The following is a 91,470-nucleotide window of genomic DNA, read 5'->3' as shown; positions in this document are numbered from 1 at the left end:
TAAGAGCTCGCTGCGCAGGCTCTGAGGAACTTCGCGCTGCGCGCGGAAGTTGGAGGAAACCTCGCGCTGCGCGCGGGAACCGAAGTGGGACTCCTCGCGATGCGAGGAGGCGGCCTCGCGCTGCGCTCCGAGCCTTGTTTCCCTCCGTCAGAACTTTTGCTGTATCCGGAGATTGGGCTGGTGCCCTCCGGCTCTCCGCTGGCGCTCCGAGCCAGCGGCTCCTTCGTCGCTGCGCTCCTGGAAGGAGCCTAGGGGTCCGTCCGCTGCGCTCCCGGACCCGGCCCGCATTCGCGGGCGGCTGGCTACGAGGCAGTGTGGCCGGGGTGCTTGGCTGGTCGTTTCCTTCCTCGCAAAATTTTTGGTGGATCCGGTTTTGGGGTGTGTGCCTCCTCGGGCTGGAGGCGGCGGAGGCGGGATGTGGTGTGTCCGTGTGGGTAGGTGATGTCAGTTGCAGTTGGCTGCACAGACATTGAGTTCCTCTTCGTGCTCAGGCGGGTGTCAGTCGTGCTGCCACCACGTCACCACGAGGCCGGCCAGGAGTGCCCCGATGTGGCGGACGGCTCCGGTGAGGAGCGCTACAGAGACGAGGCGCCGCCACGAGACGGGGTCAGGCGTCACGTGCTCCTGGTCCGGGGTGGTGAAGGGGGTGCGGTTCTTCTTCGGCATGGCGGGTGTCCGTTCGGGCGGGGCGCGGCAGCGCGGGCTGTGGTGCTGGGACCAGTGAGCCAGAGCCGCAGATCCGCAGAAAATTGCGCTTCTCGGGGTTGTAATGGTGGGCATGGCACGAGGAGCGCCGAGTCCGGCCGATCAGTGGGTGATCCGCGAACTTGCCGCGCGGGAGGTGGTGGTGACGGCCAGCCAGTTGGAGAGCTGGCGGCGGGCGGGGTTGTTGCCGCGTCACCGGCGCCGAGGGCTCGGGCGCGGGCAGGGGTCGGTGGTGGACGCGGTCGATCCGGTGGTGGTGGAGAGCGCCGCGGCGCTGGCGCGGCATCTTCGGCAGGGGCGGGATCGTCGGCTGGCGGTGCTGGAGTGGTTCGCCGAGGCCGGCATGGGCGTGCGGCCGGGGGCGGTTCAGGTGCCGGAGCCCCCCATCGGCGCCGTGCGTCAGGCTCTCGTCTGGGTGCTGGAGAGGTCGGTGTCGCACCGGCTGGTGGAGTTCGCTCGCAGCGCGGCCGGGGCGGGTGAGGAAGGGCAGGACGCGCTGTACGCGACCGCGGGCCGACTCGTGGCGCCGCGCCGCGGGGCGGCGAACCCCGCCCTGGTGCGCGCAGCGCTCGAGGCCGGCGAGGACGTGCCGGTGGAGGTCGAGGGGCCGGACTCCAGGAGCATGGTGCACGTGGTCGCGGCGATCGGTCTGGGAGTGGAAGAGGTGGGGGCGGACGCGCTGGCCGAGGCGTTCGCCGCGTTCGGCATGTACGGCCTGACGGTCGAGGACTGGGCGCAGATGCTGGGGGCGGCCGAGCGGGGCGAGGTACCGCCCGTGGACTGGGGGCTGCTGGAGCAGCATGCGGACGTGGTGGGTCCGGTGAAGCGGGCCAGTGACGAAGACCTCGTGCGGGCGCGGACGGTGCTGACCGGTCTGCGCGGGTTCTACGGGCTGTATGTGATGCACGGGCTGCTCATGCCGGACACACCGGCGCAGGCCGCGCTGCGGCAGCGGATCGACGAATGGGGCATGTTTCCCTTCCTGGACCACCTCATCACCGTCAGCCCCTCCCCCGGCCAGTTCGCCGAGTCCCTGGCGGTCTGCATGGAGCCGCCCTTCGACAATCTGTACGAGGCGCTGATGGAGCAGCTCGCAGCCGACCCGTACGTCTTCCGGATCCCCGGCGACGACACAGGCGCCGCCGGCTTCGGCGAGACGTGGATGCGCACCCTGCGCGAACAGACCGCGGCCGGGTGAGAGTCAGGCGGTGGCGTGCACCAGGACGCTCGCCGAGAGCGCGTTGGGCCTGTTCTGTCGGATGACTGGCCCCTGCAAGTGGCGCAGATCAGAAATGGTGTTGGGCTTGGCTGTACCGAACTAACCAGGGTGTTTGCCTGGTTGCGAGCCGTCATCTTGAAGTCAGTCTGTTTTAGGTGGAGATGGGCGTAGGCTTGGGTGGAGCCGGCGGAGTTCGTTGTCGTCGGCTGCGCACCGCTCTGGCTACATGGAACTGCATGCCTCAGGGTTCGAACTGAGGCATGAAGATCGGCTGGCACCCGTCGTCGACGGGAGTTCGGTCCCCTGGGGATCCGACTGACCAGCAGCTCGCCTAGGACCGTGGAACGCTGGTCGGCACGGGACATCGCGGAGACATGAGCCGCTGGTGGAGCGTGACGGCGCTCGCCGCCCCCTGTGGACGGCGCGCAGTGGAGGCAGTGGCTCACGCCCTGCCGCGGGTATTTCCTGCTGCGCGCGATGCCCAGGAGAGCAAGATCGTGACTTCTTCGTTCGACGAACTCGACGGCCTCGATGGGCAGGAGCCCGACGAGGGCCTGCCGCCCCTGCTGCGCCGCCCCGAGCCGGTCGCGGACCCGCTGCCGGTGACCAAGCTCCGCAGCACCCGTAGGGAGCTGCTCGAGAACCCCGAGGCCGCGCTGGACGAGGCCGCAGCGAACGCCATCACCTCGGGTGCGGTGGACCCGGAGCGGCTGCAGGCCCTCGTGGCCTGTGAGCCGATCAGCCTGCTGACGGCCAAGCCGGTCGTCGGCGGGATGCTGTACGCGACCCCGCCGCACTACCGCTACCTCGACCTCGACGTCCTGCCGGACTTCATCAACCAGCGGTGGGCGGACCAGTTGCGCACGGCCATGGACGTGGCGCCGTCCACGTCGGTGGTACCGGCGTACGAGACCGTGACCGATCCGAAGACCGGCAAGCCGCTCGCGGTCTTCACGGTTCGCATGCGGGACCGCCAGGCGCTGGCCAAGGCGGTCGGCGAGAGCATGCGGAAGACGTACAAGGCCCAGAAGGGCGAGAACGTCTACACCGAGAGCGTGCTCCAGCAGGGCGTGAAGGAGCCGCTGACGCTGTTCGTGATGCGCGTCGTGTACGACGACGGCACCGAGGACACCTTCCTGGTCGCGGGCGACGGCAACAGCCGGATGGTGAGCATGTGGCTGGCGCGCACCGGTGGCGACATCGAGGAGGCCATCTCGGCCTGCACCGCCTCCGTCATCGGTTCCACCGAGCGGTCCGGCGGGCGCAGCCGCGCGGAACAGGCGGCCACGCGGCGGCGGGTGGGCGAGCTGACGGCGCGGACCCGTAAGAACCTGGCGGCGCCCACGCTGACCGAGGCGACCCGACGCGAGGGCCACACGCTGGCCTTCCCCGCCACCGTCGTGGTCGGCGCGCAGGCGGACGGGGGTGGGCCGCTGGCGGACCTGGTGGCGGCGCGGGACGACCTGCTGGCCACCCTGCACGTCCGCGTCACCGCCTGGACGTCGGGGGCGCAGAACACGCAGGGCATGCAGCGGGTCTACCGGCACGCCCTGCGCGAGGGCCTGATCGCCCCGGACGTGCACCGGGTGCTGTCGGGCACGGTGGGTACGCAGGCCATGCACGAGCTGCTCGGGGTGCCGGCGCACCGGCTGTGGTCGGCTGCCGTCCACCAGCACGCGGTGCTCGCCGGACCGCACGCGGACGCCATGAACCGTCTGATCAAACAGGAATTCGGGATGACCAAGGCCTACCGGCAGCCGATCAGCGAGCGGCTGGCGCCCATGGCGCTGTCGGCCTACCGCAGCAAGGAGGGCATCGAACAGCCGCTGCGGGCCTTCGGCAACGGCGGCACGATCACCGACCGGGTGTGGAAGCAGCCGTGGGAGCTGACCAACGGCGACGACGCCTTCGGGGTGCTCGACGACATCCTCGAGCGTGCCCTGGGCGGCAAGGAGGGCGCCGTGGCGGAGCTGACCGTGCTCGGCGGGACCGCCGCGATCCTCGACGGGTACATCACGCGGGACCGCGGCTCGAAGGAAGGCACCGACCGCGACAGCCGCAAGGCGCCCTTCCGGGCGACGCCGCTGAAGCTGCTGGATCTGCTGTCGAAGACCTCCGGCGGGCTGCGGATGCTGCACTCCATCGCCGTCGCCCACGTCGCCGCCGACCCGGCCGTGCTGCCGAAGCTGTTCCACACCCAGGAGCGCGAGGTCGAGGGCGTGGTGGTCCACGACGGCGAACCCATGCTGGACAAGTCCGGTGTGCAGGAGATCCTCGACTACGAGTGGGACCTCGTCCACGCCGCCGACCCGGCCCACGCCCTGGCCACCATCGCCAAGAACCGCGCGGAGGCCAAGGCCAAGACGGACGGCACGTCGGCGGAACCGGAGGCCGAGGACGCGCGCCAGCGTCGGCTCCTCGACCAGGGCATCAAGGGTGCGGCCAAGGCCGGACGGGCCCTGGCCCGTATGAGCCAGAAGCGCGGCAACCAGGTCTTCGGCACCTTCGAGGCCGTCAAGGCGCTGCGGGTGCAGCTGGGCAATCTCGAAGAGATCCTCATGCAGTTCGGGCCGGTCGATCCCTCGATCTTCGTGGTCGACGAGGACGATGACGGGGACGGGGAGGACGCCGAGTGAGCACGGTTCTGACAGTGTCGGCGGCGATCGGCCAGGCGCTGCGGCCGGTCCTGCGGCTTCTGGGCCCAGTGCTCGACCTCCCCGCGACCGCAGAGGGCCGCGCGGGCTCGCCGGTGGTGGTGTGCCGGGCCAGCCCGGACGTGGTGCGCCGCCGGGTGACCGCGAGCTGCGCGGTGTACGTCGCGTGGGACAACCGCCGTGAGTGCCGGTACGTGGGCAGCGTGTGCCGCCAGGGCCCGGGCGCGGTCGGCGACCGGCTGGCCGAGCACTACGCCCATCGCACGGTCGGGGTGTCCCGGCGGACGTCCTGGTGCCTGCTGACCGTGCTCCCGCTGTCGGAGGGGACTCCCCTGGAGGCGGTCCGCGTCGCCGAAGGGTGGACGGCCCGGCTGCTGAACCCGGCGGACGGCTCGGCCCACCCGCGCGTGGATCTCACGCAGACGCCCGCGACGCTGGTCTCCTTGCCCGCCCAGGTGCGGTAGGAGACAGCCGCTGTCCTGCGGTGCCGGCTTGACGAGCCAGGCACGGTCCGCGAACGGGGTGCTTCCCGGCCCGCCGCTTCCAGGCGGGCCGGGAAGCACCCCGCCGGCGGGCGTGGGTGCCAGAGCCGCAGCAGGGCCGCGCCGAGGCCTGGAGACGTCGGTGTGGCGCGAGGCCGTCGCCGAGCGGGCGACGGCCCTGAAGAACGAGGAAGTGCGGGCGGCGCGGGGCCGCCGGGACAGGTGAGGGAGGACGGCGCAGTGGCGCTGGATTGGGATCGGATCGGTACGGGGGACAGCGAGGCGCTGCTGCGGCCCCGGGACATCTACGCGGGGCTGGCCAGCCGGCCGTGGCCGTATCTGCGGCATGAGCAGGGCGAGGTGCTGGACAAGTGGTTCGAGCGGCGCGGTGAACGCGATGTGGTGATCAAGCAGAACACCGGCGGGGGCAAGACGGCCGTCGGCCTGCTGATCGCGCAGAGCACCCTGAACGAGGGCATCGGCAAGGCCGTCTACCTGACCCCGGACAACTACCTCGTCAAGCAGGTCCGCGAGGAGGCCGCCAGGCTCAACATCGCCACCACGGACGATCCGTACGACCCGGCGTTCCTCACCGCGCAGGCGGTGCTGGTGACGAACTACCCGAAGCTGCTCAACGGCAGGTCGGCCTTCGGTGTCGTCGGGGACGGCAAGGATCCGGTCGATCTGGGCATCGTCGTCGTCGACGACGCGCACGCCGCGCTGGCGCGGACCGAGGACCAGTTCCGGCTGCGGGTGCCCGCCGGGCACGAGGCGTACGACAAGCTGCTGGAGCTGTTCGCGCAGGACCTGCGGCACCAGTCGGCGAACGCCTGGGCGGGGCTGGAGGACAAGGACCCCACCGCGTTGGCACCGATCCCGTTCTGGGCGTGGGCCGACAAGCGCGAGGAGGTGCTGAAGATCGTGCGCCCGCACCGGGAGGAGCGGGCCTTCATGTTCGTGTGGCCGCTGCTCGCCGAGGTGCTGTACCTGTGCACCGCGACGGCGACGTCGTCGGCGATCGAGATCAGGCCCTCGTGCCCGCCGATCGACCGCATCCCGTCGTTCGTGCGTGCCCGGCGCCGGGTCTACCTGACCGCGACGCTCGCCGACGACAGCGCCCTGGTCACCGACTTCGGTGCCGACCCGGCCCTCGTCGCGAGGCCCGTCACGCCGGGCAGTGCCTCCGACCTCGGTGAGCGGATGATCCTGGCCCCGGTGGCGCTCAACCCGGACCTGGACGACGAGGCCGTCCGCGTGCTGGCCCGCCAGTTCGCCGACGGGGACCAGGACGGTGACGGTGTCGCTGAGACCGAGCCGGCCAACGTGGTCGTGCTGGTGCCCAGCGACCGGGCCGCCGGGGCGTGGGCGCGCTACGCCGACCGCACCTGGTGGGTCGGTGACCTCGAGGCGGTTGTGAAGGAGCTCCAGGCCGGTCATGTGGGCCTGGTGGTGCTGGTCAACAAGTACGACGGCGTCAACCTCCCGGCCGGCGCCTGCCGTCTGCTGATCCTCGACGGTGTCCCCCAGCCTCTGGACGCGGTGGAGCGGCGCGAGGCCCTCGCGCTGTCCGACAGCACTGTCCGCCTGGCCAGGGAGGTCCAGCGGATCGAGCAGGGCATGGGCCGCGGCGTGCGTGACGGCGAGGACTACTGCGCGGTCCTGCTGCTGGGGGCGAAGCTCGCCACGGCGATCCACGACGCCCGCCACCTGGCTCTGTTCTCCCCGGCGACGCAGGCGCAGCTGAAGCTGAGCCGGGACATCGCCGGTCAGATCAAGGGCGAGGGGCTGGACGCGGTGAGGCAGGCGCTGCGGGCCTGCCTGGGGCGGGTGCCGCAGTGGCGCGAGCGCAGCCGGCGGGCGCTGGCGGAGGTGCGCTACGCCGAGCACGGGACGGTGCGGGACGAGGCGGTCGCGCTGCGCGAGGCGTTCGACCTCGCGGCCACCGGCCGCGCCCCGGCCGCGGCCGAGCGGGTGCAGAAGGCGGTGAACGACCTCGGCGAGGGCGACAGGGCGCTGCGGGGCTGGCTGCGGGAGCAGAAGGCCGCCTACCTGCACCTGACCGATCGCGCGGCCGCCGAGCGGGCCCTGGCCGGGGCGCTGGACGACAACCCGTTCGTCCTGCGCCCCGTCAACGGCGGCGCCCCTGTCCAGCTCAAGGCGGTCGCGGTGCAGTCGCGCGCCGCCGCCGAGTTCCTGGCCGCCCGGTACCGCGACGGCGTCAGCCTCAGGCTCGGTGTACAGGCGCTGTTCGAGGACGTGGTGTGGGGCGAGGAGGAGCGCTCCGACGACGCCGAGCGGGCCTGGCAGCAGCTCGGGCTGCATCTCGGGTTCGCCAGCACGCGGCCGGAGAAGCTGTACGGCACGGGCCCGGACAACCTGTGGGCGCTCTCGTCGGCGCGGCAGGCCGTCGTCGAGCTGAAGACCGGCTGCACCACCGACACCATCGCGAAGAAGGACATGGACCAGCTCGGCGGCAGCGTCCGCTGGCTCAACGACCACAACGCCGAAGTGGAGGCCGTGGCGGTCATGCTGCATCCCAGCCGGGTCCGCGACGCCAAGGCCACCGCGGTGCCGGGCATGCGCGTCGTCACCCCGGCCATGTTCGAGAAGCTGAAGGAGGCCGTGACGGCCTACGTGGCCGCGCTCGCGAGCAGCCCGGACCGCTGGGCGGACGAACAGGCCGTCCGCGATCAGCTCACGCACCACAAACTCACCGGCGACCGGCTCTTCACCACCTACTCCGAACCCGTGCGCGCCTGATCAACACCCGGAAGTCAGAGGGGTCCTGGGCCGGTACGGGCCGCCGCGTATACCGGCATGCCCGTACCGGCCGGCAGGCACGGGCGGGCGACCCCGGCGGGCGACGGTGGCCGGTCGGCAGCCCCTGGCACCGTGGCCCTGCCCGCCGGGGCCGGGGGGCGGTGGCGGGGCGAGGAGTTCGGCGTACGGAGCGGGTCGGGATGTCAGAGGGGGTTCGTAGGGTGGGCGTGTGGTGAGAGTTCCGTGGGAGAAGCTGGCCGAGAACCCCAGGCTGTCGGAGTCCCTGGTGACGCTGCTGGTGATGCGTCTGCGGGAGCGGGCGCAGGCGGTGGACGGGACGGGCGGGGACGGCGGCCGGGACCTGTTCGAGTACACCGACGACGGTGAACTGGTCGTGTACGAGGCGAAGTCGTTCACCGGCCGGATGGGTACGGGGCGGCGCAGGCAGGTGGAGCGGTCGCTGGTGTCCGCGGCCCGTCACCAGCCGGACCACTGGGATCTCCTCGTGCCGATCGATGCGAACCCCGCCGAGCAGCGGTGGTTCGACGGCCTGCGCAGTGAGTTCCCGTTCGTGCGGCGGTGGCTGGGGCGCAGCTGGCTGGACGAGAAGTTCGCGGCCGAGCCCGGTCTGGTGCGCTACGCGCTGCAGGAGGCCGAGGCCTACATCCTGGAGTGCATCGCCGAGGCGCGTGCCGAGCGCGATGTGCTGGCCGGCGGGATCAGCGACTACGTCGAGCGGGCCCGCGCGCTGCATGCCCGGGTCCGGGAGATCTCCCCGCACCACGCGGTGCACACCGCCCTGGACGCCGACGGCCGGACGGTCGTGCACCTGACGCCCCGGGGGCCCGACCCGGACGGGCAGAACGCCATCCAGTTCACCGCCCGGGTCCGGTTCGCCGACGGTGACCCACAGGAGACCCGGCGAAGGCTGCGGTTCGAGGAGGCCCTGCGCTTCGGCGGCGAAGTGGAGCTGACCGCGGACAACCTCGCCGAAGCCGCCCTGTCGGGCCCCGCCGGGCTGGGGCTGGAGCGGCTCGTGATCGGGGGCGTGCGCATCACCTCGCCCCGCCGGGAGGTGACACCGCCGCTGCGGGGGCAGGTCGTCGTCCAGCAGTCCTCGGGCGTTCCGCTCGCCTCCCTGCCCGTGACCTTCACGCACCGGATCAGCGGCTCCGACGGCGGAACGCTCCACGGCCGCGACGGCACCGGATTGCTTCGGGTGCGGCTGCGCTATACCCCCCGTGATCACTCCGCCCGGCTGACGTTCTCCTTCAAGCTGCCCGAGTCGGTCCTGCCGCAGACCATGGTGCCGGTGCTCCGGCTGATCGCACTCAGCCGCCCCGGACGCTTCCTGGAGGTCGGCTTCGCCGGAGCCGGTACCGGCCGGATGCGGGCGCCGATCGCCACGAGCATGACACCGGCCGGCTGGGAGCCCGGCGAGGCCCAGCTATGGGCCGACGCCTTCGCCGATCTGGGACAACTGCAGGCCCGCACTCACCAGTTCTTCCTACTCCCCGACGACTTCGGCAAACGGGAAGCACTAGAGGTCAAGGATGCTCTCGCGCTGCTCGACGGGGAGGAGGTCGTACTACGGGGCGACACCGTGTCCGTGGGCGTCGGCAGCTCCGAGGCCCTCACCAACCTGGGCGACCTCTTCCGCGACGGGATGCTCCGCGTCACCAACGCCTGCGAGTCGACACTCTTCACCTTCGGCGAGCACGAGATCGACCTCGGGCCCTGCACCGAGATCTACACCATGGACAAGATCCTGAACATGAAAGAGGCCCGGCGCGACCTCGCCGCGCGCGGGCACGCAACCGTGATGATGCGCATCGCCGAGCGTTTCCCGGCCGTGCGCTACCTCGGGCCCGAACGCCCCAGTAGCGCCGAGGTGTGACGGCGGCGCCGAGACGGTGGCAGGTGCGGGTACACGGAGACGGCCTAGACGTGGTCGCGACGGCGCGAGGGTCGCGCGCCCTCTGGTGGCCGCGTCGCTGACGGCCGACGATGTCCTGGAGGATCACCAGCGGGGGTGGGCGTGGAGCTGACGGCGTTCTTCAGCAGCGGCAACGGATGGGCGCAGCCCGTGGCGCTCGACACCGAACTGGTCGAGTCCATGCGCTTCCGCCAGCCGGTCACACGACCTGGACGTGGCCATCGCGCTGACCCAGTTCGTCCGCCCACGGTAGAGCCCGGGCTCGTGCGGGAGGTAGCCATTTGTCTGTCGGCCGTGGGGGCGGTGCTGGCTGCCGTCACGGGTCGCAGGAGCTGTCACGTAGCCGTCCGCTTCACGAAAGTATCCACCCATTTGGGCTGTTGGCATTGAAATGATCCTTGCAGGGTTCTGGCCTGTGATTTCTCGTGAACTGGCGTGCTTGCCGCAATGGTTGGCTAAGCTGCCCGCTTATGTGCGGGGTGTACCCGCGCTTGCGCAGCACCGGAAGTCCGCTCAAGTCAGCCCGCTCTGCTGAGAGCCGCGCGCACGGACTGCCCCTCGCCACCACACTCCGCATCCCCTGAAGGCCCCGTTGCCCAGCCCGGCGACGGGGCCTTCGGCATGCCCGCACACCCTCAGGAGATCGCCATGACGCGTGCCCGGTTCACCGACACCGAACTGCAGGCCCTCTACGACTGCCTCGCCCCTGCCGAGTCCGGCACACCGGCCGACACCGCCGAGGCCATCGCCGCCCGCGAGGGCCTGGACCTGGCGGACGACCTCGCCGCGGCGCGTCGGCGCACCGCTCGCGCCACCGCGGCCCGGCGGCGCACGGACGGTGGCAAACACCGCCGCGACGACCGGCGCTCACTGGAGCGCCACGCCTTCACTCTGCTCAGCCGCGAGGCGACACACCTTCGCCCGTCTGCGCTGCGGGACCGTGCACGGGCCTGGGCCACGGTGGGACTGTGGCCCGCGGAGATGGAGGCGTGGATCCGCGCCGTCGGTGTGGACGGCGCCGCCATCGCCCGGGACTGCCGCACCGCGGGCATCACCCTGTCCGCGATGAACGTCCTGCTGGACGGGATGCGCGTCAAGCACCGCCTGCGGGGCGGCGAGCCTGCCTTCGCCGTGCTCGCCCGCGCCACGAGCAGCGGACACTGCCTGTCCGAGTGACCCCATCCGCGGCAACGGCAGGTACGTGGCGAGCCAGGCGGTGTCGCTGCCTCGAGAGGCGAGGCCGTTGTGCCCGCGCCCGGTCGCCTGCCCGTCCGGCTGGCGTTGCCGCTGCCGTCCGTCACCGGTGAGCAGCCCACCACACGGATCGATCGGAACTGCCTGGATTGCCCGGTGCCCGGAGGGGACACCTTTTCGCTCGATCCACAGGAGGACCACATGCCCAACGACCCGCGCCAGGACCGCCTCACCCTCGCCGTCCTGCTGATCGGGACCGCGTTCGTCGCGCTGATCGCCGTGCTCTACCCGAGTCTCGTTCCGGCGCTCGGCATCGCCCTGGCCGCCTTCACGGCCCTGGCCGTCTTGCTGAAGCCGTGACCGCTCTAGGCGGCGCGGCAGGGCGGTTCAGCGACCGTCGCCGCAGGGCCCGGCCCCCTGGGGGCCGGGCAGAGGCCGGGCTGCCGGGTCGGCCGGAGGAAGCCGGTCGGTCATCGGCAAGGCGCATTCGGTCCCTTGGCGGACCTGCCGGGCGAGGCTGAACACCTGGCAGGCCTGCGTTCGCGCTGCATGAAGTGGCGCAGGACGCGGCGCACTTCGTCGATCAGCCGGGTGCCGGTCCGGGCCGGATCCTACGCGAGCTGCTTGTCGAAGGCGCGCGGGAGCGCCGTGGGGCCATCCCGGGGCGTCGAGGAGGCGTATCTGGCGGACTTGCCCCGGCGCCCGCCTCGCAGGCCGTAGGCGGCCCGGCAGGCCGTTCGACCCGCAACAAGATGGTCGCCGAGGGCCACGGGACGCGGACATCTTCGACATGCGCCGTCGCCGGCCGTTCCCGGACCGCACGGCGAGGAGCAACCACTCCAACACCCCTTGCCCGGCACGAAGTTCAGCCGCGACTCACCCTTGCGGAAGAACCAATAGGCATTCCAACCCGAACGGGTGATTTTCGCTCGCTCTAGCGACGATCCCGCAGAGCGTGACCTGGGTGCCCCAAAGGAGCCGTTCCCGCAGGTCAGGGGCCGAAAGAGCTCTCGAACAGCCGGACATGCCTCGAAGGCCGCACAGACGGCGCCGGCAATCGGCAAACACGCAGCTCAGCCCGCGCAATCAGCGAGCGCGAGAGCTCGCCAGGGAGGGCTCCCCGGCATACGCCCGCGGACCGTCGTCTGTGTACAGGAGTGTCGGAACCGCTGGTCATCATGGGTTTAGCGGTCGAGAGACCGCCAGGCACGGAGAGGGGCCGCCCCCTAGGAAGGGCGGCCCCGAGTGCTCCGTGTATCGCCGGTTCCACGCGTCGAGACAACAGGAGGCAACACCCATCGTGACACCACGAGAGAAGTTCCCCGACTCCAACAAGCCCGGCATCACCTTCACAATCGGGGGACGCTCCCGAACGATCCGGGGCCGGGTCTGGCTCCCTTCGAATGCCGCCGTGACGCTCGCCTCCCCGTTCGTGATCAAGGCGGGGGAGGTGGCCCACATCATCCCCGCCGGTCCGACCCCCTGGCTCACCTACGGCCTCGCCGCGGGAGGGATTCTCACCCTGGGCTGCGTGCGCTTCGGCAAGTGACGCACCGGCGGGGAGCGCCCGCGTCCTCGATGAGCGCTCCCCGCCGGACCCGCCTACAGGTAGACGTCGATGAATCGGGCGGCAGGGATGCGGCCGTACACCTCGTCGTGGACGAGGTAGCCCTCGGCGCAGACGCGGTGGCGCTGGCCGTGGACCGTGATGGTGCGGACGGCTCCGGCCGGGGCGTCGGGGGCCGCGAAATGGTGGACGGCGCCGGGGCCGAGAACGGCGCTCGCGTTGATCACCGTGTAGATGCGGATGCGCTGGGCCATGGTGGGGCCTCTCGTGCGGGGCGGGAGGGCCCCGTGCGGGCCCTGCCTGTACCCCTTACGGCTCCCAGGGCCCGGCAGACAGCAACGGGCCCCACCATGCCGCTCAGGCCTCCGTCTCCACCAGGCGGAGACGGGCGGAGAAGGGGGTCTGTCGGGCGACAGGGCGGAACTGCCCCCCTCCCGGCCCGTGGCGCCCCGTCGTCCGCGCCACCACGCATCTGGACCCGCAGCGTCGCCCTCAGACCGCCAGCGAGCTGCTCGCCCTGATCGACCGCGAGCACGCGGACATCCCCGCAGACCCCCTTGAGAGCGCCCAGGCGCTGCTCGAAGCCGCGGATACCGGCGACTCGGCCGCCGCGGACACGCTGCTGGCCTTGGCCGGCGGTCACCCCGAAGACTACGAAATCCACGTCGGTGTGCTCGCTCGCCTCGACATCCAGCAGGCGGGACCGGCCCTCGAACGCGACCCCGCGCAAGCTCACAGCCTCCTGCGTGCCCTGGCCGAGCACGTCGACGGAGACGACACGCACATGGTGCAGTTCGGCGACGCCGCAGCCGTCGTGATCTGGCTCCGGGACATCTGCGCCTACGCCGCCGACCAGTGCGACTGGGATCTGCTGGAAGAGGCCGCGCACACCATGTGCACCTGGGACGGGGCCTGGGACCAGTGGAGCGCCCGAGCCAAGATCACTCCCTGGCTGCGGGCTCTGGAGAGCGAAGCCGCATCCGTCATGGCCGCGGTCCTGCGCGAGCACCCGGAATCCGCCCAGCACTTCAGCCACCTCGCCGACGACCGCACCGCCGACCCCCGCATACGCCACGCAGTACGCACAAGCACGGCTCCCTGAAGGGCCGGTGAGCTGTTCCGCGAGTCGAGCGGGATCGGCGGCCGGTCTCAAGGCCCGGCCGCCCCTGCGGTGCCGTTGCGGACCTGGGGGACGGAATGAGGGCTGTGCAGAGGGCTTCACGAGGACGGCAGCGTGACGGCCAGCGCTGTTCCCGGTGCTGCTCCCGGGCCGGCTCCGCTCGCCAGTACAGTCGTCAGGGGCGCCAAGCCACTGGGATTGGCTTGGCGCCCCTCACGATCGGTGAAGAACCTCATCCCTCCGGCTCGCGCGGGACGGCACGGGAGAAGAACTCCTTCGCGGTCTGCCCGTCGAGTTCCCCGTTCGTGGTCGCGGACCGCCGCAGCGCTTCGCCCGTCACCCGGGCGGGGATGCCGAGCTGCTTGTCCGCCTCACCCATGATCTCGCCGACGTACCACTGGGCCGAGGTCGGGAAGTGCTGGATGAACCAGCTGAGCATCTTCGCCAGGGGAACCGACAGGATGAGGTCGAAGGCCTTGAGCTGGCCGCCCCGGCGTTCGCTGACGCGCAGCGAGGTGGCGAAGTCCTCCAGGACGGCGTGGCGCAGGGTCGGCCCCAGGGCGTCGGTCGGAATGATCCGCCTGAGGCTGTCGGCGACCTCGAAGGCCAGTTGGTCGGCCACCTCCCGCACGTTCGGCTCGTTGCGATGGCGCAGGCCCCACCGCCTGCGGATGTCGGGCCGCTTCCACAGGAAGCTGAAGAAGGTCTCGCTGAAGCGGTCGCGGATCTGAGCCGCTCCCGGGGCGAGACGGTGCCGGTCGCCGGCCGACATGGCGTCCTTCAGCCCCTCGGAGGAGCGGCGCCGGGCTTCCGCCCAGTCCTCGGCGACCGGTCGTGACCACTGGGCCCGTCCGCCGACGGTCGCCTGGGGAAGCGGCACGTCGTTCTCTCCTCGGGAGATGTAGCCCCGCAGTGTGGAGGCCGTGATGCCGCCCAGCGCGGCCATCTCGGGCACGCCGAGCAGCCGGTCCCCGGTGAGTTCGGGACTGGCCAGGTCGACGACACACTTCTCCAGCGGCAGGGGATCGTCCTGCTTCTGGTGGTGCTGCGCCCACCGGGTCAGGTGGTCGAGCCAGTCCTTGGGCGCCGCGGTGGCGGGGTCGAACGTGGCGACCTTGTGCACGGGTGCGCGGTCCGGGTGGGCGCGGCCGTCGAGCATGTCGTCGGCGTGGACGGTGGCCGTGGCGCGTGCCGTGTGGCGTGCGTAGTCCTCGGTGACCGGGTCCCAGATCTGTCCGGGCCGGTACCAGGCGTCGCCGTCCCACCAGTAGCCGCCGGCCCGGAACAGCAGCGGCGCTCCCGACCAGTAGGTGTGCAGGCCGGCAGTGTCCTTATCGCGCAGCAGGAGCACGGTGCGCCCGTGCTCGGGGTGGTAGCGGACGGCCCAGCCCAGGTGGTGGGCGATCGGGTCGGTGGTGAAGGCCAGCCAGCCCCCCTCGCGGGAGGTGTCGCACCGGCCCCACATGCCTTCGCCCTGGTTCCGGCCGACTGCCTCGATGGCGTCGGGGCCGTCGTCGAGCGGCAGGTGTGAGTCGTCGACGAACGGCAGACCGGGCACCGGGTGGTCTGTCCGCAGCCCGTTGGCGAGCGGACGAATGTCGTAGACCAAGGACTTCTCCCTCTCCACTTAGTGCTGTAGTTGGCTACAACACTTTCGATGCCCATTGGTACACCACTTGCAAACACATCGGCACAGCGTTTTCAAGTCAACATTGCACAGCGGAAGTCGAGACAGCCTCCAGGCCAGGCCAGAGGATCAGAACACTGCCGTGCCGCAGTCGCTGCACCTCACGCCTCGGCGCCTCCGCACGCCGGAGCAGCCTTCACCTGCTCCTGCCGGGGGCCGGGCGGGCGCCGCACGGGCGCGACTGCGACAGGCGGGCCGCCGCCGCGACGTCGGGACGTTGCGAGCATGCCGCCATGCGCGCCCACGGCCGGCCCGCCTACGAGAAGCCCTCATCGACCAACTCCTTGCGGACCTGCAACACGGCCGCCCTCCTGGCAGCGCCCGGCGGTGCAGTACGGAACAGGGTGTTGCTGTGGGGTCTCGATCTTTCGTGGGTGGAGAAAGGGGCTGCTGACCTTCCGCGCCCGTGCCATCCTGGCCGGTTGGCTATGGGCGAGGGGAAGGGGACAGGACATGACAACACGTCACGAGCCTTGGCCGGCGACGGTCGTCACGGCGGTGGCAGGTGTGCTCGGCGACACCGCGCAAGGCTTGACCGGGCGGGAGATCGGGCAGCTGCTGGCAGTCGTGAAGGTGCCAGACGTGGACGGCGGTAACAAGCGGGACCGCCTGGCCGGGGCGCTGCTGGCGCAGCAGGCGCGCCAGCAGGCGTCGAACTGCGTGATCGCGTTCATCAAAGAGGCGATGGCCCCGGTGCGCTACGTCCAGCAGCCGCACACGTTCTCGCGCCGGCAGGACGACCTCAACGAAATCCTCGTCCATGTCGGGCTGCGGGTGAACGACGAGGGGAGCATGGCCAGGGGGCCGGCGGCTGCCACGTTGAGCGAGGCGGCACGGCACGCCAGTTCCCTGCGGGCCGAGCTGCGCCGTCGCTCTACGCATCCGGAGGTGCTGCGCTACTGCACGCTGGAGATCCTGGCCAAGAACTCCTTCCACGCCAGCCTGGAGGCGGTCAAGTCGGTGGCCGACAGGCTGCGGACGCTCACCGGCCAGGGCCTGGACGGGGCGCGGCTGGTCGACACGGTGCTCATGCCCGGCCAGGGAACCGCCCGCGTGGCCATCAACGCGAACGCCACAGGGCCCGAGCTGGATGAGCAGAAGGGGCTGGCGAACCTGGTCAAGGGCTTGTTCAGCATGTACCGCAACCCGGCCGCGCACGAGCCGCGGCTTCACCGCACGGTCACCGATGAGGAGTTGCTGGAGCTGCTGACCACGCTGTCGATGGTGCACCGCCGTCTCGATGGCGCCCACGTGACCCCCTGAGGGGGTCACTCGTGGTGCCACCAAGCCACCGCGAGGCCGACGAGGGCGAGATCCCACGTGCTGGGCGGTGCCAGCCAGCAGGCCCGTGGACGCCAGGCGCAGCAGGACGCGGGCATGGTCGTCGGCGGCCAGCGTGTGCGCGGGCTGGAAAGTCGCCGGCTGCGACCTTGGCGCCGCTGCGCGTCCGCGTGCACGGCGGCCGCGTGGACCACCACTCCCGCCAGACGCGCCCTGGATATCGGCGTCGGCCGGCTCCCTGAGGACACCTCAAGAGGCGGGCAGGAGGCGGGCTTCCTGCAGGCCGTCGCACCCCTGCTTGCAGGGTGCCACTGCGACCGGGCCGGGTGCCCAAACCCGCCCCCGCACCATGTATGGATCTATGTCGTCGGCGCGGGCTGGCGGCGCTTGGCGCGCTCGACCTGGCGCAGCAGCAGGTCGGCGAACTGGATGATCTCTGCTGCCTCGATCGGGTCGTCGAAGTCGACGGTGCGGTGGCTGGCAGGGTTCTTGTAGGCGCCCATGGCGCCGGCGAACAGGTTGGCGGTGGCCGTCTGTTCGCCGCCCTCGGCTTCTGCGTCGGCGAGCGTACCGCCGGTCTTGCCGTTCTCGTGAGGCCGGAACGCTTCGCGCATCAGCCTCACTCCGACCAGGGAGTTGTCGAGTCCGGAGGCGTCGCGGACGGCGACCTCGACCGCCTTCATCGCGGCGAAGGACGCCGTCTCGTAGTCCCCCAGGTCGAAGTTGGTGCGCACCGTGCCTTCCAGGTCGCGGTGGAGCGGGCCGGAGAGCCGTTCGCGGGCCTCGAACCTCGTGATGCCCTGCGGGTCCTTCGCCAGGTCCACACCGTCGCTGGAGATCCGGCGGAACGCCTCGGACTGGCTGGGCTCGCGAGTCAGCAGCGCCTGCGCCTCCAGCCAGCACCAGGCATCGGACAGCCGGTTCACCAGCGCGTCCGTATCCGGCTCTTCCTGGAACGCCTGCCGAGCCGAGCTCATGGTGCCCACGTACTGCAGGTATCCGGTGCTGCTGGCAAGGTGCCGCAGCAGCAGGAGGGCGACGTCTCGCGTGGGCAGCTGACGGATCTGCTCTGCCGGAACCGGCGGTATGTACTGGAAGTTCATAGGCCGACGCTACGGCGCAGCACTGACACTGCGCGGCCTTACGGGAGACGGCCCTACGGGAACCCGCAGCTGCCCGCAGTCCGTAGGGGGGCGCCGGTACTGTCCGGCGCCGGCGCCCGTTCGCCTTGCAGCGGTTTCAGGAGCGGGCCGGCTGGGGCGGCCCGCACCCCTGAGGAGTGGCGGCCACTCGCCGTCCGGCCGTGGCAGGCGCGGCTGCCCTTCTGTGACGGCGGTTCGCCGTCTCAGTTCACGGTGAAGTAGTAGTCATAGGGAGCCAGTTGGGCGCCCGAGCTGGTGGTCGCGTAGACCATAAGGTCGTAGAAGCCGTCGGTGGCAGGGATCCAGTCGACGCTCGCGGAGAGGTCGTCGCCCGCGGTGACCGTGACCTCGGGGCCCCCGTTGAAGGAATACGTGTAGGAGGCGACGTCCTTGACCTTGGGCGTGAACGTAAAGGAGCCCGGGACTCCTGCTCCGCCACCCGGACCGTTCTCGGGGTAGACGTCCGAAACGACCGTGGGAGTGGTGTCGTAGGTGCTGCTCCACCGGCCCATGTCGGAGACCCAGCCGTCCGCGCTCTTGCTGGTCACTTGGACAGCCTCGCCATAGATGCCGTCCAGGACCACCGTCACCTTCGCCGTCCCGTCCGTCTCCGCCGCCACCTCGACGGGCTTGCCATAGATCTGACCGCCGATAGTTTCGACGGAGTAGCTGACGACCGGATTCCTGGACTGGAGTCCTGGCGCGGGCCGGAGCGTGAACTCGGTCGGCTCTCCGAACTCGGGCGACGGGACGGCTGGGGTAACGCTTGGTGCCGTGGGGCCCACGAAGAACATGTAGCTGGTGGCCTCCGACGTGTTGAAGGCCCGGTCCAGGCTTCGCACCCACAGAGTCTTCGGACCCGAGCCGCTCGGCGGCACCAGGCGGACCGTGGCTGACCCGCCGGGGACGTCGGCGCGCATGAAGTATTGGGGCTTCGAGTACGGGTCCACGACCTGCGGAATGCCGTGATCGCCGAGGTTGACGATGCCGATGATCGGGAGGGGCTGAAACCAGGCGTACTCGAATCCGGTGACATCGTCGTCGCCGCCGGCGCTCAGGGTGAACTCGGCCGGTGCGCCACCCGGGTTGGACACGTCCGGCAGGTAGTTAGCAGAGGAGATGGCGGGCGTGGTCACGGGAGGGGTGTTGTCGATCGTGACGTAGCAGGCGGCCGACCAGTCCGAGGCCGTGCCGTCGGCCACCGTCTGTGTCTGCCACGCGTAGGTCTGCCCGTCGGCGAGAGCAGCGGCCGGCAGAGTGGCCGGGGCCTCAATGCCGGCGAGCGCGTTGAGACGGGTGACCGTGGTGACGCTGCTCGGGCTGACGACCGGCCAGACCCGGTACTGCGCGGTGACCAGGTAGTTGTTGGCGGTGTCTGTGGTTCCCGGGATGCCCTCGACGCCGAGACCGGCGGCTGCCGAGACGTACGTGGGTCGGTCCGCGTCGGTCGAGCAGTTCTTGTGGCTGTTGAACAGATCAGTGGGCACCGTGGGCGTCCTGCCGACCGCGCTCGCGGGCGACGCGGTGACGGTCAGGGTCAGGGTCAGTCCGACGGATCCCAGAAATGCGAGAACGGCACGCGATCGCGTGCCGAAAGACATGGTCAAGTGTGACCTCCGATGCCTCCGATGTGCACTGATGTTCGAGCGTCGGAGGCATCGTACGAGGTGGGTCAGACCGGCGCACTAGGATTAAGGTCCCTCTGCTGTGGCGTTTCTCCAGGTGAACTCCTGCACCCGCCCGGGTGAAGCGCTCTTCCCCGCCCTGCTGCTCCAGAGGGGCTGGCCGCTACAACCCGGGGTGTGATCAAGAGACTGCCCCGCATCGCCGCCGTGCTCGCCCTCTGCCTGCTGCCCGTCGCGGCCCCGGCCACCGCTGCAACGACTGCCCGGCCATCACTTCCTGCCGCTGGTCAGACCACCGTGACCGCGGCGCCCGTGGCCGCGCAGGATGTGCCGCTGTTCCAGGCACTGGAGTGGATCGGCGAGGCGCCCGAGAGCCGGGACGGCTACAGCCGGGACCTGTTCAGGCACTGGAACAAGGGCCTCAACCCCACCGACGGATGCGACACCCGTAAAGAGGTCATCCTGGCCGAGGCAAAACTCGCCCCCGAGTCCGGAGCGCGGTGCGCGCTGGCGGGCGGGCGCTGGTTTTCGGAGTACGACCAGGTGTGGGTGACCGCAGCATCCTCGCTCGATGTCGACCACATGGTCCCGCTCGCCGAGGCCTGGGACTCCGGGGCGTCGGCGTGGACGGCCGCCCGGCGCGAGGCGTACGCGAACGACCAGGGGGCCCCGGCGTCGCTGATCGCGGTCTCGGGCAGTTCCAACCGTTCCAAGAGCGACAAGGACCCCGCGGACTGGCTGCCCGTCGAGGGCTACCGGTGTGAGTACGGCGGGGCGTGGGTGGCGACCAAGCTGCGCTGGCAGCTGCCCGCCGACCCTGCCGAGCGCGACGCACTGACCCGCCTGGCGGAGGCCTGCCCTGACACCGCGGTCAGCTACGAGCAGGTGCCGCAGTGACCGTGGCCGGCGCATGACGCCGGGCGGCGTGCCCGCCCTTGGAGAGGGTGGGCACGCCGCCAGGGGTGTCAGGTCTGCCGAGCCGCCGCACGGCATCCACCCTCAGGAGGGCGGGTGGGTCAGTGGTGGCCGCCGCGGCGGTGGCCCCAGGACTGGTCGTCGACGAAGCGGCCGTGGTCGTTGCGCAGGGTCGCGGTGTCGTAGTCGTTGTTCCACACATACGCGCGGCGGTCCTGGTAGAGGTCGGCGCGGGTGTCACGCCCCTCGCCGGTGTGGATCCGGACCGTGGCGCGGCCCGCCAGACGGTAGTGGTCGAAGGTGTACTTGTGGCCGGACTCGTCCCTCAGGGTCCAGCCGTCGAGGTTGACCGCGTAGCGGGTGGTGTTCGTCAGCTCCACCCACTCCTTGTTCAGGGAGCGGTTGGAGCGGTCGTCGCGGCCCGGGGAGTCGTACTGCACGTCCGAGATCTCCACCTGCGGGTGGTGCGGGCGGGCATGATCGGCCGCGGTGGCCGGCAGCGCCGCCACCGAGACCAGGGCGCCGGCGGCGAGGGCTGCGGCGGCCAGACGGCGGGCGGTGACAGAAGCGGTCAAGGAGTCCCCCTGATGGTGCGGGCACCGCTCTCAGGAGCGGCCTTCTCGGCCGCTGCGGAAAGTAGGTGCGGTGTGCGGGTGGCGGCCGGGCCGGCCGCGCACTCACACTCTGTCCACCCCGTGCGGCAGTTGGGGAGGAATCACGGCCTGTGTTACCTGTTGCCCGCATTCCTGTGACTCTTAAATGCATCGTCCATTTATGCCTCGCATGCACAATGTTGACGCCCCGCCAGGTTGCGGGCCCTTGCGGGAGTTGACCGCTCGCCCGGGAGCGCCGCCCCGCCCCCGGGCCGGGCGTCACCCGAAAGTGAGTAACAGCCCAGCCGCCGGCCGGCCGTGACGCCGGCGCTCCGGCGCCGGTTGAGCCATACCAGGACAGGCACGCGCGGGAGGGAAACAATGGCCGCCGACGACAAGACCCTCGACCTGCTGAGGACCGTGGAGGCGCGCCGCCGTGGCGCGGAGCACGGCTGGGCGGTGGATGCGGTGCTGGTGCCCGTGAAGCAGCGTGTGCTCAACCTCGCCGACCGCGGCCTCATCGAACTCGCCGACCGGGAGGAACGCGCAGCGCTCTCGGCATGGGAAGGCCGCCCTGTGAGGTGGGCGGCCCGCCTGGCACCCGACGGCCACGACCTCCTCCTCTACGCCGCCTCCCGCCCCCGGCACACCGCACCCGCCGGCGGTCCCGGACCGGGACGCCAGCGGGTCGAGCTGTGTCTGTCCCAGATGGCCGCTCTGTGGCAGGCCGTCAGCCTCGGCGCGCGCCTGCGGCGGCCGCTCGCCGACGGCCTCACCGACGAGGTCCGCACCGCGTGCTGCGACCACCGTGTGAAGCGGTGGGTCCTGCACCTGACCGACGCCCAGATCGCCTCCGTGGCGTACGTGTTCTGGCTGCACAAGACAACCGGCTCCGCACTCGAAGCCAACCGCTTCGCGCGCGACACCGGCGTCACCCACCGGCCCGCCCCCGCGCAGCGCACGGCGATTCCCGAGCGCACACCGCTCCTGCACCGCCCGCCATCGGCCGTACCTGCCGATCCCCACGCCTGACGGGGGCGGCGGGCGCGAGTGGTCCGGGCGGCCAGGTCCGGGCGGCGGGCGGCCCGTTGCGCGGCCCGCGGTGCGGCGTCCTCAGGCGGCGTGGGATGAGGTGTTGAGCCGATTCCAGGCCCCAGGGTTAGTCGGCGCCGCCCGCCGCGTCGGCCGACCGCGCTGCCGGACGGCAGCGCGGTCCTTCTCGGCCTGAGCGAGTCCGGCCCGCGCCGCGCCTACCACGCCCGGGCCCGGCGCTCGCGACGCGTTCCTCGAGCCCGCGGAGAACATCGCGCTCAGCATCGAGCTGGCGCGGTCGTCAGCCGCCGTCGCGAGCAATCCGCCGGCCGATGCCGGTCCAGACCGGCTCGGCCGCTTCCTCGGGCACGGCGCCGGTGAGACCGTCGAGGTGCTCGACGGCCTCACGGGTGATGTAGCGGTCAGGGTCGGGGGATTGCAGGTAGCGGCGCAGCAGGTCGGCGTCGAGGTCCTGGCGCTGCAGGTAGGCGGCGAGGGTGCCGACCAGGAGGTGGTTGTGGGCGAGGGCGTCGGTCAGGGCGTACAGGACCAGGCGCTGCCATTGCTTCATGCTGTCGCCGTGCAGGGTCTTCAGGTGCTGGGCGCGGGCGAGGTAGGCGTTGATGTGACGGCAGTGGTAGGTGACCAGCGCCAGCAACTCGGGCGGTACGCCCTCATCGGCCGCGAGCGGAGCGGGCGCCACGGCGCAGGAACCGGGCGCGGGCGGCAGGGCGTCGCGGACTTCCTGCAGGCCCGCGGTTTGCTGCGGGCCACGGGCGATCTCGCTGCGCCGCTGGGGGCGCCTTCGCGGGTGGGGTGAGGTCATGGCGGTGCAGTCTTCCGGCCGGCCCCACGATCCGGCGCCTGTCGGGCGGCCGGGGCCGCACGGCGGGGCGCTGTGAGTGACGCGGCGCGTCTGGGACCTACCAGTCCGGGTCAGTCGTGGGCTGACGCGGCACTCGGCCGGGCACCGTCACAGCGCGGCAGGAAAGGGGCGGCACCGCCCGGACAACGACGAACGTCCTGCCCACGTCACGGCCGATTTCCCGGCGGGGCGGCAGGGGATCGGTGGACACAAGGCAGGTGTCGGCGTGGCGGGCATCGGTGCTGTGTCAGTGCCGCGTGCCACACTGCCGGCCATGTCGCTCGCTGATCTCACTCTCGACCTGTGGCGGACCTTCGACGAGGTCACCGCCCGGCGGATCGCCCAGAATGCCGCTGACCACGTGGGCGGCCGGGTGTCACTGGTCGAGGCCACGGAACACCTAGGTGCCCCGCTGCACCGCATCCGTCTCGAGCGGGACGGGCAGGAGTTCGCCCTGATACCCGGAGGCCGGGTGTCCCTGGGCTTCGACGGCGCCACCTGGAAGCCGACCGCGCAGCAGGCCGCCGACTACGCGGAGAGCCTGGAGCAGGGCTACGGTTACGGGCCCGATCTGCGGACCCACCTCGAGCGGATCCTCAGCGCTCGCCGCAGCGTCCACCTGGACACCGTCCTCATGGCCGTCGAGGACGAGAACCTGACCGAACCTCCGGCCGACATGCCTGCCGCCCTCTTGGCCCGTGGTCTGCGGATGCCGAGCTCCGACGAGTGGGAACACGCCTGCGGCGCCGGGTCGGACACCCTGTTCCGGTGGGGCGACGACTGCCCCCTCGACCGCATCCCCTACGGCGACGACACCGGCCCGCACAACGAGCTGAACGCCTTCGGCCTGCACATCGCCCACGACACCTACCGCACCGAACTGACCAGCGACGTCACCGCGGTCCACGGCGGCGACGGAGGCGAGTCGGTGTGCGGCGGCTACGGCCATCTGCTGGCCTGGCTCCCCCTGGCGACCGCCAACCGCAACCCCGGGACGGCCGAGTTCGTGTACGGACCGGACGGAGAGGACATGTACGAAAACTTCTCCACGCGACCGGTGCTCACGCTCTGAGCTTGTCGTTAAACCCCGTCAGGGGGTGACGTAGTCGCCCCAGCCGAAAGTAGCGACGTACGCCCGTCGAAGGGCTTCTCCGCCGCGTCCGCCCCCGATGCGGATGATGGTCAGCGCGAGGATGAACCAGACGGTGAAGCACGCCGCGACGATCAAAGTCCAGCGAGGGCCGGAAAAGCTAGCGATGACGACCAGGGCAATGATCGTGACGACCAGTCCGATGTGGCCGCCTCTGATATCCGTGCTGGACCTGCTGCCGCCTGCCATCGGGGTCTCCCGCCAAAAAATCACGTCGCTCTGCGTCAAAGCAGGCTACGGGGGCTCCGTCAACGGTGTCAGTGCCGCTCCTGCGACGGGGTTTGGTGCCGACCTTGTGGTGGGCGGGACGGTCATGCCTCGCCGGTAGCGAGGACGCGGCCCACGTCGTGACGGGTGGCTGGACGGTGGTCGACGACCTCGCGGAGTGGCGTCCTCAGGCGGCGCGGGAGGAGGTGCTGAGCCGTTTCCAGGGGCCGGTGTAGGCGGCACCGCATCCGGTGCAGCGGGCGAGGTAGAGGGCGGAGGCGGGGGTGTGGGCGGGTGAGGGCACGACCGGGTGGGCGGTGCCCTCGATGACGGTGGTCAGGGCGGGCCAGGCGGGCAGACAGCCGCAGGCAGGCGGAGGGGGTCCGGGATGGCTGCTCATGAGGGCTCCGGCGGGGCCGGGGGGCGGGCGCGGCGGCTGTCGGGTGTGCGGCCGATCCGGCCGGCGACGGTGTGGATCTCGCTGCTGGTGTAGGCGGTGCGGATGCCGGAGGGGGTCATGCCGCCGGCCCGGGCGAGGGGTTCGAGCTTGTAGGGGCGCTCTCCGTGGAACTCCCGCCCGTAGGCGAGGAGGTGGCGGATCTCGCGGTCGGCGGCCTCGCGGGCGGCACGGGCGTTGCCGAGGGCGATCAGCAGGGGGTCTTCGCGCTGGTCGTCGTGCTGCGCTTCCAGGGCGAACGCGTAGTCGGCGCGGGCCTGTTCGGCCTCCGCGAGAGCGTCGGGGTAGAGCTCCTCCGGCGTGACGTCACCGGGCTGCGGCACAGGGACGTGGATGGCTGCAAGGTCACCGATCAAATCCATGATTACGACCATCGCAAAAAAGTACGGCCAACGCAATACCGTTTCGGGGTCAGGGAGTTGACCGTGCGGGAGGCGGCATGGGCCGAGGCCGGCGCCTGGTACGGACCGCATGGACGCCTCCATCTCGCTACCGTGTCCAGCGCACCTAGGTGGGGGTTCCGTCCCGCTCCGGGAGCAGCTCAGGCATCCCCTCCACCAGCACCACGACACCGGTCACCTCACCTGCCTCGGAACGGCCGACCCACACCGGGTAGGTACCGTCCCCGGTCGTCGCGAAGGACATGAGCTCGCCGCCGGAAGCCTCATCCCAGGTGCGCCGCATGAACATGGAACCGTCGTCGATGTCCTCGTACCCGGCCAGGTCCGGCTCCCCCCGGATCAGCCCCCGCTCGAAGAGCGCGATGAGCGGATCCCAGGACCCGGCGTCGGCGAAGCAGCCGGTGGCACCGTCGGTGTCGAAGCCGGCTATCTGCTGCTCGATGAACAGCCGGGGATCGTCGTCCGGACCGAGGGCCATCTCCCAGGTCGCTGCGGGGGTCTCGCTGACGAGCAGGCGGACGGCCATGGGTTCTCTGGTCGTTACCTCGGCGTTCCGCCACTCGCAGTGGTAGCTGAACCGGACCCGCGCCTCGTCGAGTACGTACTCCCCGGGCGGGACAGGGACCGTAATGCGCGGCCCGTCGCCGTGGTCGATGTCCGGGCCGGAGACGGCCAGCAGCCCGCTGGGGACGCGCAGGGTGCCGACCCGGTGCGGCTCCACGACGGTCATCTCAGGGTGGTACCCGTCGGTCACGCGCACCCCGGACCGGAACAACTCGTTGATCGGCCCGGGCTGCGCAGGACGCGGCGGACGCCAGCAGGTAGCGGGGGCACCTCCCTCACCAGGCTCGGCTGCCTCGGCCACCTCGGCCGCCTCGAAGGCCGGCGGCTCAACGAGCCCGTGCACCTGGGCCGAGAGCAGCGGCCACTCCCCGAAGGAGGGGCGGTCCAGCCAGCGCTCGTCGTCCCGGAGTCTGGGCGAGGTGACGTAGGAGCCCCCGCCCTGCCCCTGCCGCTTCTCCGTCCGTCGGCCCCTCCCGTCCGGGAAGAGGTCCACGGTGATGCGCGGGCACGCCTTGTCGAACTCCGCCATCTCAGGGCCTGTGTAGTACCAGCCGACGGAGTATCGACGCAGCAGCCGCGAGGGGTCGTCCAGCAGCCGCAGGTCCAGATCGTAGGTGCGGCGACCGTGGGCGTCGTAGACCCACAGCCCGACGTAGTGGTCCCGCCAGGACACCAGCCGGACTTCCAGCGGGGCCTTCCGACCCGGCTCCCGGTACACCACCACGTACGGAAGCCCGGCGGCATCCCGCTCCCGGGCCTCCTCGGCGGACATCGGCCGCCAGGGCGCACAAGCCTGCAGGTCCCACGCCTGCGCGTACCCCATCTCGACGACCATTGCCGCTCCTCTTCCCGCAACCTGCCTTGGTTCTGTGCTGAGCTGCAAGGTAACCGCTGCCTGTGACAACGGCCCTGCTGAGCGGGCGGCGGGCCGGCTCCGACGGCGAGACGGTGGTGCCGGTGATCCGGTCCATGGCCCGCTCAGCGAGTGGCGTGCCAGCGTGCTCCGTTGGGGACTGAAACACCCAGGAACTTGCCCTCAGAAGAGCGGGAGCCTACACATCGCTGGGACCGGGCACCTGGGCTCGGACGGAGGGGCCTGCGAGGTGACCGGCGAGGGCGCGGGCCTCGGCCCGGCGAGATCCGCGAGCAACTCTCCTCGTCCGCCGGCTCCCGCGCTTCCCCGCCGGGCCGCCCGCGACCCGCGCTGGAACGCGGCGTGTGCGCGCTTGAGGCCCAGCACGACGGCCAGCGCGAAGACCCCCTGCGATCGCGTCGGTGAGCAGCGGTGTGCACCCGCAGTGTGTGAAGCGAGCCGGACTGCCTACGCGACGGCGGCCGGGACAGCGTCCTCGGTCGTCCAGTCCCTGTCGAAGAGGGCGGCGACCAGGCGTGCGTCGGCATCGGGCAGTTGGCCGGCGCGGTGTTTGGTGCGGGCCTTGGCGAGCCAGGCGCCGATCTTGACGGTGTCGCCGTCGACGCGGATCGTCTCGCGGGCGGCGGGGGCGCGGCCTTCGCGGTGCAGGAAGAGTTCCAGGAGCTGGGCGGTCTGGGCGAAGGTGCGGCGGGCGCGGCGGGGCGGGGTGAGCGGGTTGCTGTCCGGAGTCAGGCTGAGGGAGGTCATGAGCTGTTGCTGGCCGGGGTGAAGAGTAAGCCAGGTGGAGAGTTGGCGGTGCAGCCAGGAGCCGATCTTCACCCCGGCCAGGAGGGTGTCCTTGGTGAGCGTGGCCGGGTCGGCGCCGGAGGCGAGGTGGGCGCGCAGCAGGTGGTATTTGCGGTGCCAGTCCGCGCCGTGCGGGAGGCGCCAGTCGGGGGCCAGTGCGGTGAGGGCGTCGGCGCGGGCAGGGTCGAGCTGTTTCGTGGTGGCGAGGTGGCGTTGTTCGGCGAGCCAGGCGCCGACGGGGGTGGTGGCGGGGGCGGCGAGGTGGCCGTGCATGCGGTGGTAGTCGGCTGCGGCGGTGAGGCGGGAGCGCCAGGCGGCGTCGTGCTTGTCCCAGATCATGCCGAGTGCGTCGAGTTCGGCGGTCCAGTCAGCTTCGAGGCGGCCGGCTTTCGCCGCGTCGCGCATGGTGGTGATGAAGGTGCCGAGTGTGTAGCCGGTGGGGTCCACGTGGTCGGCGGGGACGTCGAGGTGGCCGTACTGGTCTCGGTAGGACTGGGCGGCGGCGAGGCCGAGGCGTCGGGTGCGGGAGACGGCCGGGTCGCGGGGGTCGAAGGAGGCCAGGTCCATGGCGCGGGCGATGCGTTCGGGGTGGACGGTGAAGTCGAAGTGCCAGCGGCGTTCGATGACGTCGCTGGTCTCCCTGGGGAGGCGGTTGGCCTTGTCGGGGAGGCGTTCGAGGATGCGGTGGTCGTGGCTGGCCAGCGCGCAGGCGATCGCCCAGACGGGTTCGTAGGGAGTGGCGAGGATGTTGTCGGCTTCGGCGCCGGGCGGGATGTAGACGGGGACGATCAGGGAGGCGGTCTTGCCGGACACGTCCAGGCGCAGGGCACGGCCGAGGGCCTGGACGCAGCGGATGACGCTGCGGGTGGGGTCGGCGAAGACGATCGCGTCGACGCTGGGGATGTCGACGCCTTCGGAGATCAGGCGGGAGTTGGCGAGGATCGCGCAGTCGGCGGCGGCGAAGGCGGTGAACGTGCTCGCGCGCTGGGCGGGGGTGTGCTCGCCGTGGGCGAAGAACAGCTTCGGGGTGATGCCGGGAACGAGGCCGGGGCTGGCCTTGGTCAGCAGGCGCAGGGTGTGCGGGAGTTCGCGGGCGAAGAGGCGGGCGTCGGAGACGAGGTTGAAGTAGACGAGGACCTTCTTCAGCCCGTGTTCGGTCATGGCGCGCAGGACCGCGAGGTGCAGGGCGGTGGTGCGCAGCGCACCGTCCGCCTCACCGCTGTCGCTGCCAGGAGTGGTGGCGGAGGCGGGCAGGTTGAGGCGGTGGCGCAGGTCGGTGTCGGTGAGGGTGGGGACCACGATGCGGTAGTCCGCCGCCCGGCCGTCGGCGACGGCCTGGGCCAGCGGGTACTCGAAGACCTTCTTGCCGTAGACGGCCTCGTTGTCCATGGAGTTGGCGAACGCCTCCGCGTCCGCCCCGGCCGGGGGGCGGCGGCGGGGGCGGGTGGTGTCGGCGGACTCGGCCAGCTCGGGGGCGGCGAAGATGCGGGGGGTGGCGGTCATGTAGAGGCGGCGCTGCGCGTGGATGCGCTTGGCGTCGTTGACGGCGGCCCACTTCTTGTCGGTGCGGCCGGCGATCCGGTGTGCCTCGTCCATGATCGCCAGGTCGAACGGCGGCACTGCGTACCCGGTGTTCTGGGTTTCCTCGATCTTGTTCAGGGAGTCGTAGGTGCAGATCACCGTCAACGCGGGGATCTGGTCGTCGCCCTCCCCCACCACCGACATCAGGCCGCCCAGTGCGTGCGGGTCGGTGGTCGACATGACACGGGCGGCGACCAGGTCGTCGTGGCCGCTCGCGTCGAGGGAGGAGACGATCACCATGTGCTCGCTGTGGCCGTCGCGGCGCCAGGCCAGCGCCGTCTGGACCGCCAGGTCCAGGGTGGGCACCACGAACAGCAGCAGCCGGGCGCCGAGTTCGTCCGCCGTCCGGATGGACACCAGCGTCTTGCCGGTGCCTGTCGCCGACACGAACAGGCCCCGCGTTCCGGGGCGCCGCAGATGCCGGGCCAGCCGCTGGACGGCCTCGGCCTGGTCGGGAAAGAGCCGCGCGCGCTCGGGGCGGCCGGGGCGCGGCAGTTCCACCACAGTCATGACAGCTCTTCCTCGATCCCGAAAGGACGGCCTACGGCCTCCGGGCGGGGGCCCGGAGCCGGAAAGACGGTGCGGCCTGTCCGAGCGTGTGGCAGCACGGTGACGATGGCCTGGGTTGAGTCAGTGACTCCAGTAGTCGCGTCGGGGCAGTTCGACCCACAGGTCGGGAGGTCCGGCCACTGCGCGCCTGTCGGTCGGGCGCAGTCCTGCGAAGGCGCAGGCGTAGGCGACGGCGCTGTGCTGGTAGAGGTACGAGGCCAGCACCTCCCCGGGACTGTCGTTCTCGTGCGGTCCTCCGCCGGGGTGCAGGTCTGAGCCCTCGATGGTTCCATGACGGGCGATGGCGCCCTGGTTGCCGCTCTTGGGATTGGCGTACAGGCCGTAGCAGAGGGTGCCGGCGGACAACCGGGCCAGCACGCCCCGCATACTCGGCGCGTATCCCCAGGGCTGGGTGACGACGCAGCCGCCCGGCACCGACGTCACGCCGATGATCTGCAGGCTCTCGTCCATGTCGTACGCGTAGGGATCTTCCAGCAGCTCATCGATGTCTTCGCCGTCCACCGGTGTCGCCTGAAGACGGCGCACCGCCTCGGCCGCGTCGATGCCGGCCACGCAGGCCATGCCCGTGCCGTCGTAGTCGAATGCGCCCAGTGCCGTGGTGAGCCGATGGGCCTCCTGCGCTGCCGCCTGCTCGGTGTCGGTCAGGGATACCCCTTCCGGTACCGGGAACAGGCCCGGCGTCGGTCCGGCCAGGCTCAGCCGCCCCGGTGACCAGCCGCCGAGCGACAGTCGCCAGGGATCGGCCCCGGCAGCGGCGAGGGCTCGTGCGTTGTCCGGCTTCCTGGCCACGACGGCCTCCCACAGCGCCGTCACACCGTCCTCCAGCGCGTCCACATCAGCGACCCGGCCGGCCAGCTCCGCGACGACCTCCCGGGACCCGAACACCGCTGCGCGATGCAGCGGTCGGCCCCCGCTCCATCTCTCCGGATCAGCGCCTTCGTCGAGACGCCGGCGAATGTCGCCGACATCCGTCCAGTCCCAGCCCATGCCGGCCCAGCCGTCGCTCTGCACTGTCATCGGTTCCCCTCCCGCCATGTCGCAGGCTCTCGCACCCACACGCGCACCCGGGTCCGGCATCGGACCGACCAGCACGATCAAACGTCGATGACACGAACGCCGCGCCCAAGGTTCGCAGGCACACGGTCAGGGCACCTCCGATCGAGCACCCTACCACCCACGTACGCAAGACGTACGCGTAAACGACGCTCTCCGTACGCGATGCGTACGTTTCATGGGGTAGGGTGAGAGCGGAGGTGTCCCATGTCCGAGCTGTTCGACGCGGTCGACGCGCTGGTCGCGTCCCGCTCCCCGCTGCCGCCACCGGCGGAGCGCAAGCGGCTGCGCCAGGCCCATGCCCTGACCCTGGACGAGGTGGCCGCCGCCCTCGACGTGCGGCGGGCGACCGTCAGCGGCTGGGAGTCGGGCAAGGCCGAGCCGCGGCCGCCGGAGCGGGAGGCGTACGCACGCCTGCTCAAGCAGCTCGCGCAGCTCTATCCCGCCCCCGAAAACACCGGCGCACCGCAGGAGGACGCCCCGGTGGCGGAGACGTTCAGCGGACCGGCGCCCACAGCGGATGCGCCCGCGGGCGGGGTGCCCGAGGCTGCGGCCAGGGCCACGCCCGAGGCGTCCCCCGCCGCGGTGGGTGCTGCGGCCACCGCGCCGCGTGCGGCCCGTGCCGCCCGGCCCTCACCGGCCTCGCGCCGCCCGGGCGCGCAGAAGCCCGCTCCGGCCGCCTCTCCCGCGCCCGGCGCTGCGTACGCGCACGGTCCGCTGCTCGTCCTCGACGCGGACGCGGAGCGGCAGGTGAGCGGGTACGGCGTCGGCGGTCTGATCCTGGACGTGCCCGCCAAGTCGCTGCCCGCGCTGGTGGAGTGGACGCTGGCCGAAGCACAGCTGGGGGCGGAGAAGCTGCACAGCTCGGGCAAGGACGCCGACCCGCTGCTGGTCCTCACCGAAGCCGCGTGCGAGCGCTACGGCCTGCCCGCCGTCCTGTCGGAGTCCGAGCGGCTCGCCGGGCGGCTGCCGGAGGGGCACAAGGTCATCAGGCAGCTTGAGCGCGCGGACTGGCAGCTGACGAAGCGGGGGCTGGGGCCGTGGGCGCGGATCTACCGCCCTGCCCAGGGCGGCCGCCGGCAGTGCGTGCAGCTGTGCATCCCCTCCTGGCGTGCCCTCGACGGCCGCGCCTGGGGCCATGCCGCCCAGCTGGATCCCGCGGAACTCGCCCGGGTGCTGGGGGTGTACGCGGCCCGGGTGATGACGCCGGTCGGCTCCACCGCGGTGACGGGACTGCAGCTGATGACCACCCTCAATCCGCCGACCCGCGCGAGTGAGCCGGACGAGAACGGCAAGCGGCACCGCGAGCACCGGCCCGGCTCGCTGGGTACGGAGCCGGTGGACCCCGCGCCGTGCGAGGCGACCGACGGGCACCCCGTCCTGGCGCACCTGCCCCGCTTCCACGTGCGCGGTCCCGGCGAGAGGCTGTTCGAGGAGGCCTACGACTGGGCGCGGGATCTGACCGATGCCGAGTGCATGCAGCGGCACCTGGTCGGCCTGGATGTGAACCTCGCCTTCGGTGCGGCCGCCAACGGTGCCGTCGTCGGCCTGGCCACGCCGCCCGTGCACGTCACCGGTCCGGTCTTCGACGCGGCGGTGCCCGGCTCCTGGCTGGTCGACCTTTCCCACGTCGACCTGTCCCGGGTGAAGGTCGCCAAGCAGTGGCGCGACCTCGACGGCGCGCTGCTGCCCAGCCCGTTCACGCCGACCGGCGAACGCCCGACGGGACCGGCCTGGTACGCCACGCCCACCGTGGCGTACGCCGTCGAGCTCGGCTACGACGTCGCGCCCGTGGAGGCCTGGGTACGCCGTGAGAGCGGCCGGTTCCTGGACGGCTGGTACAAGCGGCTGCGCGATGCCTACGTCGCCACCATGGCGGACCTCGGCGTCGCGGAGAAGCTGTCCCCGGCCGAGTTCCTGGAGGCGATGGACGGCTGCAAGAGCCGTGATCCGGAGCTGGGAATCGTCGTGGACGCGGTCAAGATGACCGTGAAGGGCGGGATCGGCAAGCTGCAGGAGAAGGCGCGCGGCGGCGGCTGGAAGCCGGGGCAGGCCTGGCCCGCTCTCGCCCGCCCGACCTGGCGGCCGGACATCCGCGCCACCGTCATCTCCCGGGCCCGCATCAACATGCACCGCAAGATGCTCCACCTGGCAGCGGCCACCGGACAGTATCCGATCGCGGTCCTCTCCGACTGCGCCGTGTACGCCGCCGACGGCCCCAGCCCCCTGGACGTCCTGCCCTACGACAGCAACGGCAAGACCGTGCCGGGCAGCTTCCGCCTCGGAGTGTCACCCGGGATGGTCAAGCACGAAGGCACCCAGAGCGTGCTGTGGGGGGCGGACGTCCTCGAGCAGCTCGCCGCCGACGACAAGACCGCCAACCTCGCCCGCTACATCAAGACCGGCGAGGTCACCGCCAAGGACACCGGAGAATAGGGAGCGTTACGGCGATGGTCACGGTCGGGGAAGAACTCGACAAGGCGGTGCAGGGGGCGTTCACGCGCCCCGTTCCCAAGTCCGCAGGGGCGCAGATGCGCTACCTCGTCAAGAACCACGGCGGCCGTACGAAACCGGTCGCCGAGCTGCTCGGCATCAGCCAGCGCACCGTCGAACGGTACGTGAAGAACCAGATCAGACATCCCCGGCCGGAGCTCGCAGACCGTCTCGAGCGTGAGGTGCGCGTGCGCTGGCAGCCGCAGGTCAGGGCCAGGGCGAAGCAGGCCGCCGCCTCCGCGAACGGCATCATGATCGATGTGCAGGCGAGGTTCGGCTACACCGCCGCCGGCAACAGCACCGACCAGGCCCGGGTGCGTCACCTCACCCTCGCCCTGCACCCCCGGCACGCCGCCCGCCTTTTCGAGGCCCGCGAGGCCGGCCTGGACGAGGACGACCTCCTCCAGGTCGCCGCCGAGGTTCTGGGCGAGGTCTACTTCCGCGACAACGGCCGCCGCGCCCACGGCCTCGAAGTCGAACTCAAAGATCTCGTCGACCTCGAGTTCGAGCTGTAGACCGGTCGGGGGCGCCGGGATGGGAGAGCAGGAACGGATGCCGGGGAGAGTTGTGGCAGCAGGGGTGTTACGGACGGTGCCGCTGGCCGGGGAGCTGACCTCGTCACTGATCAGCCGGGCCGCAGACCGCTACGGTCTGCCGACCGCCGGTGTGCTGCGGCTGTGGACGTGCCGCAACTCCCCCGCCCGCAACGGCGGCGGCCGTGTGCGGGCCGACGCGGAAATCGTGCTCAACGAAGCCGGGCGGGCGGTGCTCGCCGAGCTGTGCGGGGCGGAGGCGGCGGTGCTGGCGCGCGCTCTGCCCGCCTTCCCCGTGGACGACCCCAAGATCAGCAGCGGCCGGGAGGCCGGCCTGGCGCAGGCGCGGTGGCGGGCGGCGGGCGCGGTGGCGGGTGAGGCGGCATTCGCCTGCCGGTCGTGCACCGCGCGGCGCACCGGGCAGACGGTGCGGGCGGTGCGGTATCTGCCGCGCTGGCAGCGGGTGTGTGCCCGGCACGGGCGGTGGCTGCTGGACGCGGACGCCGACCAGCCCTTGGAGCACCTGGATCTGCGCGCCGTGCCCGAGGTGGCGGCCGCGCAGCGGCGGTGGCCGGGCGTGGCGCGGCGTGCGGTGCGGGCCGGGGTGGAGCCGGAAGCGGTGTTCACGGTGGCGCATGCGGTGGTGGCCCGCTGGTGGGAGGGGGCCCTGCACTGGGAGCAGGAGGAGATCTGGCCATACCGTCTGGACCAGTTGGCGGGCGGTGACGCGGGATCACGGCTTGGGTGGTGGCGGATCCTGGGCCGGGACGCGGCGATCTTCCCGGAGGTGGTGGCCGTGGCACAGGCGCTGCTGGATCCGGCCATGGCCGAGCTGGTGTGGAGGGACAGCGGCGCCGGGCGGCCGCGGCCGCTGCCCGCTGACGGGGCGTTCTGCCGTCGGCTGGGCGAGCGGGTGGGACGTAACTGGCTGGGGCCGCTGTCGGCGGTGGACTACGGCGGGCCTCTGCTCGCCTGGATGGGCGCTGTCATCCGTCGGCGGCGCGGTGAAGGCGGGCCGCCCGGCTGGAGGGGGGATCCGTGGCGGCTGCCGCGGGAACAGCAGCCCGCCACGATGGCCGGCGGGTTGCGCGTCATGGCGGCCGAGGCGCATTCGGGTGGCTCGGGGACCCGGTGGCGGACCACCGTGTCCGCCGAACAGCGCTTCCACATAGCCCAGTTGGTGAAGGAGGCCGGTGAGCAGCTGGTGGAGTTGCGCGGCGTGCACAGCGGCACCACCGCCGAGGTGGCCCGCACCCTGCTGGAGCACCTCAGTGAGAGTGCCGCCCTGATCGAGAAGGCCCTCGTGCACACCGCCACGGCGGCCGTCACCGCCGGGGTGTCGCTTCAGGAAGTTGCCCAGTGGTCGCGCCTGCCCGCCCAGGAACTGGCAGACATTGTGGCCGCAGGCCAGGACGGCGGCTGAGGCGCCTGGTGTCCGGTGTGGCGGGCCTGCCACTGCACGGCGCAGCCCGGCCCGCAGGGGCTCGGGCCGTTTTCGCCTCCCGGGCCCGGATGTGCGTGCGCGGTGCCGTTTCGGGAAGACCGGCCGCGCCTGGCCACTACGCTGTTGCGGAGCAGCGGCAGGCGGCGGGGCGAGGACAGGCACAGAGGGAGCACGTTGAGCAGTCGACCGGGCCCGGCGGCAGCGGGGGCGGACCTTGCCCAGCTGGCGCTCACCTTCCACCACACCCACCAGTTGCTGGACCCTGCCGCGCAGGGGGTGCAGGACTGGGAAGTGCGCATCACCGTGGCCGGCACGCAGGTGGGGAGCCTCACGGCCGTGCGCGGTCTGTACTGGAAGTCCGACAATCTGCGCGAGCGGATGGCCGACGAGCAGTCGTTCCCGGCTCTGGTGGCCGAGCAGCTTCTGGACGACGAGGGCCATTTCACAGCCGAGTTCGAGGAGTTCATCGAGTCGGCCTCCAGCGTCCTCGTCGTTGACGGGCTGCACCTGGATGAGGCCTTCGCTGATCCGCTGGTCGTCGCCGTGGTGGTGGCCGCCGTTATCGACCGGCTGACGGACAACTACTTCGCCGTGGTCCTGCCGGGCAAGAACGCCTGCACGGATGCGGGTTCCGCTCTGCTCGCCGAGGCCGGCACGCTGCTGAGCGCCCAGGCGTTCTCCGACGAGCTGCAGATCATCGACAACGCTCTGGCCGCTCCCGAAGAGGCCGCGCAGCGCGTGCGCGGCCGTCTGCGTTCCCTCGCCCGTCACGGCGGAGCGCCGGCGTGGGACGAAGACGATGCGGACGACGGCTGGGACGAGGACGGCGAGGAGGACGAGGAGCTCACCGCGCGCACCGCTGCGGTGCTGCGGGCGGCGCTCGATGAGCTGTCCGCGCACGTCTGGCAGGACGTCGCCGCCGTGGGCGATACGCCGCTTGGGCGGGGCCAGGGCCGTGTACTGGGCTCGCTGCCGCCCATCACCTTTCACCAGGACCACCAGTGGCGGCGGCAGATGGCCCGCTGCTTCGACGACCTCGCCGCCGACCTCGCCCAGGACGGCACCGTGCGCCCGCGCTGCACCGGCGAGGAGATGGCGCTTCACCTGGGCATCGACCGGGCCAAGTCGCTGACGCGGAACCGGCCGCGTCTGGTCGCGGAGACGGTGGCAGGCCTGGATGAGGACCCCCGGGACTTCGACTGGGACTGGTGTTTGACCGTCCTGTTCGAGGACCACGACGTGCTGATGCTGTTCGACGCCTCCCTGGACGGGATCGAGGACAGCGGCAACGAGATCAACCAGGCCCTCGGACTTGCCAACCTGGCCGCCGCCCAGTGGTTCGTGCCCTTCCGCCCCAGCCAGGCCCGCGACCCCGACCGCGGCTTTGGCCGCTCCTGACCCCGGCCTTCGCCGCCAGACCTCTAGCCCAGGCGGTCCACAGGAGCACGTCGACGGGGGCCGCCTCGGCAGACCGGCTACGGCTCCGGTTCATCCGGGGGCGGGTTGGGGAGAGCTACGCTCGGGCTGCTGATGCGTCTGGGCGGGGAAAGCGGGGACACGTGGCCAAACGCGATGTGTGGGTACGTGTCGGGGACGACCTGGTGCGCGGCGACACCGTCGTGGGCGTCACCGTGAGCGATCCGCGCTACCACCACGAGACGTTCAAGATCATGCTGAAGGTCACGGGACACCGCGATCACCTGTGGCTCGACTCCGGTGTCCGCGACGACGACCGGGGTGGCGGGCGTGAGCAGGTCAACGCGCTCGCGGATGCCTTCGTCGACACGCTCGCGCGCGGTGCGGCGATGCCGTCCGGCGCCCTGATCCGGCTCGGTCCGGACGAGGACGAGGACGAGGACGACTCAGGATGGGTGCTGTCGTCTCTGGGATAGCGGCGAAGGGATCCGTCTTGCCCATACCCCGCGGCCCGAGGACGGGAAAGTGCAGGGGTGTGCACTGACAGCGGCGCGTCCGGATGTCATCCTGGCCCCGCACTTGACCCCAACGACCTTACGATGCAACGCAGTTGGGGTTACCCGCCGGTTCGCCTGCGCGGCAGGACGGGCATGGCGTTATGTGGAGTTCGTGATCATCGACAGCAGCCAGGACAGCGCGCAGGGCGGCTTACCCGCGCTCGCAGGCGCCTGCCGGGTGCCGGAACCGGGCGCGGTGGAGGCGGAGTTCGCCGCGGTGGGCAGCACGCTCGTGCAGCGCCGCTGGGTTGAGGCCGCCGTGGCGGTCAAGTTCGAGCAGCTGGCGCCGGTGGCGGCGTTCCCGGTGGTGCCCGGGCGGCGGTGGGGACCGGGCTGGTGGTGGTCGGCCACGACCGGGCGGCACGTGATGCACGGCTCGCAGGCGATGTGCATGCAGCTGATGGTCCTGGACCGCGATCCGCAGGTGGTCGGCCTCTCAGCGCGGCCGGTGCGGCTGATCTGGCGGGATCCGGACAGCCGGCGGACTCTGAGCTGGGTGCCGCAGCTGTTCGCCCGCTACGCCGACGGCCGCGCACTGCTCGCCGACTGCCCCGCCACCTCGACGACCGCCGGAACACGGGCCGAGCGCGCCGCCGTGGTGGTTGCTGCGGCGTGTGCGGCGGTGGGATTCGCCTACCGGCGCATGGTGCCGCCGGACAAGGTGGTGGCGGCGAACGTGAGGTGGCTGGCCGGCTACCGCCACCCGCGCCACCGCGACGCCGGCGGATTGGAGCAGGCGGTGCTGGAGGCGTTCGCCGCGCCGCGGCCGTTGATGGCCGGGGCCGCGGCGGCGGGCGAGACCCTCTCCGCCCTCCCGGTGCTCTACCACGCGCTGTGGGGCGGACGGCTGGTGGCGGACCTGACGCGGCCGCTGGGCGAGCACACCCTCGTGGCGCCCGGCCCGGCCGCAGGCGACGGGGAGCAGGAGCAGCACGGCAGGTGAGCAGGCACGAGGTAACCGCCCCCGGCGGGCGGTGTGTTGGAGTGGGCGCTCAGGTCACGTTCGAGGACCGCACCTGGCAGGTGACCGGTCTGGCCGACGGGCGGGTGTATCTGGCCGCCCAGGACGGGGCCACCGGGTGCGTGCTGGCCGCCCATCTGGTGGCCGCCGACGGCTTCGAGGTCCTCGGCCAGGCCGCCCCGCAGATTCCGGCCGCCGCCGCGTGGGCGGAACTGCCGTTGCCGGCCCGGGAGCGGGCGATGGCCTGGCTGCGGCACATCCGGGAGGTCGAGACCGGGCTGCCCGGCGGCCCCGGCAGCGGCGGAGTACCGAGGCCTGAGTACGACCCGCAAGCCTTCACGCTCGCCGAGCGGGAGCACGCCAAGGCGAAAGAGCTGGCTGCGCTCGGCTGGACGAAGGTCAGCCGGCCCACGGTGCAGCGGATGCGGCTGGCCTACCAGCGCCAGGGGCTGCTGGGGCTGGTGGACAAGCGGTCCCTGCGCGCCTCCTCCCCCACCGGGCGTACGGACGAGCGGGTGGTGGCCGCCGTGCTGGAGGCGCTGCGCATACGTCGCGGCCGCAGGGCGACCACGGTCAAGCAGGTCATCGACCTGGCCGAACAGATCGTGGCGCAGACCCACGGGAAGGGCCGGGTGACGCTGCCGGCCAGGTCGTCGCTGTACCGGCTGGTGAGGATGCTGGCGGATCCGGCCGAGCCGGTGGGCAGCCCGGCGCGCACCGCCGCCGGTCCGGACGGGTCAGGCGGCGGTCCGCCTGCACTACGGCCCGCCGAGCGGGTCCATGTCGCCACCGCCCGCCTGGGCATCGAGGCGGTGGGCGAGGACGGCCGTGCGGTGGCGGTGGCGGTCACCTGCGCACTGGACGGGGCCACAGGCTGCGTGCTGGCCGCCGTGCTGCACCCGCAGCAGGCCGCGCCGGTCGAACTGTCCGTGCTGCTGGCCGAGATGGCAGTCCCCCGCACGGCGCGGCCCGGGTGGCGCGAGATGCTGCGGGCAGCCCACGAGGCGCTGCCGCTACCGCAGCGGCTGATGCCTTTGGACGCGCGCATCGAGGCGACCGTGGCGCGTCCGGCGGCCCTGCCCCAGACGCTGCTCTTCGACCCGGCGGCGGCCGCCGTCACCCCCTGGTTCCTGACCGTGTGCGAGAGCCTCGGCGTGAGCCTGGAAGCCGCCCCCGCACGGCAACGCGGCACGCGCAGTGTCGCCGGGGACACGGTGAAAACGCTCGCAGGGCTGTTCACCCGGCACGCCGCCGACCTGGCCACCGCGCTGCCTGGTGTGCATCCGCAGGACAGCGCGGGAGGGCAGGCGCAGGCGTTCTTCAGTCTGCCGCACCTGCAGGATGTGCTGGACGAGTGGATCACCGCCCGCTGGCACACCCGCCCCCAACAAGCCCTGCGGCACCCGCTGCTGCCCAAGGCGGCCCTGAGTCCGCAGGAGATGTGGCGGGTGCTGCTGGGCGTCGCCGGATCGGTACCGGTGCCGCTGAGCGGGCAGGACTTCGCCGAGCTGCTGCCGGTGCAGCACCAGGCGGTCACCGAATCCGGGATCCGCCTGGGCAGGCGCCGCTACGACCACGAATGCCTGGATGAGCACCGCGGCCGGGCCAGGCCCACCACGGACGACGGTCGGTGGGAAGTGCACCACCACCCCTACGACACACGGCAGGTCTACATCCGGCTGCCCGACGGACTCCTGCACGAGATCCCCTGGACCGAGCGCGCGCACGCGCTTCGCCCGTTCGACGACGCCGTGCGGCGCCGCACCGGGCAGATCCTCGCCGCGCGCAGTGGCCCGCCCGGGCATCCGGCACCCTCGAGCGACGGGCCGGGGCGGGAGGCCGGTGTGCCAGTACCCGAGCCGGGCGAGCAGGGCCTGATGGCTGATCCGGCACCGGGCGGTGGCGTGCCCCCGTTCCCGGACGGGCCCGGGCGCGCAGGGTCCTTCGGAGTGTGGGACGCGCAGGCGGAGGCCGAGCAGTGGTGAGCGCGCCCGGCCGTCCGGGCCACCCCGTGGCCCTTGCGAGCGGCAGGCAGGTGAAGCTGGGCGCGTATGTGACATTCCAGGGCTGTACCTGGCAGGTGGCCGCGGTGGCCGGTGCGTCGGTGACGCTGGTCGGCGAGGACGGGCAGACGGCGTCGGTGCTGACCCCGTTCCTGTTCGCCGACCCGGGTTTCACCCTGGTGGGCTCCCCCGCCACCGGGGTGCGGCAGTGGGGGCTGCTGGAGTCGGTGCCCGCCCGGGAGCGGGAGCGGGCTCTGGCCTGGCAGCGGCACATCCGCGAGATCGAGACCGGACTGCCCGACGGCCCCGGCAGTGCCGGGATGCCGCGGCCCGCGTACGACCCGCAGCGCACATCGATGGCCGAGCGGGAGCAGGCCAAGGCCGACGAACTCGCCCAGCTGGGCTGGCCGCGGGTCAGCCGGGCCACCGTGCGCCGCATGCGGGCCCGCTACCACGGCCAGGGGTTGTGGGGTCTGATCCCGCGCCGCAAACCCTCCAGTGCGACCGGGCAGGCCGATGAACGGGTGGTGGCCGCGGTGCTGGAGGCACTGCGCCGCCAGCGCGGGCGCTCCAAGGGCACGCTGAAGGGGCTGCGGGAGCTGACCGGGCACATCCTGGCCGACACCCACGGGCCGGGCACGGTGGCACTGCCCGCGCCGTCGACGTTCAACCGGCTGGCGCGGGTACTGGCCGACCCGCTGGAGCATCCCGGACGGCCGGCCCGCACCGCAACGGCCGCGCCGGTGCGGCCCTTCACACCGACGGTGGCGCTGCGGCCGGGCGAGCTGGTGCAGATCGACACCACCCGCCTCGATGTGATGGCCATCGGCGAGGACGGCCGTGCGGTGCGCCCGGAACTCACCATCGTTCTCGAAGTGGCGACCAGGTCGGTGGTGGCGGCCGTGCTGCGCGAGGAGGGCACCAAGGCCGTGGACGCCGCCCTGCTGCTGGCGGAGATGGCCGTCCCCCACCCGGTGCGGCCCGGCTGGGGCGAGCAGCTGCGCCTGGCGCACGCCGCCGTCCCCTACGACCGGCTCCTCGCCCTGGATACGCGGCTTCAGCCGGCGGCGGCACGCCCGGTGGTGGTGCCGGAGACGATCGTCATCGACCGCGGGGCCATCTTCGTCTCCGCCGCGTTCCTGGCCGCCTGCGAGACCCTGGGGGTGAGCGTGCAGCCCGCGCCGCCCCGGTCCCCGGCCGCCAAGGGCGCGGTGGAGCGCACGTTCGGAAGCATCAACTCGTTGTTCGCGCAGCACGTCGCCGGCTACACCGGCCCCCACGTCCTGGCGCGCGGCGAGGCGGTGCAGGACGAAGCCCGGTTCACGGTGGCGCAGTTGCAGGAGCTGCTGGACGAATGGATCACCGCGTGCTGGCAGCACCGCCCGCACGACGGGCTGCGCCACCCCCTGCTGCCGAAGAAGGCGCTGGCCCCCAACGAGATGTGGGGCGCGCTTCTGGGCGCGTGCGGGTACGTGCCGTGGCCTCTGGGTGGCGCCGACTACCTGGAACTGCTGCCGGTGCGCTTCCATCCCGTCACCGGCCGCGGCATCCGCATCAACCACCGCACCTACGACCACGCCGTGCTCAACGAGCACCGCGGACGGCTCTGCCCCGCCGGGCCCGGCGGCAGGTGGGAGATCCACCTCAACCCGCACGATGTACGCCAGATTTACATCCGGCTGCCCGACGGGCGCCTGCACGAGATCCCGTGGATCCACCGCGACCACGTCCACGCCCCCATGGGCGAGACCGCCTGGCGCCACATCCGCGCCGCCCTCGAGCGGCGCACAGACCGCGAGAAGCACGAAGCGGCCCTCGCGGAGGCCGCCGACCAGGTCCTGCGCCGCGCCCGTCCCCTGCCCGGCCCCGGCGCACCCGCCGCAGCAACCGGCCGCCAGGTGCCGGCGGCAGGCGGGGCGGGCCCGCAGACAGCGGATGACGACGCACAGACCGGGGGCAGCGAGGACGCCGCGGACAGTCTCGACGCCGTCGACGCCCGCACCCATGTCGATGACGACAGCCAAGCCGGTGGCGAAGAGCCCCCGCCGCCGGCCCGATTCGCGCTGTACGACGCCTTCGAGGAGGCCGAGCACTGGTGACCAGCCCCGATGTCACGCCCCCCGTCGAAGAAACGTCCGCGCAGGCAGTCACCACCTTCGATGCCTTCGCCCGCTTCGCACACGCCACACTGCCCACGCCGCCGCAGCCCGGCCAGGCACCGCGCTCGCTGGAGGAACGCCTGGCCTTCCACTCGCGGTTCGTCACCGTGCGCACCCCGGCCATCGAGAACCTCTCGCGCAGTGTGCGCACCCTGATGATCCTCGGCCGCCACCAGCAGGTGACCGCCCGCCCGTCGCTGATCGTCACCGGCCCGGCCACCACCGGCAAGACCACCGCGCTGCTCGAGGTCGGCCGCACCTGCCACCTGGCCCACACCCGCCGCGCCCAACCCGGCGACGACAGTGTGCCCGTCGCGTATGTGCTCGTCCCGCCGGGCGCCACGGCCAAGACCCTGGCCGGGGAGTTCGCCCGTTTTCTCGGTATCCCCGTCACCACGCGCATGACCACCGCGCAGATCACCACGGCTGTCTGCCACACCTACACCGCGGCCGGGGTCAAGCTCGTGCTGATCGACGAGATCCACCGCCTCAACCCGCGCACCTCCACCGGCGCGGAGGCCGCCGACTGGCTGAAAGACCTCACCGAACGCGTACCCGCCACCTTCGTCTACGCGGGCATCGACGTCACCGCCAGCACGGTGTTCACCGGGGTGCGCGGTGCGCAGCTGGCCGGGCGCGCCTCCCTGATCGACTGCGGGGCGCTGCCCGCCCGCGCCGGCGGCCGGGAGCCGTTCCGCGAGCTGATCGCTGCCCTGGAGCAGGCCCTCGACCTGACCGCCCACCGCACCGGCAGCCTGCCCAGGCTGGCTCCCTACCTGCACGAGCGGACCGCCGGACGGATCGGCAGCCTGGCCCGCCTGATCCGCCAGGCCGCCATCGAAGCCATCCTGGACAGCAGCGAGCGCATCACCAAGTCGCTGCTGGACTCCATTGCGCTGGACCACCTCGCCGAGGAGCACTACCGGCCCCGCACCCCCGCCCGACCCGGCAGCCGGTGACCACCCCCACCTCGAGCCGCCCCGCCGTGCGAGCCGGAACCATGTGGCCCACCCGGCCCGGCGCCCTGCGCGTGAGGCCGCTGCCCCGCGAGGCCACCGCCTCCTACCTCACCCGCCTCGCAGCCGCCTACCACCTCAGTGCCGCCCAGCTCCTGGACGGCCTGCACATCACCACCACCGGCACCCCCGCCGCCCCGCCCGCCACCGAAATCCACCTCAGCAACGAAGCCGCCCGCCGCCTGTCCGGCTTCACCCGCATCCCGCCCGCACACCTCGCCCGCGCCCTGGCCCGCCGGCCCCCACCCGCCGCCATCGGCACCGCCCGCGCCGCCATCGCCCGCTGGCAGCCCGCCCAGCCCGCGATGCAGCCGCTGCCTGCGTGCGCCGCCTGCACCGCTCACCGCAGCCCGCACAAAGCCGTCCCCGCATGGATCCACCCGGCGCCCAACCTGCCCCGGGCCCTCATCTGCACCCGCCACCAGCAAGCCTCAAGCGACCCCAGACAGCGCACCCCCCTCGACATCCGCGCTGTCCCCGAACTCACCCGTGCCCGACTCACCAACCGCCGCCCGCCCACGGCGTCCTCCCTGAGCTGGGCATCGACGATCACCACACGCTGGTACGACCACCGCCAACACCTGCACCAGCGCTGGCACACCCGCCTACACCGGCTCACCACCACCAACCCCCACCTCGTCCCAGGCCCGGCCTCACCCGCCCTGACCTGCCGGAACCTGATCATCTACCCCGAGACCCTCACCCTCGCCACAGCCCTCGACCGCCTGCCCCCACACCCCCTGACACCCACCCAGCAGACCGCCTTCCTCCACGACCTCGCCAGCCGCCTCCAACTGCCCCGCCTCGCACCCGCCGACCACGACCTGCTCCGGCAACGCCTCACCGCCCGCTGAACGGCCCACACCCCTTGCCGGCCCCAGCACACAACCAGCCGACACCGGTACCTATAGGCGCGCCAACCACACTGAGCAACAACCGCCGCCCCACCCAGCTCACTGCGCAACACCAAACAGCCAGCTCAGCCCACGTACCACCCGTCACCGGCCCCGCAGCCCCGCATCGACTGCCCCCGCAAGGCGAACACGCTGCTCAGTACAACTGAACAACAGCAGGTCACCATCAAGATCAATAAGCAAAAGCGTCAGCTACGCCACAGGTGTATGCGGTCAGCTTCACCACGTATCTGGGCGGGGACGTCGCCGCGCTCGGCAATGAGCCGGCTATCGACACACGTGGCAGCGTCCAGGCGGCTCAGCGCACCGTGGCGGCGTCTCGCGGGACGAACCGCGTGTAAGGGTGAGCGGGGTCCGGGCGAGGCTCGCCCGGCGGCAGCACGGGAGCCAGCGTCTCGAACACCCGCTCCATCACCCGGTCCGTGTACCCGTCCATCGTGGCCGATGCCTGGAGCAGCACACCCCCCGCCCGCAGCGGGAGCACCCGGTGGAACGCGCCCGAGTCCTCCAGCGCCGCGGCGCCGCCCAGCCGCGCCGCAAGTTCCGCCGGACAGACCGTCACCCAGGCGTAGCCGCGCAGGAACTGCCGGCCCTCGCGCAGGGACGTGCGCCGCCTGCGACGCAGCACGACGTCAAGGCTGGTGAGTTCGTCGAAGTTGTCCCACTCGATGTGGCCGAAGAGGGGGCTGCTCCCATCCAGCGCGGCGTACAGGAAGTCCACCGCCGCAGTTCAGGATGCGACGTCATCTGGGGAATTGACACTGGCCAAAGCCGATGCCCGCCAGATGGAACCGTCACTCAGGACGTGATAGGAACTCGCCCGGCCCAGCACCTCCGGCTCCCCGTCGTCCGTGAGAAACACGAGTTGGGCTCCCCAAGGGAACGCGGAAAGCTGCTCCTCGAACTGCGGCCACGTCTTCCCGATGCGAGGGAAGCGGCGCACCAGGTCGTCGATGTCCGGGACGATCTGCGCTTCGGAGACGGCCCCTCCCCCGCTCCCGGCCTCCGCCTCCACCAAGCCGCGGTACAGCCTGGTGCGGGCGGCACGAAACCACCGGACCAGCGATGCCCCAGGACTGCCCGGCACAGCCGCATCGAACGAGGCTTCAACGCATACGTTCATCCCGCGCACCCTACTCGTGCCCGGCAATAGGAAATCCTGCGACGATCACCACATTCCGAAGCGATCACTGAACTCGCACTTCAGGAGCCTCTCTGGCTCCTGAACCTCTGCCGAAACCCCAGCTCAGGTCGAGACGTCACAACAACCAGAAATCCTGCAATGATCACTAGACCAACAGCTCAACGCATCGATCATGCAGTGATCCTTAGCGGATTTGTCACAGCGGCTCCTTCACTGCTTGATGACGCTCAAGCCTCCGCCCGGGGTGCGCGAAAGAGCTTGCCGAGCCCGATACCGGACAAGTCACATTGCGCCACGGGACCCGGGGCATGCCGCGCCACCAGCCCCTCTCGGATCATGTGCGGCCAGGGCCCTCCGAATCCTGCGCTCCGGCATGCCTCGGCCGCGGTCATGTGGCTGCCAGGAGGATGGCCTGTAATGCGCGGTGAAGGCGGCGATGGTCAGGGCGTGGAAGACCTCGTGGAAGCCGAACCAGGCCGGTGAGGGGTCGGGGCGTTTGAGTCCGTAGACGACGGCGCCCGCCGTGTAGAGCAGGCCGCCGGCGATGACGAGTACGAGGACCGCGATGCCGCCGGCGCGGGCGAAGTCCGGCAGGTAGAAGACGGCCACCCAGCCGAGGGCGATGTAGCACGGGGTGTACAGCCAGCGGGGAGCGCCGATCCACAGGACGCGGAAGGCGATGCCGACCAGAGCACCTGCCCACACCGCGGCCAGCAGCACCCGCTGCTGACTCGCGGGCAGCAGCAGTACCGCCAGCGGGGTGCAGGTGCCGGCGATGATCAGGAAGATGTTCGCGTGGTCCAGCCGCCGCAGGACCGCCTCCCCGCGCGGGCCCCACGTGCCGCGGTGGTAGACCGCGCTGGTACCGAACAGCAGGCAGGCCGACAGCGCGTACACCGAGCAGGCCGCCACCGCCGCCGCCGAGCCCGAGACGGCGATCAGGACGATCCCGCCGACCAGCGCCAGGGGGAACACGCCGGCGTGCAGCCACCCACGCATCCTGGGCTTCAGCGCAGCCGCCGCACGGTCCACCCCGCCTTCCAGGCCGACGGCTGCCTACCTGGAAGGCAGTTGGCCGGTCGCGTCGGCAGACGCATCCGTCGCGGTTGTACGCAGAGTGTCGGGCAGAGTGCCGGGGCGGGAGTCGAACTCCCGTCCGCGTAGCGGCGGCTGGGCATCCTCGGCGATCATGCGTTCATATTCTTGAATTCGGCGGAAGAGGGCGGGTCAGACGCTGGCCGGGTGCGAGGTTGCGGTGCGGCGGTACTCGGCGTTGAGGCGCTGGGCTTCTTCGAGTTGGTCTTCGAGGATGATGATGCGGCAGGCGGCCTCGATGGGGGTCCCGTGGTCAACGAGTTCGCGGGCGCGGGCGGCGATCCGCAACTGGTAGCGGGAGTAGCGGCGATGTCCGCCCTCGGAGCGGAGCGGCGTGATGAGACGGGCTTCGCCGATGGCGCGCAGGAAGCCCTGGGTGGTGCCGAGCATCTCGGCGGCCCGGCCCATGGTGTAAGCGGGGTAGTCGTCATCGTCGAGACGGCCGAACGTGTCGTCTACAGTCATTGCACCTCTCTGTGGAACGCGTGGAGGGGCCCTGGCGCCGTACTGCCGCCAGGGCCCCGAAGGAACTGCTACACCATCTGCCGGCCCTTACTACTGCGCCGGCCTTCTGTTTCCGCAGACCCGGCCGAGATGCTGCCGGGGATGCTGGGATCGCGGTTGCTCGACCGGAGACCACCTCACTATCGATGTCCTGCGGTACCCGGACTCAACAAGCCGCCCGGGCGATCCTGATGGCTCCCAATTCCTCCGTTCATTCCCTCAATTGCTGGTACTGCTCTCCTGCGTACTGCTGGTGATGCGACCTGCTCCGTAACCTGTCACAGCGCCACTCTTCGGCAGCCAGCCCCGTTCACCCGTCCTGCGACTGCTCTGGCTTGGAACCCCACTGCCGAACCTCCCGGTGCGCGCGCCCGCAGCCGACGCCTTCACCGAGGTACCACTCACTTAACTGCACTGCTGGGTACCGCGAACTTCACTTACGGGTACTGCCACTGCGGTACTGCTCACGGCGGCCCCTGATCACTGCGGGCCACCCGGTCCGGTCGTCAGCCCCGTCGCCGTCCTGCAACAACCCTGGCTTCGAAGCTCCACCACCGCACCGTCCTGCGGACTGCAACTACGTACTGCTGCCAGGCAGTTCGTGTCTGCCAGGCCCTGCTGTCTCTCTGGGCTACGGGAGAAACCATACCTACGTCACCGGCTAATGTCTACTCCAGCCAACATAGATTTTCTGTGTGCCCGATGAGGAGGTAATCGGCCTCGAGAGCAGCGTTAAGGGCACCAGATGGAGTCCACCCAGGCCGAGGACGACTGAGGGGGCCAACCGGAGACCGGTCGGCGCACGCGAGACGTGTCGCCCTCTCGTTGAACCGCGCGGCCTGTCGGCGGCGGCGCTTGCGGACCCGCGGTTGCCAGCGCTGCCGCACCGCCTCGTCGACCTTCGCCGCAATGTCCGGAAGCGGGTTCCTACGGGCGCCGCGCCGGTAGCGGTTGACCGAGTCGGCGGTGACACCGATCTCCGCCGCCACCGCTTTTGCCCAACTGGCGGATCAGGAAGCCGATCCGGCCCTTCAGCGTCCTGGGCGGCTCCTGGATGAACGACTCCCGGTCGGCGCGCTCGATGGCGTCCCCGATCTCTCCCGCCACGGACCTACTCCCCTTCGTCCAGGACAGCGTCGCCACCCTTGATGTGACGGGCCGGGTTGAGACCCTGCTCCATCAGGTCGACCGCCCACAGCATCGTCTGGATGCCCTCCAGCTTGGCCAGGCCCGGCGTCGGCCCGAGACGGAATCCGCCGGGCTGCGGCTTGCCCGAGGCCGCATACGGCACGACGCAGTCGGACAGCACCGCGAGCGGGAACAGGCCCGTCGTCCTGGCCATGTTGGTGAGCTTGCGGTGCATGTTGACCCGGGCCTTGCTGATGACGGCGGCGCGGATGTCGGGGCGCCAGGTTGGGTGTTCCAGCGCCGGCCACCGCTCCCCCCTGCTTGTAGGACTTGCCCTGCGGGCGCTCACGCAACTTGCCTACCCCTCGGACAGGGCAACTGACGTTCCGGACCCAGCGTTGGCTTGCGGCGTCCCAGCTCACGACGACGCGTCGGCCTCGGCCATCGGGCTTTGCAAGCTCCTCCAGACCGTGATCACCAAGGTCAACGAGCGCTTGTAACGCCGCGTTGGGGATGTCGCGCGACGCAGCCACAGGGTCCGCCTGCGAAGTGGACCTCCTCAAAGAGGTGCTCTGGCGCCGTCCCATCGTGATGGACATCGGTCCGGTCCTCGATCTGGACGATCTCATCGGGACGAAGGTGCGGGCTTTGGGAGACCGGGGTCTCGCACGTGATGCCATGGACGTTCACGCCGCCCGCCACCTCTACACCATTGGCGCACTGGAGAGCCCAGACGCCCGGAAGAGTTCGACCTCCATGAGCCTGCACGACCGGCTGGAAAGCCTCGAGTGGATCAGCGACGCGGAATTCGAGGCTTATGGCATGAACACCGCCGGTATCACGGAAGATCCCCGCGGCCACAACTGATAGTCGGCCCGCCGCTCACGAGGGATCACTGACGTCGCGTCAGGCAATATTCACTGGCCGTACCTCAGGCGACCGTGCGCGTGAAGCGGAGCGTGGTGGTGATCGTCGTCAGGCCGCCCATCATGCCGAGCTGGTTCATGGTGATCCCGAACTCGTTCCGGTCCACGGTGAATGTGGCGTCCAGGGTGACCGCGTCGGCGTCCGCCTGGCTCAGGCGGGCGGTGAAGTTCTGCGGCCGGCTGACGCCGTGCACCGTCAGCCGGCCGGACACCTTCACGGCCCCGTCGGCGCCGAGTTCGGCGGCGCGCACCACGAAGGTGATCTCGGGGTACTTCTCGACGTCGAAGAAGTCCGCACTGCGCAGGTGCGTGTCCCGCTTGGCGTTCTTGGTGTCGATGGAGGCCGCGTCCAGGACCAGGGTGCCGGTGACGGTTCCGTCGGCGGCTACCTCACCCCCGCCGCTGACGATGGCGAAGGTGCCCTTGGCGGCGACCAGGCCCCACATCGCCTTGTGTTTCAGGGCGACGGTGGAGGCACTCGTGTCGAGCTGCCACTGTCCGGTTTCCACGCCGACGGTCATGGCCATTCTCCTTGGTAATCTAAATTTGGATGAAGCTGGACGACCTACGCTAGCCGGTAATCCGAACCCTGAACAACCTGGTCATGCAAATTTGGACCACAGATACACTCGTAGTCATGGCAGACCCCACTGAGCACCCCACCAACCTGCCCTCATGCCCGTCCGCGCAGGGCCCCGGTCTGCTGCCGGCCGAACTGCGCGGCTGGATGCTCCTGCTGGCCGCGACCGGGGCGGTCGAGCAACGGCTGCGCTCGGTGGTCAAGGAACGGCTCGACGTATCGCACGACGAGTTCCTGGTCCTGTGTCTGTTGGCGGAGCAGCCCCGGGAGGGCCTCCGCATGACCCGCATCGCGGAGTTGCTGGGGCGACCCAAGACGCGGCTGACCTATCAGATCGCCTGCCTTCAGCACGCCGGCCTCGTGACCCGCAAGTCGGTCTGCGGCGACAAACGCGGCGTCGAGGTGGCCCTCACCGACGAGGCCCGGGGCATGCTCCGGGAGGCGTCCGGTGCCCTGGCCGAAACGGTGACAGGGGCGCTGGCCCATGTCATGGGCCCGGAGCAGTGCGCCGCGATGAGCGGACTGATACCGAAGACCGCCACTGCCACGGCTCCGGAGCCGGCGCCAGAGGCAGAGGGAGAGGGAAAGCCGAAACCGGCTCCGGCGGCGGAGTCGGAGCCGGAGCACTCCACCGTCTCCGACTGAAGTCCGGACGCCGGACGCCCCGCCGGCGTCGGAGTACTTCTCCGCGGACGCGGCCTCCTCCGGCCCCACCGCCTCCTCCGCCCTCTCCCACCCGTCCGCGTCCCCTGCGGCCTTCCTCGCACAACAGCTCACCGAACCCTGTGAAGACCCAGTGACTCTTCACGACCGTCACGATCCGTCAACGAGCCGAACTCTGAGACGGTCGGTCCTGGCCGGGGCGGTCGACGAGCCGGTGAGGACCACGGGTACGGGACGCCGAGGACTAGCCGAGCTACACCCCGAATTTAGCCTTGAATGCAACCCTGTCGAATGACTGTTGGCGGGTGCGTGCGATCTCTCGGTGTAACAGCAAGTGAAAGACACTGAGTGGTGCCCCCGCAGCGCGCATCGGCACCCTGGCCTGCCGGGCACCTTGCAACTACATCGGTCCTGTCGGCGAGCCGCCTCGCGAGCCGGGCGGCCGCCGTCCTCCAGCACCGCCATGATGGGTTCATATGCCGGAGCTGCGCACCCTGGCTCCTGGCGGGACGCGCGCGCCTCCGGAGCCTGCCGCGCACCGGACGGCATCGCGCCGGCCCGCACCGCTCCCCCGGCCCCTGCCGCCGGACCCGCGCTTCCGGCGCGCTCCAAAGCCGGGCAGATCTCTAGGAGTTGCTCCCGCAGTCTGTTGATGTGGGCGTCAGGGCTCCCGATCCGTCAGTCGTTGCCGTCGCTCTTGCCTGTGCCGCCGCCGTCCGAGGGGATGGCGTTGCGGCCCCGGGCGGCGACGATCGCCCGGCGGGAGCGGACCAGGCCGCCGGTCGACGGCCCGGACGTGGCCGCCCGCTCGCAGGGGCGGGGCCCCCGCCCCTGCGCGGCCTTCATGAGGGTGGCGCCGCGCCTGCGTACGGCGTGATTCGGCCAGCTGCTCATCTGCCGTGCGCCGAGCCGTAGTTGCCCTTGCGCCGCTCGGCCGCGAGGAAGTCGATGAGCTGCGGCAGCCGGCCCAGGGTGCGTTCGGCACAGGCGACGGCCTCGTCTCCGTAACGCCGGAACTCGGTGCACAGTGCGAGGGTTGCCGGGCTCAGCCGGGTTGTACTGCCGTTTGTGGAGCATCCTTGCGAACTCGGCGTAGATCGCGCCGCGGACGGCCGGCAGGGGCTGGCCCGGGGTCGCCGCGTACAGCTGGCACAGCAGCGACGCCATGAGGGGGATGCGCGCCAGGCCTGCCAGGTGTGACCGCTCGAGGTCGCCTACGAACAGCTGCGCCAGCCGGTCCGGGTCACCGAGCCCGTAGGCCGCGAACCAGCGGCGGGCCACGTCCGCAAGCTCCGCGAGCTGGAAGCGCTCCAGCTCGTAGCTGCCGACAGCCGCGCCGAGCAGGTCCAGCTCGCTCTCGGGCAGGGGCCGCGTGGCGATGACGAAACGGTAGTGCGGGCGGTCGGGGTTCTCTTCGACCGAGCGCAGATGCCGTAGGACCCTCCACCGTCTGATGGGGTCCGCTATCTCGTCGAGTTCGTCCACCAGCACCAGCCAGCAGGCGCGTGGCGTCGGCGGTTCCAGGAACAGGGCCGGGGGCAGGGTTTCGACCAGGCCCTTGAGTCCTGACCGCACTACGCCGGCAAGGGCCGTGTCGAGCGGCTGGCCGTCCAGCGCCGCAGCGGGGACGAGTACCGGGACCACGCCCTGGTCGGGGTCCTGCCGCCAGCGGTCCACGCCGACTGCCAGGAGGGTGCGCAGGAGACTGGACTTTCCACCGCCTGCCCCCGCGAGAACCGTACACATCTGGGTGCTGCCCAGGATCCGGTCGATCGCGTCGCCCTCGACGGGGAACCCGTCCTGCGCCAGGCTGCCCAGACGCTGGCGGACGTAGACGTCGTCCAGCGACGGACCGGCGCTGGGCAGCATCGCGGGATAGGGGTGCTCCTTCGACGTCTCGGCGGCGGCCGCCAGGTACTGGGCGAGCCAGCGCTCCCGGTTGCGGGCGTCTTCGGGCGCGTCGGGGAACACGTTGACCTGGATGCCCCGGTCGCCCTGCTGGATCGCCGCGGACGCGTGGAAGGTGTTGCCGGATATCTCGCGGGTCGCGCCGGCAAAGAACTCGTCAGCGGGGCGCTCCTCCCCGTCGGCTTGATCCAGCATTCGATGCCGTCGCCTCACCGCTCGCGCGTCCCGTCGCAGTGCTGTCCACGATACCGGCGGCCCCTCTCCCTTCGGGGGCTGCCGCGGGTGTCCGTAGCCGCCGCCGGGCCGCTGCACCCGGTGCGGGACGCGCTACCCGAGGAAGCCGAAGACAGGGAGCAATCCGTCTCGTCTGCCGCTGCGGATTACCCAGGGCGCGGGTTCGTCATGAGCCGCGCGCGAGCACCCGCCGGGACGAGGGATACGGGTACCGGCGGTGGGCTCCCGGGCCCTCGTGCACGGCGGTGCGCGAGGGCCCGGTACACGCCCGGCCGCGTCCTGGCCTGTTCTCGCGCCGCTGGCCCGGCCGGGGCCGCCCGAAGAACCGGGGTGCGGTGCCGAGTCGGGCAGCCACGCTCCCGGCAGGTGCGCCACGGCTGCGGTTACTGCACCGACAGGGGCCTCGTGCAGACCGGGAGGGCGCTGTGCGCGTCACCTCGGTCGCAGCCCGGTGGGAGCCGGACGTCTTCACGGATGCCGGACGCGCCCGTGTCTGCAGGTCGCCCAGCGGGAAGAAGGCGTAGGTCTTGTTGAAGCCGCCGGTGCCTCCGTAGTCGACGCCGTAGCCCTGCACGGGAAATCGCGCCCCGAGGTCGCGGAAGAGGGTGCGGATCGGGTGGTCGGTCTCTTCGGCGAGGCCGTGCGCCAGGGCGATCTCGTACGGGTCGCCGGCGCTCGCGGGCACGGTGAAGTCGAAGGAGAGGTCAGCGATCCGGCCCCTTGGTCACCGTGTTGAAGACGACTGGGTCGGCGAGCACGTCCTGGAACGCGGTCAGCAGCGGCCGCATCCTCTCGGGCGGGCAGGCTATGTCCAGCAGCCCGGCCGCTTCCTCCACGGCCGCGTACAGGCGTTCTGTATCAGCTGTGCCGGACATGGATCCCCCAGGTGTCGATATGGAACGTCTGCTCGATGCGCGTACGCAAGAGCATCGACCGGAGGGCTTGGCCGGCGCTGAACGGCGAGTTGGCGCCGGCTTGGCGGCCGGTAGGGGCGAAGCCGGTAGAGGCGGTGGGCGGTACGGGCCGGGGGCTCGTGACCTGTCGGGTCCGCCGAACGCCTTCAGCCCGAAGAGCAGGATGCGGTACAGCTGGTCGAAGACGCCGACGTTTCGTTTTCGGGTCGTGCAGCAGCAGGTCGCCAGAGTGTCCCGGGCGCAGGGGCGGCCTCCCTCTGGCTGCCCGGGAGGCAATGTGTTGTCCGGGGCCCGGGCGACGGCGTGGGTGCCGTCAGCCCGGCGTGGGGTCGTTGCCGGTGAGGGGGCCCGACAGCTGGCGTGCCAGTGCGCGCTCCGCCTCGGTGAGCGGCATGTCGGGCCGCAGCCGCTCGGGGTGGCCCGGGGGCGGCCCGGCGTAAGCGGGCAGCGGGCCGTGCCTGGCCGCGAGCCCCGGTTCCCTGCGGGCGGGCGGCCGGGCCTGCGCGGGCGTCTTGTCGGGCCCGGGTGCCTCGTCGTGGCCCACCAGCCCCAGGCACATCAGGCCGTAGGCCTTCAGGGACCGCCACACGGGCAGGACACAGCGCCGGACGACGATCGCTGTCGCCCGTTCGGCGGCCGTGGGGTACCGCGGCAGGCCGTACGGCGTGTCGCGTGCGGACCCTTCCATGTTCCTGACCTCCGTTCCTGGGATCCGGGTGCGGTTGTGCACAGTGCCCGAGGGGACTCGGGTCCCGGTCGAGAGGCGGGCCGTGCCGGTGGCCCGGCGGCCGCCGTGTGGCGTACCGAGCGCGCGCCTGTGGCAGGTGTTGCTGACGGTGGCCGTGGTCGGTACCCGAGGGGACTGCCGGGCGGGTGTCTGCGGGCGCCGGGCGGCTGTTGGAAGACAGAGGCAATCCGTCGCGCCGGCTGTCTCGGATTACCCGGGGCGCGGTTCGTCATGAGCCGCGAGCGAGCACCCGCCGGGACGAGGGCTACGGGTACCGGCGGTGTGCTCCCGGGCCCTCGTGCACGGCGGTGCGCGGGGGCCCGGTCCTCCCTGCTCCGGCCGTGTCCCGGAGGCTTTCCTCGCCCGCACCGCGCTCGCGGAGGTCAGCGGCCTGCCTCGCCGACCCCTGGGGCGAGCCGGCTCACCCCGTCCAGTACGCCCTGTCCGAACGCGGTCGGGGCGACGACCACTCCGAACGCCAGGACAGCGCCAGGACGATGAGCACCGTCGGCTTCTCGTCGTTGCGGCTGCGGGCCTGGGTGCGACGGCCGAGCCGCACCACGATGATGACCGCCGGCAGCACCGCCACATTGATCGTCGGCACGAACAGTCCCTCCCCCACGGTGCTTGCCGTCCAGGTGCAGTCACCCCGGCCCGCCCCATAAGGCCCGCTCCCCCGCGGATGGCACAAAGCGCGGGCTGATCGGCCGGATCGGCGGTGTTGCGGGCGGGCGGCCTCGAGTACGGCTGTAGCGGCCCTCGTCCGCAGGCGGCGGGTGGCCAGGTGGGGTGGCCGGGCGGGTCGTTGCCCCGAACGCGGACAAGGGGCCTGCCGTCCCGGGAAACAGCCGGGGGCGGGCAGGCCTGTTGCGGTGCCGGCCTGCGGACGGGACGGCCGTCGGGACCCCGGTGGTCGGCTCAGTCGACGGCGGCGACGATGAGAGTGGTCCGCCCGGCCGAGCGGTCGATGAGCACGAACTCGTGGAGTCGTGCACGCGTGCCAGTTATGGATGGCTTCATCACCGAGCTCGCTGAGGTGGTGGATGCCATGGGCCGCGGCCAGGCGGCCGAACACTTCCCGCCGCAGATCCGCCTCCCGCTCGGAACCCGTGCTCCTTCGCATCCGAGCCGTAGCGTCGAAAGGTGATGAAGGCGCTCTCCTCGTGACCGAGCCCGTTATCCATGGCGCCGGCCTGGGAGGCAGGCAAGGGGACCCTGCCGGCTCACCGGGCAGGTCCTGGACAGCAGGGCGATGTCAGCGGCTGCGGTAGGCCAGTTCGGTGGCGAGGCGGGTGAACTCCTGGCGCCAGGGCCGGCCGAGGGCCGGGGTGGCCAGCGCGGCGCAGGCCCTGTCGACCAGGCCGGCGATCCTGCGTTCGGCGGTGGCCTTCGCGCCGGCCGGGCTGTGGCGGGGCGCGGCCGGGCCGTCGGTGTCCTCGGTGGCGGGGCCGAAACCGGCGAGGAGGTCGTCGCGGAGCTGGAGGGCCTCCTCCAGGGCCGGGCCGTAGCTGTCGAAGGGGGCGCTCAGGTCGGGGCGGCCGGCGAGCAGGGCTCCCAGGAGCAGGGGTCGGTGGATCGTGCGGCGGCCGCTCTCGTGCGCGGCGGGCCGGGGCGAGGGGGCGGAGCCGGGGGCGCCCTCGGCGGCGGCCGGGGCGTGCGGGTGGCGGCCGGTGGCCGGTTCGGCGCGCAGGTCGTTCCACAGGGTCCGGGCGGCGGCGGGCAGCCGTGCGGCCAGCCGGTCGGCGTGGGCGCGGGCCGGCTCGCCGGGAATGCGGTCGGGCAGGTACAGGAGTGCGAGGGCGGCGCAGGTGTCGATGGCGACCGGGTCGCCGGGGTTGCCGCCCGCGGCCAGGAATCCGCTCACGCAGAACACCGGTCCCAGCCGCGTGCCGTCGGCGCCGCGGGCGGGCCGGGGGCCGGTGGCGCACTGGTCGGTCTGCTGCTGTGCGAGGAGGTGCCGCAGTCGCCGTTCGGCGAGGGCGAGCATGCCGGCGCGGGTCTGCCGGATCGAACCGGCGTCGGCAACGGGCACGGAGACGCTCGTCATGGCGGGCCTTCTTCGCTCTTCGCCGGGTGTGCGGACGGGGCGGGGCGGCCCGGGCGGGAGGCGGGGTGGTGCGTGGCCGCGGACGGCGATCACCGGTCACCCGGGAGGGCTGGGCTGGAGGGCGGGGGCTCGTTCGCCGCTGCGGGCCTGCCGGGCGGTCCGCCGGGAGTGCAGGTGTGCGGCGGGTGGCCGGTCAGGCGGCGGTGTGGTGTTCCGGCGGCAGGATCAGGGTGGGTTCCAGGGGAACGCGGGCGGCGGCGGGCTCCTCGGGGACCGGGGTCAGGGCGGGGCGGTCGCCCCGCTGCTGGCGCCAGCCCGCCTGGGCGGCGACCACGGCGACGTAGGGGATGAGGAACGCGCCGGCCAGCGCGCACAGCGCGAGGGCGGGCCAGCGGTTCCAGGTGGCGGCCATGACGACCACGCAGGCGCTGCGTACGAGCATGGCGGCGAGGTAGCGGCGCTGGCGGGCGCGGACGTCCTGGGTCAGGCCGGTGCGGGCCTGGGTGATGGACGCGGGGCGGGGGCCGTGCCGGTGCCAGGGGGTTCGGCTCATCGGGCCTCCGTTCACGCTCCGGCCTTCGTGCCGGACGGCCGGAAAAGGGAGTGTGCTCCGCGGGGCGGCGTGGCGGCGGCGCGGGTGGCGTGTTCTCTTCGCACCCGCGCCGCCGGGTCAGTGCCGTTCCCTGTCCGGTTCGCGTCCCGGCTGGAGGGCGCCGGTGCGGGCGGTGTCCAGATGTCCGTTCGGTGAGGCGTGCCCGTCGGGGGTGTGGTCGAGGTGGGCGTGGGCCTGCCGCAGCTCCTGCGGGGTCGGGTGGGGGACCTGGCCGCCGTACAGCCAGCGGCTGAGTCGCTGGCGCAGCATCTCCTTGCGGGCCCGGGGGTTGGGCACACCGTCGTGTTCGGCCGCGGGCGGGGGGGCCGTCTCGCGGATCTCGCGGGCGAGCAGGGCGTACCGCTGTCCCGCGTCGAGGGGTTCGTGGACCTCGACGAACTCGCCGTGCGGCAGCCTTCTGATCTTTCCGGTCTCGCGGCCGTGCAGGAGCTTGTCGCGGTCGCGCAGCTGGAGGCCGAGGCAGATCCGCCTGGTGATGACGTAGGTCAGGACCGGGACGAGGAAGAACCCGATCCGTACCGCGTAGGTGATCTGGTTGAGGGAGAGGTGGAAGCGTTCGGCGAGGACGTCGTTGGCGCCGCCGAACAGCAGCACCATGTACAGCGCGACGAAGGCGCAGCCGAAGGCAGTGCGGGTGGGGTGGTCGCGGGGCCGGTCCAGGAGGTGGTGTTCGTCCTTGTCGCCGGTGACCCAGGCTTCGAGGAAGGGCCACAGGGCGAGGACGAGCATCATGAGGGTGGGCAGGATGACAGCCGGTATCAGGACGCCGAAGTTGATGGTGTAGCCGCCGGGGGTGTTCCATTCCCAGGCGGGGAAGGCGCGCAGGGCGCCTTCGAGGAAGCCCATGTACCAGTCGGGCTGGGAGCCCTGGGAGATCTGGTCGGAACGGTAGGGGCCGAAGGACCAGATGGGGTTGATCTGGGCGATGCCCGCCGTCAGGGCGAGGACGCCGGAGACCAGGAAGAAGAAGCCGCCAGCCTTGGCCGTGTAGTGGGGCATCAGGGGCTGGCCGACGACGTTGTTCTCGGTGCGGCCGGGGCCCCGGAACTGGGTGTGCTTGTGGTAGAAGACCAGGATCAGGTGGATGACGGTCAGGGCCAGCATGATGCCGGGGATCAGCAGGATGTGGAGGCTGTAGAACCTCGGGATGACGTCCTGGCCGGGGTATTCGCCGCCGAAGAGGAACATGGTCGCGTAGGTGCCGACCACGGGGATCGCGAGGGTGACGCCTTCGGCGATGCGCAGTCCGGTGCCGGAGAGCAGGTCGTCGGGCAGTGAGTAGCCGAGGAAGCCTTCCAGGATGACCAGGACGAGGATCACGAAGCCGATCAGCCAGTTGACCTCGCGCGGCTTGCGGAACGAGCCGGTGAGGAAGTGGCGCAGGGTGTGCAGGCACAGTGCTCCGATCATGGTCAGGGCCGACCAGTGGTGCAGCTGGCGGATGAACAGGCCGCCGCGTATCTCGAAGCTGATGTCGACCGTGGAGGCGTAGGCCTTCGACATCGGGATGCCCTGGAGCGGGACGTACGAGCCGTGGTACACGGTCTCGGTCATGCTCGGATCGAAGAACAGGGTGAGCCAGGTGCCGGTGAGGACGAGGATGATGAAGCTGTAGAGCGCGATCTCGCCGAACATGAACGACCAGTGTTCGGGGAAGACCTTGCGGGCCAGGAATCCGAAGTTGTAGATCCCCAGCCGTCCGTCGGCCCAGTCGGCGATGCGCTCGCCCTTGGACGCTTCGTCGCGCCCGCTCGGCGGAGCCTCCTCGATCGTGCTCATACCCGCGCACCCTCCCGTCGCCGCTCGGCCGTCACAGGCACACCCCGCCCGGCCGGTGAGCGGTCGGGGGTGGGGGCGGCCTGCCGCGGCGCAAGCGGGCCCGTGCCCTGGAGCGGATCGAACGCTATCGATGCCTGAGGTGGGCGAACAACCACGCTCAAGTGAGATTCGAGTCTGTACCGGGCTTGCTGCGGCGGGAGTTGGGAGCCGGGCGGGTGTTTTGGTGGGTATGGCGGGGACAACGGGCCCTGGTTTTCAGGTGTGTTGCCGGGGATCGAGTAGAGCTGTCTCCCCAAGTGGGTTTGTTCGGCGGCTGGTTGATCCACTCCTGTCATATGGCGCAGCGTAGGTCCGGGCCGCTCCCGTGCGCGATGGGGCCGATTCCGCCGTACGGCTCGAACACGCGGGTGGGGCAGAGAAGTTCAGGGCCTCCGCTGGTCACCGGCGGGTGCCGCGGCCGGCCAGGGCGCCGGCGCCCCCGTGGGCCGCGGCCGGGCGGCGGCGGGCCCGGCGGCCGGTACGTCCGGCGCGGCGGGGCGGCGCCTTCGCGCTTCGGGGCCGTGGGTGAGGCTGGGCGGTCCCGCCGGGGCCAGGCCGCTCGCGGGACGCCACGCGGCCCGCAGCAGGCGGGGGCGCAGCACGGCGGCGGGCGGAGCGGCCGCCTGGTGCTGGTGGAGCAGCAGTGTCGCCGCGTGCCGGTCGGTGGTTGCGGCGGCCGCCAGCCGGGCCGCGTACCGGCTGCCGAGCCGGGCGCGCAGTGCGGTCGGCCCTCCCTGGGCCGCCTGCGCCGCGTGCAGGCCGCGGAGGCCGGCCTGCCAGGCGGGGGTGACCCGGTGGGCGAGTGCCTGGCGCAGCCGGTAGCCGAGGCCGACGGCTGTTCCGTGGCCGGCCAGCAGGTCGTGGAGGACGAGGGCGCACTGCACGGCGAGTGTCATGCCGTGGCCGTGGGCCGGGTCGAGGGTGGCGAGGGCGTCGCCGACGACGAGGAACTGATCGGGCCAGCGGCGCAGTTTCTCGTAGTGGCGCCAGTGGTGCTCGCCGGGGCCGTGGCTGTAGAGCGGGCCGAGCGGGGTGGCGGCCTCGAGGAGGTCGCGCAGCAGTGGGTGGGGCAGGGCGGCCGCGGCGCGCAGCAGACCCTCGTGGTCGGTGGGCGGGGGTGTGCCGTCGCCGGAGGTGAGCGACACCGACCAGCGGCCGCCTTCGACGGGGTTGAGCATGCCCTGGCGCGGGTTGCCGGCCGAGGGCATGAGCAACAGGCTCTTGAAGTCGGCGACATGGCCGACGGGCGGGGCGAACATGGCGGTGGTGTGGACGGTGCGGGCGGCGGTCACCGACTGCGGGGGCGGCTGGTAGCCGAGTTCGGCCAGCCACCGAGGGGCGGACGAGCCGCGCCCGGAGGCGTCCACGACGAAGTCGGCGGCTATCAGGCGCCGGGGCGCCCAGCCGTCGGGCGCCTGCCGGTCGCGGCCGCGGGCCCATACGCCGGTGACGGTGTCGTTGGCGCCTTCCCGCAGGGCGACGACCTCGTGTGCGGGCAGGAAGGCCACCTTGGGGTCGGCGCGCAGCCGGTCGCGTATCACCGAGTCGGTCAGGTCGCGGCCGGCGCTCAGCATCGACAGGCCCGAGTCGAACCGGGGCAGCCAGCCGGCGGGGCCGAGCAGCAGCATGTCCTGGGGCATGCGGACGCGGACCGCTCCGGCGCGGGTGAGGTCGCGGCCGATGCCGGGGAACAGTTGCTCCAAGCCGTGCTGGGCGGTGGTGGTGAGGCTGTGCGGGTGCCGTGCCTGGGGCATGCCGCGGCGGCGTGCGGGGCCGCGGGGCAGCCGGTCGCGTTCGATGACGGTGACCCGGTCCATGAAATTGGCCAGGGCCCGCGCCGCGGTGAGCCCGGCGAGGCTCGAGCCGATCACGACGGCGTGGCCGTGGCCGTCTGCGTCGACGGCGCGTGCGTCCAGACTCAAGTCGGCTTTCCCCCTTGTGTGTTGTGGTTGCATCATGCGGTGCGCGGCCGGCGTCACGGCAGGGTCTGTCCGGCCGGCCGGCGGGGCCGCCCGGTGGGGTCGGTGCCGTGGTGTGCGCGGCAGGGACGGCGTGCCGCCGGCGGTGTGCAGGGGCGATGTGCCTGGTGGGACGGGCCTGTCCGGCGCCGCGCGCGGGCGCCGGGCGGCGTTGGCGGGCGGCGCCCGTTTCGGGGCGGGGTTCGAGCGGACGTCGAGGGATTTTTGAGGAGGACTCCGGCGGGCGTCGAGGACGCGACCGCCCGCCGGGCGGGGGCGGGCCCCTGTCGCGGCGGCGGGGCGGTCAGCACCCCGGCCGGGCCCGGGCGGTGCGTGATACCCGGCCTGGGGAGTGCGTGGTTCTCCGTCCCGGGCCGCACACCGCACCGGACCGGTGCGGGGCGGGGCGGTGCGGGGCGCGGTGCCCGTGGCCGGCCCGGGCAGTGCACGGTTCCCGGGCCGGGCGGCGCGCGGCCCGGACGGGCCCGGGGTGGCGGAAGGGCCCGGCCGCGCATGGACGTGTTCCGCCCGGTCGTCGCCGGCGAGTCGTCGTTCGGTCATCGGTGGGTCATCGGTTCGGTCATCAGGTGGGCCACCCGGTGGGCCAGTTCCACCGACTGGCCGTGGTTGAGCCGCGGGTCGCAGGCGCTCTCGTAGCGCAGGCCCACGTCGGTGGCGGCCACAGGGGCCAGGGTGCCGCCCGCGCACTCGGTGACGGGGGCGCCGGTGAGTTCGAGGTGCACGCCGCCGGGGTGGGTGCCGAGCGCGCGGTGCACCTCGAAGAAGCCGCTGACCTCGTCCATGATCGTCTCGAAGTGGCGGGTCTTGTGGCCGCTGGGGCCCTGCACGGTGTTGCCGTGCATGGGGTCGCACACCCACACCACCGGGGCGCCGCCTGCCGTCACCTTCTCCACCAGGGGCGGCAGTACGTCGCGGACGGCCGTGGCGCCCATCCGTACGATGAAGGTGAGGCGGCCGGGTTCGCGCCGGGGGTCAAGGCGGTCGGCGAGCGCGAGGGCCTCGTCGGCGGTGCTGCCCGGGCCGAGTTTGACGCCGACGGGGTTTCGGATGCGGCTGGCGAACTCCACATGGGCGCCGTCGGGGCGGCGGGTTCTCTCGCCGATCCAGACCATGTGCGCGGAGGTGGCGTAGCGGCCTGCGGTGCGGGCGTCGAAGCGGGTGAGGGCGTCCTCGTACTCCAGGAGCAGTGCCTCGTGGCTGGTGAAGAGCTGCCCGGGCGGGTCATCGGGGTGCCCGGCCGTACGGGTGCGCAGGTAGTTCAGGGTGGCGGCGGAGGCGTCGTAGACGCGGGTGAGCCGTCGGGCGTCCGGTGTGCGGGCCTCGGCGGTGAAGCGCCGGTCGTTGACGGCGTCGCCGCGGTAGGCGGGCAGGGTCAGGGCGCCGCGGGTCTCGGTCGGGCTGGAGCGTGGTTTGGCGTACTGGCCGGCGATGCGGCCGACGGTGACGACGCGCAGGCGGGTCGCGGACGTGAGCGCCGTGGCCATCCGGCCGAGCGTGCGCAGTTTGCCGTCAAGCTGGTCGGCGGTGAGCGCGTCGAAGGTCTCCGCGCAGTCGCCGCCCTGGAGCAGGAAGGCCTCGCCCCGGGCGACGGCCGCCAGCCGCTCGCGCAGCAGGTCGCACTCGCGGGCCGCGACCAGCGGCGGCCGGGCCGTGAGCGCGTCGACCGCGGCGCGCAGGGCGGCGGGGTCGGGCCAGTCGGGCTGGTGGGCGGCGGGCCTGCTCCGCCAGGATTCGGCCTTCGGATCGTCAGGCGGCGGGCAGGCGCCCGCGGGGCCGTGGACGGCGGCAGTCACCGGGGTCCTCCGGGGATGCTCCGGCCTTCGGGCCGGGCAGGAAGGGGATTCCCGCGGCGCGGGACAGGCGAGGGCGGATCGCCGTCCGGGCGGTCCGGAGCCTGCCGCGGCGGCGTGGTCCCCGCCCCCGACGCGGTGGACGCTGCCGGAGCCGGGCGGCCGCCGGCCGGTCCCGGCCCGAGCCGTGAGGTGGACGTGGAGGGCGGCGGGCAGACGGAGAGCGACGCGGGTTTCTTCATGATTCGTACCTCCGAGTGGTGGGGGGTGACGCCATGACGGCACCAGGTGGTGTGCGGGTGGCCGGGCCTGCCCGGTGGACCCGCTGCCTTCGGGTGCCGTCCGCCGTGTTGGGCGGCCTGGATGCCCGGTGGGCGGGCCGGCGCGGGACGGGGGAGCGTGCGGGGCGGCCGTGCGCCGCCGCCGGGCGAGGCCGGCCCGCCGGACGCCGGGGAACGGGCCCGGCGCGGCAGCTGCCGCGCGGTCCGTGACGCGGCGGCGCGCAGCGGCGGGAAGAGCGCCCGGCAGCGCCGGGACACCGGCCGCGAAGGGGCCCGGAGCGTGGTCCGCGGCCGGGGGCCCCGGCCCCGGGGTTCCTCGCCGGATCCGCCACGGGCCGCCGGGAGCGGGCGCACCGCGTGTCCGGTCCGCGCCGCGCACACCACCGTGGTCCGCGCACACCGCGCGGCAGGAGCCGGGCACTGACTGCCCCTTTCTGGACGGACGTATACGGGTACCGCGTGCGAAGCCGTGTCCCCGGCCGGGTCGTGGTCGGCGTGCCGTGCTCACCCGCCGTCGGGCGGGGCGGCCGCGGGGGTCGGTCCGCCGGACAGGGACACGGTCCGGCTCAGCGCGGTCTCCTTGATGAGGAGCCCCGCGACGAGGACGGCCGCGCCGGCGACGGCGGCGGCGAGGAACGCGGCGTGGGTGCCGGCGGCGGTGGCGTGCCGGTAGGCCTCGCGCACCGGTGCCGGCAGCGCGGACAGGCTTGCCGCGTCCAGCCGGGCGTGGTCGAGGGCGGGACGGCCGGGGGCACGCTCGGCCATCACGTCCAGGACGCGGCTGTTGAACAGGGCTCCCATGAGGGCGACGCCGACCGAGCTGCCGAGCATGCGGAAGAGGGCGACCGTGGCCGAGGCGGCCCCGATGTCCTTGCTGTCGACGCTGTTCTGCGCGATCAGCGTCACGATCTGGACCAGGCAGCCCAGGCCGGCGCCGAGGACCATCATGCACAGCGCGGACTGCGGCCGGGAGGTGGCGGTGTCCATCTGCGAGAGCAAGACCATCCCGGCGAGGAGCAGTGCGCCGCCCGCGACGGGAAGGATTCTGTAGCGTCCGCTGCCGGTGACGACCCGGCCCGCGAACGCGCCGACCGCGGTCATCGCGACCAGCATCGGAAGCAGCAGCAGTCCGGAGCCGGTCGCGGAGGCGCCCTGTACGGCCTGCTGGTAGAGGGGCAGGAAGAGCACGGCGCCGAACAGTACGAAGCCGGTCAGGAACGCGATCACCGACATCAGCGCGTAGTTGCGGCTGCGGAAGATGTGCGGCGGCACGATCGGCGCGGCGGTCCTGCGCTGGCGGACGGCGAAGGCGGCCAGGCACAGGGCGCCGCCTGCGGCCGGCGCGACGAGGGCGGACGGGTTCCCGGTGTGCGGGGCGCCTGCCCGGGTGGTGAGCAGGACGACCGCGGTGATGCCGGCCATCAGGAGCACCGCGCTCGGGTAGTCGATGCGCGCCGGGGAGCGTCGTCGGGGCAGCCGCAGCGCCGATGTCAGGGCCAGGGCGAGCGCGCCGACCGGCAGGTTGAGGTAGAACGCCCAGCGCCAGCCGAGATGGTCGGTGACCGTGCCGCCGACGAGCGGGCCGCCGGTCATGGCGGCCCCCATGGTGGCGGCGAGCAGGCCCTGGTAGCGGCCCTGTTCGCGCGGGGGTACGAGCTCGCCCACGATCGCGACGGCACCGGCCATCAGGCCGCCGGCGCCGATGCCCTGGAGGGCCCTGAACGCGATCAGCTGGCCCATGTCCTGGGCCAGGCCGCACAGCGCGGAGCCGGCGAGGAAGACGGCGGTCGCGCCGAGGAAGGCACCTTTGCGTCCGTGCAGGTCGCCGAGTTTGCCCCAGAGCGGCGTGACGGCGGCCGTGGCGAGGGTGTAGGCGGTGACCACCCAGGTCAGGTGCCGCACGCCGCCGAGGTCGCCGGCGACGGTGGGCATCGCGGTGCCCACGATCATGTTGTCGAGCTGGGAGAGGAGCATCGCGAGCAGCAGCGGTACCAGGGCGCGGCGCCTGTCGCGGCGCTGTGCGCGCTGCTGGTGCGCGCCGCCCGTCGCCTCACCGGCTGTGGTGGCCACCCTCGCTCTCCCTGCTCGACTCGCGTTTCTCCATGGGCAGTTGTGGGCGCCCGCGGTCAGCAGATCTTCATCGTCGCCATCATGCCCATGGCCGAGTGGTCGAGCATGTGGCAGTGATACACGTAGGTGCCCCGGTACCTGTCGAAGGTCATCTGCAGTTTGACCGTCTCTCCCGGTTTGAGTACGACGGTGTCCTTCAGGCCCGACTCGGCGGGCCCGGGTGCCGCTCCGGCCCGTTCCAGGACCCGGAACTGCACCAGGTGCAGATGGAAGTTGTGCGAGGCCTTGGTGTTGGCGTTGGTGACCGTCCAGATCTCGCTGGCCCCGAAGCGGATGCGGGCGTCGACGCGCTCGGGGTCGTAGAGCTTCTCGTCGATGTACCCCTTCGGGTCGACGCGTCCGTCCTCGTCCATCCTGAGCACCACCGTGCGCTCGGCGGTGGGCTGGGGCAGCGGCGGCAGGGTGCGCAGCGTGGAGGGTACGGAGCTGGGGTCGTCCGCCGTGCGCACCACGTCGAAGCGCATCACCTGGCCGACTTCCTCGACCGGGCCGAAGCCCGCGATGTTCTTCAGGACGATCTTCGTGCCGACCGGGTAGCGCGCGAAGTCGATGACGACGTCGGCGCGTTCGCCCGAGGAGAGGTAGACGGTCTTGGTGGTGTGCGGCTCGGGCAGCAGTCCCCCGTCCGAGGCGATCTGGATCATGTCGCTGCCGTCTTCCAGGCCCAGCTCGACGAAGCGCTGGTTGGAGGTGTTGGCAAAGCGCAGCCGGTATTTGCGGGCGGCGACCTCGAAGTAGGGGTAGGGCGCGCCGTTGACCAAGATGGTGCTGCGGGCCCGGTCGCTCATGGTGTAGACGAGCTGGCCGGTCGTGGTGTCGAAGTGCGCGTCCCGGATGCCGATCAGCACGTCGTAGTCGTCCTTGGGCAGCGGCAGAGCGGCCTCGTCGGCGTCGCTGAGCAGATAGCTGCCGTGCAGGCCGCGGTAGACGTTCTCGGACTCCACGTGGTGGGCGTGGTCGTGGTACCAGAGCGAGGCGGACCGCTGCCTGTTGGGGTAGGTGTAGACGCGTTCGGCGCCCGGCGCGATGACGTCCATGGGGCCGCCGTCGCTGTTCTGCGGCACCGAGGCGCCGTGCAGGTGGACGGAGGTGTCCACCGCGGTCTCGTTGCGCTGGCGGATGACGACGGGGCGGCCCCGGCGGGCCTTGATGGTGGGGCCGGGAAAGTGTCCGTCGAACGTCAGCAGGTCGGTCGTCAGACCGGGGAGTATCTCCTTGCTCACCGCGCGCATGGTGACCTCGTAGCGGTCCACGCCGCCGCTGGTGGACACGGGTGAGAGCACGGGGACCAGGGGCATGGGCCGGCTGAACGGCGTCACTACGGGTGCCGCGGCCGGCTGCGACGCCGCCGCGGAGGCGTCGCGTGCGTTGATGACCGGCAGAAGGGATACCCCGGTGAATCCCGTGCCGCCGATGGCGAGTCCTGCGCCGAGCACACGGCGTCGGGCGACCATGATGATGTGTCCTCCTGTGATGCGTGCCGGAAAAAAGGTGAAGAGGCGGCTCAAGTCCAGCACCGGGAACTCGTGTCCCGCTCGTGCCGTGAGCGCGGTTCCAGCCGTTGCCGAGCAGGGTTGCGGCGGGATTCGAATACGCCGCGCCCCTGGTACGCGGCCGTGCCCGCCTCCGGCTGCCCGGGACGCTGTCGTGAGCCGTGTCCGCGTCGTCGGCGGTGACCGGCGCGGGCGAGGGTCGTCGTACGGGACGCCGGACCGACCGGTGTGGGCGGCGGCCGAGGGCGGGGCCCGGTGGAAGGCAGCGGACAGGAGCCGGGCGGTGCGGGGCGAGGCGGGCGCCGTCCGTACTCCACGGGCTCTCGATCGAGTCACAGGCGTGCTGTGCAAGCGTGGCGGCACTTCCCCCTGTACGGGCCCGGCATCGACAGCGGTACGGCACGCCGCGCGTCGCGCAGTGAACGGAGATCCCCCTTGACCTGGCCGACCGGACCCGACGCGGCTCCCCCACCGGACACGGCGCTGTACCCGGAGGTGTCGGGGTTCTACGCCCGTCAGATGCAGCGCCTGGACAGCGGTGACGCGCCGGGGTGGGCGGCCACCTTCACCGAGGACGCCCTCTTCCACCTGCCGACGCGCCCGGAGCCGATGCGCGGCCGCGCGGCCCTGGAGAGCGGCGCCCGTGCGGCGGCGGCCGCGATCGCGGCCGCCGGGGAGCGCCGCCGGCACGTCACCGGCATGTTCGTCATCGACGAACGCCCGGACGGGGCCCTGGACGTGCGCGCGTACACCGTCATCTACGCCACCCGGATCGGGGGCGCCTCCCGGGTGCACCAGACCTGTGTCTGCGAGGACGTCCTGGTGCGCGCGCAGGACGGGCTGCGGGTCCGCAGCCGCCGGGTCAGCCTGGACGACCAGGCCGCCGATCAGAGCGCCGGCCGGCAGAGCGGGGCCGAGGGCGGGGTGGAGGGGGCGGGCCAGGCAGCCGGGGGCGGGCCCGGCGGGGACGTCCCCACAGCGCCCGGCGGCGCCGGAGGGCAGCCGCCCGGGCCGCGGTCCGCCGGGAGCGCGGTGTCTCCCGCGTGAAGGCCGGTCCCCGCGGCCCCGCGGCGGCGGGCCGCCGCCTGCTGTCCTGCTCCGCAGAAGTCCGATTCCTCCCCCGGCCCGCGGGCCGGGGTCTCCTCGGAGGTGTCCGATGACGGAACCGACCGGCACCACCCGGGCGCTCGCACCTCTCGCCTTCCCTCAGGACCGCGGCTGCCCCTACGAACTGCCCGCCGCCTACGCCGCCCTGCGGGACGGACCGGCCCTGTCCCGCGTCACCCTCTATGACGGCCGCGAGGTCTGGCTGGTCACCGGCCACGGCGCGGCCCGTGCGCTGCTGGCCGACCAGCGGCTGTCCTCGGACCGCCGCAGCCCCGGCTTCCCCCAGGTGTCGGCCCGCCTCGCGGCCGTCCAGCGCGACCGCAGCCCCGCTCTGTTCGGCGCCGACGACCCCGAACACCATGTGCAGCGGCGGATGATGATCCCGTCGTTCTCCCTCAGGAGTGTGAGCGCACAACGGGCACGTATCCAGCGGACCGTGGACACACTGTTGGACGCGATGATCGCGCAGGGTCCGCCCGCCGATCTGGTCTCCTCCTTCGCTCTGCCCGTGTCGCTGACGATGATCTGCGGCCTGCTCGGCGTGCCCTACGCCGACCACGCGTTCTTCACGGCGCAATGCCACAGGATGCTGAGCGGCCCCACGGGCGCCGACGCGCGGGACGCCCGCGACCGGCTGGACGGGTATCTCGGCGATCTCATCGACCGCATGGAGCGGCAGAGCGCGCCCGGCGAGGGCCTGCTGGACAGCCTCGTCCGCGACCGGCTGCGCGCGGGCACCGCGGAGCGGGCCGAACTCGTCTCGCTGGCCCTGCTCATGCTCGTCGCGGGCCATGAGACGACGGCCGGGATGATCTCCCTGGGCACGCTCACCCTGCTCGCCCACCCCGAGCGGCTGGCCGAGCTGCTGGCCGACGCGGCGCTGTGGCCGGCGGCTGTCGAGGAGCTGATGCGGATGCTGTCGATCTCGGACGGACTGGCACGTGTGGCGCTGGAGGACCTCGAGGTCGCCGGTGTCACGGTCCGGGCCGGTGAGGGCGTCCTCTTCGCGCTGTCGGTGATCAACCGCGACGCGTCGGTGTACGACGCGCCCGACGCCCTCGACTGGCAGCGTCCCGCCCGCCATCATCTGGGGTTCGGCTTCGGCATCCACCAGTGTCTGGGCCAGAATCTGGCCCGCGCGGAACTGGAGATCGCTCTGGGCAGCCTGTTCGCGCGGCTGCCCGCGCTGCGGCCGGCCGTCCCCGTGGCGGAGATCCCCTTCAAGCCGGGCGACACCACGCAGGGGCTGCTGGAATTCCCTGTCACCTGGTGAGGGACCCGTGCCGGGCGGGTCGCCCGGCACGGCGTCAGTGCCGCACGGCCGCCTCGACGACCGACGCGTGCGGTGAGGCCTCCACCACGCCCGTCACGGCGAACCCGGCCTGGGCGAGCAGCGCTTCGTACTGCGCGCGCGTGCGGCTCTTGCCGTTGAGGACCGTCATCATGACCATGTCGATGGTCTTGCCGGGGTGCGGCTCGTTGCCGGGCGGGACCAGCGCGTTGATGACGAGCAGCCGGCCGTGTCCGGGCATCGCCCGGCGGCAGCTGCGCAGGATGCGGACGCACTCCTCGTCCGGCCAGCTGGCCAGCACGTGCTTGAGGAGGTAGACATCGGCCCCTGGGGGGACCGAGGTGAAGAAGTCCCCCGCCTTGGCGCGCCAGCGGCCCGTCAGCTCCGGGGTGTCCAGCACATGGGCGCTCACGACGGACTCCAGGTCGAACAGCGTGCCCGTCAGCTGCGGATGGCGCCGCAGCAGGGCGTGCAGCAGGCCGCCACGGCCGCCGCCCACGTCGACGGCGCTCTTGGCGCCGTCGAGGTCGCAGGCCGCGGCAACGTCGTTGGTGAGTGTCCCCGAGAAGGCCGCCATGCTGGCGTTGAACGCCGCCGCCAGGTCGGGGTCGGCCGCCACGTAGTCGTAGAAGGGGACGCCGTACAGGCCCTCGAAGGCGGTCCGTCCGGTGCGTACCGCCTCGTGCAGCCGGGCTGCGGAGTGCCAGAAGACCTCCTCGCCGCGCACCAGGACGTAGTCGCGCAGGGAGCGCTCGGCGTCGCTGCGCAGCGGTTCGGCGAGCGGGGTGAGGTGGAAGCGGCCGGTCTCGTCCTCGCGGAAGACACCCTTGGTGGCGAGGAAGCGCAACACCCGGTACAGCTGCGGCCCGTCGACGCCGGCCGCGCGGGCCAGCTCCGCGGGGGTGCGCGGGCCGTCGGCCAGCAGGTCGGCGATGTCGTAGCGGGCCGCGGTGTGCAGCGCCGCCGAGTACAGGTAGCCCAGGGACAGTTCGAGCAGCTGCTCGGTCGGCTCCCTGAAGGCATCGACCGTGCCGGCGGGCGTGTCCGGGGAGGCGGCCGCTTCCGCATCGGCCGGGTGGGGGAAGGTTCCCGCGGCGTCGGGGTCAACAGCTGTCATCGGGCGCTTCGCCTCTCTCCCGCCTCTCACGAGGCACCTCAACCGGATCCGTTCGTGTCCTAGCCTGCGCCGCGTGCATCGCGGTCCGGTCGAAAAGCGCCTGAGCCGCAGGCGGACGCCGCCCGCGGCGCGGCGCCGGTGCGGCGGGCGGGCGGCGGCTGTCGAGCCGTCCTCGACCGGCCGCCAAGCCCTGGCCGAGTCGGGGAGGACATGCTTGCCCGCGACCCTTTGACCTTTTCCTCTTTATTTCGGCCGCAGTGCCGTCCTTCGGCGCCGTGCGCCCACCTACGCCGCGAGGGGATCCCATGGCCGACGCCGCACCACACGGCTTCACCGACGCCGCCGCACTGCGCCGCAAGAACCGCGCCACCGTAGAGAAGTACCTGGCGGACACCAAGGGCGAGAGCCGTCTGCGCCGGCACGAGCTGTTCGTCGAGGACGGCAGCGGCGGCCTGTGGACCAACGACACCGGCGCGCCCATCGTCATCCGGGGCCGCGACCGCCTGGCCGAGCACGGCGTCTGGTCGCTGAAGTGCTTCCCGGACTGGGAGTGGTACAACATCCAGGTTTTCGAGACGCAGGACCCCGGCTTCTTCTGGGTGGAGTGCGACGGCCACGGCAAGATCTGCTTCCCCGGCTATCCGGAGGGCTACTACGAGAACCACTTCCTGCACTCCTTCGCCCTCGACGACGGGAAGATCGTGCAGAACCGCGAGTTCATGAACCCCTTCGAGCAACTGCGTTCGCTGGGCATCCCCGTACCGGAGATCAGGCGCGCCGGAATCCCCACCTGAGGAACTGGAGAGCCCGTTCATGACCGGCATCCCGGCCATCTCCGCCTATCCGCTTCCGACCACGGGCCAGCTGCCCGCGGGCCCCGCTCCCTGGGAATTCGACCCCGGCCGCGCGGTGCTCCTCGTGCACGACATGCAGCGCTACTTCCTTGCCGCGCTGCCCGCCCCGCTGCGCCAGGAACTGCTGGACAACGCCGTCCGGCTGCGCGAGCACTGCGCGCTGCTCGATGTGCCCATCGCCTACACCGCCCAGTCCGGCGACATGGGTGCGCGTGACCGCGGCCTGCTCAAGGACTTCTGGGGTCCGGGCATGCGCGCCTCCGCAGAGGACCGCGCGATCGCCACCGCACTGGAACCGGACACCGACCAACCGGTGTTCGCCAAATGGCGCTACAGCGCCTTCTACCGCTCCCGGCTGTCGGCCTGGATGCGTGACCGGCGCCGCGACCAGCTGGTGCTGTGCGGCGTGTACGCGCACATCGGGGTACTGGCCACCGCGGTGGACGCGTTCAGCCGGGACATCGAGACCTTCCTCGTCGCCGACGCCGTCGCCGACTTCTCCGAGCGGCAGCACCGTCTGGCGCTCGAGTACGCCGCGGCGCTGTGCGCCCGGGTCGTGACGACCAAGGAGCTGGTGGGGTGAGCGCGCTCCTGGAGCGGATCCTGACGGCGCCGCCCGCCGCATACGCCCTGCTGTACCGGCCCGAGGCCACCGGGCCCGACCGCCTCGACGTCCTGACGGGCGAGGTGTCGCGGCCCGCGACGCTGGCGCAGATCCCGCTGGCCGAGCCTCCCCCGGCCGCTTCCGGCGCCCGGCACGAGCAGCTGGTGGTGGTGCCCTACCGGCAGATCTCCGAACTGGGCTACGCCTGCCCCGACGACGGTGCGCCGCTGCTGGCGATGACGGTCACCGGACAGGAGACGGTGCCCCTATACGAGGCGCTGAGCCGGCTGCCGCGGGTGGCGACGCCCCTGTCTGGGGGCTCCTTCGACCAGGACGACGACGCCTACGCGCAGACGGTGCGCGACGTCGTGCGGGAGGCGATCGGCACGGGCGCCGGCGCGAACTTCGTCATCCGGCGCTCCTTCGTCGCGGACATCACCGGCTACGGGCCGCACAGCGCGCTGGCCGTCTTCCGTCGCCTGCTGGAGAGCGAGTCGGGCGCGTACTGGACCTTCGTCATCCACACCGGCGAGCGCACCTTCGTGGGGGCGTCGCCGGAGCGGCACATCAGCGTCGAGGACGGACTGGCGGTGATGAACCCGATCAGCGGGACCTACCGCTATCCGCCGAGCGGGCCCACCCTGCCCGGCGTCATGGACTTCCTGGACGACGCCAAGGAGACCGACGAGCTGTGCATGGTGGTCGACGAGGAACTGAAGATGATGGCCCGGATCTGCGTGTCCGGCGGCCAGGTCAGGGGCCCCTACCTCAAGGAGATGGCCCGCCTGGCGCACACCGAGTACTTCATCGAGGGCCGCACCGGCCGTGACCCGCGCGAGATCCTGCGCGAGACGATGTTCGCGCCGACCGTGACCGGAAGCCCGCTGGAGAGCGCCTGCCGGGTCATCGCCCAGTACGAACAGGGGGGCCGCGGCTACTACAGCGGGGTCGCCGCGCTCATCGGCCATGACGGGCGGGGTGCGCGGACGCTGGACTCGGCCATCCTCATCCGTACCGCGGAGATCGACGGCGGCGGGCGGCTGCGGATCGGCGTCGGCTCCACGCTGGTGCGCCACTCCTGGCCGCAGGCCGAGGCGGCCGAGACCCGGGCCAAGGCGGCCGGGCTGATCGCCGCCCTGGAGGCGGGCGACGGCATCTCGTTCGCCCAGCATCCCGACGTGCGGGCCGCCCTGGAACGGCGTAACGACCAACTGGCCCCGTTCTGGCTGCACTCGGGCGGCCCGGCGGTCGTCTCCCCGCCGGAGCTTGCCGGGCGCACCGTCCTCGTGATCGACATGGAGGACACCTTCACCGCGATGATCGCCCATCAGCTGCGGGCGCTGGGCCTGGTCGTGACGGTGCGGCGGTTCGACGAGGCGTACACCTTCGACGGCCGCGACCTGGTGGTGCTCGGCCCGGGCCCGGGCGACCCCGCCGAGCCGGGGCACCCCCGCATGGAGAGCCTGCGCGGCGCGGTGCGCACCCTGCTCCAGGGGCGGCGGCCGTTCGTGGCGGTGTGCCTGAGCCATCAGATGCTCGCCCTGCGCCTGGGGTTCGAGCTGATCCGCCGGGAGCTGCCCAACCAGGGTGTGCAGAAGGAGATCGACCTCTTCGGGGAGCGGGTGCGGGTGGGCTTCTACAACACGTACGCGGCCCACGGGGCGAGCGACAGCGTGCTCGTCGACGGGGTCGGTCTGGTCGAGGCGGCCCGGGACCTCGCCACCGGCGAGGTGCACGCGCTGCGCGGCCCGCACTTCGCGTCGATGCAGTTCCACGCGGAGTCCGTGCTCACCCCCGACGGCCCCGGGCTGCTGGCGCAGGCCGTGCGCACGGCGCTGGGGATCGACGCGGCCCGCCTGGCCGCCGCCTCCGCCGGCCCGGGGCCGGGCCCGCGAAGCCGCGCGGCGGTGACGTCGATGACCGGGCCGCGGGGACGGCACGGCAAATCCGGCACCGGAACCCGGTGAGCGGCATGCACCGGTATCTCGTCGTGGACGCCTTCACCCGGGTGCGTCTCCAGGGCAACCCCGTGGCGGTCTTCTTCGACGGCGACGACCTGTCCGCGCCGCTGATGCAGCGCATCGCACGGGAGATGAACCTTTCGGAAACCACCTTCGTGCTGCGCCCGCGGCACGGCGGCGACGCCCGGATCCGTATCTTCACCCCGGTCAACGAGCTGCCGTTCGCCGGCCACCCACTGCTGGGGACGGCCGCCGCGCTCGGTGAACGCACCGACGGCGACACGCTGCGCCTGGAGACGGCCATGGGCACGATCCCCTTCGAACTGCTCCGCCGGGACGGCCGGGTGACCGGGGCCCGGATGCGGCAGCCGATCCCGACCTGGGAGCCGTTCGAGCGGGCCGGTGAACTCCTCGACGCGCTGGGCGTGCGCAAGTCGACGCTCCCGGTGGACATCTACCGCAACGGGCCACGCCATGTGTTCGTCGGCGTGGAGAGCGCCGCCGCGCTGTCCGCTCTGCGCCCCGACCACCGCGCCCTGTCGCGCTTCGAGGACATGGCGGCCAACTGCTTCGCCGGCTCCGGGGCCCACTGGCGCACCCGGATGTTCTCGCCCGCCTACGGGGTGGTCGAGGACGCGGCCACCGGGTCGGCCGCCGGCCCGCTGGTCATCCATCTGCTGCGGCACGGGGCCCTCACCCAGGGGCGGAGCGCCGAGATCATGCAGGGCGTCGACATGGGCCGCCCCTCCCGCATGCTCGCCCGCATCGGCGGCAGCGGCGAGGACTTCGCCAGTGTCGAGGTCGGCGGCGACTGCGTGATCGTGGCCCGCGGCATCCTTCTCGTCTGAGCGGCCCACGCGGCCGGAAAGGAAGAACATGACAGCGAGCAGGTCGGAGAGCCTCACGGGCACCCTCCAGGTGCCGTTCCCGGAGTACGAGGACCCGGTCGCAGACCCGGTCGCGCTGCTGCGCGGATGGCTGCGAGAGGCGCGGGAACTGGATGTACGGGAGCCGGCCGCGATGGCGCTCGCCACGGCCGACGCCCGCGGCCGCGCCTCGGTCCGCACGGTCGTGCTGGCGCGGGTGACCGACCGCGGTCTGCTCTTCGCCAGTCACCGGGGCAGCCGCAAGGGCCGGGAGATGAGCGAGAACCCGTGGGCGTCGGGTCTTCTGTACTGGCGGGAGACCAGCCGTCAGGTCAGCGTCAGCGGGCCGGTACGGCAGGTGTCCGACGCGGCGTCGGACGCCCTGTGGGCGGCCCGACCGGTGTTCACCCATGCCATGACGGTGGCGTCCCGGCAGAGCGAGCCGCTGGCGGACGCGGCGGACCTGCGCGAGCGCGCGGCCCGGCTCGCCGGCTCCGCCCCGCATCCGCGTCCCGACACCTTCGTCGGTTTCGAACTGTCCGCCCGGTGCCTGGAGTTCTGGTCCGATGGCACCGACCGGCTGCACGAGCGGCTCCGCTACGAACACAGGGACCAGGGGTGGTCGGTCACCCGTCTACAGCCCTGACGCCGGGCCCGGCCGGGAGCGGCGGGCCCGCTTGCGGCGCGCGGCCCGGCAGGAGACGCGCGTCACATGCGGCGGCCTCACATTTCGCGGGGCTGTGTCGTCGTAGAGATGTACCTGCCGACAAACATTGAGGGATGCGTCATGGAAGCCCGCTTGAACCTCTCCGCCAGCCCGCTCGCAGGCAAGGCCCTGAAGTACATCGCCTCGGCGAGCAAGGCGATCTTCGACGGCACGACGGTGCCGAAGGCAACGCAGGACCTGGTCATGCTCCGCGCCAGCCAGATCAACGGCTGCGGCTTCTGCACCGACATCCACACCAAGGACGCCGCGCACGCCGGGGAGACCACGGTGCGGGTCAACCTGGTCGCGGCCTGGCGCGAGTCCACGGTGTTCACCGACGCCGAGCGCGCCGCCCTGGAGCTGACGGAGCAGGGCACCCGTATCGCCGACGCGGCCGGCGGTGTGACGGACGAGGCCTGGTCCGATGCCGCCAAGCACTACAACGAGGAGGAGCTCGTCGCCCTGTCGACGCTCATCGCCCTCATCAACGCCACCAACCGTCTGGGTGTCATCACCCGGCAGCAGGGTGGCAGCTACCAGCCCGGCCAGCTCGGATAGCCAGCGGGAGACGGACGCCGCGTGATGCGGCGGCAGACGCCCCGGGACGCCGCACAACGCGGCGTCCCGGGGCGTTCCCCGTGCACCGGGCGGCCGACGGTGCCCTGTGTGGGGCGGACGCGGGCAGAGCGCGTCACAACGCCGGCGCGGGCCGTCTCGCAGTGAGTACGGCCCGCGCCGGCCCGAAGGCACCCGCACGCTCCGTCAGAGCATCCAGGACCGGAGCTTGTCGGGGTTGAGCACCGCCCAGATGTGCTTGATCCGGTCGCCCGCCACGTCGAACGCCAGCACCGACAGGGCGACGCCCTCACGCTGCAGCACCAGACCGGGCTGGCCGTTGACCTTGCACTCCAGGATCGTCAGGCCCGGTGCGGTGCCCGCGGAGTCGATGAAGAAGCGGGCGACCTGCTCGCCGCCCTCGACGGGGTGGAGCTGGGCCCCGACCAGGCCGCCGCCGTCGGTGATCGTCGTGGCGTCGGGGTCGAGAAGGCCGATGAGGGCCTCGATGTCCTGGGCCTCCCATGCCTGCTTGAAGTCCCGTACGACGCCCGCGCGCTGGACCGCGGCCGCCGCGGTCGCGGGGGCCTGCTGCCCGCGCATGCGGCGGCGGGCCGACGAGGCCAGCTTGCGGCACGCAGCCGGTGTCCGGCCGACGATCTCCGCCACTTCCGCGAACGAATAGTGGAAGACGTCGTGCAGGATGAAGGCCACGCGCTCGGCCGGGGTCATCGACTCGAGCACGATGAGGAAGGCCATGTTGACCGACTCGTCGAGGGTGACCCGGTCGGCGGGGTCGCCGGCGCCGCCGGACCGCCCGCTGAACCACTCCATACGATCGGGCAGCGGCTCCGGCACCCATTCGCCCACGTACGTCTCGCGCTTGGCCCGTGCCGAGCCGAGCAGGTCGAGGCAGATGCGGCTGGCGACCTTGGTCAGCCATCCGCCGGGGGACGCGATGTCCTGCCGCTGCTGCGGGGACATGGCGTACCAGCGGGCGTACGTCTCCTGGACGACGTCCTCGGCGTCGGCCACCGAGCCGAGGAACCGGTACGCGAGATTGATCAGCTGGCGCCGTTCGCTCAGGACCGCGCTGAGACCCGGATCGAACCGGCCGTCGCCTAACTCGGACTGCACGCTCATGGTGTCGCCGCCCCCCTCGGCCGCGCCCTTCTCCCACCGGCTGACAAGGCATCACACCCGGGCGGCGCGTCCCTTCAGTTTACCTGGGGGGCCTAGGGGATCGCCTGAGGAGAGGGCCGATCCGGGCGGTCTCGCGGACCGTGCGCGCACCGGCGGCCGCCGGCCGCCGGTTGAGGCGCCGTCTCACACCGGTGGAAACGCGGTGGAGGGCGCTGCCAGGAGCCCGCAACGGGTTCCTTCCGCGTGGACCCGCCCTCACCTGCACACGGTGGCACAGCGGTGCGGTTCTTGCCGGTGCGGCCGGTGTCCGAGGGCGGAGGTTCCGATGTTGCACACCGGGTGGCGGCCGTCGCGCGCGTCTATGGTGGCGCCGGTCGGATCCGCCCCTGGCGGCAGAGGGCACGCCGAGTCCGGGAGCGCCATGTCGAGGGCGAGCATGCCGTGGACGGGGTCCTTCCCGGCAGCGGCAGCCGTGCCCGGCGCCCTGACCCGCAGGGGCCGGAAGGCGGGAGCCCTCACCCCGATCGACACGGCGGCCGCCCAACCGTGCGGCGCCGCTGGAGTTTTGGCCGCCTGCCCCGGTTCCCCTGCTTCTACAGTTGCGAGGCATCCATGACGCAAGAAGCCGTGACGGAAGAACTCGTCGCCTTCCCCCAGGACCGTACGTGTCCCTACCACCCACCGGCCGGGTACGACCCGCTGCGCGCGGCCCGTCCGCTGTCCAGGGTCAGGCTCTACGACGGGCGCTCGGTGTGGCTCGTCACCGGATTCGCCGCGGCCCGGGAGCTGCTCAGCGACCCGCGGCTGTCCGCCGACCAGGACAACGAGGCGTTCCCCTCGCCGACCGAGGGCTTCAAGAACCGTGTCCGCGGGCGCCGTCTGTCCCTGCTGGGCATGGACGATCCCGAACACAAGGCGCTGCGGCGGACAGTGATTCCCAGTTTCACGGCCAAACGCATCTCCGCGCTGCGCCCCCGGGTCCAGGAGATCGTCGATCGGCTCATCGACGACATCATCGCCCAGGGCCCGCAGACCGAGCTGGTGAGCACGTTCGCGTTGCCGGTGTCGTCCCAGGTGATGTGTCTCCTGCTCGGTGTGCCGTACGCCGATCACGAGTTCTTCGAGGAGCAGTCTCGGCGGTTGCTGGCCGGCCCGACGGTCGCGGACACGCAGCAGGCCGGGGAGCGGCTTGACGCCTACCTGGGCGCGCTGATCGAGCACAAGCAGCGCGAGCCCGGTGACGGACTGCTCGACGAACTGATCCACGAGCAGCTCGCCGAAGGGGTCATCCAGCGCGACGAGTTGATGGCGCTGGCGGCCCTGCTGGTCGTCGCCGGGCACGAGACCACCACGAACATGATCTCTCTGGGGACGTTCACGCTGCTGGAGCACCCCGACCGGCTCGCCGAACTGCGCGCGAACCCGGAGCTGATGCCCGCGGCCGTCGAGGAGCTGCTGCGTTTCCTGTCCGTCGCCGAGGGCGGGATGCGGGTGGCGACGCAGGACATCGAATTCGGCGGGCAGACGATCCGCGCCAACGACGGCGTCATGATGTCGACGTCCCTGATCAACCGTGACGACGCGGTCCACAGCGAGCCCGACGAGCTGGACTGGCACCGCCCGGACCGCCACCACCTCGCGTTCGGTTTCGGCATGCACCAGTGCCTGGGGCAGAACCTGGCCCGGGCCGAGATCGAGATCGCGCTGCGCACCCTGTTCGAGCGGCTGCCCGGCCTGAAGCTCGCGGTGCCCGCGCGGGAGATCCCCTTCAAACCGGGGACCACGTTGCAGGGCATGATCGAACTCCCGGCCACCTGGTAGGTGATGAGCATGCGGATCCACGTCGACAAGGACCGGTGCATGGGCGCGGGCATGTGCGCGCTCACCGCCCCGGGCGTCTTCACGCAGGACGACGACGGTCTCAGCGAGGTCCTGCCCGGCCGTGAGGACGGCGCGGGTGAACCGCTGGTGCGCGAGGCTGTACGGGCCTGTCCGGTGCAGGCCATCGCGGTCGGGTGAGGAGAGGGCAGCCGCCGGGCCGGACACGTTGCTGAGGTCCGGCCAGGCGGGCGGGGAGGCCGCGGGCGAGGTACGCCCGTGGCCTTGCGCGCGTGCGGGGCGCCCGCGCGCCCGGCGGGCGGGCGGGCCGTGGCCCCGGGGTGGCCTGTGCCGCGGGGGGTGTCCGTGCGCGAAAGGGGGTGCCGTCCCCCCAGGCTCGGGCGGCCCGGGGGGAAGCAGGTCAGCGGGCCGGGAACTTCAGGAGTTCGCCGCTGGTGCCCAGGGCGTTGTTGGTGACGTAGATGTCACCGCGCGGGCCGACGGCCACGCCCAGCGGCACGGTCAGGCGGTTGCCGGTGTCGATCGGGGTGAGGGCGCCCGTCTTCTTGTTGATCCGGGTCAGCGCGCCGGGCAGCGGGGCGGTCGAGGTGCCGGTGTTGTAGGACAGGGCGATCAGGTCGCCGTCGGGGGCCAGGGCGAGGTCGATGACGTCGGTCAGGCCGGTGGCGAAGACGGTCGGCGAACTGCCGGGGACATAACGCCAGACACGGCCGAGGCCCTGCCGCAGGGCGCTCATGTCGGAGATGTAGAAGGCGCCGTCGTGGCCGCGCACGATGCCGGTCGGCACCGCCTGGGCCTGTCCGGCCGGGGTCAGGGGCCGGACGGCCGAAGCGGCGGCGGGCAGCACGTTGTTGGGGAAGACGAACTCGGTCGTGGTGGTGCCGTCGGGGTGGACCCGGATCAGGTCGTTGGCGCCGGCGTCGGTGACCAGGAAGTCACGGCCGTCGCGGGCGAAGTCGGCCGGGTTGGAGAAGACCTCGTTGTTGCCGGTCACGGAGTCGGGGTCGTGGCGGGCCTCGTGCTCGGCCAGGTCCCCCAGCACCTTGCCCCGTGCGATGCTCAGCGTGCCGAGCGGCCCGCTGCCCGCGCCGAGCGCCGCACGGTCCGCGGGCAGGCCGCTGAGGCCGTAGACCACCCGGTAGGCGCCGTTGCGGCCGGCTTCGGACCGCAGTGCTCCGGTGACCAGGCTGGAGCCGTCGGTGCGGTAGATCAGCTCGGAGGGCAGGCCGGTGACGACACGGCTCTGCCGGGAGCCCTTGACCCGGTAGAGGGAGCCGGTGAAGCCCAGGCACCGGGTGATGGCGCCGGGCGACGCCGTGCAGGGGGTGGCCGGGCCGCTGCCGGCCTCCGCGACCAGGACCGAGCCGTCGGGCTGCACCGTGACGCCCCGCGGGTTGTGCAGGCCGCTCGCCACCACCACGGGCGCCGCGGCCTTGGGCGGGTGGGCGGCGGACGCGGCCCGGGTCCCGGCCTGGGCCGGGATCACCGTCGCCGTGAGGCTGCCCACGACCGCCGCCGCCAGGAAGGCCCCCGCCCAGGACTTGGATGCTTTCGACATGTCACTCCTCAACTCGGCACGCCCCCCACAAGAAGTGGGTGAATTCAACCGGCGGTCACCATAGGCGCAGGAGTTGACCGGAACGCACTGTGCAACATCGGAAAGGGGGATGTGGGCGCACCGGCCGCACGGGCAGGAATCGGTAACCGTCCGGCTCCGTGCGCCGGGTGAGGGCGGAGTGCGGACGAACGGATTCCGTGCGTGGTCCGGAGAGCGGCTCCCCCGCCTTGCGCGGCGTGGCCGCCGGTGTATTGCGCGGTGGGTGCCGTGGTGGCGGGGAAAGGGCAGCTGTACCGGTCAGCGGGCCGGGAATTTCAGGAGCTGGCCGCTGGTGCCGAGTACGTTGTTGGTGACGTAGATGTCACCGTTGCGGCTGACGGTCACGCCCGCGGGCATATTCAGGCGGTTGCCGGTGTCGATCGGGGTGAGGGCGCCCGTCTTCTTGTTGATCCGGGTCAGCGCGCCGGGGCCCGGGTCGGCCGGCGGGAGCGAGGTCCTGGTGCCGTAGGACAGGGCGATCAGGTCGCCGTTGGGGGCCAGGGCGAGGTCGGTGACGTCGGTCAGGCCGGTGGCGAAGACGGTCGGCCGGCTGCCGGGAACGTAGCGCCAGACACGGCTGAGGCCCTCGTGCATGCCGCCCATGGTGGCGAGGTAGAAGGCGCCGTCGCGGCCGCGCACGATGCCGGTCGGCACCGCCTCGGTCTGGCCGGCCGGTGCCAGCGGCTGACCGGCCGGGGAGGCGGCGGGCAGGATGCTGTTGGGGAAGACGAACTCGGTCGTGGTGGTGCCGTCGGGGTGGACCCGGATCAGGGTGTTGGCGGCGGCGTCGGTGACCAGGAAGTCGCGGCCGTCCCTGGCGAAGTTGTGCGGGTTGGAGAAGACCTCGTTGTTGCCGAGCACGGAGTCGGGGTCGAGCCGGCCCTCGTGGTCGGCGAGGTCCCCCAGGGCCCTGCCGCCCGCGATGCTCAGTGTGCCCAGCGGCGCCGCGTCCGGGCCGAGGGCCGCACGGATGGCGGGGGTGCCGTTCAGGCCGTAGACCACACGGTAGGTGCCCTTCGCGGTGGCCTCGGCCTGGATCGCCCCGTTGACCGCGGTGCTGCCGTCGGCCCGGACGCCCATCTCGGAGGGCAGGCCGGTGACGACACGGCCCTGCCGGGAGCCCTTCACCCGGTAGAGGGAGCCGGTGAGGCCCAGGCACCGGGTGCCCGGCGTCGTGCAGGGGCCTCCCGAGCCGTTGCCGGCCTCCGTCACCAGGACCGAGCCGTCGGCCTGGACCCGGACCGCGCGCGGGTTGTGCAGGCCGCTCGCCACCACCACGGGCGCGGCCTTGGGCGGGTGGGCGGCGGGCGCGGCCCGGGTCCCGGCCTGGGCCGGGATCGCCGTCGCCGTGAGGCCGGCCGCAACGGCCGCCGCGAGGAAGGCCCCCGCCCAGGACTTGGATGCTTTCGACATGTCACTCCTCAACTTGGCACGCCCTCCGCGAGTCAGGGGCGAATCCAACCGGCGGTCACCATAGACGCAGGAGTTCACCGGAACGCAGTGTGCGACACCGGACATTCCGCGGTTGAACACTGGCCACCGAGGCTGAAATCAGCAACCCTTCAACTCCGAGCAGCAACTCGCCTCCTTTCACGCGAAAGGCGGCGCCCCGTGCGGCAACGTGCGCGGTAATCCGCGGGCTTGTGTGTCTGTGCAAGGCGGAGAGTTGTTCACCCGAGCCGCTCCGGAATCCTGTCGTCCGCGCTGTGTCCTTGTCTGCGCACGGCGCAGAAGGGCCACTGGTTCTTCATCTCCGTGGCCGCAGGTAATCGCGGAATCCGCGATGTTGCACACCGCGTTCCGGCAGAACTCTCGTATTTGTGGTGTCGCCGGTTGGATTCGTCCCTGACTGCGGGGGCGTCAAGTTGAGGAGTGTCATGTCGAAAGCATCCAAGTCCTGGGCGGGGGCCTTCCTGGCGGCGGCGGTCGTGGCCGGCCTCACGGCGACGGTGGTCCCGGCCCAGGCCTCGGCCGGCTCGCAGGCGCCCAGGGCCGCGGCCGCCCCCGTGGTCCTGGCGAGCGGTCTGCACAACCCGCGGGGCGTGCGGGTCCAGGCCGACGGCTCGGTCGTGGTGACCGAGGTCGGCAGCGGCTCGGGGGCCCCCTGCGCGGCACCGCCGGTCGGTGCCCCCCTGGCCCGGTGCCTGGGCTTCACCGGCTCCCTCTACCAGGTGAAGGGCTCCACGCAGAGCCGTATCGTCACCGGTCTGCCCTCCGAGCAGATCGTCCGCAGCGACGGCCTCACCCGCGTCAACGGGGCGATCCAGAGCGAGGCGACCGCGAAGGGCGCCTACCGTGTGGTCTACGGCCTCAGCGGCGTCCCCGCGGACCGTGCGGCGCTCGGCGCGGACGCGGCGCCGCTGGGCACGCTGAGCATCGCGGGCGGCAGGGTGCTGGGGGACCTGGCCGACCACGAGGGCCGGCTCGACCCGGACTCCGTGCTCGGCAACAACGACGTCTTCTCCAACCCGCACGACTTCGCCCGGGACGGCAAGGACTTCCTGGTCACCGACGCCGCCGGCAACACCCTGATCCGGGTCCACCCCGACGGCACCACCACGACCGAGTTCGTCTTCCCCAACAACGTGCTGCCGGCCGCCGCTTCGGCCTCCGGTGCGCAGTCGTCCGCCGACGCCACGGTGCTGGCGGCGCCGGCCGGACAGACCGAGGCGGTGCCGACCGGCATTGTGCGCGGCCGCGACGGGGCGTTCTACATCTCCACCATGAGCGGCATGAACAAGGACCTCACCCGTATCTGGCGCTATGTGCCCGGCAGTGCGCCGACCGTCTTCGTCAGCGGTCTGACCGACGTCATCGACCTCGCCCTGGCCCCCAACGGCGACCTGATCGCACTGTCCTACGGCACCGGCCCGGCGTCCGCCCTGGGTCCCGGTGCGCTGACCCGGATCAACAAGAAGACGGGCGCCCTCACCCCGATCGACACCGGCAGCCGGCTGAAGGTGCCCTTCGGGCTGGACGTCAGCGCGAACGGTGACGTCTACGTCACCAACGACATCGACACCACCGGCGAGCTGCTGAAGTTCCCGGCCGCCGTCTGACCCGGCCGCCGGTGGACCGCCCGCTGCTCTTGCGGCGGGCGGTCCGCTGCCGTGGGGCCGGCCGGGTACGGGCGGCGGCTACCGGGCGAGTTCGGCCGGTTCGTCGATCCGGGTCAGCTTGCGCGGGTTGCGCACCACGTAGACCCGGGTGACCCGCCCGTTCTCCACCTCGAGGCTCACCGCGGCCGGCTCGCCGTCGAACTCGATACGGCCCGCCGGCGCGCCGTTGAACCACACGGCCGTCGTCTCGAACGCGGCCACCACCCGGTTCGCGCGGGCGAGCAGCTCCGCCACCGGCTGGGCGCCGTGGACCGGAGCCAGCACGGCGGCGACCAGTCCGCCGCCATCGGCGACCAGGACCACGTCCGGCGCCAAGACCTCCAGCAGTTCGTGCAGTTTCCCGGTGCGCAGCGCGGCCAGGAACCGCTCGAGCACGGCCTGCTGCTCCGACCGGCTCACCTGCACCCGTGGCCGCCGGGCGGCCACGTGTTCGCGGGCCCGCCGGGCGATCTGCCGCACCGCGGCCGCGGATTTACCGATGGCCTCGGCGATCTCGCCGTAGGGCATGTCGAAGACCTCGCGGAGTACGAACACCGCCCGCTCCGTCGGCCCGAGCGTCTCGAGCACGGTCAGCATGGCGATGGAGACGCTCTCCGCGAGTTCGACGTCCTCGGCGACGTCGGGGCTGGTCAGCAGCGGCTCCGGCAGCCACTCGCCGACGTATTCCTCACGGCTGCGTGACAGTGTCCGCAGCCGGTTGAGCGCCTGCCGCGTGACCACGCGGACGAGGTACGCCCGCGGATCACGCACCTGTAAGGGATCGACATCGGCCCATCGCAGCCAGGATTCCTGGAGCACATCCTCCGCGTCGGCCGCCGACCCGAGCATCTCGTAGGCGACGGTGAAGAGCAGGCTGCGATGGACGACGAACGGATCATCGGTCATGGCGTCATGCTACGGCCGGGCTCTGCGCACGCTGGGCCAGCGGAATCTCGCACGACTCGGAGTAGCCCTGCGAGGTGATGCCGTGCGCCGTGTTGATCCTGGTGGCCAGGTTGGCGTAGCCGATGAACACGGTGAGCTCGACCAGCGCCGCGGCGCCGAGCCGCTCCAGCAGGCTCGCCGACAGCTCGTCGGTGACGGTCGGCGGCGTGTTCGTCATGGCCTCGGCGTATTCCATGACGTCCCGCTCGAGCGGGGTGAAGACGTCCGATTCCCGCCAGCGCGGGATCTGGCTCGCCTTGTTCATGTCGAGGTTCTGGTGCTGTGCCGCGAAGTAGTTGATGTCGAGGCACCAGCTACAGCCGACCTGCGCCGCGACGGCCATGTGGGCGAATGTCTTCAGGCCCGCGTCGGCGTAGTCCCACTGGGCCACCTTGCCGGAGAATTCCTGGTTGTCCAGGGCGACGTCGGGGGCGTTGTACACCACCTCGACGGGCTCGGGCACGGCGCCGAGCTGCTTGAGCAGGCTTTCCCGCAGCTCGGTGGGGAGCTCTACCTTGGGGATACGCGGTGTCATGGTGTTCTCCTCGATCGGGTGGCCTGTCGGCCTGTGCGGCATGAAGACACCGCCCGGCCCGCGAATGTGACATCCGCGGCCGGTCGGCCGGTCCCCCGCCGGCTTCCCGGGTGCGGGCCCGGCGGGACGGGGTGGGGTGGGTGCGGTGGCGGCGGCGGTGGTGTGTCCGCCGCCCGGTCGGCGCGTGTGCGGTGTGCGCGGGGGTTATTCGGCGCGCTGCTGGAGCTGTGCCGCCAGTTCGCTCCAGGCGGCCGCGCAGCTACGGGCCAGGTCGGCGACCTCGGGGGCCCAGTGACAGGGCAGTCCCTGCTCGAGGGTCTCGATGCTGTCGCCGTCGACGGAGTAGTGGTGCAGCCAGCGCAGGGCGCGCCGGCCGGCTTCGTTGAGCCGCAGGGAGGGGTCCTCGCTGAGCTTGGCGAGCAGCTTCTGACGGTCCACCGGAGCGGCTTCGCGGTCGGCGGGGGCGGCGGGCGGGCGCGGGCGGTTCGTGGCGGCGGGCCGGGGGTCGCGGACGCTGCGGTAGCGGCCCGGGACGGGGTCTTCTCCGCGGTCGATGCGCTGGCGCACGTCGCGCACGGTGGCCGGGGAGAGCCCGGTGGCGCGGGCGACCTCGCGCAGGCCGGCGTCGGGCCGGTCGAGGAAGATCGCTGCGGCGCGGCGGCGGCCCTGGCCGCTGTCGACGGGGCGCATCCGGCCGTCCCGGCCGAGTCTGGTGCCGGACTGCCCGCTGTGTTGCGCGGCGGTCTGCGAACGGATGCGGGAGACGGTCTTGTCGGAGATCCCGGTGGCGGCGGCGACCGCGCGGTCCGACCACCGCGGGTGGGTCAGGATGATGCGTGCCGCCGCGGCCGCCCGGTCGGCCCGCGACAGCGGCAGACCGTGGGTGATGTTGGCCTTCACGGACAGGACGAAGGCGGCGGCCTCGTCGCAGTCCAGCAGCCGGGCGGCGATCCCGGCCCGGCCGTTGAGCAGGGCCGCGCGCACCCGGTGGGCGCCGTCGATGACGCGCAGGGTGGGGCGGTGCACGGTGATGGGGGGCAGGGCGTCCCCGGCCTCGGCGAGCATCCGTACGTGGTCCTGGTCCTCCCCGTCCAGGCGGGGGGAGTCCTCGAAGACGAGCGAGCCGATCCGGACGCGGGTGATCGGGTGCGAGGCGATCCAGATGGCCGACGGTTCGATCTCGTCGAGATCGGCGGTCGGACAGGTCAACTGCTCGGTCAGAGACAACGTGCACCTCCTGACAGCAATGCGGAAGCGGAGCCATATTTCCGGTGGCTGAGTTATTCGGATCCGTGCTGGAGGGTGCAGGCCCTGACATGTTCAGTGAATGGGGCTGTCATGTGTGTTCCGTTCCCCCGTTGTTGCGCAGATCCCCCGATGTGTGCCTATACGTGACTGGGGGCACTGGGAGATTTCCACGGGCGATCGGGGGTGTCAATGTTCTTTCTACCGGAGTGAGAGCGATCGTCTAGCGGTGGGTGAGTTTCTCTTTCACCGTCAAAAACCGCTGAAGGGGAGCTGGAGATTCCGTCGAGGATCCGGCTTGCGGCGGCTGAGTCCCCTGCCGCACGGGCGGGAACGGTGCTGCCGCACACGCCGGTTTCACCGGAGCGTGTCGAGGACGTCCTGGAAGCGGCGCGGGTCGACGTAGTCGTGGAAGGCGCTGATCAGCCCGTCCCGGAAGCGGAGGACCGCGATGGCGTCGTTGGTGTACTCCGCTCCGCCGGCGAGTGTCGCGCGGATCCTGTACTGCACGCAGACCGCGTCGGAGCCCACGGCGGGGTGGACACCGGTCAGTTCGGTGCCGAACGTCTCGTACGCCGCGAAGAGTTCGCGGTAGGCGGCGACGATCTCGTCCTTGCCCTCGATCGTGGACGGGCTTCCCTGCGGGGAGTACGGCACGGTGATCGTGCCCTGTCCGTGCCACAGTTCGCCCCACGCGTCGAGATCCTTGGCGTTCAGCAGCTCGAAGAACCGGTGTGCCGTGCCGATCGTGGCGGAGAAGAGGCCCAGGAACGCGGCGGTGTCGACGTATTCCGTGAACTCGGCGATCCGGTCGTGCTCCAGCCGGAAGATCGACGCTCCCCGGTTGCGGTAGGTGCCTCCGCCGAGCAGTTCGATCTCCAGTGTCCAGGTGGCCAGCACCCGTCGGGGGTCGCCCATCGGTTCGGCGTCCCAGGTGAACCGCGTCTTGCCGAAGAGGGCGAAGAACTGGCGGAGTCCGGCCACGATGGCGTCCCGCCCGGCGAATTCGCCGGGAACGCCGTACGGGGTGACGGGAACCCGGTACACGGCGTCCGCCGTCCACAGTTCCGCGAACGCGTCGAGGTCCTTGGCCTCCAGGGCCGTGTAGAAGGCGTGCACGACGCGGACGGCGTGCCGGCGCCGTACGTCCGGGTCCGCCGGCCGCGGCAGGCCGGTGTCATCATGTCGGTCGGTCATGGGCTCGATGATCTCCTTGCCGTGAGAAGGGTCTGGCGGTTCGGGGATCTCGCGCCCCTCGTCTTCGCGGGCCGGCTGTCACCTGAGGATTTTCCGCAGAACCTCCCACTGAAGCGGGCCGAATTGGAAGTACGATCCGACGTTGAACCATTCGCCGTCGGGCGACCACTTGACGATCGAGATGCTGAAACGCTCGCCGTCGTAGGTGTACGGAGTGCCTGTCACGAACCGTGTGATCTCCGGCTCGACACGGGCCTGGATCACCGGCAGGTCCAGGCTCCGGGCAAAGCTGATCCGCTCGATCTTCGAAGAGTCCCAGCCGAGGGTGACGTAGACCCTAAACGTCTTGGCGGCGGACTCCACCAGTTCCTGCTCCGGTTCCGGCAGGCCCAGCTCCTGAAGCATTGAAAGAATGACCTTCGGTTCTATGCCGGGGACCTGGAAGTACAGATTCGTCGTGCTGTTCCGGTAGTCGATCGCGATCATCGCGACGTCGTCCAGGCCGTGCCGGGCGAAGAATCCGGCGTTCTCGGCCAGCGCGGGCGGAATGGAGGGGACGGCGGCGAGCTGTGCCACCGACTGCACGTCACGGGGGAAGTGCACATAGACCTTGTTGAACCCGCCGACGACTCCGAAGTCGATGAGGTACTCGTCGATGGAGCACCGGTCTCGGAGGTCCGCGAGCAGGGAGCCGACGGGGTGGTCGGTCGGGTCGAGAAAGCCGTTCGCCAGCGCGTGGGCGTAGGGATCGGCGATCCGTCGGGGCACCTGGACGGTGAGGTCGAGGTCTCCCGCGTGGCGCTCGCCCGCCGACGCGCTGAAAATGACCCCGCCCTCGAACGGTGCGAAGGCGGTGAGGATCGGCCCGACCGTGTCACGCGAGCAGGGCACGTCCAGCAGTCCGGCCGCTTCCTCGATGGCTGTGCGGACCTCTTCCACGCCGGCAGTTCCGGGCATTCTTCCTCCAAGTGTCGGCATGAACCCTTACTCGAACAGGGATGTGACGATCCGTCCTCCCGAAAGAAGGACGGGCGGCGGGGGCCGCCCGGGCGGGCGGGCGCGCCGGGGGCTTGCAGGCCTCACCCTAGGAACGGCTGATCCCACAAGCCCCGTACGCACTACGGAACTTCGAGCTCACCTTCAGCGGCGCTCCGGCTCACGCCGCCGCGACGCCCTGGGCGCTCTGCCGCTCCTGGCGCTCCTGCTCGGCCGCGTACACCGCGAGGAAGGCCGCGAGTTCCCGCACCCCGTCGCCACCCGCCGCGAACACGGTCACCGGGACGCTCCGGCCGGTCCCCGCCGACAGTGTGCTGTACGCGCGCAGCGCGGCGGCCGCCAGTGCGCCCGGCGGGCGGTGGGCGCGGTCCGGGTCGGCGCCGGCCATGGCGAGGGCCTCGGCCCGCGCCCGGGAGGCGAACTCGGCCTTGTGCGCGGGCGGCTGCGAGATCGGCATGGCGGCGCTCCTCGGCGTGTTCGGAGGCGGGTGCAGCGTCTTCCCTTGAGCGGACGCGGGTGCGGGCGGACGCGGGTACGGCGTGCGGGTACGGGGGGCGGGAATGACGCCGGCGGCGGTGTGACGGCGACGGCCGGACCAGGGCATCTTCGAAAAGATCACGGCACCGGCCGCGGGCGGCGATCGGCGGCGAAAAGGGAAATTTCCAGCTGCTAGATTATCGCTCTCGTCCTGCTGGGGTGAACGTTGACACCCTTGAGCACCCATGGAACTCTCCCAGTAATCCCAGAGATTCGCATGGACAAGCGTTGGAAGGGGCTGCGCAGTACGGGGGAACGGAACGCGCAGAGCAGTCCTGCCCGCACAACGCGTCTGGGCCTGCGCCCGCCGGAACGGAACAGGAACCTTTCCGAGATTCTCCGGACGGGCCCGTTTCATGTACATCCGCGACGTCTTCCAGTGGTCTCGGCGTGCGGATCATGAAATATCACCCACTCCCCCGGGGTGCCGATAACGCATCGACTGCGCAGCAATCCGCATGGAATACGTGCGATCCATGACGATTGCGGGGCGAGCCGTCTCATGAAGGAGATTCAATGGAGTTTCAGTCATGCCCCAGGGGCCATGCCCAGGATATCCGTGCCGCTGCCGGATCCGTCCTCTGCGCCCCTTGCATCATGCAGGTGGAGCGTCACTTGCGCGCGCTTCCCGGGCTCCATCAGGAATGTCTGCACCACGTAGCGTCGACGTCCCGGCGGATGAACAATCCGACGAAAGTTTCGGGGAGCCGCAGGCGGGATCATCTGAATGTTTCCGCGCTCGACACCCGGCACAACATTCTCGCCATCCTGGAGTCATGGTCGGAAATCATCGTGGAGGAGCTCGAAACCGTTTTTCCGACCCGCTCCGTTCCGCATCTCGCACGTTTTCTGACAGTCAACCTGGAATGGCTCGCCGCCCAGCCTCCGGCGGCGGACTTCGCGGACGAGGTCGAGAGTCTCCACGCCGAGCTGCTGCGCACCATCGATCCTGAGCCGGGCCATCTCCGTGCCCTGATCAGGGAGTGCGTCATGGACAACTGCCCGGGGATCATCAGCGCGTCGCCGCCGGGCGGCGGGAGTGCGGTACGGAGCAGCATCAGCTGTTCGTCTGGACATTCATGGGAGATGCACGAGTGGCTTGCCCTGCGGCATCTCATGAATAGGCAGCGAAAGGATGCCGCATGAACAGACCGCCACGCCACAGGCTCGTGCCGACGAATGTGGCCGCCCTCGCCGCGGGTGTGTCCGAGGCGACCATCCGGAAGTGGGTGAGCCGGGGGAAGATCACCCGCTACGGGACGCCGGGTCGCTCGGAGTTCGACATAGAGGAGCTCACGGAGATCGCTCTGCAGCGTCGGCACTGACCCGGCCGGGTTCCCGGCCGGGCTCTCCTTTTCCGGGCGCCGCCCGGGCCGGGCCGGCCTGTGCTGTGCTGCGCGGTGCTAGGGCAGTGACCGGGACAACGCGCGCTCCGTCAGGGGGCCTGCGGCCCCGGTGTAGGCCTCGGCCGCGAACAGGTCGGTGAGCGGGACGCCTGCCAGGGCGGCCGACGCCCGGTCGTCCTGCCCGAGGATCTCGGCCAGCGGTTCGCCGGTGCGCGCGGAGCGTGCGGATGCCTCGTTCAGCAGGTCCCGTGCCCGCGCCTTTCCGAGCAGCGGCGCGAGGACGGCGGCGATCCTCTCGGAGACGATCTGTCCGCCGGTGATCTCGGTGTTGGCGCGCATGCGTGCCGTGTCCACCGAGAGCTGGGAGACGAGGTCCGCCGTCTGGTGCGCCGCTCCTCCGGTCAGCCGCAGAAGGGCGCGCAGCGGCTCCCATTCGGCGTGCCAGGCGCCGGCGGAGCGCTCGTCCTCGCTCAGCATGCAGCCCAGTACGGTCGCCGCGAGCTGCGGTGTCTGCAAGGCGGCGGATCTGATCACCGTCGCCAGGACGGGGTTGCGTTTGTGCGGCATGGCCGAGGACGCGCCGCGGCCCGGGGGCGCGGGCTCGTGCACCTCGGCGACCTCGGTGCGGGTCATCGACAGCACGTCGACGGCGATCTTACCCAGGGCGCCGCAGGTGAACGCGGCGGCGGTGGCCACGTCCACCACGGGGGTGCGCAGGACGTGCCATGGGATGAGGGGGGCGGACAGCCCCAGTTCGGCGGCGAAGGCCTCGGTGAGGTCCTGGACGTAGGCGGCGGGTTCGGCGTCCTGGGCGTGCTGGAGGTATCCGGCCAGGGTCCCGGCGGCTCCGCCGAGTTGGACGGGAAGGTCCCCGCCGGTGAGCCGGTCCAGTTTCTGTGCCGCGTCCAGGACGAGGTGGCGCCAGCCGGCGGCCTTGCAGCCGAACGTCGTCGGCACCGCGTGCAGGGCCAGGGTGCGGCCTGTCATGAGGGTGTCGCGGTGTTCGCCGGCGAGTGCGGCCAGCGACTGCTCGATGCGTTCCAGGTCGGTGCGGATCAGCAGCAGGGCGCGGCGGGCCACCAGGACGGTCGCCGTGTCGAGGATGTCCTGGCTGGTGGATCCGCGGTGCACGTAGGCGGCGGCGTCGGGATCCCGGGCCGCGACCAGTGCGGTGAACTCGCGGACCAGCGCCACCACGGGGTTGGCGGACTGGCGGGCCTGGCGGGCCAGGGACATCAGGTCCAGGTGGTCGGCGCGTGCCGAGCGGGTGATCACCTGTGCGGCGGTCTCGGGCACCGTGCCGAGGCGGGCCTGTGCCCGGCTCAGTGCCGCCTCGGCGTCCAGCATGGCCTGTAGCCAGGCACTGTCGGAGACCGCGGCCACGACGGGGGTGTCTGCCCAGACCGGCGAGAACAGGCCGCAGTCCGGCTGCGCCGCGGCCGGGCCGGCGGCGGTGTCCGCGGGGAGGGCGGTGTCACTGGGCATGTGCGAGTCCTTGTCCGGCGGGAGCGTCCTGTCCGTGTGCGCCGTCGCGGCCGAGCGCCGCGCGGGCGATGGCGTCGGCGTCGGTGAGTGTCACCGAGTTGACGCCGGGCCGGATGCCGGCGGCCGTCACCCAGTGCACCGACTCCGTGGGCACGCCGAAGGCGAAGCGGCGGGGGTGGGCGCGTCCGGCGGCGTCGATCAGGCGGAACGGCCGTTCGGTGACGGCCATGCCCTCGGTGCGGTAGGGGTCTCCCGTGCGGGTGCGGATACGGTAGGCGGTGCACTGTCCGGTGGCCAGCAGGTGGCGCAGGAGGGTGTCGTCGGTGCGGTTCAGTGTGATCACGGGCAGGCGTGCCTCGACAAGTGCGTCGACGTGGACCGCGGAGCGGGGCACGAGCGGTGAACTGGCGGTGTATCCGGTGCGGTCGACGCTCACCTGGATGTCCGGTCCGACGATCCGCAGGGTGTCGGCCTCGATGAGTGCCGCCATCTCCTCGATGCGCCGGGCCGGTGGGCCGATCGACAGGTGTGCGTTGAGTGGGGTGTACCAGCCGTC

The 91,470-nt window shown here is 71.8% G+C and carries 79 protein-coding genes and 3 pseudogenes (1 of these 82 only partly in view); 38 read left to right on the top strand and 44 right to left on the bottom strand.

Features of this window, described 5'->3' with window-relative positions; all coding sequences use genetic code 11:
• Positions 1 to 498: 498 nt before the first annotated feature.
• The gene (locus OHU34_RS43550; RefSeq protein ID WP_405763931.1) at positions 499 to 666 is read right to left on the bottom strand and encodes a hypothetical protein; all 168 of its coding nucleotides are present in this window, start codon (positions 664 to 666) and stop codon (positions 499 to 501) included.
• Between the two features lie 112 nt (positions 667 to 778).
• Between OHU34_RS43550 and OHU34_RS43545 the strand changes: the two genes are divergently transcribed.
• The 8 genes from OHU34_RS43545 to OHU34_RS43510 all read left to right on the top strand — a co-directional run bounded on the left by OHU34_RS43545 (position 779) and on the right by OHU34_RS43510 (position 12,499).
• Entirely contained in the window at positions 779 to 1,903 is a 1,125-nt protein-coding gene (locus OHU34_RS43545; RefSeq protein ID WP_405763933.1) for a hypothetical protein, read from the top strand.
• A gap of 518 nt (positions 1,904 to 2,421) precedes the next feature.
• Entirely contained in the window at positions 2,422 to 4,560 is a 2,139-nt protein-coding gene (locus OHU34_RS43540) for a hypothetical protein (protein ID WP_405763934.1), read from the top strand.
• Complete coding sequence (locus OHU34_RS43535) at positions 4,557 to 5,042, top strand: hypothetical protein (RefSeq protein WP_405763936.1); 486 nt, start codon at positions 4,557 to 4,559, stop codon at positions 5,040 to 5,042. Before OHU34_RS43540 ends, OHU34_RS43535 begins: the two co-directional genes overlap by 4 nt.
• Positions 5,043 to 5,300: 258 nt before the next feature.
• Positions 5,301 to 7,820 (top strand): DEAD/DEAH box helicase family protein, encoded by a 2,520-nt coding sequence (locus OHU34_RS43530; protein ID WP_405763938.1) that lies wholly within the window; start codon positions 5,301 to 5,303, stop codon positions 7,818 to 7,820.
• A 229-nt stretch (positions 7,821 to 8,049) separates the two neighbouring features.
• Positions 8,050 to 9,717: a hypothetical protein gene (locus OHU34_RS43525; RefSeq protein ID WP_405763939.1), complete on the top strand. Its 1,668-nt coding sequence runs from the start codon at positions 8,050 to 8,052 to the stop codon at positions 9,715 to 9,717.
• Positions 9,718 to 10,404: 687 nt separating this feature from the next.
• Complete coding sequence (locus OHU34_RS43520) at positions 10,405 to 10,932, top strand: hypothetical protein (protein WP_405763941.1); 528 nt, start codon at positions 10,405 to 10,407, stop codon at positions 10,930 to 10,932.
• A gap of 219 nt (positions 10,933 to 11,151) precedes the next feature.
• Complete coding sequence (locus OHU34_RS43515; RefSeq protein ID WP_405763943.1) at positions 11,152 to 11,310, top strand: hypothetical protein; 159 nt, start codon at positions 11,152 to 11,154, stop codon at positions 11,308 to 11,310.
• A 1,051-nt stretch (positions 11,311 to 12,361) separates the two neighbouring features.
• A complete protein-coding gene (locus OHU34_RS43510) occupies positions 12,362 to 12,499 on the top strand; it encodes a hypothetical protein (RefSeq protein ID WP_405763945.1) in 138 nt (45 codons plus the stop codon).
• Between the two features lie 53 nt (positions 12,500 to 12,552).
• Here the strand turns inward: OHU34_RS43510 and OHU34_RS43505 are convergent, their stop codons facing one another.
• Positions 12,553 to 12,771: a hypothetical protein gene (locus tag OHU34_RS43505; RefSeq protein ID WP_405763947.1), complete on the bottom strand. Its 219-nt coding sequence runs from the start codon at positions 12,769 to 12,771 to the stop codon at positions 12,553 to 12,555.
• 374 nt (positions 12,772 to 13,145) lie between these two features.
• Between OHU34_RS43505 and OHU34_RS43500 the strand changes: the two genes are divergently transcribed.
• Entirely contained in the window at positions 13,146 to 13,619 is a 474-nt protein-coding gene (locus tag OHU34_RS43500) for a hypothetical protein (protein ID WP_405763949.1), read from the top strand.
• A gap of 250 nt (positions 13,620 to 13,869) precedes the next feature.
• Here the strand turns inward: OHU34_RS43500 and OHU34_RS43495 are convergent, their stop codons facing one another.
• The gene (locus tag OHU34_RS43495) at positions 13,870 to 15,246 is read right to left on the bottom strand and encodes a helix-turn-helix transcriptional regulator (RefSeq protein ID WP_405763951.1); all 1,377 of its coding nucleotides are present in this window, start codon (positions 15,244 to 15,246) and stop codon (positions 13,870 to 13,872) included.
• A 531-nt stretch (positions 15,247 to 15,777) separates the two neighbouring features.
• On the opposite strand from OHU34_RS43495, the gene OHU34_RS43490 reads away from it, so the two are divergent.
• The gene (locus OHU34_RS43490; RefSeq protein ID WP_405763953.1) at positions 15,778 to 16,587 is read left to right on the top strand and encodes a TIGR02391 family protein; all 810 of its coding nucleotides are present in this window, start codon (positions 15,778 to 15,780) and stop codon (positions 16,585 to 16,587) included.
• A gap of 377 nt (positions 16,588 to 16,964) precedes the next feature.
• Here the strand turns inward: OHU34_RS43490 and OHU34_RS43485 are convergent, their stop codons facing one another.
• Together OHU34_RS43485 and OHU34_RS43480 are read right to left on the bottom strand one after the other, a co-directional pair.
• Positions 16,965 to 17,708, bottom strand: a complete 744-nt coding sequence (locus tag OHU34_RS43485) for a TIGR02391 family protein (RefSeq protein WP_405763955.1) — start codon at positions 17,706 to 17,708, stop codon at positions 16,965 to 16,967.
• Between the two features lie 242 nt (positions 17,709 to 17,950).
• Entirely contained in the window at positions 17,951 to 19,234 is a 1,284-nt protein-coding gene (locus OHU34_RS43480) for a hypothetical protein (protein WP_405763957.1), read from the bottom strand.
• 315 nt (positions 19,235 to 19,549) lie between these two features.
• Between OHU34_RS43480 and OHU34_RS43475 the strand changes: the two genes are divergently transcribed.
• The gene (locus tag OHU34_RS43475; RefSeq protein WP_405763958.1) at positions 19,550 to 20,269 is read left to right on the top strand and encodes an HNH endonuclease family protein; all 720 of its coding nucleotides are present in this window, start codon (positions 19,550 to 19,552) and stop codon (positions 20,267 to 20,269) included.
• Positions 20,270 to 20,388: 119 nt separating this feature from the next.
• On the opposite strand, the gene OHU34_RS43470 is transcribed toward OHU34_RS43475, so the two are convergent.
• Positions 20,389 to 20,862, bottom strand: a complete 474-nt coding sequence (locus tag OHU34_RS43470) for a lamin tail domain-containing protein (protein ID WP_405763959.1) — start codon at positions 20,860 to 20,862, stop codon at positions 20,389 to 20,391.
• 399 nt (positions 20,863 to 21,261) lie between these two features.
• Here OHU34_RS43470 and OHU34_RS43465 point away from each other — a divergent pair, with 399 nt between their 5' ends.
• Positions 21,262 to 21,912, top strand: a complete 651-nt coding sequence (locus OHU34_RS43465) for a DUF6417 family protein (protein WP_405763961.1) — start codon at positions 21,262 to 21,264, stop codon at positions 21,910 to 21,912.
• A gap of 301 nt (positions 21,913 to 22,213) precedes the next feature.
• Here the strand turns inward: OHU34_RS43465 and OHU34_RS43460 are convergent, their stop codons facing one another.
• Entirely contained in the window at positions 22,214 to 22,738 is a 525-nt protein-coding gene (locus tag OHU34_RS43460) for a hypothetical protein (RefSeq protein ID WP_405763963.1), read from the bottom strand.
• Positions 22,739 to 23,051: 313 nt separating this feature from the next.
• On the opposite strand from OHU34_RS43460, the gene OHU34_RS43455 reads away from it, so the two are divergent.
• The gene (locus tag OHU34_RS43455; protein WP_405763965.1) at positions 23,052 to 23,849 is read left to right on the top strand and encodes a hypothetical protein; all 798 of its coding nucleotides are present in this window, start codon (positions 23,052 to 23,054) and stop codon (positions 23,847 to 23,849) included.
• Between the two features lie 18 nt (positions 23,850 to 23,867).
• Here the strand turns inward: OHU34_RS43455 and OHU34_RS43450 are convergent, their stop codons facing one another.
• From OHU34_RS43450 to OHU34_RS43425, 6 genes are all read right to left on the bottom strand, one after another.
• Entirely contained in the window at positions 23,868 to 24,116 is a 249-nt protein-coding gene (locus OHU34_RS43450) for a hypothetical protein (protein ID WP_405763967.1), read from the bottom strand.
• Positions 24,117 to 24,321: 205 nt separating this feature from the next.
• Positions 24,322 to 24,534: a hypothetical protein gene (locus OHU34_RS43445; RefSeq protein WP_405763969.1), complete on the bottom strand. Its 213-nt coding sequence runs from the start codon at positions 24,532 to 24,534 to the stop codon at positions 24,322 to 24,324.
• Positions 24,531 to 24,953 (bottom strand): hypothetical protein, encoded by a 423-nt coding sequence (locus OHU34_RS43440; protein WP_405763971.1) that lies wholly within the window; start codon positions 24,951 to 24,953, stop codon positions 24,531 to 24,533. The genes OHU34_RS43445 and OHU34_RS43440 overlap by 4 nt, the downstream gene beginning before the upstream one ends.
• 145 nt (positions 24,954 to 25,098) lie before the next feature.
• Positions 25,099 to 26,391 (bottom strand): DUF4241 domain-containing protein, encoded by a 1,293-nt coding sequence (locus OHU34_RS43435; protein WP_405763972.1) that lies wholly within the window; start codon positions 26,389 to 26,391, stop codon positions 25,099 to 25,101.
• 486 nt (positions 26,392 to 26,877) lie between these two features.
• Positions 26,878 to 29,307: a Helicase associated domain protein gene (locus tag OHU34_RS43430; protein ID WP_405763974.1), complete on the bottom strand. Its 2,430-nt coding sequence runs from the start codon at positions 29,305 to 29,307 to the stop codon at positions 26,878 to 26,880.
• Between the two features lie 120 nt (positions 29,308 to 29,427).
• Positions 29,428 to 30,384 (bottom strand): ankyrin repeat domain-containing protein, encoded by a 957-nt coding sequence (locus OHU34_RS43425; RefSeq protein ID WP_405763976.1) that lies wholly within the window; start codon positions 30,382 to 30,384, stop codon positions 29,428 to 29,430.
• Between the two features lie 243 nt (positions 30,385 to 30,627).
• On the opposite strand from OHU34_RS43425, the gene tap reads away from it, so the two are divergent.
• The 10 genes from tap (at position 30,628) to OHU34_RS43375 (ending at position 43,856) form a co-directional block, all read left to right on the top strand.
• Entirely contained in the window at positions 30,628 to 32,856 is a 2,229-nt protein-coding gene (gene tap / locus OHU34_RS43420) for a telomere-associated protein Tap (RefSeq protein WP_405763978.1), read from the top strand.
• Between the two features lie 14 nt (positions 32,857 to 32,870).
• Entirely contained in the window at positions 32,871 to 33,428 is a 558-nt protein-coding gene (gene tpg, locus OHU34_RS43415; protein ID WP_405763980.1) for a telomere-protecting terminal protein Tpg, read from the top strand.
• Between the two features lie 52 nt (positions 33,429 to 33,480).
• A complete protein-coding gene (locus OHU34_RS43410) occupies positions 33,481 to 34,869 on the top strand; it encodes a DNA-binding protein (protein ID WP_405763982.1) in 1,389 nt (462 codons plus the stop codon).
• A gap of 195 nt (positions 34,870 to 35,064) precedes the next feature.
• Entirely contained in the window at positions 35,065 to 36,288 is a 1,224-nt protein-coding gene (locus OHU34_RS43405) for a hypothetical protein (RefSeq protein ID WP_405763983.1), read from the top strand.
• Positions 36,289 to 36,449: 161 nt separating this feature from the next.
• Complete coding sequence (locus OHU34_RS43400; RefSeq protein ID WP_405763985.1) at positions 36,450 to 36,782, top strand: hypothetical protein; 333 nt, start codon at positions 36,450 to 36,452, stop codon at positions 36,780 to 36,782.
• Positions 36,783 to 36,975: 193 nt separating this feature from the next.
• Complete coding sequence (locus OHU34_RS43395) at positions 36,976 to 37,806, top strand: TnsA-like heteromeric transposase endonuclease subunit (protein ID WP_405763987.1); 831 nt, start codon at positions 36,976 to 36,978, stop codon at positions 37,804 to 37,806.
• A gap of 41 nt (positions 37,807 to 37,847) precedes the next feature.
• The gene (locus tag OHU34_RS43390; protein ID WP_405763989.1) at positions 37,848 to 39,809 is read left to right on the top strand and encodes a transposase; all 1,962 of its coding nucleotides are present in this window, start codon (positions 37,848 to 37,850) and stop codon (positions 39,807 to 39,809) included.
• Positions 39,803 to 41,926 carry a transposase gene (locus tag OHU34_RS43385; RefSeq protein ID WP_405763991.1) on the top strand — a complete coding sequence of 708 codons (2,124 nt, stop codon included), beginning with the start codon at positions 39,803 to 39,805 and terminating at the stop codon, positions 41,924 to 41,926. The genes OHU34_RS43390 and OHU34_RS43385 overlap by 7 nt, the downstream gene beginning before the upstream one ends.
• On the top strand, positions 41,923 to 42,945 hold the full coding sequence (locus OHU34_RS43380; protein WP_405763993.1) for a TniB family NTP-binding protein: 1,023 nt from the start codon (positions 41,923 to 41,925) through the stop codon (positions 42,943 to 42,945). The genes OHU34_RS43385 and OHU34_RS43380 overlap by 4 nt, the downstream gene beginning before the upstream one ends.
• The gene (locus OHU34_RS43375) at positions 42,942 to 43,856 is read left to right on the top strand and encodes a TniQ family protein (protein WP_405763995.1); all 915 of its coding nucleotides are present in this window, start codon (positions 42,942 to 42,944) and stop codon (positions 43,854 to 43,856) included. Before OHU34_RS43380 ends, OHU34_RS43375 begins: the two co-directional genes overlap by 4 nt.
• Positions 43,857 to 44,214: 358 nt before the next feature.
• Here the strand turns inward: OHU34_RS43375 and OHU34_RS43370 are convergent, their stop codons facing one another.
• The 6 genes and pseudogenes from OHU34_RS43370 to OHU34_RS43345 all read right to left on the bottom strand — a co-directional run.
• A complete protein-coding gene (locus OHU34_RS43370; RefSeq protein ID WP_405763997.1) occupies positions 44,215 to 44,637 on the bottom strand; it encodes a hypothetical protein in 423 nt (140 codons plus the stop codon).
• 9 nt (positions 44,638 to 44,646) lie between these two features.
• A complete protein-coding gene (locus OHU34_RS43365) occupies positions 44,647 to 45,039 on the bottom strand; it encodes a hypothetical protein (protein WP_405763999.1) in 393 nt (130 codons plus the stop codon).
• A gap of 409 nt (positions 45,040 to 45,448) precedes the next feature.
• Positions 45,449 to 46,104: pseudogene (locus OHU34_RS43360) on the bottom strand (hemolysin III family protein).
• Positions 46,105 to 46,287: 183 nt separating this feature from the next.
• Positions 46,288 to 46,620, bottom strand: a complete 333-nt coding sequence (locus OHU34_RS43355; RefSeq protein ID WP_405764000.1) for a MerR family transcriptional regulator — start codon at positions 46,618 to 46,620, stop codon at positions 46,288 to 46,290.
• Positions 46,621 to 47,492: 872 nt separating this feature from the next.
• Positions 47,493 to 47,766: pseudogene (gene tpg / locus OHU34_RS43350) on the bottom strand (telomere-protecting terminal protein Tpg); the annotation flags it as partial.
• 4 nt (positions 47,767 to 47,770) lie between these two features.
• Positions 47,771 to 48,152: pseudogene (locus tag OHU34_RS43345) on the bottom strand (transcriptional regulator); the annotation flags it as partial.
• Positions 48,153 to 48,336: 184 nt separating this feature from the next.
• Here OHU34_RS43345 and OHU34_RS43340 point away from each other — a divergent pair.
• Positions 48,337 to 48,654, top strand: a complete 318-nt coding sequence (locus tag OHU34_RS43340) for a hypothetical protein (RefSeq protein WP_405764002.1) — start codon at positions 48,337 to 48,339, stop codon at positions 48,652 to 48,654.
• A gap of 64 nt (positions 48,655 to 48,718) precedes the next feature.
• On the opposite strand, the gene OHU34_RS43335 is transcribed toward OHU34_RS43340, so the two are convergent.
• The gene (locus tag OHU34_RS43335) at positions 48,719 to 49,234 is read right to left on the bottom strand and encodes a YceI family protein (RefSeq protein WP_405764004.1); all 516 of its coding nucleotides are present in this window, start codon (positions 49,232 to 49,234) and stop codon (positions 48,719 to 48,721) included.
• Between the two features lie 116 nt (positions 49,235 to 49,350).
• Between OHU34_RS43335 and OHU34_RS43330 the strand changes: the two genes are divergently transcribed.
• Positions 49,351 to 49,938 carry a MarR family winged helix-turn-helix transcriptional regulator gene (locus tag OHU34_RS43330; protein ID WP_235034840.1) on the top strand — a complete coding sequence of 196 codons (588 nt, stop codon included), beginning with the start codon at positions 49,351 to 49,353 and terminating at the stop codon, positions 49,936 to 49,938.
• Between the two features lie 696 nt (positions 49,939 to 50,634).
• Here OHU34_RS43330 and OHU34_RS43325 read toward each other — a convergent pair.
• The 12 genes from OHU34_RS43325 to OHU34_RS43270 form a co-directional block, all read right to left on the bottom strand.
• The gene (locus tag OHU34_RS43325) at positions 50,635 to 52,059 is read right to left on the bottom strand and encodes an NACHT domain-containing protein (protein ID WP_405764006.1); all 1,425 of its coding nucleotides are present in this window, start codon (positions 52,057 to 52,059) and stop codon (positions 50,635 to 50,637) included.
• A gap of 205 nt (positions 52,060 to 52,264) precedes the next feature.
• The gene (locus OHU34_RS43320) at positions 52,265 to 52,810 is read right to left on the bottom strand and encodes an aromatic prenyltransferase (RefSeq protein ID WP_405772089.1); all 546 of its coding nucleotides are present in this window, start codon (positions 52,808 to 52,810) and stop codon (positions 52,265 to 52,267) included.
• Positions 52,803 to 52,973 (bottom strand): hypothetical protein, encoded by a 171-nt coding sequence (locus tag OHU34_RS43315; protein ID WP_160160088.1) that lies wholly within the window; start codon positions 52,971 to 52,973, stop codon positions 52,803 to 52,805. The genes OHU34_RS43320 and OHU34_RS43315 overlap by 8 nt, the downstream gene beginning before the upstream one ends.
• 352 nt (positions 52,974 to 53,325) lie before the next feature.
• Positions 53,326 to 53,700 carry a DUF6059 family protein gene (locus OHU34_RS43310; protein WP_142270669.1) on the bottom strand — a complete coding sequence of 125 codons (375 nt, stop codon included), beginning with the start codon at positions 53,698 to 53,700 and terminating at the stop codon, positions 53,326 to 53,328.
• Positions 53,701 to 54,160: 460 nt separating this feature from the next.
• Positions 54,161 to 54,343, bottom strand: coding sequence for a hypothetical protein (locus OHU34_RS43305; protein WP_327488632.1), 183 nt, complete (start codon positions 54,341 to 54,343; stop codon positions 54,161 to 54,163).
• A gap of 651 nt (positions 54,344 to 54,994) precedes the next feature.
• Positions 54,995 to 55,786 carry a hypothetical protein gene (locus OHU34_RS43300; protein WP_405764009.1) on the bottom strand — a complete coding sequence of 264 codons (792 nt, stop codon included), beginning with the start codon at positions 55,784 to 55,786 and terminating at the stop codon, positions 54,995 to 54,997.
• 193 nt (positions 55,787 to 55,979) lie between these two features.
• Entirely contained in the window at positions 55,980 to 56,339 is a 360-nt protein-coding gene (locus tag OHU34_RS43295; protein WP_142270671.1) for a DUF3099 domain-containing protein, read from the bottom strand.
• Positions 56,340 to 56,456: 117 nt separating this feature from the next.
• Entirely contained in the window at positions 56,457 to 58,178 is a 1,722-nt protein-coding gene (locus tag OHU34_RS43290; RefSeq protein ID WP_142270672.1) for a cytochrome bc complex cytochrome b subunit, read from the bottom strand.
• 422 nt (positions 58,179 to 58,600) lie between these two features.
• Positions 58,601 to 60,139, bottom strand: coding sequence for an NAD(P)/FAD-dependent oxidoreductase (locus OHU34_RS43285; RefSeq protein ID WP_160160089.1), 1,539 nt, complete (start codon positions 60,137 to 60,139; stop codon positions 58,601 to 58,603).
• Positions 60,140 to 60,732: 593 nt separating this feature from the next.
• Positions 60,733 to 61,989, bottom strand: a complete 1,257-nt coding sequence (locus tag OHU34_RS43280) for a 3-deoxy-7-phosphoheptulonate synthase class II (protein WP_405764012.1) — start codon at positions 61,987 to 61,989, stop codon at positions 60,733 to 60,735.
• 782 nt (positions 61,990 to 62,771) lie between these two features.
• Positions 62,772 to 64,337: an MDR family MFS transporter gene (locus tag OHU34_RS43275; protein ID WP_405764014.1), complete on the bottom strand. Its 1,566-nt coding sequence runs from the start codon at positions 64,335 to 64,337 to the stop codon at positions 62,772 to 62,774.
• Positions 64,338 to 64,393: 56 nt separating this feature from the next.
• Complete coding sequence (locus OHU34_RS43270; protein WP_142270675.1) at positions 64,394 to 65,851, bottom strand: multicopper oxidase family protein; 1,458 nt, start codon at positions 65,849 to 65,851, stop codon at positions 64,394 to 64,396.
• Between the two features lie 474 nt (positions 65,852 to 66,325).
• Between OHU34_RS43270 and OHU34_RS43265 the strand changes: the two genes are divergently transcribed.
• Both OHU34_RS43265 and OHU34_RS43260 read left to right on the top strand, forming a co-directional pair.
• Entirely contained in the window at positions 66,326 to 66,937 is a 612-nt protein-coding gene (locus tag OHU34_RS43265) for a nuclear transport factor 2 family protein (RefSeq protein WP_268827263.1), read from the top strand.
• A gap of 109 nt (positions 66,938 to 67,046) precedes the next feature.
• Positions 67,047 to 68,270, top strand: a complete 1,224-nt coding sequence (locus OHU34_RS43260) for a cytochrome P450 (protein ID WP_142270676.1) — start codon at positions 67,047 to 67,049, stop codon at positions 68,268 to 68,270.
• 34 nt (positions 68,271 to 68,304) lie between these two features.
• On the opposite strand, the gene OHU34_RS43255 is transcribed toward OHU34_RS43260, so the two are convergent.
• Complete coding sequence (locus OHU34_RS43255; protein WP_142270677.1) at positions 68,305 to 69,405, bottom strand: methyltransferase; 1,101 nt, start codon at positions 69,403 to 69,405, stop codon at positions 68,305 to 68,307.
• A gap of 305 nt (positions 69,406 to 69,710) precedes the next feature.
• Here OHU34_RS43255 and OHU34_RS43250 point away from each other — a divergent pair, with 305 nt between their 5' ends.
• The 6 genes from OHU34_RS43250 to OHU34_RS43225 all read left to right on the top strand — a co-directional run bounded on the left by OHU34_RS43250 (position 69,711) and on the right by OHU34_RS43225 (position 74,954).
• A complete protein-coding gene (locus OHU34_RS43250) occupies positions 69,711 to 70,199 on the top strand; it encodes a PhzA/PhzB family protein (RefSeq protein WP_142270678.1) in 489 nt (162 codons plus the stop codon).
• Between the two features lie 19 nt (positions 70,200 to 70,218).
• Positions 70,219 to 70,842: an isochorismatase family protein gene (locus OHU34_RS43245; protein WP_142270679.1), complete on the top strand. Its 624-nt coding sequence runs from the start codon at positions 70,219 to 70,221 to the stop codon at positions 70,840 to 70,842.
• Complete coding sequence (locus OHU34_RS43240; protein WP_200840144.1) at positions 70,839 to 72,830, top strand: anthranilate synthase family protein; 1,992 nt, start codon at positions 70,839 to 70,841, stop codon at positions 72,828 to 72,830. Before OHU34_RS43245 ends, OHU34_RS43240 begins: the two co-directional genes overlap by 4 nt.
• A 5-nt stretch (positions 72,831 to 72,835) precedes the next feature.
• Positions 72,836 to 73,672 carry a PhzF family phenazine biosynthesis protein gene (locus tag OHU34_RS43235; RefSeq protein WP_142270747.1) on the top strand — a complete coding sequence of 279 codons (837 nt, stop codon included), beginning with the start codon at positions 72,836 to 72,838 and terminating at the stop codon, positions 73,670 to 73,672.
• 28 nt (positions 73,673 to 73,700) lie between these two features.
• Positions 73,701 to 74,336 carry a phenazine biosynthesis FMN-dependent oxidase PhzG gene (gene phzG, locus OHU34_RS43230; protein ID WP_142270680.1) on the top strand — a complete coding sequence of 212 codons (636 nt, stop codon included), beginning with the start codon at positions 73,701 to 73,703 and terminating at the stop codon, positions 74,334 to 74,336.
• A 141-nt stretch (positions 74,337 to 74,477) separates the two neighbouring features.
• Complete coding sequence (locus tag OHU34_RS43225; RefSeq protein WP_142270681.1) at positions 74,478 to 74,954, top strand: carboxymuconolactone decarboxylase family protein; 477 nt, start codon at positions 74,478 to 74,480, stop codon at positions 74,952 to 74,954.
• Positions 74,955 to 75,158: 204 nt separating this feature from the next.
• Here OHU34_RS43225 and sigJ read toward each other — a convergent pair whose 3' ends face one another.
• The gene (sigJ, locus tag OHU34_RS43220) at positions 75,159 to 76,094 is read right to left on the bottom strand and encodes an RNA polymerase sigma factor SigJ (RefSeq protein WP_142270682.1); all 936 of its coding nucleotides are present in this window, start codon (positions 76,092 to 76,094) and stop codon (positions 75,159 to 75,161) included.
• 612 nt (positions 76,095 to 76,706) lie between these two features.
• Between sigJ and OHU34_RS43215 the strand changes: the two genes are divergently transcribed.
• Together OHU34_RS43215 and OHU34_RS43210 are read left to right on the top strand one after the other, a co-directional pair.
• Entirely contained in the window at positions 76,707 to 77,915 is a 1,209-nt protein-coding gene (locus tag OHU34_RS43215; protein ID WP_142270683.1) for a cytochrome P450, read from the top strand.
• A 9-nt stretch (positions 77,916 to 77,924) separates the two neighbouring features.
• Entirely contained in the window at positions 77,925 to 78,113 is a 189-nt protein-coding gene (locus OHU34_RS43210) for a ferredoxin (RefSeq protein WP_142270684.1), read from the top strand.
• Between the two features lie 220 nt (positions 78,114 to 78,333).
• On the opposite strand, the gene OHU34_RS43205 is transcribed toward OHU34_RS43210, so the two are convergent.
• Together OHU34_RS43205 and OHU34_RS43200 are read right to left on the bottom strand one after the other, a co-directional pair.
• On the bottom strand, positions 78,334 to 79,491 hold the full coding sequence (locus OHU34_RS43205) for a ScyD/ScyE family protein (protein WP_405764019.1): 1,158 nt from the start codon (positions 79,489 to 79,491) through the stop codon (positions 78,334 to 78,336).
• A 297-nt stretch (positions 79,492 to 79,788) separates the two neighbouring features.
• Entirely contained in the window at positions 79,789 to 80,943 is a 1,155-nt protein-coding gene (locus OHU34_RS43200; RefSeq protein WP_405764021.1) for a ScyD/ScyE family protein, read from the bottom strand.
• Positions 80,944 to 81,407: 464 nt separating this feature from the next.
• On the opposite strand from OHU34_RS43200, the gene OHU34_RS43195 reads away from it, so the two are divergent.
• Positions 81,408 to 82,589 (top strand): ScyD/ScyE family protein, encoded by a 1,182-nt coding sequence (locus OHU34_RS43195; RefSeq protein WP_142270687.1) that lies wholly within the window; start codon positions 81,408 to 81,410, stop codon positions 82,587 to 82,589.
• A 78-nt stretch (positions 82,590 to 82,667) separates the two neighbouring features.
• On the opposite strand, the gene OHU34_RS43190 is transcribed toward OHU34_RS43195, so the two are convergent.
• The 6 genes from OHU34_RS43190 to OHU34_RS43165 all read right to left on the bottom strand — a co-directional run bounded on the left by OHU34_RS43190 (position 82,668) and on the right by OHU34_RS43165 (position 88,003).
• Positions 82,668 to 83,534, bottom strand: a complete 867-nt coding sequence (locus OHU34_RS43190; protein WP_142270688.1) for an RNA polymerase sigma-70 factor — start codon at positions 83,532 to 83,534, stop codon at positions 82,668 to 82,670.
• A 4-nt stretch (positions 83,535 to 83,538) separates the two neighbouring features.
• Complete coding sequence (locus OHU34_RS43185) at positions 83,539 to 84,108, bottom strand: carboxymuconolactone decarboxylase family protein (protein ID WP_142270689.1); 570 nt, start codon at positions 84,106 to 84,108, stop codon at positions 83,539 to 83,541.
• 204 nt (positions 84,109 to 84,312) lie between these two features.
• Positions 84,313 to 85,335 (bottom strand): ParB/RepB/Spo0J family partition protein, encoded by a 1,023-nt coding sequence (locus OHU34_RS43180; RefSeq protein ID WP_405764024.1) that lies wholly within the window; start codon positions 85,333 to 85,335, stop codon positions 84,313 to 84,315.
• Positions 85,336 to 85,710: 375 nt separating this feature from the next.
• Positions 85,711 to 86,550: a nuclear transport factor 2 family protein gene (locus OHU34_RS43175; protein WP_142270691.1), complete on the bottom strand. Its 840-nt coding sequence runs from the start codon at positions 86,548 to 86,550 to the stop codon at positions 85,711 to 85,713.
• 78 nt (positions 86,551 to 86,628) lie between these two features.
• The gene (locus OHU34_RS43170; RefSeq protein WP_142270692.1) at positions 86,629 to 87,507 is read right to left on the bottom strand and encodes an aromatic prenyltransferase; all 879 of its coding nucleotides are present in this window, start codon (positions 87,505 to 87,507) and stop codon (positions 86,629 to 86,631) included.
• 199 nt (positions 87,508 to 87,706) lie between these two features.
• Positions 87,707 to 88,003, bottom strand: a complete 297-nt coding sequence (locus OHU34_RS43165; RefSeq protein ID WP_142270693.1) for a hypothetical protein — start codon at positions 88,001 to 88,003, stop codon at positions 87,707 to 87,709.
• A gap of 677 nt (positions 88,004 to 88,680) precedes the next feature.
• On the opposite strand from OHU34_RS43165, the gene OHU34_RS43160 reads away from it, so the two are divergent.
• Together OHU34_RS43160 and OHU34_RS43155 are read left to right on the top strand one after the other, a co-directional pair.
• Positions 88,681 to 89,229: a hypothetical protein gene (locus OHU34_RS43160; protein ID WP_405764026.1), complete on the top strand. Its 549-nt coding sequence runs from the start codon at positions 88,681 to 88,683 to the stop codon at positions 89,227 to 89,229.
• Positions 89,226 to 89,408, top strand: coding sequence for a hypothetical protein (locus OHU34_RS43155; protein ID WP_142270695.1), 183 nt, complete (start codon positions 89,226 to 89,228; stop codon positions 89,406 to 89,408). The genes OHU34_RS43160 and OHU34_RS43155 overlap by 4 nt, the downstream gene beginning before the upstream one ends.
• A 78-nt stretch (positions 89,409 to 89,486) precedes the next feature.
• On the opposite strand, the gene pcaB is transcribed toward OHU34_RS43155, so the two are convergent.
• Positions 89,487 to 90,914, bottom strand: a complete 1,428-nt coding sequence (pcaB, locus tag OHU34_RS43150; protein WP_405764028.1) for a 3-carboxy-cis,cis-muconate cycloisomerase — start codon at positions 90,912 to 90,914, stop codon at positions 89,487 to 89,489.
• A protein-coding gene (locus OHU34_RS43145) for an FAD/NAD(P)-binding domain-containing protein (RefSeq protein WP_142270697.1) crosses the window boundary here: on the bottom strand, positions 90,904 to 91,470 show its 3' end. It continues 1,383 nt past the right edge of the window; the window shows 567 of its 1,950 coding nt (coding positions 1,384-1,950); its start codon lies off the right edge, out of view; its stop codon occupies positions 90,904 to 90,906. The genes pcaB and OHU34_RS43145 overlap by 11 nt, the downstream gene beginning before the upstream one ends.

Source organism: Streptomyces sp. NBC_00080 (genome assembly GCF_045041255.1).
Classification (GTDB): Bacteria; Actinomycetota; Actinomycetes; order Streptomycetales; family Streptomycetaceae; genus Streptomyces; species Streptomyces coriariae.
Note: the sequence above shows the minus strand (reverse complement) of the source record. Positions and strands in the feature narration are given on the sequence as shown.

What these genes read in the sequence shown, in the direction of transcription:
- OHU34_RS43550 (WP_405763931.1), bottom strand. Translation starts at nt 666, where the DNA reads ATGCCGAAGAAGAACCGCACCCCCTTCACCACCCCGGACCAGGAGCAC.
- OHU34_RS43545 (WP_405763933.1), top strand. Translation starts at nt 779, where the DNA reads ATGGCACGAGGAGCGCCGAGTCCGGCCGATCAGTGGGTGATCCGCGAA.
- OHU34_RS43520 (WP_405763941.1), top strand. Translation starts at nt 10,405, where the DNA reads ATGACGCGTGCCCGGTTCACCGACACCGAACTGCAGGCCCTCTACGAC.
- OHU34_RS43515 (WP_405763943.1), top strand. Translation starts at nt 11,152, where the DNA reads ATGCCCAACGACCCGCGCCAGGACCGCCTCACCCTCGCCGTCCTGCTG.
- OHU34_RS43505 (WP_405763947.1), bottom strand. Translation starts at nt 12,771, where the DNA reads ATGGCCCAGCGCATCCGCATCTACACGGTGATCAACGCGAGCGCCGTT.
- OHU34_RS43490 (WP_405763953.1), top strand. Translation starts at nt 15,778, where the DNA reads ATGACAACACGTCACGAGCCTTGGCCGGCGACGGTCGTCACGGCGGTG.
- OHU34_RS43485 (WP_405763955.1), bottom strand. Translation starts at nt 17,708, where the DNA reads ATGAACTTCCAGTACATACCGCCGGTTCCGGCAGAGCAGATCCGTCAG.
- OHU34_RS43465 (WP_405763961.1), top strand. Translation starts at nt 21,262, where the DNA reads ATGGCCGCCGACGACAAGACCCTCGACCTGCTGAGGACCGTGGAGGCG.
- OHU34_RS43460 (WP_405763963.1), bottom strand. Translation starts at nt 22,738, where the DNA reads ATGACCTCACCCCACCCGCGAAGGCGCCCCCAGCGGCGCAGCGAGATC.
- OHU34_RS43455 (WP_405763965.1), top strand. Translation starts at nt 23,052, where the DNA reads ATGTCGCTCGCTGATCTCACTCTCGACCTGTGGCGGACCTTCGACGAG.
- OHU34_RS43450 (WP_405763967.1), bottom strand. Translation starts at nt 24,116, where the DNA reads ATGGCAGGCGGCAGCAGGTCCAGCACGGATATCAGAGGCGGCCACATC.
- OHU34_RS43445 (WP_405763969.1), bottom strand. Translation starts at nt 24,534, where the DNA reads ATGAGCAGCCATCCCGGACCCCCTCCGCCTGCCTGCGGCTGTCTGCCC.
- OHU34_RS43440 (WP_405763971.1), bottom strand. Translation starts at nt 24,953, where the DNA reads ATGGATTTGATCGGTGACCTTGCAGCCATCCACGTCCCTGTGCCGCAG.
- OHU34_RS43435 (WP_405763972.1), bottom strand. Translation starts at nt 26,391, where the DNA reads ATGGTCGTCGAGATGGGGTACGCGCAGGCGTGGGACCTGCAGGCTTGT.
- OHU34_RS43430 (WP_405763974.1), bottom strand. Translation starts at nt 29,307, where the DNA reads ATGACTGTGGTGGAACTGCCGCGCCCCGGCCGCCCCGAGCGCGCGCGG.
- OHU34_RS43425 (WP_405763976.1), bottom strand. Translation starts at nt 30,384, where the DNA reads ATGACAGTGCAGAGCGACGGCTGGGCCGGCATGGGCTGGGACTGGACG.
- tap (WP_405763978.1), top strand. Translation starts at nt 30,628, where the DNA reads ATGTCCGAGCTGTTCGACGCGGTCGACGCGCTGGTCGCGTCCCGCTCC.
- tpg (WP_405763980.1), top strand. Translation starts at nt 32,871, where the DNA reads ATGGTCACGGTCGGGGAAGAACTCGACAAGGCGGTGCAGGGGGCGTTC.
- OHU34_RS43365 (WP_405763999.1), bottom strand. Translation starts at nt 45,039, where the DNA reads ATGAACGTATGCGTTGAAGCCTCGTTCGATGCGGCTGTGCCGGGCAGT.
- OHU34_RS43355 (WP_405764000.1), bottom strand. Translation starts at nt 46,620, where the DNA reads ATGACTGTAGACGACACGTTCGGCCGTCTCGACGATGACGACTACCCC.
- OHU34_RS43335 (WP_405764004.1), bottom strand. Translation starts at nt 49,234, where the DNA reads ATGACCGTCGGCGTGGAAACCGGACAGTGGCAGCTCGACACGAGTGCC.
- OHU34_RS43330 (WP_235034840.1), top strand. Translation starts at nt 49,351, where the DNA reads ATGGCAGACCCCACTGAGCACCCCACCAACCTGCCCTCATGCCCGTCC.
- OHU34_RS43325 (WP_405764006.1), bottom strand. Translation starts at nt 52,059, where the DNA reads ATGCTGGATCAAGCCGACGGGGAGGAGCGCCCCGCTGACGAGTTCTTT.
- OHU34_RS43315 (WP_160160088.1), bottom strand. Translation starts at nt 52,973, where the DNA reads ATGTCCGGCACAGCTGATACAGAACGCCTGTACGCGGCCGTGGAGGAA.
- OHU34_RS43310 (WP_142270669.1), bottom strand. Translation starts at nt 53,700, where the DNA reads ATGGAAGGGTCCGCACGCGACACGCCGTACGGCCTGCCGCGGTACCCC.
- OHU34_RS43300 (WP_405764009.1), bottom strand. Translation starts at nt 55,786, where the DNA reads ATGACGAGCGTCTCCGTGCCCGTTGCCGACGCCGGTTCGATCCGGCAG.
- OHU34_RS43295 (WP_142270671.1), bottom strand. Translation starts at nt 56,339, where the DNA reads ATGAGCCGAACCCCCTGGCACCGGCACGGCCCCCGCCCCGCGTCCATC.
- OHU34_RS43290 (WP_142270672.1), bottom strand. Translation starts at nt 58,178, where the DNA reads ATGAGCACGATCGAGGAGGCTCCGCCGAGCGGGCGCGACGAAGCGTCC.
- OHU34_RS43270 (WP_142270675.1), bottom strand. Translation starts at nt 65,851, where the DNA reads ATGGTCGCCCGACGCCGTGTGCTCGGCGCAGGACTCGCCATCGGCGGC.
- OHU34_RS43260 (WP_142270676.1), top strand. Translation starts at nt 67,047, where the DNA reads ATGACGGAACCGACCGGCACCACCCGGGCGCTCGCACCTCTCGCCTTC.
- OHU34_RS43255 (WP_142270677.1), bottom strand. Translation starts at nt 69,405, where the DNA reads ATGACAGCTGTTGACCCCGACGCCGCGGGAACCTTCCCCCACCCGGCC.
- OHU34_RS43250 (WP_142270678.1), top strand. Translation starts at nt 69,711, where the DNA reads ATGGCCGACGCCGCACCACACGGCTTCACCGACGCCGCCGCACTGCGC.
- OHU34_RS43245 (WP_142270679.1), top strand. Translation starts at nt 70,219, where the DNA reads ATGACCGGCATCCCGGCCATCTCCGCCTATCCGCTTCCGACCACGGGC.
- OHU34_RS43235 (WP_142270747.1), top strand. Translation starts at nt 72,836, where the DNA reads ATGCACCGGTATCTCGTCGTGGACGCCTTCACCCGGGTGCGTCTCCAG.
- phzG (WP_142270680.1), top strand. Translation starts at nt 73,701, where the DNA reads ATGACAGCGAGCAGGTCGGAGAGCCTCACGGGCACCCTCCAGGTGCCG.
- OHU34_RS43225 (WP_142270681.1), top strand. Translation starts at nt 74,478, where the DNA reads ATGGAAGCCCGCTTGAACCTCTCCGCCAGCCCGCTCGCAGGCAAGGCC.
- sigJ (WP_142270682.1), bottom strand. Translation starts at nt 76,094, where the DNA reads ATGAGCGTGCAGTCCGAGTTAGGCGACGGCCGGTTCGATCCGGGTCTC.
- OHU34_RS43215 (WP_142270683.1), top strand. Translation starts at nt 76,707, where the DNA reads ATGACGCAAGAAGCCGTGACGGAAGAACTCGTCGCCTTCCCCCAGGAC.
- OHU34_RS43210 (WP_142270684.1), top strand. Translation starts at nt 77,925, where the DNA reads ATGCGGATCCACGTCGACAAGGACCGGTGCATGGGCGCGGGCATGTGC.
- OHU34_RS43205 (WP_405764019.1), bottom strand. Translation starts at nt 79,491, where the DNA reads ATGTCGAAAGCATCCAAGTCCTGGGCGGGGGCCTTCCTGGCGGCGGCG.
- OHU34_RS43200 (WP_405764021.1), bottom strand. Translation starts at nt 80,943, where the DNA reads ATGTCGAAAGCATCCAAGTCCTGGGCGGGGGCCTTCCTCGCGGCGGCC.
- OHU34_RS43195 (WP_142270687.1), top strand. Translation starts at nt 81,408, where the DNA reads ATGTCGAAAGCATCCAAGTCCTGGGCGGGGGCCTTCCTGGCGGCGGCG.
- OHU34_RS43190 (WP_142270688.1), bottom strand. Translation starts at nt 83,534, where the DNA reads ATGACCGATGATCCGTTCGTCGTCCATCGCAGCCTGCTCTTCACCGTC.
- OHU34_RS43185 (WP_142270689.1), bottom strand. Translation starts at nt 84,108, where the DNA reads ATGACACCGCGTATCCCCAAGGTAGAGCTCCCCACCGAGCTGCGGGAA.
- OHU34_RS43175 (WP_142270691.1), bottom strand. Translation starts at nt 86,550, where the DNA reads ATGACCGACCGACATGATGACACCGGCCTGCCGCGGCCGGCGGACCCG.
- OHU34_RS43170 (WP_142270692.1), bottom strand. Translation starts at nt 87,507, where the DNA reads ATGCCCGGAACTGCCGGCGTGGAAGAGGTCCGCACAGCCATCGAGGAA.
- OHU34_RS43165 (WP_142270693.1), bottom strand. Translation starts at nt 88,003, where the DNA reads ATGCCGATCTCGCAGCCGCCCGCGCACAAGGCCGAGTTCGCCTCCCGG.
- OHU34_RS43160 (WP_405764026.1), top strand. Translation starts at nt 88,681, where the DNA reads ATGCAGGTGGAGCGTCACTTGCGCGCGCTTCCCGGGCTCCATCAGGAA.
- OHU34_RS43155 (WP_142270695.1), top strand. Translation starts at nt 89,226, where the DNA reads ATGAACAGACCGCCACGCCACAGGCTCGTGCCGACGAATGTGGCCGCC.
- pcaB (WP_405764028.1), bottom strand. Translation starts at nt 90,914, where the DNA reads ATGCCCAGTGACACCGCCCTCCCCGCGGACACCGCCGCCGGCCCGGCC.